The sequence below is a fragment of the Metapseudomonas resinovorans DSM 21078 genome (assembly GCF_000423545.1).
GTDB lineage: Bacteria > Pseudomonadota > Gammaproteobacteria > Pseudomonadales > Pseudomonadaceae > Metapseudomonas > Metapseudomonas resinovorans.
In genome coordinates, this window is sequence record NZ_AUIE01000008.1 from 115,343 (window position 1) to 229,047 (window position 113,705).

106 protein-coding genes, 3 tRNA genes and 8 pseudogenes (1 of these 117 cut by a window edge) are annotated in these 113,705 nt (G+C 63.5%); 39 read left to right on the plus strand and 78 right to left on the minus strand.

Features of this window, described 5'->3' with window-relative positions:
• Window positions 1-506: 506 nt before the first annotated feature.
• From G559_RS0109195 to G559_RS0109230, 8 genes are all read right to left on the minus strand, one after another.
• Window positions 507-1,436 carry an AEC family transporter gene (locus G559_RS0109195; protein ID WP_028627941.1) on the minus strand — a complete coding sequence of 310 codons (930 nt, stop codon included), beginning with the start codon at window positions 1,434-1,436 and terminating at the stop codon, window positions 507-509.
• 17 nt (window positions 1,437-1,453) lie between these two features.
• On the minus strand, window positions 1,454-2,545 hold the full coding sequence (gene zapE, locus G559_RS0109200; protein ID WP_028627942.1) for a cell division protein ZapE: 1,092 nt from the start codon (window positions 2,543-2,545) through the stop codon (window positions 1,454-1,456).
• The gene (gene pcaG, locus G559_RS0109205; RefSeq protein ID WP_028627943.1) at window positions 2,535-3,140 is read right to left on the minus strand and encodes a protocatechuate 3,4-dioxygenase subunit alpha; all 606 of its coding nucleotides are present in this window, start codon (window positions 3,138-3,140) and stop codon (window positions 2,535-2,537) included. The genes zapE and pcaG overlap by 11 nt, the downstream gene beginning before the upstream one ends.
• A 12-nt stretch (window positions 3,141-3,152) precedes the next feature.
• Entirely contained in the window at window positions 3,153-3,872 is a 720-nt protein-coding gene (gene pcaH, locus G559_RS0109210; RefSeq protein ID WP_028627944.1) for a protocatechuate 3,4-dioxygenase subunit beta, read from the minus strand.
• 152 nt (window positions 3,873-4,024) lie between these two features.
• Window positions 4,025-4,954 carry a pca operon transcription factor PcaQ gene (gene pcaQ / locus G559_RS0109215; RefSeq protein ID WP_028627945.1) on the minus strand — a complete coding sequence of 310 codons (930 nt, stop codon included), beginning with the start codon at window positions 4,952-4,954 and terminating at the stop codon, window positions 4,025-4,027.
• 94 nt (window positions 4,955-5,048) lie between these two features.
• Window positions 5,049-5,321, minus strand: a complete 273-nt coding sequence (locus G559_RS0109220) for a Rho-binding antiterminator (RefSeq protein WP_028627946.1) — start codon at window positions 5,319-5,321, stop codon at window positions 5,049-5,051.
• Window positions 5,322-5,332: 11 nt separating this feature from the next.
• Window positions 5,333-5,587: a DUF2024 family protein gene (locus tag G559_RS0109225; protein WP_028627947.1), complete on the minus strand. Its 255-nt coding sequence runs from the start codon at window positions 5,585-5,587 to the stop codon at window positions 5,333-5,335.
• 13 nt (window positions 5,588-5,600) lie between these two features.
• Window positions 5,601-5,831: a glutaredoxin family protein gene (locus G559_RS0109230; RefSeq protein ID WP_028627948.1), complete on the minus strand. Its 231-nt coding sequence runs from the start codon at window positions 5,829-5,831 to the stop codon at window positions 5,601-5,603.
• A 106-nt stretch (window positions 5,832-5,937) separates the two neighbouring features.
• Between G559_RS0109230 and G559_RS0109235 the strand changes: the two genes are divergently transcribed.
• Window positions 5,938-6,507, plus strand: coding sequence for a MarR family winged helix-turn-helix transcriptional regulator (locus tag G559_RS0109235; protein ID WP_028627949.1), 570 nt, complete (start codon window positions 5,938-5,940; stop codon window positions 6,505-6,507).
• Here the strand turns inward: G559_RS0109235 and G559_RS0109240 are convergent, their stop codons facing one another.
• From G559_RS0109240 to G559_RS0109285, 8 genes are all read right to left on the minus strand, one after another.
• Window positions 6,508-6,831 carry a DUF7709 family protein gene (locus G559_RS0109240; protein ID WP_028627950.1) on the minus strand — a complete coding sequence of 108 codons (324 nt, stop codon included), beginning with the start codon at window positions 6,829-6,831 and terminating at the stop codon, window positions 6,508-6,510.
• 96 nt (window positions 6,832-6,927) lie between these two features.
• On the minus strand, window positions 6,928-7,188 hold the full coding sequence (locus tag G559_RS0109245) for a hypothetical protein (protein ID WP_028627951.1): 261 nt from the start codon (window positions 7,186-7,188) through the stop codon (window positions 6,928-6,930).
• A gap of 309 nt (window positions 7,189-7,497) precedes the next feature.
• Window positions 7,498-8,712, minus strand: coding sequence for an aldehyde dehydrogenase family protein (locus G559_RS30310; protein ID WP_155945693.1), 1,215 nt, complete (start codon window positions 8,710-8,712; stop codon window positions 7,498-7,500).
• Window positions 8,713-9,485: 773 nt separating this feature from the next.
• On the minus strand, window positions 9,486-9,821 hold the full coding sequence (locus tag G559_RS30315; protein ID WP_155945694.1) for a hypothetical protein: 336 nt from the start codon (window positions 9,819-9,821) through the stop codon (window positions 9,486-9,488).
• A gap of 91 nt (window positions 9,822-9,912) precedes the next feature.
• A complete protein-coding gene (locus G559_RS30320) occupies window positions 9,913-11,049 on the minus strand; it encodes a hypothetical protein (protein ID WP_155945695.1) in 1,137 nt (378 codons plus the stop codon).
• Between the two features lie 398 nt (window positions 11,050-11,447).
• A complete protein-coding gene (locus G559_RS0109270; RefSeq protein WP_028627956.1) occupies window positions 11,448-11,837 on the minus strand; it encodes a hypothetical protein in 390 nt (129 codons plus the stop codon).
• Window positions 11,838-12,367: 530 nt separating this feature from the next.
• Window positions 12,368-13,195, minus strand: coding sequence for a hypothetical protein (locus G559_RS30325; protein WP_155945696.1), 828 nt, complete (start codon window positions 13,193-13,195; stop codon window positions 12,368-12,370).
• A gap of 230 nt (window positions 13,196-13,425) precedes the next feature.
• Window positions 13,426-13,932, minus strand: a complete 507-nt coding sequence (locus G559_RS0109285) for a hypothetical protein (RefSeq protein ID WP_155945697.1) — start codon at window positions 13,930-13,932, stop codon at window positions 13,426-13,428.
• A 366-nt stretch (window positions 13,933-14,298) separates the two neighbouring features.
• Between G559_RS0109285 and G559_RS0109290 the strand changes: the two genes are divergently transcribed.
• On the plus strand, window positions 14,299-14,877 hold the full coding sequence (locus G559_RS0109290) for a hypothetical protein (protein WP_155945698.1): 579 nt from the start codon (window positions 14,299-14,301) through the stop codon (window positions 14,875-14,877).
• Between the two features lie 540 nt (window positions 14,878-15,417).
• Here the strand turns inward: G559_RS0109290 and G559_RS0109300 are convergent.
• Genes G559_RS0109300 through G559_RS30330 form a run of 3 tightly spaced genes read right to left on the minus strand, consistent with a single transcriptional unit; the run spans window position 15,418 to window position 16,781 of the window.
• Complete coding sequence (locus tag G559_RS0109300) at window positions 15,418-16,221, minus strand: hypothetical protein (RefSeq protein ID WP_028627962.1); 804 nt, start codon at window positions 16,219-16,221, stop codon at window positions 15,418-15,420.
• Window positions 16,222-16,224: 3 nt separating this feature from the next.
• Window positions 16,225-16,461, minus strand: a complete 237-nt coding sequence (locus tag G559_RS0109305) for a hypothetical protein (RefSeq protein WP_028627963.1) — start codon at window positions 16,459-16,461, stop codon at window positions 16,225-16,227.
• Window positions 16,458-16,781: a hypothetical protein gene (locus tag G559_RS30330; protein WP_155945699.1), complete on the minus strand. Its 324-nt coding sequence runs from the start codon at window positions 16,779-16,781 to the stop codon at window positions 16,458-16,460. Before G559_RS30330 ends, G559_RS0109305 begins: the two co-directional genes overlap by 4 nt.
• Here G559_RS30330 and G559_RS31230 point away from each other — a divergent pair.
• Window positions 16,749-17,480 (plus strand): annotated as a pseudogene (locus G559_RS31230) (4-hydroxybenzoate 3-monooxygenase); the annotation flags it as partial. The gene G559_RS30330 and the pseudogene G559_RS31230 overlap by 33 nt on opposite strands.
• Here the strand turns inward: G559_RS31230 and G559_RS31235 are convergent.
• The 4 genes and pseudogenes from G559_RS31235 to eutB all read right to left on the minus strand — a co-directional run.
• A pseudogene (locus G559_RS31235) lies at window positions 17,388-19,577 on the minus strand (zinc-dependent peptidase); the annotation flags it as partial. The pseudogenes G559_RS31230 and G559_RS31235 sit on opposite strands and share 93 nt — an antisense overlap.
• Window positions 19,578-19,635: 58 nt before the next feature.
• Complete coding sequence (locus tag G559_RS29590; protein ID WP_155945701.1) at window positions 19,636-20,046, minus strand: hypothetical protein; 411 nt, start codon at window positions 20,044-20,046, stop codon at window positions 19,636-19,638.
• Window positions 20,047-20,151: 105 nt separating this feature from the next.
• Window positions 20,152-22,155 carry an ethanolamine ammonia-lyase light chain EutC gene (locus G559_RS31240; protein WP_394296408.1) on the minus strand — a complete coding sequence of 668 codons (2,004 nt, stop codon included), beginning with the start codon at window positions 22,153-22,155 and terminating at the stop codon, window positions 20,152-20,154.
• A pseudogene (gene eutB / locus G559_RS30890) lies at window positions 22,055-23,746 on the minus strand (ethanolamine ammonia-lyase subunit EutB); the annotation flags it as partial. The gene G559_RS31240 and the pseudogene eutB, both read right to left, overlap by 101 nt.
• 421 nt (window positions 23,747-24,167) lie before the next feature.
• On the opposite strand from eutB, the gene G559_RS30615 reads away from it, so the two are divergent.
• Window positions 24,168-25,109 (plus strand): hypothetical protein, encoded by a 942-nt coding sequence (locus G559_RS30615; protein WP_162144814.1) that lies wholly within the window; start codon window positions 24,168-24,170, stop codon window positions 25,107-25,109.
• Window positions 25,106-26,194 (plus strand): hypothetical protein, encoded by a 1,089-nt coding sequence (locus G559_RS30620; protein ID WP_162144815.1) that lies wholly within the window; start codon window positions 25,106-25,108, stop codon window positions 26,192-26,194. The genes G559_RS30615 and G559_RS30620 overlap by 4 nt, the downstream gene beginning before the upstream one ends.
• 87 nt (window positions 26,195-26,281) lie before the next feature.
• Here the strand turns inward: G559_RS30620 and exaC are convergent, their stop codons facing one another.
• Window positions 26,282-27,802 carry an acetaldehyde dehydrogenase ExaC gene (gene exaC / locus G559_RS0109340; protein ID WP_028627969.1) on the minus strand — a complete coding sequence of 507 codons (1,521 nt, stop codon included), beginning with the start codon at window positions 27,800-27,802 and terminating at the stop codon, window positions 26,282-26,284.
• Window positions 27,803-28,026: 224 nt separating this feature from the next.
• On the opposite strand from exaC, the gene G559_RS30350 reads away from it, so the two are divergent.
• The 3 genes from G559_RS30350 (at window position 28,027) to G559_RS0109360 (ending at window position 34,508) form a co-directional block, all read left to right on the plus strand.
• The gene (locus tag G559_RS30350; RefSeq protein ID WP_155945705.1) at window positions 28,027-29,583 is read left to right on the plus strand and encodes a hypothetical protein; all 1,557 of its coding nucleotides are present in this window, start codon (window positions 28,027-28,029) and stop codon (window positions 29,581-29,583) included.
• Window positions 29,584-32,055: 2,472 nt separating this feature from the next.
• Window positions 32,056-33,597: a PQQ-binding-like beta-propeller repeat protein gene (locus tag G559_RS0109355; protein ID WP_028627972.1), complete on the plus strand. Its 1,542-nt coding sequence runs from the start codon at window positions 32,056-32,058 to the stop codon at window positions 33,595-33,597.
• 263 nt (window positions 33,598-33,860) lie between these two features.
• Window positions 33,861-34,508, plus strand: a complete 648-nt coding sequence (locus G559_RS0109360; protein ID WP_028627973.1) for a pentapeptide repeat-containing protein — start codon at window positions 33,861-33,863, stop codon at window positions 34,506-34,508.
• Between the two features lie 239 nt (window positions 34,509-34,747).
• Here G559_RS0109360 and G559_RS0109365 read toward each other — a convergent pair whose 3' ends face one another.
• The 3 genes and pseudogenes from G559_RS0109365 to G559_RS31095 form a co-directional block, all read right to left on the minus strand.
• Window positions 34,748-35,377, minus strand: coding sequence for a response regulator transcription factor (locus G559_RS0109365; protein WP_028627974.1), 630 nt, complete (start codon window positions 35,375-35,377; stop codon window positions 34,748-34,750).
• Window positions 35,374-36,237: pseudogene (locus G559_RS28760) on the minus strand (HAMP domain-containing sensor histidine kinase); the annotation flags it as partial. The pseudogene G559_RS28760 and the gene G559_RS0109365, both read right to left, overlap by 4 nt.
• 53 nt (window positions 36,238-36,290) lie before the next feature.
• The gene (locus G559_RS31095; protein ID WP_256658047.1) at window positions 36,291-36,425 is read right to left on the minus strand and encodes a hypothetical protein; all 135 of its coding nucleotides are present in this window, start codon (window positions 36,423-36,425) and stop codon (window positions 36,291-36,293) included.
• Window positions 36,426-36,790: 365 nt separating this feature from the next.
• Here G559_RS31095 and G559_RS0109380 point away from each other — a divergent pair, with 365 nt between their 5' ends.
• Both G559_RS0109380 and G559_RS0109385 read left to right on the plus strand, forming a co-directional pair.
• Entirely contained in the window at window positions 36,791-37,453 is a 663-nt protein-coding gene (locus G559_RS0109380; protein ID WP_028627975.1) for a response regulator transcription factor, read from the plus strand.
• A 28-nt stretch (window positions 37,454-37,481) separates the two neighbouring features.
• Window positions 37,482-38,339: a DMT family transporter gene (locus tag G559_RS0109385; protein ID WP_028627976.1), complete on the plus strand. Its 858-nt coding sequence runs from the start codon at window positions 37,482-37,484 to the stop codon at window positions 38,337-38,339.
• Window positions 38,340-38,484: 145 nt separating this feature from the next.
• On the opposite strand, the gene G559_RS0109390 is transcribed toward G559_RS0109385, so the two are convergent.
• Window positions 38,485-39,831, minus strand: coding sequence for an MFS transporter (locus G559_RS0109390; RefSeq protein WP_028627977.1), 1,347 nt, complete (start codon window positions 39,829-39,831; stop codon window positions 38,485-38,487).
• Window positions 39,832-40,148: 317 nt separating this feature from the next.
• Between G559_RS0109390 and G559_RS28765 the strand changes: the two are divergent.
• Window positions 40,149-40,634: pseudogene (locus G559_RS28765) on the plus strand (aldehyde dehydrogenase family protein); the annotation flags it as partial.
• Window positions 40,635-40,739: 105 nt separating this feature from the next.
• On the opposite strand, the pseudogene G559_RS31150 reads toward G559_RS28765, so the two are convergent.
• The 8 genes and pseudogenes from G559_RS31150 to G559_RS0109430 form a co-directional block, all read right to left on the minus strand.
• Window positions 40,740-40,958: pseudogene (locus tag G559_RS31150) on the minus strand (nucleotide-binding protein); the annotation flags it as partial.
• Between the two features lie 217 nt (window positions 40,959-41,175).
• Window positions 41,176-43,701 (minus strand): LuxR C-terminal-related transcriptional regulator, encoded by a 2,526-nt coding sequence (locus G559_RS0109400; RefSeq protein ID WP_028627978.1) that lies wholly within the window; start codon window positions 43,699-43,701, stop codon window positions 41,176-41,178.
• A gap of 135 nt (window positions 43,702-43,836) precedes the next feature.
• On the minus strand, window positions 43,837-45,207 hold the full coding sequence (locus G559_RS0109405) for a DUF1329 domain-containing protein (protein WP_028627979.1): 1,371 nt from the start codon (window positions 45,205-45,207) through the stop codon (window positions 43,837-43,839).
• Between the two features lie 31 nt (window positions 45,208-45,238).
• Window positions 45,239-47,113: a DUF1302 domain-containing protein gene (locus tag G559_RS0109410; RefSeq protein WP_028627980.1), complete on the minus strand. Its 1,875-nt coding sequence runs from the start codon at window positions 47,111-47,113 to the stop codon at window positions 45,239-45,241.
• Between the two features lie 175 nt (window positions 47,114-47,288).
• Window positions 47,289-48,020: an amino acid ABC transporter ATP-binding protein gene (locus G559_RS0109415; protein WP_028627981.1), complete on the minus strand. Its 732-nt coding sequence runs from the start codon at window positions 48,018-48,020 to the stop codon at window positions 47,289-47,291.
• Window positions 48,007-48,657: an amino acid ABC transporter permease gene (locus G559_RS0109420; protein ID WP_028627982.1), complete on the minus strand. Its 651-nt coding sequence runs from the start codon at window positions 48,655-48,657 to the stop codon at window positions 48,007-48,009. Before G559_RS0109420 ends, G559_RS0109415 begins: the two co-directional genes overlap by 14 nt.
• Window positions 48,654-49,319 carry an amino acid ABC transporter permease gene (locus G559_RS0109425; protein WP_028627983.1) on the minus strand — a complete coding sequence of 222 codons (666 nt, stop codon included), beginning with the start codon at window positions 49,317-49,319 and terminating at the stop codon, window positions 48,654-48,656. The genes G559_RS0109420 and G559_RS0109425 overlap by 4 nt, the downstream gene beginning before the upstream one ends.
• A 24-nt stretch (window positions 49,320-49,343) precedes the next feature.
• On the minus strand, window positions 49,344-50,129 hold the full coding sequence (locus tag G559_RS0109430) for a transporter substrate-binding domain-containing protein (RefSeq protein ID WP_028627984.1): 786 nt from the start codon (window positions 50,127-50,129) through the stop codon (window positions 49,344-49,346).
• A 285-nt stretch (window positions 50,130-50,414) separates the two neighbouring features.
• On the opposite strand from G559_RS0109430, the gene G559_RS0109435 reads away from it, so the two are divergent.
• Window positions 50,415-51,116 carry a FadR/GntR family transcriptional regulator gene (locus tag G559_RS0109435; RefSeq protein WP_028627985.1) on the plus strand — a complete coding sequence of 234 codons (702 nt, stop codon included), beginning with the start codon at window positions 50,415-50,417 and terminating at the stop codon, window positions 51,114-51,116.
• 42 nt (window positions 51,117-51,158) lie between these two features.
• Here G559_RS0109435 and G559_RS0109440 read toward each other — a convergent pair whose 3' ends face one another.
• Both G559_RS0109440 and G559_RS0109445 read right to left on the minus strand, forming a co-directional pair.
• On the minus strand, window positions 51,159-53,327 hold the full coding sequence (locus G559_RS0109440; RefSeq protein WP_028627986.1) for a xanthine dehydrogenase family protein molybdopterin-binding subunit: 2,169 nt from the start codon (window positions 53,325-53,327) through the stop codon (window positions 51,159-51,161).
• A complete protein-coding gene (locus G559_RS0109445) occupies window positions 53,324-53,806 on the minus strand; it encodes a (2Fe-2S)-binding protein (protein ID WP_028627987.1) in 483 nt (160 codons plus the stop codon). The genes G559_RS0109440 and G559_RS0109445 overlap by 4 nt, the downstream gene beginning before the upstream one ends.
• A gap of 387 nt (window positions 53,807-54,193) precedes the next feature.
• On the opposite strand from G559_RS0109445, the gene G559_RS28770 reads away from it, so the two are divergent.
• From G559_RS28770 to G559_RS0109460, 3 genes are all read left to right on the plus strand, one after another.
• Window positions 54,194-56,137: an alkaline phosphatase D family protein gene (locus G559_RS28770; protein ID WP_036997253.1), complete on the plus strand. Its 1,944-nt coding sequence runs from the start codon at window positions 54,194-54,196 to the stop codon at window positions 56,135-56,137.
• Between the two features lie 29 nt (window positions 56,138-56,166).
• The gene (locus tag G559_RS0109455; RefSeq protein ID WP_171016497.1) at window positions 56,167-56,592 is read left to right on the plus strand and encodes a group II truncated hemoglobin; all 426 of its coding nucleotides are present in this window, start codon (window positions 56,167-56,169) and stop codon (window positions 56,590-56,592) included.
• 84 nt (window positions 56,593-56,676) lie between these two features.
• Window positions 56,677-57,105, plus strand: coding sequence for a MarR family winged helix-turn-helix transcriptional regulator (locus tag G559_RS0109460; RefSeq protein ID WP_028627989.1), 429 nt, complete (start codon window positions 56,677-56,679; stop codon window positions 57,103-57,105).
• Window positions 57,106-57,173: 68 nt separating this feature from the next.
• Here G559_RS0109460 and G559_RS0109465 read toward each other — a convergent pair whose 3' ends face one another.
• A complete protein-coding gene (locus G559_RS0109465) occupies window positions 57,174-58,145 on the minus strand; it encodes an AraC family transcriptional regulator (RefSeq protein ID WP_028627990.1) in 972 nt (323 codons plus the stop codon).
• Window positions 58,146-58,372: 227 nt separating this feature from the next.
• On the opposite strand from G559_RS0109465, the gene G559_RS0109470 reads away from it, so the two are divergent.
• Together G559_RS0109470 and G559_RS0109475 are read left to right on the plus strand one after the other, a co-directional pair.
• Window positions 58,373-58,645 carry a DUF4242 domain-containing protein gene (locus tag G559_RS0109470; RefSeq protein ID WP_028627991.1) on the plus strand — a complete coding sequence of 91 codons (273 nt, stop codon included), beginning with the start codon at window positions 58,373-58,375 and terminating at the stop codon, window positions 58,643-58,645.
• An 8-nt stretch (window positions 58,646-58,653) separates the two neighbouring features.
• On the plus strand, window positions 58,654-59,466 hold the full coding sequence (locus G559_RS0109475) for a class I SAM-dependent methyltransferase (protein ID WP_028627992.1): 813 nt from the start codon (window positions 58,654-58,656) through the stop codon (window positions 59,464-59,466).
• A 227-nt stretch (window positions 59,467-59,693) separates the two neighbouring features.
• Here the strand turns inward: G559_RS0109475 and G559_RS0109480 are convergent.
• A pseudogene (locus G559_RS0109480) lies at window positions 59,694-59,960 on the minus strand (aminoglycoside phosphotransferase family protein); the annotation flags it as partial.
• 141 nt (window positions 59,961-60,101) lie between these two features.
• On the opposite strand from G559_RS0109480, the gene aroQ reads away from it, so the two are divergent.
• Window positions 60,102-60,545, plus strand: a complete 444-nt coding sequence (gene aroQ / locus G559_RS0109485) for a type II 3-dehydroquinate dehydratase (RefSeq protein WP_028627994.1) — start codon at window positions 60,102-60,104, stop codon at window positions 60,543-60,545.
• 5 nt (window positions 60,546-60,550) lie between these two features.
• Window positions 60,551-61,408, plus strand: coding sequence for a shikimate dehydrogenase (locus tag G559_RS0109490; RefSeq protein ID WP_028627995.1), 858 nt, complete (start codon window positions 60,551-60,553; stop codon window positions 61,406-61,408).
• Window positions 61,409-61,457: 49 nt separating this feature from the next.
• Here G559_RS0109490 and G559_RS31100 read toward each other — a convergent pair whose 3' ends face one another.
• From G559_RS31100 to quiC, 3 genes are all read right to left on the minus strand, one after another.
• Window positions 61,458-61,580 carry a hypothetical protein gene (locus tag G559_RS31100; protein WP_276325057.1) on the minus strand — a complete coding sequence of 41 codons (123 nt, stop codon included), beginning with the start codon at window positions 61,578-61,580 and terminating at the stop codon, window positions 61,458-61,460.
• A 57-nt stretch (window positions 61,581-61,637) separates the two neighbouring features.
• Window positions 61,638-62,306, minus strand: coding sequence for a TetR family transcriptional regulator (locus G559_RS0109500; RefSeq protein ID WP_028627996.1), 669 nt, complete (start codon window positions 62,304-62,306; stop codon window positions 61,638-61,640).
• A 96-nt stretch (window positions 62,307-62,402) separates the two neighbouring features.
• Window positions 62,403-64,313: a 3-dehydroshikimate dehydratase QuiC gene (gene quiC, locus G559_RS0109505; protein WP_028627997.1), complete on the minus strand. Its 1,911-nt coding sequence runs from the start codon at window positions 64,311-64,313 to the stop codon at window positions 62,403-62,405.
• A 643-nt stretch (window positions 64,314-64,956) separates the two neighbouring features.
• On the opposite strand from quiC, the gene G559_RS0109510 reads away from it, so the two are divergent.
• Both G559_RS0109510 and G559_RS0109515 read left to right on the plus strand, forming a co-directional pair.
• Window positions 64,957-66,333 carry an MFS transporter gene (locus G559_RS0109510; RefSeq protein ID WP_028627998.1) on the plus strand — a complete coding sequence of 459 codons (1,377 nt, stop codon included), beginning with the start codon at window positions 64,957-64,959 and terminating at the stop codon, window positions 66,331-66,333.
• Between the two features lie 93 nt (window positions 66,334-66,426).
• Window positions 66,427-66,696: pseudogene (locus G559_RS0109515) on the plus strand (methyl-accepting chemotaxis protein); the annotation flags it as partial.
• Window positions 66,697-66,790: 94 nt separating this feature from the next.
• Here the strand turns inward: G559_RS0109515 and G559_RS0109520 are convergent.
• The 3 genes from G559_RS0109520 to G559_RS0109530 all read right to left on the minus strand — a co-directional run bounded on the left by G559_RS0109520 (window position 66,791) and on the right by G559_RS0109530 (window position 69,737).
• Window positions 66,791-67,669: a DMT family transporter gene (locus G559_RS0109520; RefSeq protein WP_028628000.1), complete on the minus strand. Its 879-nt coding sequence runs from the start codon at window positions 67,667-67,669 to the stop codon at window positions 66,791-66,793.
• Between the two features lie 53 nt (window positions 67,670-67,722).
• Entirely contained in the window at window positions 67,723-68,538 is an 816-nt protein-coding gene (locus tag G559_RS0109525) for a sugar phosphate isomerase/epimerase family protein (RefSeq protein ID WP_028628001.1), read from the minus strand.
• A gap of 422 nt (window positions 68,539-68,960) precedes the next feature.
• Complete coding sequence (locus G559_RS0109530; RefSeq protein WP_028628002.1) at window positions 68,961-69,737, minus strand: IclR family transcriptional regulator; 777 nt, start codon at window positions 69,735-69,737, stop codon at window positions 68,961-68,963.
• Between the two features lie 271 nt (window positions 69,738-70,008).
• Between G559_RS0109530 and G559_RS30355 the strand changes: the two genes are divergently transcribed.
• The 4 genes from G559_RS30355 (at window position 70,009) to G559_RS0109550 (ending at window position 74,311) form a co-directional block, all read left to right on the plus strand.
• Entirely contained in the window at window positions 70,009-70,185 is a 177-nt protein-coding gene (locus G559_RS30355) for a hypothetical protein (protein WP_155945707.1), read from the plus strand.
• Between the two features lie 96 nt (window positions 70,186-70,281).
• Window positions 70,282-71,556 (plus strand): OprD family porin, encoded by a 1,275-nt coding sequence (locus tag G559_RS0109540; RefSeq protein WP_028628003.1) that lies wholly within the window; start codon window positions 70,282-70,284, stop codon window positions 71,554-71,556.
• 191 nt (window positions 71,557-71,747) lie between these two features.
• Entirely contained in the window at window positions 71,748-73,466 is a 1,719-nt protein-coding gene (locus tag G559_RS0109545) for an FAD-dependent oxidoreductase (RefSeq protein WP_028628004.1), read from the plus strand.
• Window positions 73,467-73,483: 17 nt separating this feature from the next.
• The gene (locus G559_RS0109550) at window positions 73,484-74,311 is read left to right on the plus strand and encodes an aldo/keto reductase (protein WP_028628005.1); all 828 of its coding nucleotides are present in this window, start codon (window positions 73,484-73,486) and stop codon (window positions 74,309-74,311) included.
• Window positions 74,312-74,439: 128 nt separating this feature from the next.
• On the opposite strand, the gene pcaC is transcribed toward G559_RS0109550, so the two are convergent.
• The 8 genes from pcaC to G559_RS0109595 all read right to left on the minus strand — a co-directional run bounded on the left by pcaC (window position 74,440) and on the right by G559_RS0109595 (window position 81,883).
• Complete coding sequence (gene pcaC, locus G559_RS0109555) at window positions 74,440-74,835, minus strand: 4-carboxymuconolactone decarboxylase (protein ID WP_028628006.1); 396 nt, start codon at window positions 74,833-74,835, stop codon at window positions 74,440-74,442.
• Window positions 74,836-74,934: 99 nt separating this feature from the next.
• A complete protein-coding gene (pcaD, locus tag G559_RS0109560; RefSeq protein ID WP_028628007.1) occupies window positions 74,935-75,723 on the minus strand; it encodes a 3-oxoadipate enol-lactonase in 789 nt (262 codons plus the stop codon).
• Window positions 75,724-75,732: 9 nt separating this feature from the next.
• The gene (locus G559_RS0109565; RefSeq protein ID WP_028628008.1) at window positions 75,733-77,094 is read right to left on the minus strand and encodes a 3-carboxy-cis,cis-muconate cycloisomerase; all 1,362 of its coding nucleotides are present in this window, start codon (window positions 77,092-77,094) and stop codon (window positions 75,733-75,735) included.
• A 143-nt stretch (window positions 77,095-77,237) separates the two neighbouring features.
• Window positions 77,238-78,443: a 3-oxoadipyl-CoA thiolase gene (gene pcaF, locus G559_RS0109570; RefSeq protein ID WP_028628009.1), complete on the minus strand. Its 1,206-nt coding sequence runs from the start codon at window positions 78,441-78,443 to the stop codon at window positions 77,238-77,240.
• Window positions 78,440-79,237 (minus strand): CoA-transferase subunit beta, encoded by a 798-nt coding sequence (locus G559_RS0109575; RefSeq protein ID WP_028628010.1) that lies wholly within the window; start codon window positions 79,235-79,237, stop codon window positions 78,440-78,442. Before G559_RS0109575 ends, pcaF begins: the two co-directional genes overlap by 4 nt.
• Entirely contained in the window at window positions 79,237-80,100 is an 864-nt protein-coding gene (locus tag G559_RS0109580) for a CoA transferase subunit A (protein WP_028628011.1), read from the minus strand. Before G559_RS0109580 ends, G559_RS0109575 begins: the two co-directional genes overlap by 1 nt.
• A gap of 155 nt (window positions 80,101-80,255) precedes the next feature.
• On the minus strand, window positions 80,256-80,756 hold the full coding sequence (locus tag G559_RS0109590; protein WP_028628012.1) for a VOC family protein: 501 nt from the start codon (window positions 80,754-80,756) through the stop codon (window positions 80,256-80,258).
• Between the two features lie 83 nt (window positions 80,757-80,839).
• Window positions 80,840-81,883: an NAD(P)H-dependent flavin oxidoreductase gene (locus G559_RS0109595; RefSeq protein ID WP_028628013.1), complete on the minus strand. Its 1,044-nt coding sequence runs from the start codon at window positions 81,881-81,883 to the stop codon at window positions 80,840-80,842.
• A gap of 93 nt (window positions 81,884-81,976) precedes the next feature.
• On the opposite strand from G559_RS0109595, the gene G559_RS0109600 reads away from it, so the two are divergent.
• Entirely contained in the window at window positions 81,977-82,852 is an 876-nt protein-coding gene (locus tag G559_RS0109600) for a LysR family transcriptional regulator (RefSeq protein ID WP_028628014.1), read from the plus strand.
• Between the two features lie 41 nt (window positions 82,853-82,893).
• Here G559_RS0109600 and G559_RS0109605 read toward each other — a convergent pair whose 3' ends face one another.
• The 9 genes from G559_RS0109605 to gorA all read right to left on the minus strand — a co-directional run bounded on the left by G559_RS0109605 (window position 82,894) and on the right by gorA (window position 91,952).
• The gene (locus G559_RS0109605; RefSeq protein ID WP_028628015.1) at window positions 82,894-84,063 is read right to left on the minus strand and encodes an iron-containing alcohol dehydrogenase; all 1,170 of its coding nucleotides are present in this window, start codon (window positions 84,061-84,063) and stop codon (window positions 82,894-82,896) included.
• Window positions 84,064-84,071: 8 nt separating this feature from the next.
• The gene (locus G559_RS0109610; protein WP_028628016.1) at window positions 84,072-85,460 is read right to left on the minus strand and encodes an aldehyde dehydrogenase family protein; all 1,389 of its coding nucleotides are present in this window, start codon (window positions 85,458-85,460) and stop codon (window positions 84,072-84,074) included.
• Window positions 85,461-85,518: 58 nt separating this feature from the next.
• Window positions 85,519-86,571 (minus strand): TRAP transporter substrate-binding protein, encoded by a 1,053-nt coding sequence (locus G559_RS0109615; protein WP_028628017.1) that lies wholly within the window; start codon window positions 86,569-86,571, stop codon window positions 85,519-85,521.
• Between the two features lie 160 nt (window positions 86,572-86,731).
• On the minus strand, window positions 86,732-88,063 hold the full coding sequence (locus G559_RS0109620) for a TRAP transporter large permease (protein ID WP_028628018.1): 1,332 nt from the start codon (window positions 88,061-88,063) through the stop codon (window positions 86,732-86,734).
• Window positions 88,060-88,569, minus strand: a complete 510-nt coding sequence (locus G559_RS0109625; protein WP_028628019.1) for a TRAP transporter small permease subunit — start codon at window positions 88,567-88,569, stop codon at window positions 88,060-88,062. Before G559_RS0109625 ends, G559_RS0109620 begins: the two co-directional genes overlap by 4 nt.
• A 108-nt stretch (window positions 88,570-88,677) precedes the next feature.
• On the minus strand, window positions 88,678-89,487 hold the full coding sequence (locus G559_RS0109630; protein ID WP_028628020.1) for a dienelactone hydrolase family protein: 810 nt from the start codon (window positions 89,485-89,487) through the stop codon (window positions 88,678-88,680).
• Window positions 89,488-89,578: 91 nt separating this feature from the next.
• Window positions 89,579-89,959 (minus strand): VOC family protein, encoded by a 381-nt coding sequence (locus G559_RS0109635; RefSeq protein ID WP_028628021.1) that lies wholly within the window; start codon window positions 89,957-89,959, stop codon window positions 89,579-89,581.
• A gap of 4 nt (window positions 89,960-89,963) precedes the next feature.
• A complete protein-coding gene (locus G559_RS0109640; protein WP_028628022.1) occupies window positions 89,964-90,587 on the minus strand; it encodes a trimeric intracellular cation channel family protein in 624 nt (207 codons plus the stop codon).
• A 6-nt stretch (window positions 90,588-90,593) separates the two neighbouring features.
• Window positions 90,594-91,952, minus strand: coding sequence for a glutathione-disulfide reductase (gorA, locus tag G559_RS0109645; RefSeq protein ID WP_028628023.1), 1,359 nt, complete (start codon window positions 91,950-91,952; stop codon window positions 90,594-90,596).
• A 94-nt stretch (window positions 91,953-92,046) separates the two neighbouring features.
• Here gorA and G559_RS0109650 point away from each other — a divergent pair, with 94 nt between their 5' ends.
• On the plus strand, window positions 92,047-92,469 hold the full coding sequence (locus tag G559_RS0109650) for a VOC family protein (RefSeq protein ID WP_028628024.1): 423 nt from the start codon (window positions 92,047-92,049) through the stop codon (window positions 92,467-92,469).
• A 278-nt stretch (window positions 92,470-92,747) separates the two neighbouring features.
• On the opposite strand, the gene galU is transcribed toward G559_RS0109650, so the two are convergent.
• The 11 genes from galU to G559_RS0109705 all read right to left on the minus strand — a co-directional run bounded on the left by galU (window position 92,748) and on the right by G559_RS0109705 (window position 101,894).
• A complete protein-coding gene (gene galU, locus G559_RS0109655) occupies window positions 92,748-93,587 on the minus strand; it encodes a UTP--glucose-1-phosphate uridylyltransferase GalU (protein ID WP_028628025.1) in 840 nt (279 codons plus the stop codon).
• A 47-nt stretch (window positions 93,588-93,634) separates the two neighbouring features.
• Window positions 93,635-94,996 carry a UDP-glucose dehydrogenase family protein gene (locus tag G559_RS0109660; protein ID WP_028628026.1) on the minus strand — a complete coding sequence of 454 codons (1,362 nt, stop codon included), beginning with the start codon at window positions 94,994-94,996 and terminating at the stop codon, window positions 93,635-93,637.
• Window positions 94,997-95,106: 110 nt separating this feature from the next.
• Window positions 95,107-95,391 (minus strand): hypothetical protein, encoded by a 285-nt coding sequence (locus G559_RS0109665; protein ID WP_028628027.1) that lies wholly within the window; start codon window positions 95,389-95,391, stop codon window positions 95,107-95,109.
• A gap of 596 nt (window positions 95,392-95,987) precedes the next feature.
• Window positions 95,988-96,073: transfer RNA gene (locus tag G559_RS0109670), tRNA-Leu, on the minus strand.
• Window positions 96,074-96,262: 189 nt separating this feature from the next.
• Window positions 96,263-96,336 (minus strand) — tRNA-Cys (locus G559_RS0109675).
• 41 nt (window positions 96,337-96,377) lie between these two features.
• Window positions 96,378-96,453 (minus strand) — tRNA-Gly (locus tag G559_RS0109680).
• A 70-nt stretch (window positions 96,454-96,523) separates the two neighbouring features.
• On the minus strand, window positions 96,524-97,084 hold the full coding sequence (pgsA, locus tag G559_RS0109685; protein WP_028628028.1) for a CDP-diacylglycerol--glycerol-3-phosphate 3-phosphatidyltransferase: 561 nt from the start codon (window positions 97,082-97,084) through the stop codon (window positions 96,524-96,526).
• Between the two features lie 32 nt (window positions 97,085-97,116).
• A complete protein-coding gene (uvrC, locus tag G559_RS0109690; RefSeq protein ID WP_028628029.1) occupies window positions 97,117-98,940 on the minus strand; it encodes an excinuclease ABC subunit UvrC in 1,824 nt (607 codons plus the stop codon).
• Window position 98,941: 1 nt separating this feature from the next.
• Window positions 98,942-99,586 (minus strand): response regulator transcription factor GacA, encoded by a 645-nt coding sequence (gacA, locus tag G559_RS0109695; RefSeq protein ID WP_028628030.1) that lies wholly within the window; start codon window positions 99,584-99,586, stop codon window positions 98,942-98,944.
• Window positions 99,587-99,875: 289 nt separating this feature from the next.
• On the minus strand, window positions 99,876-100,502 hold the full coding sequence (locus G559_RS0109700) for an SCO family protein (RefSeq protein ID WP_028628031.1): 627 nt from the start codon (window positions 100,500-100,502) through the stop codon (window positions 99,876-99,878).
• A 39-nt stretch (window positions 100,503-100,541) separates the two neighbouring features.
• Window positions 100,542-101,894 (minus strand): multicopper oxidase family protein, encoded by a 1,353-nt coding sequence (locus G559_RS0109705; RefSeq protein WP_245586488.1) that lies wholly within the window; start codon window positions 101,892-101,894, stop codon window positions 100,542-100,544.
• A 924-nt stretch (window positions 101,895-102,818) separates the two neighbouring features.
• On the opposite strand from G559_RS0109705, the gene G559_RS30360 reads away from it, so the two are divergent.
• The 3 genes from G559_RS30360 to G559_RS0109720 all read left to right on the plus strand — a co-directional run bounded on the left by G559_RS30360 (window position 102,819) and on the right by G559_RS0109720 (window position 105,089).
• The gene (locus G559_RS30360; protein WP_137822541.1) at window positions 102,819-103,019 is read left to right on the plus strand and encodes a hypothetical protein; all 201 of its coding nucleotides are present in this window, start codon (window positions 102,819-102,821) and stop codon (window positions 103,017-103,019) included.
• A 1,090-nt stretch (window positions 103,020-104,109) separates the two neighbouring features.
• Window positions 104,110-104,295 (plus strand): hypothetical protein, encoded by a 186-nt coding sequence (locus G559_RS0109715; protein ID WP_028628033.1) that lies wholly within the window; start codon window positions 104,110-104,112, stop codon window positions 104,293-104,295.
• Window positions 104,292-105,089: a BRO-N domain-containing protein gene (locus G559_RS0109720; RefSeq protein ID WP_028628034.1), complete on the plus strand. Its 798-nt coding sequence runs from the start codon at window positions 104,292-104,294 to the stop codon at window positions 105,087-105,089. Before G559_RS0109715 ends, G559_RS0109720 begins: the two co-directional genes overlap by 4 nt.
• 88 nt (window positions 105,090-105,177) lie before the next feature.
• Here the strand turns inward: G559_RS0109720 and G559_RS29835 are convergent, their stop codons facing one another.
• From G559_RS29835 to G559_RS0109740, 4 genes are all read right to left on the minus strand, one after another.
• Window positions 105,178-105,462 (minus strand): type II toxin-antitoxin system RelE family toxin, encoded by a 285-nt coding sequence (locus tag G559_RS29835; RefSeq protein WP_081668000.1) that lies wholly within the window; start codon window positions 105,460-105,462, stop codon window positions 105,178-105,180.
• A 10-nt stretch (window positions 105,463-105,472) separates the two neighbouring features.
• Window positions 105,473-105,706: a type II toxin-antitoxin system Phd/YefM family antitoxin gene (locus G559_RS0109730; protein ID WP_028628036.1), complete on the minus strand. Its 234-nt coding sequence runs from the start codon at window positions 105,704-105,706 to the stop codon at window positions 105,473-105,475.
• Window positions 105,707-105,975: 269 nt separating this feature from the next.
• Entirely contained in the window at window positions 105,976-106,947 is a 972-nt protein-coding gene (locus tag G559_RS0109735; RefSeq protein WP_051246526.1) for a phage portal protein, read from the minus strand.
• Window positions 106,947-108,707: a terminase ATPase subunit family protein gene (locus tag G559_RS0109740; RefSeq protein ID WP_028628038.1), complete on the minus strand. Its 1,761-nt coding sequence runs from the start codon at window positions 108,705-108,707 to the stop codon at window positions 106,947-106,949. The genes G559_RS0109735 and G559_RS0109740 overlap by 1 nt, the downstream gene beginning before the upstream one ends.
• Window positions 108,708-108,851: 144 nt before the next feature.
• Here G559_RS0109740 and G559_RS0109745 point away from each other — a divergent pair, with 144 nt between their 5' ends.
• The 9 genes from G559_RS0109745 to G559_RS0109785 all read left to right on the plus strand — a co-directional run.
• Window positions 108,852-109,691, plus strand: a complete 840-nt coding sequence (locus G559_RS0109745) for a GPO family capsid scaffolding protein (RefSeq protein ID WP_028628039.1) — start codon at window positions 108,852-108,854, stop codon at window positions 109,689-109,691.
• Between the two features lie 24 nt (window positions 109,692-109,715).
• Window positions 109,716-110,726 (plus strand): phage major capsid protein, P2 family, encoded by a 1,011-nt coding sequence (locus tag G559_RS0109750; RefSeq protein WP_028628040.1) that lies wholly within the window; start codon window positions 109,716-109,718, stop codon window positions 110,724-110,726.
• Between the two features lies 1 nt (window position 110,727).
• A complete protein-coding gene (locus tag G559_RS0109755; protein ID WP_028628041.1) occupies window positions 110,728-111,426 on the plus strand; it encodes a phage terminase small subunit in 699 nt (232 codons plus the stop codon).
• A 103-nt stretch (window positions 111,427-111,529) separates the two neighbouring features.
• The gene (locus G559_RS0109760; protein WP_028628042.1) at window positions 111,530-111,991 is read left to right on the plus strand and encodes a head completion/stabilization protein; all 462 of its coding nucleotides are present in this window, start codon (window positions 111,530-111,532) and stop codon (window positions 111,989-111,991) included.
• Window positions 111,991-112,197: a tail protein X gene (locus tag G559_RS0109765; protein WP_028628043.1), complete on the plus strand. Its 207-nt coding sequence runs from the start codon at window positions 111,991-111,993 to the stop codon at window positions 112,195-112,197. Before G559_RS0109760 ends, G559_RS0109765 begins: the two co-directional genes overlap by 1 nt.
• A 13-nt stretch (window positions 112,198-112,210) precedes the next feature.
• Entirely contained in the window at window positions 112,211-112,525 is a 315-nt protein-coding gene (locus G559_RS0109770; protein WP_028628044.1) for a phage holin, lambda family, read from the plus strand.
• Entirely contained in the window at window positions 112,522-113,349 is an 828-nt protein-coding gene (locus G559_RS0109775) for an N-acetylmuramidase domain-containing protein (protein ID WP_028628045.1), read from the plus strand. Before G559_RS0109770 ends, G559_RS0109775 begins: the two co-directional genes overlap by 4 nt.
• Window positions 113,346-113,543, plus strand: coding sequence for a hypothetical protein (locus G559_RS0109780; RefSeq protein ID WP_028628046.1), 198 nt, complete (start codon window positions 113,346-113,348; stop codon window positions 113,541-113,543). Before G559_RS0109775 ends, G559_RS0109780 begins: the two co-directional genes overlap by 4 nt.
• Window positions 113,540-113,705: the start of a phage tail protein gene (locus tag G559_RS0109785; protein WP_028628047.1), read on the plus strand. It continues 365 nt past the right edge of the window; 166 of the gene's 531 nt are visible here — the first part of the coding sequence; it begins with the start codon at window positions 113,540-113,542; its stop codon lies beyond the right edge, outside the window. Before G559_RS0109780 ends, G559_RS0109785 begins: the two co-directional genes overlap by 4 nt.

Consider the following 113,705-nt stretch of genomic DNA (forward strand, 5'->3'; position numbering starts at 1 on the left):
CAGGGGGACGAGCGGCATGGATGCCGCGAGAGGCGTGTGGGGCCATGGATGGCCCCTCTCGCCGGGCCCCCGGAGCAACGATGGAGGGAGGGCAGTCCGGAGAAGCCGGACCCGGATGCAGGGGCAAGCCCTTTGGTTCCTTTCTGGCGTTTGAGAAAGGGACTCGCCTGGGAAGGCGAAACCAGAAACATCCGTAGAACTCGGCAAGCTGCTGGGCTCAGGACGGTCTAGCAACACTTAACGCAGACATAGCCAATTCATTCGCCAAGGGTGGCGAAGCCGCCCCCAGGAGATCCCAAGGGCAGACCTGCGGCCTGCTTGGCGATTGAAAAGTCTCTGTCTGTATAACGTGTTGCAAGCAGCTGCATTGCCCGTAGGAGCTGGCTTGCCAGCGAATGACCCCGTTTCGCTGGCAAGCCAGCTCCTACAAGGCTCTTCGCCCGATGAACACAGACATAGCGATTGAAATCGCCCCTACGGTAAGGCGGCACGCTGTAATCGTTGCCTCAAGTCAACACACCGATGAAGCCGCTGATGGTGACGAAAGCCAGCACGGTGCATACCACCAGCGCGGCGGCGCAGCGACCTTCGAGGCCAAAGCGCTGGCCGAGGATCGGGTAGATGCTCATCATCGGCGAACACGCGAAGAGCACACCCGCGACCCGCAACACCGGGTCGACCGGGGGCAGCAACTGGAAGCTGAGCATGACCGCCAGCGGGTGAAGCAGCAGCTTGCCGATACTGAGCTGGGCTACGTCCTTCACCAGGCCGCCAGCTCTGAGGCCGTTCAGGCTGGCACCGATCACGAAGAGCGCCACCGGCGCCGAAGCCATCGCCAGCATCTCTATCACCTTGGCCGGCACGCTCGGCAAACGCACGCCCAAAAGGGCCAACGCCAGGCCGATGCTGATGGAAATGATCACCGGGTTACGCAGCAGGCGCATGAAGGTATCCAGCAGGGCTGCGCGCAGTCCGCCACCGTTCTGCCGTCCCAACTCGGCGATAGCCAGTGCCAGGGGAATCATCAGCAGGTTTTCCACCAGCATGCCCAGCGCCAGGGCGACAGCAGCCGGTGAGCCGAGCACCATGGCGACGATGGGGTAGCCGATGAATCCGCTGTTGGACACCGACATGCCCAGGCCACTCAGGGCACTGCCGCTCAGGCTGTCCTTGCGTACCAGACGCGCGAACAGGAATCCGCCCCAGAACACCGCCTGGGAACCGATGCCGTAGGCCAGCAGGTAGGTGGCGTCGAACACGTCCTCCAGGGGCTTTTCCAGCAGCGCGCGGATCACCAGGGCCGGCAGTGCGAAGCTGATGACGAACTTGCCCATGCCCAACACCTGCTCCGCGCTGACCAGCCGGCCACGAGCCGACAGGTAGCCAATGCCGATAAGGATGAAAATGGGAGCGGTGATACCAAGAATCTGGAGCATTCAGGGCTCTTCAGTAGTCAGTGATCCTCGCGCGGCCGGACCGGTTTGAGCTGTTGCAACCGGCTGCGGGTGCGGGAGAAGTCCATATGGGGTTTGCCCCGACAGAGGTCGTCCAGGCTGGACTCGCTGACCAGTAGCAGGCGCGTACCGGCGTCGTAGGCGATATCGATCAGGTTGACGAAGCGCTGCTGCACGTCGATGGCTTCTTCACCCAGGCAAGGCGCGGTGCTGATGGCGAGATGGCGGAAGCGTCGGCTCAACCAGAGAAAGTCGGCACTGGAATGGGGCCGGCGGCACAGTTCGTCGAAATCCAGCCAGGCGCACTCCCCCTCTACCGCCCGCAGGCGCAAGGGGTGGTGGTTGACGGAAATGACTGCATCACGCTCGGCGGCTGAGGTCAGCCCCAACTGGCGTTCAATCCAGCCCTCTTCAAAGGCCGACGAAGGCCAGCCATAGGAACCCCAGGACTCGAACTCCCCGCGTCGCAGGCGGTAATCCTCCCCGCCATCGAGGTTGAGCACGTCGAAGCGCTTTTCGATCAGCGCGATCGCCGGCTTGAATCGTTCGCGATACAGCGGGTTCGGACAAAGGCCATCCGGGTCATAGTTGGACGTGCAGACCATGCCGACGCCCTCCTCTACCAGCACCTTGAGCAGGCGCCCGAGCAGCACGGCGTCGCCGATGTCATGGACGTGGAATTCATCGAAACAGAGCAGTCGAGTCTCCGCCGCCAGCGCCCTGGCAGCGAGGACCAGCGGATCGGGCTGCCCGGCGAAGTTGCGCATGCGTTCCTGCAATTCCTGGAGGAAGGCATGGAAGTGCACGCGGCGCTTGGCGGACAGCGGCGCGGCGCTGAAAAAGGCATCCATCACGAAGCTCTTGCCGCGCCCTACTCCGCCCCAGAGGTAGAGCCCGGCGGAAGGGCGCCTCAGCCAGGACTTTTTGCCAGCCAGAAACGACTCCAGCCATTGGCCGAGGTGGCCAATGGCTGTGCGTTGCGCTGCGTCGGCCCGGTAGCCCCGGGCCTCCAGCAGTGCTTCGAAGTGCCGTTCGATGCGCCGGCCGACGGCTTCGGCCTGCCCATCGAATACGGGCTCCCTAGAAGTCAAAGAACACCGTTTCCCCTTCTCCCTGGATGCGGATGTCAAAGCGATAGGCCAGCTTGCCATCCACCTCGCAGCGGCGCGCCACCAGCGTTTCGCGGCGTTGCGGCTGCTCGATCAGGTTGAGCACCGGATCGGCGGCGTTGGCGGCGGACTCGTCATCGAAATAGAGACGGGTCTGCAGGTGGATGTTGATGCCGCGGGCAAACAGCGACACGTTGATGTGCGGTGCCATGGGCACGCCGGCAGCGTTCTTCACCACGCCCGGCTTGACCGTGTGCAAGGTCCACTCGCCGGCGTCGAAGGTGGTGGCAGTGCGGCCGAAGCAGTTGAACGGCTTCTCCAGGTCGAAGGCGCTGTCGTAGACGCCTTCATGGTTGGCCTGCCAGAACTCCAGGAAGGAGTCGCGCACCAGGTGGCCGTTGCCGTCGTAGACGTTGCCCAGCAACAGGATGTGCTGGCCGGGGGCATCTGCCTTGGCCATCTGGCTCCAGATTTCCTGGTCGCGGGTCGGGTTGCCGGCCGCTTCCAGGGCCAGGCCGATGTGTACGTAGGGGCCGGCGGTCTGCGAGGGGGTTTCCGGCAGCAGTTCGATAGGCATGCGGGCGTCTCCTCAGCGGTTCTCGAAGTGGGTTTTGCGCTGGCCGCGCAGGACGATGTCGAAGCGATAGGCCAGGCAATCCATGGGAATGGCGTTGCTCATGTCGAGCCTGGCGATCAGCGTCTGCACCGCATCGGGGTTGGCGATGCTCTTGACGATGGGGCACATCGGGATCATCGGGTCGCCTTCGAAATACAGCTGGGTGATCAGGCGGGTGGAGATGGACGGCCCGCTGACGGAGAAGTGGATGTGTGCCGGGCGCCAGTCGTTGGGGCCGTTACGCCAGGGGTACGGACCCGGTTTGATGGTGCGGAAGTAGTAATAACCGTCGCTGTCGGTCAGGGCACGGCCGACGCCGCCGAAGTTCGGGTCCAGGGGAGCCAGATAGCGGTCGTTCTTGTGGCGGTAGCGGCCGCCGGCGTTGGCTTGCCACATTTCCACCAGGGTATGCGGTACCGGCTTGCCAAATTGGTCGACAACCCGGCCGGAAACGATGATGCGCTCACCGATGGGCAGCCCGCCGTTGTTGAAGTTGAGCAGCAGGTCGTTGTCGTGCTGGCCCATCTTCAGGTGGGAGAAGTCCGGGCCGCTGGTCTCGGAAACAGACTGCGGGATGCTCACCAGCGCCTGGCGCGGGGAACGGGCAACGGACGTCTTGTAATCGGGCGTGAAGGCTTTCGGGTGCCAGTTTCGGTCACGAATGACGAAACGGCTGTTTTCCGCATCGGACATCACGGTTTCCTCTTTTTTGGATTTGTCGGGCGGCCCATGCAGGTTGTGCGAAAACTACTGCGCTCGGTGATGCTGCAGGCCGTGGAGCGCAGTTTCATCCAGTAGAGGCCAGCGGAAAATTGAAATCCCGCCCTTCATCCATAACCAAATGGTTATGCTAGGCGCCCTTCACGATAGTCCCGAGCCGCCTCACGCAAGGTTTCCACCGCCCACTGCGCGGCCAGCGAGAGGGGCAAGGACGCATTGCTGCAGATCCCCACCGAGCCGCCGGGTTCCTTGAACCCCAGGTCCAATTCCACCAGTTCGCCGCTTGCCAGATCCAGGCGCACGGCGTCCAACGGGGCGATCCACACCGCATCGCCGCTCTGCACGTAACGCCGGCTCAGGGCCAGAGACAGGGTTTCCAGACGCTGGCGCGGCGGACTGATGCCGCTCTGCACGAAGAAGCCATCGGCGTGCTTGCGGATGGTGGTGCCAGCGAGCGGCAGCACCAGGGGGAAGCCGTCCAGCGAGCGGCGGTCAGCACCCTCTTCCAGCAACGGGTGACCGGCCCTGACCACCAGGGTCATGGATTCGCTGTACAGGTGTTCGAAGGTCAGGCCGTGGATCTCGGGGCTGTCGGTCATGCGACCGACCACCAGATCCAGTTCGCCCACCCGCAACTGCGACAGCAGATAGGCGCCCGGCCCCGTGAGCACGCTGACCACCAGAGAGGGATGACTCTGGTGCAAACGCTTCACCACCTCGGGAACCAATAGCCCTTCGACGGTGGACAGGACACCGAGGCGAACTGTGCCGGCGGCGTACTCGCCTTCGCGCAGGCTGTTCACCCCGTCACGCAGGGCCTGCACGCAGGGCCCGGCGTAACGCATGAAAGCCAGCCCCGCCTCGGTCAGGCTGGCGCCGCTTTTGCTGCGGTCGAACAGGCTGGCCTCAAGGACTTCTTCAAGCTCCTTGAGGGTCTTGGAGATGGCCGGCTGGCTCACCGCAAGCTGGTCCGCCGCACGGGCCAGACTGCCCTGGCGGGCCACTTCGAGGAAGCACAGCAGATGGCGGAACTTGATGCGGGTATCGATGTTCAACGGTGGGGTCCCGGTCCTTTGACGTCTTGCTTGCGAAGGCTAGCGCAAGGACGGGCTGCTGGGCCATGGCCGATGCGCATAGCGCACGGGGATCTCAGACCGCGCACACCTTCCCGGCCAGTTCCACACGGCCGAAACGTGCGCCCGCTTCCAGCGGAGTGATAGCCAGCAGGCGATCCATGCGCACGGAACAGGGACCATCCTCCACCTCCAGCACGAAGAACTCTTCCTTCTCCGCGCTGGTGTGGGTAGTCAGCGCCCTGGCCTCGAATCCGCCGCCATCCACCAGTTCCACCCGCAGGAGGTAGCGATAGAGGCAGGCGATTTCCAGCAGGTCGTGCAGGTCGCAATCCAGAGGCTGGTACATGGTTGACCTCCTCAGCAGCCTTGCAGCGGGATGATGGAATAGCCCTGCCGGCCGATGACCTCGGCCACCTGCGGATTGGCGATCTCGCTGTGGCAGAACAGGCATTCGCTGGCGGCGATGTCGGCGTCGTGCACGCCCTGGTCGGCCAGCCATTCACTGGCGTACTGGCTGGCCTGGAGCTTGTCGCCGCCGCTGGTGAGCACGTCGAAGTGCAGGTAGCGGCCATCGCGGGTACGAACATGGGTATCGAAGACTTTCACCTGCATGTCGACGCCCTCCTCACTTCAGGTCGGCGATGGCGGCGCCGAAGTTGATGTGCAGCACCTGGCCGTCCACGACCAGGGCGGGTACCGACTGCACACCGGCGGCTTCTGCCTCGGCGACACGTGCGGGGACCTCGCCCAGGTGCACCACTTCCACCTTCACCTCAGGGGCAAGCAGATTGAGCAGGGTCTGTTCAGCGGATACGCAGACCGGGCAGCCGGCGTGGTAGTAGCGAGCGGTAGTCATTTTCGGTCTCCTGGTTAGTTTGGTATCGAATCGATACGTTATCCAGATTACCTGCGAACACCCCTTTGTCAATATAGTTTTTACTCGATACTATTTATCGACGGAGGTGAACATGACGACCCTATTCGATCTGTTCGAACGACTGACCAGCCTGATGCGTATCTGGCACCGCGAGCACCCGCTGCTGGCGGACCTGCAGCCCGTGCAACTCAGTGCGCTGGAATACCTGGCGCGTTGCAACCACTACTCGGACACGCCGCTGGCCGTCACCGACTACCTGGGGCTGACCAAGGGCACGGTGTCGCAATCCTTGAAAGCGCTGGAAGCCAAGGGGCTGATCGAGAAACGCCAGGACTTGCAGGACAAGCGCAGCGTGCACCTGGACCTGACGCCTGCGGCGCGGGAGCTGCTGGCAACGGTGACGCCGCCTGCATTTCTGGCCCAGGCCCTGGCTGAGATGGGGCCGAACGCTGCGGCGTTGGAGGCGTTGCTGGGCGAGCTGTTGCGAACCGTCCAGCGTCAGGTGGACGTACCGGGCTTCGGTCTGTGCAAGACCTGCCGCTTCCACCAGCAGCGGGATGGGGAACCCTTCTGCGGGCTGACCCGGGAACCCCTGAGCCGCTCGTCCATCGAACTGATTTGCCGCGAGCACCAGCCTTGTGAGGATGCGGCCTGATCAGGCCTTCCGGCTGCCGAGATAGTCCTGCGCCTTGAGGCCGACGAAACGGCGACCGGGGTTATCTCCGGCGGCCCATTCCTGCGGACTGAAAAGCTCGAACAGGCCCACCTTCACCAGCGTCGGTACGGCCAGCTCCAACTCCCGCTCGACCTCGCCCCGCTCACCCTGGTTGTACCGCGCCACGTTCTGCAACATGGCAGCCACGGTACCAGTCTGCACCCGGCTACCGTCCTTTAAGGTCACCGCGGGCAGATGCTCGCCGTCCGCGAGGATGCGGCTGTTGACGCCGGCCAGGTCGGGGTCATGGCTGTAATCGGTCATGGCGTTGCTCCTTGCAAGTCGTCCGCGCAGGCATTGCGCCCCTCAGAGATGGGGGCGCAATGGCGTCAGACAAGGGGCCTCCCTGCCCCAGGCGTTTCAGGCGACCTTCGGGAAGAGCTCGCGCCCCTGGTCCAGGTACTGATCCACCAGCCACTTGCCATGGGCGATGGAAGCCTGCTGTGCCTTGTCCAGGTCCGCGAGGAAGGAATACTTCACCGGCAAGGCGATGCGCCGGGTGCTCTGCCCGTCAGGCGCGATGATGTGACAACCGGCAGCCCAGGGCGTGGGAATGCCCGGGTGCTCGAAAACGTCGGCGACGATGGTGTGGTTGCGATGAACGCATTGCAGGGTACTCATGGGGTCTACCTCCGTTGAAGGCCCGGGGCCACGGGGTCGGCAGGCCTCGCGGGCGTGGCGGGAAAGCTCAACTTGAGGTTGGCACGTGCCATGCCTTGCTCACTTCCGGATATAGCACAGCGACCTGACCGGGACGTTTCACCTGACCAAGGGTCACGCGATTGGCCTCCCGGATTCGCGCGAATTGGCTATTGGGGGGCGAATGAATTGGCTCTGCGTTAGCAGTTGCGAGAGATTTACCAGCGCGCCGAGAGCCTTGTAGGAGCTGGCTTGCCAGCGAAACGGGGCCATTCGCTGGCAAGCCAGCTCCTACGGGCAATCCACCGCCCGACAACAACCAATGCACACATAGCAAACGAGCGCGCACCAACACGAACAGCGCCCACCGGGCCCTGCCCAGAAACCAAAAAACCACCGAACAAGCCACCCCCATCCATCAGCCGACCCCGACCAACAACCACGACCGCAACAGAGACCCGGAAAAGCAACAAACGAACAAAGGAAAAAAGGAGAAAATCCGCAACAAGACCCACACCGCCGCACACCACCAATCCGCACACGCGCACAGCAGGCGGGGAACCCCAGCAAAAACACCACACCGCACACAAGGCGACAAACCACCGCACGCGCAGGAAAACAAGCTGGCGGCCAAAGCGCGCCACACAGGCCGAAAGAACCGCCCGGAACAAGAACAACGGCAGGCGAGCCGGCACACCCAACCACCACCCACGACACACAACAAAAGAAGTAAGCGCAGAACGCGGTAAAAACCCAAGCCAAAGACCCAAAAACCCAAGGCCCAGAGGAGCGCCAAGGACCAGCAACCGTACCGCCGCACAAAAACACAGTCCCGCCATCGGAAAACACGCCCCCCACCCCGCCCGAAAAACACGCCACAAGGGCGAACAGCGCCAGCCCGCCCAAAAAGGTGGAGGCCGCCCCCACATCGCCGAGCGAAAGCACCACAACGGCGCCCACAAAACGCGAAATAAACGCTGCGCCGAGCGCCCCGTCGAGAAAAATACAGAAAGCAGCGAGGCACACCAGCCAGGCAGGGCGAAACCCCCCGGTGAAAACCGCCAACACCACAAGGCCGACGGAAACACAGGCCAACACCAGAAAAGCACCAGAACAGCACAAATCAAAAACACACGTAAACAATGCCGCAACAACCTGGAAGGCCAGGGCGGCACACCCCAAGACACGCCCGCCCACCCCGACAACACCAACACCCGAACCAGCAACACCGAACCACACCAGCAGCGGACCCAAGCCCAACACGACCAACACGCCTACCGGCAGGCACGCCTCCGACCAGGCAGCCACAAGCAACCGCACAAAGCCAATCACCGCGGCGGCATGCAAAAGCACACAGCCACTCCCGACCAAGACAACCAGCACCACCCCGCACACAACAACCCACACCAGGAACGCACAAGCAAAAACCACAAGCACACCAACCAGCGCCAGCCAAGCAACAACGGCCCAGCCGACCGCCAACAGGCCCGGCTCGCAGACGACCATGGCCAGGCCGAGCCCGCAAGAACACCCCCAGAAATCGCCGCACTAACCGATCGCCCCACGACACAGCCGGATCGACACACCCAGGGCAGGGGGACGCACCCCAGCCACCAACGCGGCCCTCTCCCACAGGACCACGACCACACGCACAACGACAACACCCAGAGAGAAAACGCTCCACTGGCCCCAAACCACAAAGCCACGCGCGGCCAACGCCAGGCCGACCACCACAACCGCGGCACCCTGCGAGACATAGCGGGCAAGCGCATCAACAGGCCCAAGCTGACGAGAGAGGCCCCCAGCCCCAAGCACGAGCGCCCCGAGCAACATGACAACCGGACACGGATAGCGAACAGCCAACCGGCGAAACAAACCCACCAACCAAATCACGAAAAAACAACAATCGAGAACAAAATGCAAAACAAAACACAACGCCGCAGGGACCCCGCGACCACGCCGCACGACGGAAAGCACAAAGCAAGCCGAAACTCTGCCCCCAAGCATCCAAGCCGGAAGCCGCACCACCCCCTCCGAATGAAAGACCCACTGCTGCACTACGGCGTGCAAACAGCGGCACTACCCCCAGGAGACCGAGCGCCAGCAAAGAACCACGACCCACACGCAAGCAAGCGCCAACAAGCCGCCGACACCAAAACTAAAACTCACGAAACACCCAACACAAACACAACAAATCAAGAACCCGCCAAACTGCACAAAACAAGCAACCGCACCCCCAACCAGCGCCCGCGCAGCAACGACCACCGGCACTGCAAGACCTAAGGCCTCGCCATGCTGACCAAACACACCAGCTCCGAGAACCCAACAAACAACAGCAACCAACACAACCACCGCCCGGCCACCACCGAGAACCACCACAGCGAGCCGGCAGACGCCAACGCCATCAAACGCCCCAACCAAACCAGCAACGAAAACGGACTCAACAGACCCCAGCCGCAACGCAGCGAAAAAGCCCCCAACAGACAACCCCAGAACCCCAACCCCAACGAAACCCGGCCGCAACGGCCCAAGGAAATCCAAACCACGCCACGCAGCGCGGCGAGAAACGACAACGCAAAAGCGCCGTCCGAAGAACTGAACAGCAACAGCAGCAAGCCCGCCCCCAAAAGCCCAAAGACCAAAAAAAAACGACACAAGACGCCCGACCCCAGCCGAAACAAGCCGCACGGCAACAACACGGACAATTCAGCCCACAACAGCAGCGAACCGGTCGGCGACGCCGACCAAGACCCCACACAGATGCAACCCGCCAACACCAGCAAAGCCGCCGCAAAGGCCCATACGACACAAGAACCAGACAAACGACGAACCCCAACCACGGCCCGAGCCAAGAACGAGGCCAACAAGACCGACAACCCAGCGACCCCATCCAACTCCAGAGTGATAACATTCGCAAACGGACAAGAGCACAACAAGCAGCCCAACACCCCATAACGCCAGGAAATCAAACCCACCACCCACAACCCCTGCAGAACAAAAATCACCCGGCACAACAGGAACCACAAGAACAGCAACAACCCCAACCACCACACGCCCACCGATCCCCCCAACACGGATCACAAGCCCGCCAAGGCAACAGCAGCCAACCCCCCGAAAGCGAGCAAACGGGACAGCCAGGCCAACCACCACCAGAACAACGACAACCGCCCCGCCACCCCGCCCAGCCCCCCCACCAACACCAAGACCCACCAACCACCCAAAAGGAACACTCCGAGCCAACCCGCGCTCAACGACACCGCACCCACTGAGCAAGCCAACGGCGCGCCCGAACACGCCGGTCCCGAAGCCAACAAGCGCAAGGACCAAATCGACAACAACGAGACCGACGAACTCATCCACCGGCAGAACCAGCAATGCCTCGGCAACAACACCGAGACGCGCAACACCGTACGGAAGAACCAGAAGAACGAAAACGAAACGCTCACAACTGAGCCCGCAAGTTTCGCCCGCCACAGCGACAAAAAAAACAAACGCATCCGCAAACACCAGCAAAAAAACCACGAGGCATTCACCACGCCCCAAAGCACCAACCACCTCCAAAACACCCATAACAAAGCCGAAAGCGACGCCAACCCCGACAACATCGACAGCGCCACCAAGGCCGAGCAGACACACACCACCCAAGGGGAAGACATCCATCAGCTCAACGAAAAAATCAACGCCAGCGTCGACAAGCAAAAGAACGGCAGAAAGCACACCCACGAAACCCTCGCCAACCTCGAAGATCACCACCAAACAACGAACAGCAACCAACCCAAAGCATACAAGACCAACCTGGCGATCCAACCGCCATCCAAGGACGGCGACACCGCCAAACAGCACGACCCAAACACCACAACACGGCCCATCCCCAGCAAACCCCACGAACAAACACCGGACAGCACAGACAAAACATCCACCCCCAACGCCAGCCGAGCCAGGAACCAACTCAACCCGAAGGCCGACAGGGGCGAAAAGAGCGCAACCAACAACATAACCGAACCCGGCCCCCCGACAACCGCGACCAAATAACGCCACCGCCCGATCAACACAAGCCCGACACCGCTACACAAGTCCGAACCGGGGCAACCCAGCGACCGCGACAAGACCTGCACAAACACCGCAAAAGACAGCAACCGCCCCCCAACAACCCAGCAGAAGCAAACCACGGGAAAGAGCGGCGGGACCGAACCCGCCAAAATAGCGCCAGACAGAACCGCCTACACCCTCAGGACCGAGACCTATACGCCAAAACCACGCACGAACACCCCAAAACACAACCCACAACCCAAGGACGCAAGCAAACACAGAACAAGCGGCATCAAGCGCACCACCGACAGAAGGCCCCCGAAAGCCGAAGACAGCCAGCCGACCCACCGAAGCCCCGAACGGCCCCCCTGGACCGCAGAGGAAAGCACCCCACCAACGACAAAGCCACCAACGCCAAAAAGCAACAAAACCACGACGACCAAAAACGAACGAATACGCGACCCCAACCAGATCAACACACCGCCGAGCCACGCCACAGCAAAAACCAGCCAACCGATAAAAAACAAGGACGCCCGCAACCACACCAACCAAGCCCACCCAGAAGAAGCAAGGATCAGCAACAAGACGGCAAAGGCACCCACCAGAACGCCACCGCCCAAGCAAAAACGGAACAAGCAAAGCTACGCGCCAAGCGAGCACAGCACCAGACCGAGGTGCAAGCGCCCCAGCGACAAACCCGAAAAACACCCCAGAAAAAAACAAAACCGAAGAAAAAAACACCACCCCAAGAGAGAACCCGCCCACAGAGAGACCCACACAGGGCGGCCGGCACCAGCCGACGGCAGACATCCCAGAGGGGCACCGAACCCGAAAGCCAGAAAAGAAACAACCCAACCACGGGAAAAACCGCACGAGCCCTGGCCGCCCACCCAAACACACGGGGAGACAACCTAGCCACGACACCGAAAACCACAACACGCAAGAACCACAAAAGCGTCCCCAAACGAACAGTGCACAACAAAAACCGCCGCCAGTTACGCTGCGACCAAGAACCCGTGAGCGGAAACGCCCAACCGAGCAAAATCATGTACCGCCAGCCCGAAAGCAGCAGACCAAACACGAGCGCCAACGCGAGCCGGCCACAACTACCGATAGGCCACACCCCCGGCCATCAAGCAGTCCGCCAATCCATCAGCCCGCAACCAGAACTGGACACCCACGACCAGCTAAGGAAAGAAGCAAAACACCAGCGCGCACAGCCCCACTCCCTCCACCTCAAAGGCAAGACGAAAGAGAGAAAGCGCCTGACACACACACGGAGCTTCAACCAGACCGTCACCCAGAGAGACAACCACAGCGGCAGCCACACCGGCAGGCGCCGCACCGGCAACAAAAGCACCAACCCCACGCCCAGCGCGCCAGCACCGAGCAACACAGAACCCAGCACCCCAACCACCAAGCAGGCGAACACGGCAAAGGTCGCCACGGCACAAAAGCGCACAACCGCCAACACCGCAAGACCGCGACCCACCACAGCCACAACCACAAGCACGAAAAAAACCCCACCCAAACAACGAACGCACACCGACATCCCGACTCGCCTCAGACGAAGCCGGTAACGCAAACACCCGAGAAAACAAACGCGCCCCGCCACCAAACGCACCAAGACCCAGGCAACCCAGCAGAAACGCACAGAAAAAACAAAAAAACCACGAATGACAACGGCGTAGCCGCAACCCATCCCCCCAATCCCCGGAGCACCGCCAACGACCTCCACAGCGCCCCAGTGCACGCCCAAAACAACAAAAACGAAAACCGAGCCAACATCAACAGCAAAGCCAAAAAAAACTGCGCCAACCGCACCAGCACCGCACCCGCACCCAACGAGAAGACACACAACCACGCAAACCCCGACAAGTACGAACCGACCGGAAACGACAACAAAACCGCCCCACCCACCGAGACCACCGCCCGCCGCCAACAGCACGAACACAACCAAGACAAGAAGCGCACACCAAAACAAGCCGCAGCACCAACCAGAACCAACCCCACACCGACCAACCCACCGCACGCTCCAACGACAGCACCGGACGGGACCAGGCTCAACCCCAAGCACCAGCGGGACGCGAGACAGAGCACAACAGCCAGGCGCCGCTGCAAAATCCACGCAGAGAACAACAGCAGCGCCAGGCCCACCAGTAACCACCAACCAGGGCGCAGCCCCAACGACTAGCCAACCTCCAGCCACGGCGGCAGCAGCTCAATAAGAGCCAACCAGCCGACGCACACCGGCAAGCCGGACCCGCGACCCGCACTGAGCGAACCAAAGAAACCAGCCTCCAAAAAACAGCACCCCGCCAGGAACACCAAGACCAACGCCTGAAGCAACAACACGCCACCACCAACAAAAGATAACGCAACGACAAAGCCAATATCCACAAAAACCGACCACAGGCAAGAAAACAGGAAGAAACAAAAACCGCCGAACAACCCGGCAACCAACCCACAAGCCGACAGCTCAAACCGCGAGGAAACCGCCTGCAGATCCGAAATAACGAACCCAACCGGCGGCGCCCGGACACCCGACAAGAACAAAACCAAAGCAACCGCCACCAACCACAAACCCGATGGCCGGGCCGACCTGGCTGCCAGGACCCGCAACGCGGTAGGAGAAACAAACCCACCCGGACCAACCAAGAAAACAAAACCCGCCGCGACGCGCACGCGAAGCAACAATCACGCAACAGCAGCAAAAGCAAAACCCCCAAAACCCTATCCCGAAACACTGAAACGCCTGACCCCCGCAACCACCCCAATACAAAGGGACAACGACATACCAACACCGGAGACCCCAAGCAGCCAAGCAGGAAAGGCCCAACAAAGGACGCCCCAGGAGAAAGCAACAGGAACCCCCAGGCCATCCCCCCCGACCAGATCGACCCCGACCAGCCCAGCCCGAAGCGCATCCACACCTCAAACAACCACCACCAAGCACGGACTGCCGCGGCGGACCGCAACAACGGGCACACGACGCGGACAGGCAACACGCCCAACACCTTCAAGGCCGCCAAGCAACCGCGGGGCCAAACAGACATCGACAACATGCCCCGCCTGGACGAGCAAAAGGAACCACACCACCAGACAATGCGGGAATACGACCGCGGAGAGAAACCCGACGCCAACGCCAAAACCCCCACCGCCGCCAGCCAGAAGCACCTGGAAGACACGAACCCGCGGAAAATCACCAACACCAACCACAAACACGCCCCCGACCTGCCAAACAACAACAAGCACCCCCTCGACGACGCCCAGGCGGACCCGAAACGACACCACGGCAACCACAGCCAGCTCCACCACACACACACCGAAATCACCCCCGACTACAACAGCGACCACCTCTGCGCCGCCAACCACACGCCGATCGAACCGAACAACGCGAAAACCGACCGCAACCAATGGCCACGCACCACCCACAAGGCACTGGACGACAAACTCAACACCAACACCACCGGCGATACCACAAACAACAAGAACCTGCGCCCGGGCAGCACACACGACACCAATACCCGCAAAACACAGGCCCGCAACAACGACAACCAGCTCGCGGCCACCCACACACAACGCCCCCCACGCGCCCCCAACACCAGCAGCAACATCAACGGCGAGAGCCACAAGCAATGAAAGCAAAACACCAAACCCACCACAACCAACCGCCAGGAAAACAAGCGAACCACGCCATCCAACTCGCCAAGCGCCTGCCCCACAACCGAGGCGCCCAAGCCGCACGACGCGCAACTGCCCCCACAGCAGAAAAATCCGCCCAAACCAAAGCGCAACAAGGGGCCACCGACCTACAGGACGGCACCCAACAACGACGAAGAACACAGCCGGCCGCCTCAGCAAGACCGCGAGGCACAGAGGAGGAAAAACAGCCCACGCGATCGCCGGAACGCCCCGACCAAGCAGCACAACGCGCCGAGCACCACCACCCGCGACACATCCGCCGACAACTGCCAAAACGACTACAAGCACCGGCCCCACCCCCCAAAAAACCGGGAATCCAAACCGGCGACTACCCCCAACACGACCCCAACCACCGCCGACGCCACCACGCCCAACACCCGGTGGGCAGACAAGAACCACAAGGCCCATCCACCGATCAACGCATAGCCCCGCACCAACAACACCCACAACGCACGGAAGACAAACGGCAACAGCGAATCAATCCGCAATCTCGACCAGAAAACCAACGAGACACTCACCATCGGCCCAAAAAAAGACGACAAACGGACCGGCCAGCGAAACCCGGACACCCACTAGCAAGCCAAATACCACGCGCAAGGCAGCGACCTGCAACACAAAACGCAAACAGAGCAAACCAACGCCCCCCAACACGCACAGAAAGACGCCAAAAACCTGCGCGGACCGACCCGGCCCCCGAAAAAAAAACCGACAAAAGTACACCAGTTCGCAAAACACCAAACCCTCAGACAACGGAAGGACCAGCATCACCAGAGAAACCAGCCAAACCTGGACCCCCAGCAGCACACGACGGCCGAGCAGCAGAAGCACCCAATCAACGACCACGCGCCCGCACAGAGCAAGCACATCAACCACGCGGAAACCAACGCCCAGGACATACTGCTCCAGGGACAGCAGTACCCGAAAAAAAAGCGCAAACGCAAAGACAAAGAAATCCAGGCCAAGACCGACCCCACCATCAAGCCCAGCCCCAGACTGCGAAACAACAAGCAACCCACCGCCCAGCCACACCAGCAGCACAATAACAAACCAAAGAAGCATCAGCAATCGAACAGCCGCATGCCGCCCAAAAACACCGAGAAGCGCGAACAAAAAAGCACCCAGAAAAACCTCAACGCCAACGCCCCCCAAAAAGGCAGGCATAAGCAGCGCCGGGACGGTCAGAAACCCGCCAACCGGACCCACAACACAAAAAGCCAGCCGCACGAAACGCCCGTCGACAACGACAAAAAACAGGAAGCCAAGAACCAACAACGTCGGCACAACCTACAACGACGCGCAAACCACGAGGTCCACCTGCCCTGACACGGCCAGATCCAAAAAACAAAAAACAAAACAAAACAACGGCAACACGACACCCTGCCCATGCGGCTTGAACTCCCACGAATGAAAGAGGCTGCCCCACGCGATCAACACCCAGCGGAACAGCCACCACACCAGCAACGCCGACCTGGCGCCAGAGAGCAGCAACACCAGAACCGGAGCCGACCCGCGGCTGCTCATCCAACACCCAACCCCACAAATCCACGAAAAAACCAGCAAAGGCGGGCGAAAACCCCCGCAAAACCAATAGCCAGAAACAAAAAAGAAAGCCACACCCTAACCAAAGGTGAGAAAAAACGCCCACAAGAAAAAAACCGGAACGCGGCCAGAGGACAATAACAAGGAAGACCCAACTCGCCATAAGCCGCAACCGCCCGACCGACCTCAGCCCCGGCAACGTCAGCAACAACCCAGCCATCGACAACCACACAATCGAACGCCACAACCCCCACGAAGTCCTCGAACAAATCCGCGACCGGCTCCACCAACAGGGCAGGCACGACCGGCTACGCCAACACGGCCTCAGAGAACACACGCACCGTGAAGGCCGGAACCACAACCACTTCGAACTCGCCACCGACGGCCGCCGCCAGCACAACGACCCCAACCGCACGACCGCCGACAACACCGCCAGGAGCAACCGCCAAACCGAGGACAACCACCACCTCAAGGAAACCCCCGACGCCAGCCAGGCGCGCAGCGACGAAAACGCAACCAACCGCAAACAACATCACCGGAAACACGAAACGCCCGACGAAAACGCAGACCAGAACGGTGAAAACTTCCGAATCGACCGCCACGACATCGCCCGCAATCACGACCGCCACGGAGAGGCCCGCAAACACATCCCTACCGGCCGGCACAAGGAGGTAGAGCAGGGCCAACCCCCCGGCGGGCGGCCAAAAAAGGCCGACACACCACAGGCAAACGACCAACCCAACGACACCAACCACGAACGAGCCATTGCGCGCGGCACCATACGCCCAACCACCCGCACCCAACACTACCAACAGGCACAGCCCGACCAGAAGGTAGAAGACCGGGAGCAGGAGCGAGACGGCCAAGAACGCAAAAGCCACCAGCCCGAACACACCGAAGAAAAACTCGCCACCGACCCCGAAAAAGACAACAGCATCGCCCCCCGCAGAAGCGTCGAGCGCCAACCCAGCCACGACGGCCCGCTCGACCTGGGCGGCCACGCCGCCCAAAGCGGCCCCCAGACCCACGCAAAAGGCCGAAACACGCACGCCACCGACCAGAACACCCAGGCCCGCAGCCCGGCCAAGGAGCACGGCGACCGCCGGACCCACCTCCTGGAACACCAGGCGGCAACCAGCCCACCCCCCACCGGCAAGGACGAACGGCCAGCCGAGGAGAACACCGCCCAACTGCAACGATTCCCCGACACCGACGCCCTCGGACGCCGCATCAACAACACCGACCTCGACGACGACCTCGGCACCGACGAAGGCCGCCGGACAAACCACCAGAACGAGGAAGCCCTGCCACAAGACGAGATCAACCAGCGGAAGCAGCGGCAAACGCGACAAGGAACCGACCGTCAGGCCCCCCGAGGCACAAAGCCGTACCCCGCACACGGCCCTGACGAGCAACTCGCGCAGCAACACCACCAGCCGGCCCCGCAGAACCGGGTCGTCGACAACGCCCACCCCCACGACCAGCAACAGGCGCCGGCACACGGCCCTCCACTCCGCCGGGACGACCACCGCACGCAGCACCAGGCCCAAACGCCGCCACAGGCCAAAGAACAAAACGCAACCGACCACACCGCGATCCACGGGCGAACCCACCAGCAGAACGAAAGGCGCCCCGGCCGAAACCAACCACAAGCCGCAGCAGAGACAGGCCGACGACAAAAACGAGCAACACCAACACCCCAGCAGCGACGAAAGGCACGCGACCAAACAAGAAGCCGAGGCTAACAACACCACCCACCCACAGGACAGCGCCCAGCACGCCAAAGGCCACGAAGCCACGATAGCGCACACGGCACAAGCCGCCGACGAAAGGCGCAAAGCGACGCACAAAACCCAACAACCCCCCAACGGCCACCGCACCGCCACCAGGGACACCAGAAAAATCACGAGGCCGCCGAAGATAGCCACGCCCAAACAGACGCCAGTGCGCGCGGCTGAACAGCCCACCTCCAACGGGGCGAACGAGAAGAAAATCGCTGCCAGCGCCGCCGACCGAAGCCACCAGCAACAAGCCCACAACCACACACGCAGCCAAGCCCCCCGGCGCCCACACCCCACCAGCAAGCAACAGCAGGCAGTAGACCGGCAGGAAGGGCAGAACAACCAGCCCAGGATCACAGAAAACAACCAGAAACAGGAAGGCATACACACACGCGCCATACGCACCCACAACCACAGGCAAGCAGCGGCCCAGACGCACAAGAACGCCGAGCCCAAGGAAACCAAGAACACGCCGAGGGAAGAAACACCCAGGGCCGGCGCAATCACGCACGCATCAAACGGGGAAATACCCAGCACACCAGGAACCAAGACCCCAACCCCCAAAAGCACAAAGGCAGCAACCGCCACCAGTGGCTTCCCGGATAACGAGACCGCCCACGCCAGCACAGTCAAAACAACAACCCGCCCGGAATCCAGCCCAGGCACAAGGTCGGGACCGGCCCAACCAAGCGACCCGCCCCCGCGCAACCTGGCGGCCTCGGCCCCAGCCCCGGCCGCCCCCAGTGCTGCGGGCACGGCCCGGAGGACGTGAGTGCACCACAGCACACCAGGCGCCAGCCCAACACCGAGACGCTGCAGGCGCCGACGAGCCAGAAACCCCCCAGGGATAGAGCCAAACAAACCCGCCACCACAGCGGCCGCAGCCGCCCAAACCACAACGGTCACCACCACGCCAACACGACGACCATCCCCCCGAAGCAAGCGCCGCCCGGAGCCGAACACACCACCCCCACGCGCAAGCGACGCACGCAGAGCCGCCAGCCCCCCGGCACCGCCAGCGAAAACGCACCCACCCACGGCAGGCACGCAAAAAACCCAAGCCGGAGCAGACGCAGAACCCAGCAACCAAACAAACGCCGCCGCGGACGCACAAACACCCCCCGCAACGCGCGCCCCAAACACGCCGGGAACGGCCCGATCGAACAGCCATGAGGAAAACCTGCAACAGCTCGCAACCCCGCCAACGCGAGCAACCACTGCAGCCCAGTCGCACTGCCCCCCGGAATGACGCCCGAGCCCGACCAGCCCAGCCACACAACCGCCCGCCCCGGCAGACGACCACGCAATACACCACATCGAAAGCCCCCGCACCAGACACGCACGGGGAGGGCAGGACGCAGCGAGCACACAGCGACTAGCGCCAGACAAAACGAATATCCCACGCACAAAAGCAAGGCAGACACACGGTGCCCTGGAAACCCAACGAAGACGCCAACGAAACCAGCTGCCACACCAAGCGCGGGCGCACCCGAAGCCCGGTCACGACACGGCAGCAGATGCCAAAACCCCCGCAAAGGACCCAGAAGCCCTCCCGCCCGGCCCCCCAGCCGAAGGCCACCACACACACTACCACCCCCACGCGACACAGCCCCACGCCCAGGGAGACGAAACCCACCAGGCCAAGGGACATGCAACGCACCGAGCCGAGGAGCGCGCTACAGAACCCCAGCACCGCCGGCATCCGGCCGAACACCAGCCAAACACGCAGCGAAAAACACGGCCGGTTGCCGATCATGCCGAACAGAGCCCCCATCATCACGCGCATCACCCCCAACCCAGGACCGCCGCAGACCGGACCGCGGCCACCGGAGACGAACCACGCGAGCGCCCGGAACAGGACAGCAAAACAGGTACACCCGGACACGAAGGCCTACAGGCTCAGCAGGGGACAAGGGCCCAACACCAACACACCCGAAACCACACACGTCAGCACCAAGGAAAACCTCACCCGCCCCGGCCGAGGGGAAACCACCACGAACGACGACACGCCGGCCAAGGCGCCGGCGCCCCACCCAAGGACAAGCAGCGACGCGCTGGCCAACGTCAAGGTGGCCACCCAACCGAAGCCGAAAAAGCCGCGCACACACAAACCAACGACCCCGATCAACCGAACGCAACCCATGGCGCTGCCGCCGCCCACAGCGACCACCACATTGCACCCCAGACGGAGGGAGACCGCCGACCCCGGCAACACCCCGCCCACACGGCCGGGCGCCGATACCAGGGCAGACACGCAGGAGTCGAAGCACGGAGCCCGCAAACTCGCTGCCACCGCGAAAACCCAGCCACCCGCACACACCCCGCGCCACCACACCACCAACACCGGGCGACACCCGAAGGCGCACGCCGAGGGGCCAACACGCCACCGGCAGCCCGCGCCGAAAAAGACCGCCGGACAAAAGAACGCGCCAAGCAGACTCAGAGACGGACACATCAAGCAGCACCCAAACACACTTAAGAGACAACGAAGACAAACCCGACTACAGCCACCAGAAACCCAAAACACAACTGGCGCCCTCACCCGAAAACCAAAGACAGACCACCGATGCCGGGACGAAAACACGGGCCACCACGAAATTGCCCGAGGACCCCGGCAACGCCAAACAACCAAACAACTAAAGAAACGCCACCAACAGCAAAAAAACCAGATACAACCCCACCACCACCGCCAGGACGAGGCCAAGGATCGCACCCCGGAGAAAGCCATGGACCTCATCGGCAAAGAAAAGGCACTCCCACCCAAGCACGGCCACGCGGAACCACAAGACCAGGAAAGCGCAATCCAAGCAAACCACCAACGCGTACAGCCCACCCCCGAAGAAGAGCACCCGCACACCGAGCCCGCCGCCACCAAAAACTGGCCGGCCAGGCCGCGAACCCGCGCCACCCAAAGCCGGGGCACCGAGCACCCAGCCCACAGAATCACCCCCGAAAACGGGCGGCGACACCCCCAGCACAACAGGAACACCAACCCCGGAGCAGCCAGCCCCAACACGAAACCCTCCAGCCCCAACCAGGAAAAGCAAGGGCGGGAAGCAGCCGGCACGCCCACCCCGGATGAACACCCGAAGCACAGCCACAAGCCCCCCCCCGACCAGAGACCCAAGCACACCCCGAGCAGCATCAACACCAACTTCGCCCCAAGCACCGCCCACACGTCAGCGACAACCGCCACCCGAACCGCTGCCACCACGACAACCGACGACAGCGACCACCAAGCCACCCAGGCCCCAGAACCCAAGACGTCGAGCAAACACAGGCTAGCACGCTGAACCCCCACCGCCAAGACACAACACCACAACACCACGGCCAGGACCCACCCGCCCGAAGTAGCCGGGGCGGCCGGCAGCAAAGACGCACGCGAGGGCCCACCCACCCGCCCCAAAAGCAAAGCGCAGTGCACGAAGGGGGCACACTCCGCCGCCCCCCAGCCCACAAGCACCGCCGCCCAGCACCGGTACGCCACCGAACCCCCAAGCCATGCACAGCACAACGCCAGCGCCACGCACTCCCGCGCCGAGGCAGGAGCCAACCCGAACATCAGCTGCGAGTTGGCGGAAACGCCGAAACCCGCGCGCCACAGGGACACCCGCGCCGCCAGCAAGCGACCCAGGGCCACCCACCAGCCAGCGGCGCAACCCGAGCTCCGGCAGAGAGCCGCAAGCCCCCACTCCCCAGGGCCAGGACACGCGAGCGACCACCACCCCGAACACCGGCCGAAACCCCTCCACAACCACCACCCAGCCCTCCCACCACACCAGGAGACCCATGAGCCACAGCAAGAGACCGAACTCAGCCAAGCGCGGCAGGCCCAGGCACTCCCCACCGTACACCCCGGCAACGAAGGAAGTCGGCCCCCAACCGACCACCACACCGTCGCACACGCACAGGCCCATGAGCAACCAGAGCCCCGCGACACCAAACAACGCCAGCAAGGCAACCATCTCGCCATCCGCGCCGACACCAGGGGCGGCGTAGAAGACGGCCCAGCCCACGAGCACCCCAAGCAGCCCACCCCAGAAGGCAACGGACACCACACCGCGAACGACCCGCTCGCCGTCCAAGACCAACACCGCCCCCACAAACCCCAAGACAGCACCCAACAGGAACCCAGGGAACCCCCGCACCACGGCAGAGACGCCGGAGACAAACGGCACATAGACCACACCGTCGGCCGCGTTGACCAACACCACGCCCCCCTCGACCAACCAGAAAGACACCACACCGTAGCCCAAGACACCGCGCCGCACCGAAAAGCCGGCGGCGGAAACGCACCGAACGACGCCCAGCCGCAAGCCCAAAAGCGCGGTGCCACCATCAGCGCCGGCAAACAACCGCAACAACAGCCCAACAGGCACCCAGCGCACCACCGCGAAGACACAGCTCGCCACCACGGCAAGCACCCAGCCCCAGGCACGAACCCAGAAACCAAAAAGAAGGGCCTCAAGCACGGCAAACAAGCCGCAAAGCGAACAAATGCCGACAGGGCACGGGCTCAAGCCCAGCAGCACAGCCCCCCGACCCTACACCAGCCCACAGAACATGCCCGCGGCGAGCCCACCGCGCGCAGACCGGAGAGGCGTGGCCGGCAGCACCAGGGAGAACCAACCCCGCACAACCACAGCCGCCCAAAACCCGCTCATGACCCGCACAGGAGCCGCAACCAGCACCAAGCCAGGCACACCCACGAAAGCCGATAAAGCAGAAGCAATCGCACCAGACAGGCCCCAGGCCAGGCCCCCCAACATGGCGGAACCGCACCGGCAGCTGACCAGCCAGGCAACAAAGCAGCCCACGGCCAGCCGGCGGAACGGCGAGAAACAGGCGCCCCCAGCCGAGCAGACAAGCAGGCGGGCGACCCCCGCAGCAACCCAGGGAAACAAAGACCAGTCGACAAAGAGCCTGAGCGGCAGACACCCCAGCCCCATAGGCACGGCGAAACCGCCCCCAGCGCTGCAGGCGCCCACACCGCCCAAGCAGGCCCCCGAGCGCCACGGCCGCCCAGCCGCAAAAACCGCAGGTAGCCAGTCCAAACAACACCGCTCCCAGCCCAAGACATAGCAAAAACAGCCCACCGATGCCGCCGACCTTCTGCCGAACGGGGACAAACGACAACACCAGCCCGGAGCCAGGCCCCGGAACCCAACGAGCCAGGACCACATCCGGGCCAAAAACACCCCACCACCCGGCCAAGAGGTGGGAAACCCCCACGCACCCGGCAGCAAAGCAGAGCCCGATACGCTCCAGCCAGGAGGCCCGGAAAGCTGGAACGAGAGCCACACGAAAACCAAGAACGCAAGAAAGAAGCCGCCGATAAGAGCACAGAACCAGACCAGCCCCAACAAACAAACCAACGCCAGGACCAACCAAAGGCCCGCCACCACAGAAGACCACGGGGCCCGCAACCAGCGCACCAGCCGCGCCGAACACCTCCACACACTGAACAGGCGGAACATCCTCACCATGTACAGCAAAATCCAGCCGAACACACCAATACGGACAATCCAGCCGGCAACGATAAGGCACCGCAGCCAGAACACACAACCGCGGCACAGACCGGCGATCACGATCACACCGCCAACCAGAACGGCGCAAGGACCACCCCGAAAAACCCAAAGATGGCCCAGGCCACGCCGCAGACAGCCGGAAAGCGCCAACGCAAAGAAAAGACGAGAGGAGCCAACGAACACGCCCCAGAAACCAGCCACAAGACCGAACACGCCCACCCACACAACCACACCAAGCCAGCCGGAGACAACACCAACCACCACCCCCAGGCCCGGCCCCAGCGCAGCCGGAAGCCCCGACACAGCGCGCCAACCGCACACACCGCCAACCAGCACAAACACCAAGACCCCGAGGAAAAACACGGTCACGAGGCACCCGATGGAACCGCGCACGATCCAGCGCGAAGGCCACGCGCATGCCACCGACCACACGCCAGAGCACGCCAAGCCGAAAAAGAACCAGATCCAGAAGGCAATGCCCGCCAACACACCCGAGATAGCGGGCCAGCCGAACGCACAGGCCCCCCCCCACACAGCGACCACCAACCTGCAGAAGCTGAAGCAAGGAGCCACAACCACCAGGAACAACACAAGCACAGCGACCCCCACAACGGTCAACACCAGACCGAAGGAACCGCCAAGCCAAAAGCCCAGGAAACGAACGGCCAGCAACATCAGGCAAGCCCCAACGGCGGCCGAAATCCACACAAGCACCGACCACGAAACGCACACCCAGCAGCACAAGGCCATGGCAAAGCACCGGCGCGCGAACAAGAACGACAGCAGCGGCCAGACGCAGCCAAGCAACCACCCCGCCTCACCCAACGCGCGCCCCCTCGAGACCAAGGAACCGCCCGAGCCAGGAACGGCGGGGATCACCGCCCGGAAACTGAACAAGAAGCACGGCGACATGCAGCCGAACATCAACCCGGTAATAAAAAACCCGAGCCACCCAGCCCCGCACCAGCCAGAGCGCCACACGAACTACGCACAGGACACCACCAGACCGACGACGAAGCCCCAAACAGGCAACCTGCCCACCCAGGGCCTGAGCGAACTCGGCCGCACTCAGACCCCGCGCCCCAAGCGCCGGCGCCCGTACAACACCAGACTCAAGCCGACCCAGCCAACCTCCACACCACGGCACCCCAGAACGCCGCGCGCCAACGAAGCGACCAAGACGAGCAGCACGGTGACCCAGAGCCCAAGAAACACCGCCCCCACACCCGAAAAGCAGGCGACAAATGCCAGCAAACCGCCCGCAAAGCCCGCCGGCAAGGGCCCCAACTCGCGGAAGAGCAAGGCCACGACCTCGCAATGACGCACCGCGCAAAAAAGAAACAGCGGACCGTCAACAAGCAAGCACTCGGCGCCACGCACACACCCCAGCAACCCCCCACCAACAACGCCCACGCCCGGGCCGCAGAACACAGTGCCCCCGACAGCCACATCACCGAGCAACACGCCGATCTGGACCCCAGCGTCCGCCGTGCCCCCATCCACCCAGAACAACGGCGCAACCCGAACCAAAGCAAGCCCCGGAAAAAGCACGCCAACGCACGCAAAAAGCCCGAACCACAGACCAGCGACGACAACGGCGGGCCACGCAAGCCCCACAAGCCACAGACCCACCACCGGGAACAGCGGGAAGACGGCGCGCAGATCCCGAACAACCAGCAAGAGGCACCAAACAACGTCCCCACAGCCTTCCCCCAACACCAGCACACCACCCACATCAGCCAGCTGGATGGCCACCAGGACGATCGCGGCAATGACCAGGTCCCCCACACCACGAGCCGCCAGCACCGCCAGGAAGCCCACCAGACCAGCACCAAGACCCGCAAACGCGTCCCACAGGAACCAGGCCACGACGGGGCCCCGCACGCCGAGGCAGGACAGCATACCCGGCCGGACGCCGACCAGGAACACACCCACGCAACCGCAGCGCCGGCACAGGCAGGCCCACCCGGGAAAACCCCCACCGGCCCCAAAGCCGAGAAGCAGGACAAGCACAGGACCAACCCCGAGCCCAACCCCCGGCACCGCCGCCACGATGCGAACCACAGGCTGGCGAAGCACAACGTCACGCCGAAACCAATGCACAAAGCAGGAAACCAGAGTCGACTCCACATGGAGCCAGCAGAGCCCAACCGCGACCAAAGAGCCCAGCAACTCCAGCTAACCACCACGCCCGAGAAGCCCCAACGGCACGAACAGAGGAGAAGCGCCAGCCAACTGGTAGAACAGACCCGCCCCGACAGGGCACGCCACAACCCGAGCCAACGCCAGAGGACCAACCCCGAGCGCGAACCTCGGCGCACCGATCCCCAAAAAACCGCCTCCTACAGCGCCGCCAAAAAAAAACGCGGCCGAAGCCCAAGGCAGAGGAAACCCGAGCAGCCATGAGAGTCGGGGAAGCACACCCGACGCCAACGAAGCAGAGGCAAAAGAAAAAACGCGCCCAAACCGCCGCGCCACAGGAGCAACCAGAGATCAGAAGAAGCCCAGCGGATTGATGTCGTAGCTGATCAGCAGGTTCTTGGTCTGCTGGTAGTGGTCGAGCATCATCTTGTGGGTTTCACGGCCGACGCCGGACTTCTTGTAGCCACCGAACGCGGCGTGGGCCGGGTACAGGTGGTAGCAGTTGGTCCACACGCGGCCGGCCTTGATGCCACGGCCCATGCGGTAGGCGCGGTTGATGTCGCGGGTCCAGACGCCAGCGCCCAGGCCGAACTCGGTGTCGTTGGCAATCGCCAGGGCTTCGGCTTCGTCCTTGAAGGTGGTGACACCCACCACCGGGCCGAAGATTTCCTCCTGGAACACACGCATCTTGTTGTGCCCCTTCAGCAACGTCGGCTGGATGTAGTAGCCGCTGGACAGGCCGCCCTCCAGCTTCTCCACCGAACCGCCGGCGAGCAGCTCCGCGCCCTCCTGCTGGGCGATGTCCAGGTAGGAGAGGATCTTCTCGAACTGCTGCTGGGACGCTTGGGCGCCGACCATGGTGTCGGTGTCCAGCGGGTCGCCACGCTTGATCGCCTGCACCTTCTTCATCACCTCGGCCATGAACGCCGGGTAGATGGATTCCTGCACCAGCGCGCGCGACGGGCAGGTGCAGACTTCGCCCTGGTTGAAGAAGGCCAGCACCAGGCCTTCGGCCGCCTTCTCGATGAACGCCGGCTCGGCCTGCATGATGTCTTCGAAGTAGATGTTCGGGCTCTTGCCGCCCAGCTCCACGGTGGACGGGATGATGTTCTCCGCCGCGCAGTGGAGGATGTGCGAACCCACCGGGGTGGAGCCGGTGAAGGCGATCTTGGCGATGCGTTTGCTGGTGGCGAGCGCCTGGCCGGCCTCCTTGCCGAAGCCCTGCACGATGTTCAGCACGCCGGGCGGCAGCAGGTCGCCGATGATCTCTGCCAGCACCATGATCGACAGCGGAGTCTGCTCGGCGGGCTTGAGCACCACGCAGTTGCCGGCAGCCAGCGCCGGGGCCAGTTTCCAGGCGGCCATCAGCAGCGGGAAGTTCCAGGGGATGATCTGCCCGACGACGCCCAGCGGCTCGTGGAAATGATAGGCAACGGTGTGCTCGTTGATCTCGGCAGCGCCGCCTTCCTGGGCGCGAATGCAGCCGGCGAAGTAACGGAAGTGGTCAACGGCCAGCGGGACGTCGGCGTTCAGGGTCTCACGCACAGCCTTGCCGTTGTCCCAGGTCTCGGTCACGGCCAGCACGTCCAGGTTCTGCTCGATACGGTCGGCGATCTTCAGCAGGATCAGCGCGCGGTCCTGCACGGAAGTCTTGCCCCAGGCATCAGCCACGGCGTGGGCGGCATCCAGCGCCTTCTCGATATCCTCGGCGCCGGAACGGGGGAACTCGGCAATCACCTCGCCATTCACGGGGGAAGTGTTGGTGAAGTACTGGCCACCCACCGGCGGTACGAACTCGCCACCGATGAAGTTGCCGTAGCGCGACTTGAAGCAAACGACAGCGCCCGGAGTACCGGGTTGGGCGTAAAGCATGGCGTTGCTCCCGCCGCTCGGTGCACACCCGAAGACGCAGGTGGCAGACCGATCTAAGGCAGCAACCCCCGCGCCACAGTACGCGAAAAGCCCACACACACCCGCCCCAGTGGGGAGCAGTACACCCGCAAGCAGGCGCATGCCACAGCCCCCGTACAACGGACAGGGACACCAGCGCACGCATCGGGCACAGAACCCAACCACAAGCCAACCCAACCACGCCAATGGAGGATAAGCGGCACCAAGAGGCCGCGAAGCAGCTCACCGGCCACACCCAGAGAGGCCTCCAGCAAAACCCGCACCGGAGAACAACAACAACGCAGAACCCTCCCAGCCCCCAACACCAACAGGCGACGACCCCGACACAGGGCAAGCCCCAGGCCACCGCGCCGCCCCCCAACCAAGCCAACGCTCGGGCCGGGCACAGACCCCTCCAGGACGAACACCACGACCAACACCAGCCCCTCACGCCCACCGAGCAGCAGCACCGGCACATCCGGCAGGACCGCGACCGCATACAGCACGAACCGCAAGCGGCAAATCGGCAGATAAACAACCGCCACCACCAGCAAGCCACGGCCGAACAGGCCATCCAGCCCAACGAGGCCCGCCCGCACATCCCCAACGAAGCCACCGCCCATGCACAACGCCCCAGCCCCGACCACGCCAGACACCCGCTCGGCGCAGACAGCAAGGAAGACAGCGAACACACCAACGCCAACGGCACCGGCGTAGGCGAACACCAGGCGCGCACCATCAACCAGAACGAGCATCTCCGCAGCACCCACACCCACCTCACCGCGCACCCCACCCACGGCCTCGAACAACACCGCCAACTGATCACGGTGCGCCAGGGCGCATCCGCCCAACACGACCACCCGCCCCACAACCACGGCAACAACACCCCCCAGCTCAACCACCCGGCGAACAGGAAACACAACCGCGACTACCCCCGCCGCCACAAAGACGAAAAGCTGCTGCACCTCCACCACCACCACCAGCACATCCCCCTGGACAGCGAACACCAGCTGCCCGACGACGCCGAAGGCCCCAGCAGCGCGCCCAACCAGACCACGAACAACCTCCGCCACCACCCCAAAAACCCCCCCATCGGCCAACCCGCGCAAGCCCTCGACGACGGCCGTCACCACCACCAGATCGGCCGCGCCACACAGCAACCGAACAACAGGGGCCACCTGCGGAAACGCAACGCCCCGCCCACGGAGGCCCCCAAGCACCGCAAGCCGCGCACCGGCACGAAACCCGAGCCGCTGCAGCAGCCCAAGCCCCCGCGGCAGCACATCGCCACCGGCAACACGGCGCTGAAGAACGACATGCGCCGCGCAGAACGCCTGCACGAGCACGACGGACCGGGCCGCATCAATCGCGAAAACCACCCCGGCAAGGACGACGACGCCCGCGCCGGCCACCAACCCAGATCCCAGGCCGACCGACACGCCATCCACCGAAAAGGCGACACCAGCCCCGAAAACCGCATCGAGACCGAACCGGCCGGACAGCGCGCCGGCAACTCCACCGACGCCCGCAAACAACCCAGCAGCGGCAAGCGCCACCAGCCCCATCGCGCCAAACAGCCACGCCACGAGAACCACCACAAGCACACCCACCCACAGACCCAGCCCCGCAAAGGCCAGGAAAACCGCCAGGACGAGAACAACGACGCCGAGCACCAGGCAGTAGACCAGCGCATCACCAGCGCCACCCACCGCGAGCGGGAAGCAAGCGGCCAAACGGCTGGACGCAACAAGGACCCGTGCTAGCACAGCAAACGCCGCGAACGCCACCTCCCCCCCCAGCAGGAACGAAACCACAACCCACAACCACACCACAACCGCCGAGCGGAAGACGCCCCCGCCAAAAGCCACACGCCCACCCAGGACGCACGTCACAACGCCCCCAACAACCACGCAACGCGCAACGGACCGCAAATGCCCAACGGCCAGCGCACCCAGCCCACGCAGCGCCAGGACGCCAGCACTCCCCAGCCACACCTGCCCCGACACGCGCTCCGCCCAGTGCCTCCACCAACAGCGCCCCAACCCCGCACCACCCCTCCAAACGACCAGGAACGCACGCCGCCGCGCACACCGCCGGACAGCCACCGCGCGCAGAAGACCCGCACCGACCAGCCGCACAGCATCAGCCGCAAGAACCGCCAGCGCAAGCACCCAAAAAACCCAAAACCAACGCCAGGGGAGGGAGAAGCGAAACGACCTCACCCAGCAAGCGCCAAAGCAATTCCCCACGCCAAGCGAGAAATACCGCAAGGCCAACGCCGAGCACCCCCGCACAGAGCAAATGCAACCACGAAGCACCCACGTCAGCCAACGCCAAACGCGGCGCAAGAACACGCCACACAACGCAGGGACCACGCCGATCGCCAAAATCCCCGGCCACAGCATCCCCCTGCACCCCAGACACAACAGAGAGACCCGACAGCCGCGCAAACGACGGCAACGGCAGCCCACGGCGCTCCTCGTCAACGCAAGCAACAAGACCGCATGCGCGCAGAACAACACCCCCCCGGCCAACACAACCCCCACAAGCACCAGCCCGACCGGCGCGACGCCACACACGAACAGCCACCCGCCCACGACCAAGAGGCCGAGACCCCGAACCTTCACCACCAGCCGGAGGCCACCGACAACCAACCCGACCTCCAACACGACCACCTCCATCGCCAGACCCCCCGCATCACCCTCCATCCCCCCCCCACCCCGGGGCCACCCAACCGCCACACACAACCGCCAACACAGCCCCAACGCACCCAACACCGGCGGCCAAACCACCGCCACCGCCTCGCAGGCGCCACCGACGAGGCCCACGACCAACTCAACCTGCAGCCGCCACGGGCGCGGCGCGGCACCGACCGACAACACCGAACCGAACAGCAACCCGAAGCACCCGAAACCGGCGAACACACCCTCCCCAGCCACACCAACCCCACGCACGGCCAGAACACCATCCGACACCCAAACCGCCAAGACACCAACCGAGAGCACACAAGGCAGCACGGCGAAAGAAACCGGCCATCCACCCAACGCACACCGCCCCAGCGCGCAACGCGCCACCGATCAACCGCCCACGAGACCACGCGCAACCACGGCCACCAGTTCCAAGACAACCAACGCAACGACCAATACCGCCGCAAACGGCCCCAACGCCAGCAAACCGGCAACAAAACCAGCGGAACGCAGACCAGCCGAGCCCGACAAAAAAGCCATGCCGGGGAGAAGAAGAACCGGAGCAGCCCCCCCCACACCACGCCCGACCCAGCCCCCCAACGCCACCGGGAAGCACACCAGACCCCACCACACCCCAACACCCAAGGCCAAGCCCACCAAGACGCAGACCCCCAAACAAAACGAGACCACCCACACCCCCGCGACGAAGCACCACAAACAGAAACAGGCAACTACTACGCAAGCCGCCCCCACGAGCGCAACCCCAACGAGAAAACCGACCAAGCCCCCCGCAACACCACCACCCCCCTGGCGCCGCGCCACCTGCCCAACATCGAAGGAGGCCCGCCGGAGGCCTGCGCACCAACCCCCGGCAGCAACAAGCCGGACACCCCCGACCCCCCCGACCAAAGACGCCACGCAAGCCACAACCAAAACCCCTACGACGAACACAGCAGAAACCGCCCAAACAGGCGGCCAAAACCGGGGACCCCCGGAACCAGAAACGCCCAGCTCACAAGCCCACAGCAGGGCGAACCAGACAGCCACAGCCACCGGCAAGGCCGAAACAAAGCAAACAGCAGATCAGAACAAGACACAACACAAGCGGCGCAAGAAAGAACATGACGGAACCCGCCGCCGCCCTACCCCAGCGACAACGACAACCCCCACCACCCCATCAGCCAGGACACCCAAGGCAGCAAACCCCCCAAACACGGCGACCCGGACCGGCAACCCACCGCCGTCGCACCGCACCACAACCGACACCCAAACCATGTCACACCAAAGAAAAACAAGCCCAACGCCCGGAACACCCCCCCAAACAACAAGCAGAGCCTCCACAACAACCCGACACAGCAAAACACAAAACGCAAAACCCAACACAACCACAAGACCCAGCACAAACCCACCAACCGAATCGAAAACAAGACAAAAAAACCCCGACACGCCCCCGACAGCCCCACCGACACCGCCAGCCCCAGCCGCCCCCGCAACGGAGGCCTCACCACTGCCGACGACCAACCCCCCCACAACGGGAACGGGCACGACATGAACAACAACCACAAAACGACCCGGGAAGCGCGGCAGCAACGCCGGGGCACCAACGACCAGCCCCAGACCCCCACCGACAACCCCAACGACGACAACGCGCAAAAGACCTCGACGCCCGAGCAGCTCGAACACCGCCACGAAAACCAACGCCGCCACAACGCCCACCAGAGCATCACCCACACCAGCAGCCACCACACCCAGCCAGACGCCCACCACAACCCCAACGACAACAAGACCAACCAGCCCCCCCGGACCGACAACCACCGCCTACCCAACGACATCCGCCACGGCGGCAACCTGGTCAACCGCAAGCCGGCCATCAAGCGCAACAACAACCACGGCGCCACCAACAACCACCCCCAGAACGACCGCAACAAAAAGACCGCCAACCAGGGCCGGAACAACAACAGCACCGAGCACGAAACCCACAACACCACCAAGAACAAGACCACCATCAACAAAGACCACAACAACAGCAACCTCCACCCCGGCCACAGCAACTCAGGCAACCAAGGCGACCACCTCAGCAAGCCCGCCCACCGCGACCACCACACCCCCGAAAACATGACCACCCCACACCCCCACGACCCAAACATCGAACCCCCGAACCGAAAACACAGCACGACCACACAAAACACCAAGGCCCCGCACGCGACCGACGACAACAAGCCCCACACCCGCAACAAAGAGGCCGAGAACCACCAACGCGGCGCGACCGACCACAGCGCCAACCTCAACCCCGAAAACAACACAATCACCCGGGGCGACCGCAACCAGCCGCCCAACAACCGGTCCGCACAGACCCCCGACCCCAGCGACCACAACAACCCCGACAACCGCGACACCGCCAACCACGGCCGCCAAAACCACAGCACCGCCGAGGCAAACGCGATCCACCACAACAAACAAAACCACGCCTACGACTCATCCCGCAAAAACGAACCACTACGCGACAACGACAAGGACAAAAACACCAAGAAAGAAAAACCAACCAAACACGCAAACCACAACAGCGACTACCACGGCGTCCACAACAACAACCACAAGCTGCACAACCCCCTCCCCAGCCTCGACAACAAAACACGGCCCAGCCACACCGAAGGCAAGAACGACCAGAACACCAAAAACACCGGCCACCACAAACCGCTGCCGCAGCCAAGACACAAACACCACAAGACCGCAAAAGCAGCCAAACACCGACACGGAGAAAAGAACGAGAACCAAAAGACCTACAGCCAGGACACCGACAGCTGCCAAGTACCGGCCAAACACTGGAAAGAGCAACACGGAACAGAAAAAACCGCCTACAAGAACGCCGAGGCACAACTAGGACAAGCACAACCCACAAAGCGCAACTACGACGACCACCTAGGCACCCCGCCCACAACCAACCCCACAACCAGAAAAGCGGCAGCGCAACACAAACACCATACCCCACGCACCGCAACAGCGCAAGCCACCAAGGGCAACCGGAGGCCCAAACGCACCAGAAAAGGAGGCCACAAGAAAGACGACGACACAAACCCCAAAAAACCGTGAAAGTGCCAGACCCACAGCGCCAGAGCACCCCAACCAATAACCCGCCAACAGGACGGCCAGCAAGACAACGGCCCCAAAGAGCGCCACGGCAGCGCAAAACCCCCATGGCGCGACGACACGCCAGAACACACAAACCCGCCAACCCACGGGGCCGACCACTGACGAGCCAAAACGCAGAAAAGCCACAAAACCCCAAAACCGCGAGCGACGCAAAGCCAACCAGAGCCCCCGCCTCCCCACAACCCACCCTGCCCAAACCTGCCATGAACAACCTGCACCTCTATCTGCCGCTCGCCCTGCTGGTAGCCGGCAGCCTGGCCCTGGCCGACGACGGCGACCTGGTGATCAACGGCTGCCGCATCGCCCCGGAAAGCCGCTGCCCCGGCGCCGACCTGCGTGGCGCCCAACTGGCCAACCAGGACCTGGGCAAGATGGACCTCTCCGGCGCCAACCTCGAAGGCGCCGACCTGCGTCATGCCCGCCTCGATCTGGCCAACCTGGAAAAGGCCCGCCTGGTCGGCGCCAACCTGACCCGGGCAAGCCTGCAACAGGCCAACCTGCGCCTGGCGGACCTCAGCAACAGCCGCATGGTGGCCGTGCAAGGTTGGGGAATGTTCGCCCAGGCCGCGCAGTTCCAGGGCGCGGACCTCTCCGCGGCCTACCTGGAATTCGCCCGCCTTTCCGGCGCGAAAATGCACCGGGTGAAGCTCCAGGCCGCCGACCTGGAAATGGCCTGGCTGAGCAAGGTCGACCTCAAGGATGCCGACCTGCGCGACGCCAACCTGCAGGAAGCCAAGATCGGTCAGGCAAACCTGGAAAACGCCGACCTCACTGGCACCCGCAAGCACTATGCGACCTTTCAGGAGACCAATATGGAAGGCTGCACGGGTTGCCCGAGCGGGTGGGATTGAGCGCCCCAGCGCGGGCCTGAAGGTGTGTAGTTTTTCTGTGGGGGCGATTTCAATCGCTGTGTCTGCGTTAGCTGTTGCACGAGATTTACCATCGGTCCAAGAGCCTTGTAGGAGCTGGCTTGCCAGCGAAACGGGGCTATTCGCTGGCAAGCCAGCTCCTACGGGCAATACGGCTTCTTGCAACACGTCATGCAGACATCGCCAATTCATTCGCCAAGGGCCGCGAAGCGGCCCCTCTCCTACGGCCCCACCCGCAAAACACCGGTATCGATCGCCAGGTGCACCAGTTCTGCATGGGATTCCACCTGCAGCTTGCTCTTCAGCAAAGTCAGGTAGTTCGACACGGTCTTGCCGCTGATGCACAGGCGCTCGGCGATTTCGCGAGAAGGCAGGCCACGGGCGAGCATCACGAATATCTCGAACTCACGTTGGGTAATGCCGCGCAAGCGCGGGTCATCGGTCTGATGGCAAGCCAGCTGGGTCGCCAGCTGCTGTTCGATGTAGGGATGGCCGGAAAGGATGCGCCGTACCGCTTCCAGCAGCACTTCCGGCGGCGAGCTCTTGGTGATGTAACCCGCAGCGCCGGCGTCCAGGGCCTGGCGCACCAGGGGCAGTTCGTCGTGCATGCTGAAGAACAGCACGCGCAACTGCGGCAGGCGCTGGCGCAACCGGCGAGTGACCTCCAGGCCGCTGATGCCGGGCAGACCCACGTCCATGATGACCAGGTTGGGAATCTCCTCTTGCACCTTCTGCAGGGCGTCCTCGCCGCTGCCGGCCTCGCTGACCTGCACCTCCGGCAGCAACGCGCAAAGCAAGGCCGCATAGCCCTGGCGCACCACGGCATGGTCGTCCACCAGCAGGATTTTCATGATCCAAGCCCCTCCACGGGCACGCTGAGGCTAAGCACCAGGCCAGCGCCGGGACGCGTCAGCAATCTGAGCTCACCTCCCAGGCAGCGGGCGCGTTCGCGCATGGAGCGCAGGCCGATGCCACCGCCATCGAGACGCTCGGCGCCGCGTCCGTCATCCCGCACCACCAGGCGCAACCTTCGCCCTCCGGCGCGCAGGCGCACCCGCACCTCGCTCGCCTCGGCATGGCGCACCACATTCGTAAGCGCTTCCTGCAGCAGTCGATAGAGATGGGCCTTGGCTTCGCCGGAAATCGGCGGCAGGTCCTCAGCCAGCTGCATGCGACAGGTGATGCCATGGGTCTGCTGCCACTGCTGGCCGAGCAGGCGAATGGCTTCGGCCAGTTCCAGGCGCTCCAGCATCACCGGGTAAAGATCGCGGACCAGCGCGCGAAAACCGTCCTGCAGGTGCTGGCAATTGCTCTCCAGCGCCTGGGCGGTGTGGTTCACCACCGGCAGTTGGCCGGTCACGCTGCGCAGCAGGAAGAGCTGGGCACGAATCCCGGCGAGGTATTGACCGAGGTCGTCGTGCAGCGCCTGCGCCAGCTGGCGTCGCTCGCGCTCCTGCAACGCCAGTAGCGCCTGGGTAAGCGTGGCGTTCTCCGCCTTGACCTGTTCCAGGGAGGACGCCATCTGATTGAAGTGACTGGCCAGACGGCGTGATTCGGCCGTGGAATAGGCTGGCAGGCGCACCTGCAGCTCACCACGGGACACCTGCTGCAAAGCGCCGAGCAGGTCATCCAGCACCCGCATACCACGCCTAACCGCCCAGCGCATTGCCCACAGGCCGAGGCCAAGGGCGATGCCGAACAGCGCCAGCATGAAGAGCAGGGTCACCAGCAGGTCGACGTGCCATAGCGTGTGCATGGCAGGCCTCACTCATCCATCCAGAGAATGCGCTCCACACGCCCCCCGGTCGGGTGGCGGTCGTCCACCGGTCTGGCTCGATCGAAGCCGAGCAGACTGAGGATCAGCAACGCAGGCAACAGCAAATGCTTGAGGATGCGCACGGCGCGAACTCCCTCTGATTATTGTGTTGCCATGCTAGGACCGAACGGCAGAGAGGCTTCTACTACCTTGGTACCGCCCGACCGGTACTTTCTGCGTACGTTCGCACCCTGACCCCTTCCTGTGGGCTGGCCCTGGGACGGCAGGGTGCCCAAGCCGGGAACCGTTCTGGCATGGGCCATCTACTACTTTGGTACTGCTTCCCCCCTCTCAACGTCGAATTCCAAAAGCAGCGGCACTGGCCTGTAATAGCTGCCTATAAAAAGTACAGAGCGTCCGCGATGAAGTCCGCCCGTCCCGTGCCCTTCCCCTGACCGGGCACACCCGGGCCTGCCGCACCATAATGAAAACAATGAGGTGAAAGGCCGTGTACAAAATTCTGATTGCCGATGACCACCCACTCTTCCGCGAAGCCATCCACAACGTCATCAGCGATGGATTTCCGGAAAGCGAAGTGATGGAGACCGCCGACCTGGACAGCGCCCTGGCCCTGACCCAGGAGCACGACGACCTGGACCTGATCCTCCTCGACCTGAACATGCCCGGCATGCATGGGCTGAACGGGCTGATCAACCTGCGCAACGAGGCCCCCACCGTGCCGGTGGTCATCGTCTCCGCCGAGCAGGACAAGCAGGTGGTGTTGCAGGCCATCACCTACGGCGCGGTGGGTTTCATCACCAAATCCTCGCCCCGCGCGCAAATGACCGACGCCATCGAGCAGATTCTCAACGGCAACGTCTATCTGCCGTCCGACATCATCCGTACCCAGAAGACCTCGCCCCGCCGCCACCATGAAGACGCCGGCATCCCGCCGGAACTGCTGCAGGCGCTGACCCGCAAGCAACTCCTGGTGCTGGAACGCATGACCAAGGGCGAGTCGAACAAGCAGATCGCCTATAACCTGGACATCGCCGAAACCACGGTGAAGGCCCACGTCTCGGCCATCCTGCGCAAGCTCAACGTACACAACCGGGTACAGGCCATCCTCTCGGCCAGCGATATCGACTTCACCGCCTATCTGCGCCGTTGAACCAACGGGTATCCCCCTAAGGACAGCCATGCCCGCCGCCCGTACGCTGTTGCTCACCGCACTGGCCATGCTGGCCTTTGCCGGCAACTCCCTGCTCTGCCGACTCGCCCTGAAGGAAACCGCCATCGACGCGGCGAGCTTCACGGCCATCCGCATCGCCTCCGGCGCACTGATGCTCTGGCTGTTGCTGCGACTGCGTCACACGCCCCTGGCCAGCACCGGCAACTGGCGTGCCGCGCTGGCGCTGTTCGTCTACGCCGCAGCGTTCTCCTATGCCTACCTGCAGCTGGACGCCGGGGCCGGCGCGCTGTTGCTGTTCGGCGCGGTGCAGCTCTGCATGGTGGTTTTCGGCCTGTTGCGTGGCGAGCGCCTGAATCCTCAACAGGCCCTGGGTTTCGCCCTGGCCACGGGAGGCCTGGTGGTGCTGCTGCTACCCGGCGCCACTGCGCCGCCCCTGGTGGGCGGGCTGCTGATGCTGCTCGCGGGCCTGGCCTGGGGCGTCTATACCCTGCTGGGCCGCCAGGCCGGCCTGCCGCTGGCGGCCACCGCCGGCAACTTCATCCGCGCCCTGCCCTTCGCCGCCCTGCTCCTGCTGCCCTTCATCGACCAACTGACCCTGGACCTGCCAGGCCTCATCTACGCCCTGCTCTCCGGCGCATTGACCTCGGGCATCGGCTACGCCATCTGGTACAGCGCCCTGCCCGGCCTCGGCGCCCTGCAGGCCGCCAGCGTGCAACTCAGCGTCCCCGTCCTCGCGGCCCTTGGCGGCGCGCTGCTGCTGGGCGAAACCATCAGCCTGCGCCTGGCGCTGGTTTCGCTGGCGGTGCTGGGCGGCATTGCGCTGGTGCTGCGCGCGAAGTTGCAGGGGGTGCCGCAGAAGGCGTAAGGCGTACTCGATTTCCCACGTTCGTAGGACGTGGGCTTGCCTATGGCCCTGATAAGGGGGGGTATCTCGGATTTCATCCGGGCTACCGACAATCCGGCTTAAGGCCGAGCCCATCGGGCCCGGCCTTTTCTGTCCGCCAGCACGATCAGCGCAGCGGCTGCCCCTTCATCTCCGGCATACGGATGTAGACCACCAGGCTCACCAGGCACACCGCGGCGACGTAGACCCAGAACAGATGGCCATAACCCGCGCCCGCTGCCGCCGTCATGATGTAGGGCGAAGTCCCGCCGAACAGGGTGACCGACAGCGCATAGGGCAAGGCGATGCCCGTGACCCGCACCTCGGCCGGGAACTGCTCGGCCATGGTTACGGCCGAGGCGGCGCCGAAGCCGGTGAGGATGACCATGGAGACAGTTTGTAGCAGCACCACCTCAACCAGGCTGATGCCCTGGTAAAGCAGCCCGAAGCTTGGCCACGCCCAGAGGATGGACGCGCCGGCAAAGGCAATCAGCACCGGGCGGCGGCCAATGCGATCAGCCAGCATGCCGACCAGCGGCATCAGCAGCAGCGACACGCTCACGGCGATGGCCCCGGCGAGCAAGGTCTCGCGGATCGACATGCCGGTCACCAGGTGAACCTGGGACGGGTAGCTCACCATCCACACGTAGTTCAGCAGGTTGCCCGCCATGGCGACGCCGATGACCCGCAGCACGTCCTTGCGGTGTTTGGTGAAAATGTCGCGGATCGGGCGCTTCTCGACGGCCTTCTTGGCCACGCGGGACTTGAACACCTCGGTTTCCTTCACCGACAGCCGGATCCACAGGGTGAGCACGCCCATCAGCGCGGCGATGATGAACGCCACGCGCCAGCCCCAGTCTTCCAGGGCCGTGTCGCTACCCACCGAGGCCAGCACGAAGCCGAGCAGGAAGGACACCAGCGTGCCGGCGTTGATCGCGAACCACTGCCAGGAGCCGGCGAAGGCACGCCGGTTGGACGGTGCCGATTCGATCAGGAAGGCCGAGGCGGAACCGAATTCCCCACCGGCGGAAAAGCCCTGGGTGAGGCGTGCCAGCACCAGGATGATGGGGGCGGCGATGCCGATGCTCTCGTAATTGGGGCAGATGCCGATCACCAGCGAGGCCAGCGACATCAGCAGGATCGACAGGGTCAGGCCCTTCTTGCGGCCATAGCGGTCGGCGAACACACCGAGCACCGCACCGCCGATGGGGCGCATGAGGAAGCCCACGGCGAACACCGCCAGTACCGAGAGCAGCGCGGTAAGGCTGTTGCCTGCCGGGAAGAACTGCTTGGCGAGGATGGACGAGAAGGTGGCGTAGATCACCCAGTCGGTGTACTCGACTATGGTGCCCAGGGTCGCGGCCACGATGGCCTTTTTCTCGGTCCGGTTCAGCTTGCGGCCAATATCGGCCTGGCCCGTGGCGGACATGGAATCAGGCATGAGGCCGCCAATCGCACTATTGTCGTTAGTCATTGCATCGCTCCCGTGAGCACACTTTTTGTTGTTGATCGCCCGAAGGCGTTCTCTTCTGGTTAGCGAGCAAGATGCAGTGTCACGCAGGGGCGGTGAAGCGAGATTTCCGCCCAGTACACTTGACTTTAAATCAAGCGATAGCCCAGGCGAGGCGTGTGTTCCGGGCAATCTGACGCTTGAGGTTTTCTCAAGCCTTGATGGCTGAAAATTCCTTTGAAGGCATACAGCCGAAGGCCGAACCTGCCCCTGCGCCCGGGTCGACGAACAAGAACGGCACCCGATCATGATCCGGGCCTTGAATTGAGGAGTCTCGAAGCATGTTCTTGAAAGTTGAGAGCTACATCGGCGGGCGCAGCCTGGCGCCTGTCGAAGGCCGCTACGTCGACAAGTTCGACCCGCGCACCGGCGAAAAGCTCGGTGAGGTCGCCAACAGCGGCCCGCAGGAAGTGGAGCTCGCCATCCAGTCCGCCCAGGACGCCCTGCCGGCCTGGCGTGACATGCGGCCTTCCGAGCGTGGCCGCATCCTGGTGGAGCTGGCGCGTATCGTGCGCCGCAGCGAAGACCGCCTGGGCAAGCTGGAAAGCGCCGAGACCGGCAAGCCCGGCCGCGAGATGGCCACGCTGATGGACCTCACCGCCCAGTACTTCGAGTTCTACGCCGGCCTGGTCAACGTGATGGACGGCGAAGTGATCAACCAGGGCCCCAACTACCACGTCTACACCCGCCGCGATCCCTTCGGCGTGATCGGTGCCATCCTGCCCTGGAATGCCCCGTTGCATCAGGCTGCCCGCGCCATCGCACCGGCCCTGGCCACCGGCAACACGGTCGTTGCCAAACCTTCCGATCACCGGGCGCTCATTGCCGGTGATCCGGCCGAACAGGCGCACCGGACCCTCCAGGTCCAGATAACCCAGGGCGAAAGGTTCCAGGCCGCTCTTCGGGCTCGGGTTGATGATGGTGAAGCTGTACAGGCTGCCCTCACCGGACAGCAGCTCGACCTGGTAGTGATCGGCCAGTGGCGAGTGGCTGGGCAGCATCGGGAACACCAGTTCACCGGTGGCGATATGGCGGGAGCCAAGCAGGCGCGAGGGGCTATCGGCCCCCCAGAGGGATGGCAGCGGGTTCATGTCGACCTCCTGTTGTTTTCAGCCGCGCAAACGGCTCTGGACAGGCGCTATGGTCGACATCGGGCCCAGGCCCGACAAACGATATAAAGACCACCTTTGATTGAGGTTTTATCAAACGAAACAGCGTAGGCCGCCACGGATTCGCCGTGGCGCCACGTACGAAGAAACCTGCATTGCAGGCGCTAGGAGCTCAGTCGCGTGACGAACTCCGAGCATCTCATTGGGTCAGCCCCAACTCCTTGGCGCGAATCACAGCCTGCGTGCGCCGCTCCACCCCGAGCTTGTGGTTGATGCGCTGTGCGTGGGTCTTGACCGTGTGCAAGGAAATGAACAGGGATTCGGCGATCTGCTGGTTGGAATGGCCCTGCGCGATCAGCTTGAGCACATCCAGTTCGCGCCGGCTCAACAAGGCGACTGGCTCGCATTCGACCACGCTGCCGGCGCCCTTGCCGGCCCAGCGCATCATCGCCGGATTGCGCTGACTGAAAGCCCGTTCGAGGCTGGCAAGCCCCAGTTGCCGGGCCATGGCCAGGGCATCCAGCAGCACCTGTCGTGCCTGGGCCGGCCTGTTGCAGCGGTGCAACGCCTCCGCCAGGCTGAACCCAGCTTCGCAAGCCAGCGGACGTCGTCCTTGGGCAAGTGCCAAGCTGTGGATGGCCGCGAGACTGTCCACTGCCTCCTCTGCCGCTTCGCTGGCCAGCAAGGCGCGCGCCAGCAGCAGGCGCAGACGTACATTCAGCTCTGGCGCGCCGAATGGCGGCAGTTGAGTGGCTACGGCCAATTGATTGCGCAACGCTTTTTCGGCCTGAACGTGATTGCCCTGGTGCAGCCAGAGCCGCGCCTTGGTCAGCACGATCAGGCCCTGGTAGAGCTGCACGCTGATGCGGCCGTACTGCATCAAGCGCTCGGCTTCTGCAATGCGCGCGAAGGCGCCCGAAATGTCGCTGTGCAATGCATCCAGTTCGGCCAACCCCAGGTAACCCCAGGTGGCGGCCGGATCGGCGCAGGCCTGGCACTCGCGCACGCCGGATTCGAAAGCGGCTTCAGCCTCCGCATAGCAGCCACGCTGCAACAACAGGCTGGCGCGCAGCAATTGCACGCGCCCCTTGATGGGGCTGTCCTCGGCCCCCCAGGCGCTGCTCAATTCCTGGTGCAGGCGGGTCAGCAGGGTTTCCGCACGCAGCAGCTCGCCACGGACTTCCAATAGCTTCACGTACTCCAGGGCGAGCACGCTTTCGATGGCCAGGCTGCCGTGCTCACGGGCCTGTTTGATGGCCTGCCGGTTGAGCGCCTGGGCCCGCGGAAAATCACCTTCGATCAGCGCCTGCTCGACTTGCAGCACCGCGCACAGAAGGCGCTGGCACCAGGCTTGCTCCGGCAGTTCGGCAATCGCCTCAGTCACCAATGGCCGCGCCTGCTCGGCATCCCCGCGGTGAAACGCCAACTTGCCCGTCAAGGCCTTCCATTGGGCAATCAGCTCGAACTGCCGACGTGCATCCGGTTGCGGCAGGAAGCGACCGAGCGCGTCAATGAAGTACTGCGACTCTTCGAGCCGTCCGCTGAGCAGCAGCAGCCAGGCATTGATCAGGGTCAGTCGGGGGGTGCTGGTCAGCATCGACAGCGGCAACTCACGGCGCCACTCCAGCAGCAAGGCGAAGTCGCTCCCCTGCAGCATGCGGTCCTGGGTATAGCGCTCCATCAGGCTGGCAGCCACTTCCGGTTGTTCCGCCTTGAACGCGTATTCCAGCGCCGGGCCTATCTGCTCCAGGCCGATGTACCACTGGCAGGCCTTGCGGAACAGCGACTTGGCCAGGTTGCCGGGCAACTGCTCGGCCAGCAGCGGCGCGAACGTCCGCTGCACCCGCAGCAGTTTTCCCTCCTGGTCGACGGGCTCGATGAACAGGCCACATTCGAGTAGACGGTCGAGCAATTCTGCGCCCTCGCCCATGCCCAGCAGTTGCTCGCACAGGCCCCGGTCGAACTGCGGAAACTGCGCCAGGCTGCACAACGCCTGCAGCCAGTCAGCGGGGAGTTCATCAAGCACTTCGCGCCTGAGGTATTCCAGCACCAGGGCATTACCGCCATCCAGCGCGGCCTGCTGGCCGGGCTTGAGCCCGAGCAGGCGCAGGCAGATCCCGGCACACCAGCCCTGGGATTGCTCCATCAGTCCCAGGACCGCCGGGCGTGGCCAGTGATGGCCGATCCGTTGCAGCAACTCGGCCAGTTCGCCTTCGCAGAACGCCAACTCATGGCCGCCCAGCTCGAACAGTTCGCCATCCAGCAGTAGACGGGCCAGTTGCAGTAGCGGGCGGCGACGACCGGCAACCCACCAGCGCGTGCGATTCGACGAACCGAGGATGAGTTCGTTGAGCGCCCGATCCAGCTCGCTGGCGGTCAGGCGCGGATAGTCGTCCAGCACCAGCCAGCAAGGCTGCTCCTCCGCATGCAGGTGCTGCATGATCGCGTCGAGGTCGGCCGTCGCCAGGCCCAGCGCGTCCGCCAGGCGCTGCAGAAATGCCTTCGCATCCAGGCGCTGGCCACGCAGGTCGAGGTAAACCAGTCGGGTATCGGTTGGGCACTGCCGCATGCACTCGCCAAGGAGGACGCTCTTGCCGCTGCCGGCCGTGGCGCACAGCAGGCGCAACCGGCAATCGGCCTCCAGCAGGGCATCGCGCAGGCGTGGACGGGGAATGTGGAGCGGCGGTAGCCGAGGCAGGTCGGCATTGAGCGGCGGTTGTGCCATGGACACATACGCTTCCTGATCGATGATTGAACCATCCTTGCAGAGCGTGAGGAGATTGCGCAATGGCCGCTTTTACCAACGAAAAAGCGGCCCCGGAGGGCCGCAAAACACACGGGTGTAGCGTTCAGTTGCGAATCAGCGGATGCCGGCCTGGCGCAGGGCTGCCGGCGTGTAGGCCGACGCGGACGCCGTGGCGCCGAATTCGTAGCTCTGTTTCTCCTCGTTCTTCAGGCCCAGTACCGAGTAGCGGCCGGAGATCAGGTCATACAGGGTTTCGGCGGTATAGCCCGGCACCTGCTTGTGGTAGTACTGCTGGACATGGCCTTCACCGACGCGCCACAGCTGGCCGCGACCGTCGTAGTGATCGACCAGCGCCAGCTGCCAGCTGTCTTCGTCGAAGTACATGTGGCGGGTGGCATAGATGTGGCGCTCGCCCGTCTTGAGCTTGGCCACCACTTCCCACACGCGATGCAGCTCGTAGCGGGTCAGGTCCTGGTTGATGTGGCCCGGACGGATGATGTCCTTGTACTTGAGGCTCGGCGAATCCAGCTTGTAGGCGTTGTAGGGGATGTACATCTCCTTCTTCCCGACCAGCTCCCAGGTGTAACGATCCGGCGCGCCGTTGAACATGTCGTAGTTGTCCGAGGTGGCCAGACCGTCGGCGGCGGTCGCCGGGCCGTCGTAGGCCACCTGCGGCGCACGGCGCACGCGGCGCTGACCGGCGTTGTAGAGCCACGCCAGGCGCGGTTCCTTGACCTGGTCGATGGTCTCGTGGACCAGCAGCACGTTGCCGGCCAGGCGCGCCGGAGCGGTCACGTTCTGGATGAAGAAGAACAGGACGTTCTCGGCCTTGTTCTTGTCCATGTCCGGCAGGTTGGCGGGGTACGACACCTCGTCGGTGAACTGGACCATGCTGAAGGCGCCGTTGGACTGCGGCTGCACACGGGTCATGTAACGCTTGATGTTACCGCCGCGGTAGCGGGTGCTGTGGTTCCACACCACCTCGACACCGCTCTTGGGAATCGGGAACGCATAGTAACGACTGTCACTGAAGCCGTTCAGGCCGTTACCACCATCCACGCCTTCGGTATTCAACGCGCTGGTCCTGGCCGCGGCGTAGATGTTGTCCGGGAGCGCCGCACTACGGTGGGTCTTGTACACCGGGATCTTGTAGGTGTCCGGATAGCGCTTGAACATCGCCATCTGACCGGCCGATAGCTTGTCCTTGTACTGCTCGGCGTTGCTCGCGGTGATGGTGAACAGCGGCTTCTCATCGGCGAAAGGGTCGGAGAGGAAGCCCTTGGCATCGACGCTGCCGGCAGTCTGCGGCAAGCCGCCGGTCCACTCGGGAATGCTGCCATCGGCGTTAGCGGTCTTCTCTGCGCCAATCGGCGTCAGGCTGGTACCGAGCTTCGCGGCCTCATCCGGGGAGACCTTGGCCATGACGCTGGTCGCCAGCAGGCTCAGTGCCAAGGCACCGGATTGCATCAGTCTTTTCTTGTTCATTGGTCTTTGTCCTCTACTTCTGGTGCAGCGCTTAGAAGCTCATCCCGACGCTGAGCGCGAGAAAATCGCGGTCGATCGAGGTGTTGTATGTGCCACCGAAGAAATCGGTGTAGGAAAGGCTGGCGCTGTAGGTGTTCTGGTAGTCGGCATCCAGGCCCAGGCTGACGGCCTTGTTGCCCTCGTTGAAGGCGCCGTTGGCGCCGTAGCCGTCGACATCGTGGGACCAGGCCACGCTGGGCTTGAGGTTCACGCCGGCGAACACGTCGTTGTAGTCCCACACCGCACGCATGCGATAACCCCAGGACGTACTGGTGACGAAGCCATCGTCCTCGCAGTACTTGCTGACGTTCTCGGCGGTGGCACTGCCCAGCGTGCTGGCGTTCAAGGCCAGGCAGGTGTTGACCGGGCCAGTTGCTGGCAGCGGACCTGGACCATAGACCGGGTCACGCCCGTAGCGCGCCTTGCGGGTGCTTTCCAGGCCGCCGACGTGGGAAACGCCGATCTCGCCCACCAGGGTCAGGCGCTCGGCGCCCATGACCTGATCGAAGAACTGCACGAAGGTGGTCTGGAACTGGGTGATTTCCTTGCGGCGATAACCATGCAGGTCCTGGCCTGGCGTGCCATCCAGCACCGAGGCATTGCCGAAGGCGGCGAATGCCGGGCTGAGCGCAGCCAGCGGCCCAACGCCGGAGAACAGGATGTCGGTGGAGTTCAACTGGACCGGCACATTGGGGCGGTAGCTGAGCTCACCGCTCCAGGCGGTGCCGGTGGGCAGCGTGGTGGAGAAGCTCAGGCCGTAGAGGCGGATGTCTTCGGGATACTCCATGAAGTAGTTGGAGCGACCGGCCACGGCCAGGGGCGCCAGGGCTCCCAGCCCCGCCGAATCGATGAATACGGCTTGTGACGGCGCAGCGCCGCTGAAGATCGGCGTCCGGCTGTGGTAGTTGATGAAGTAGGCGCCGAATTCAGTGTCCAGCGGTTCGAAGAAGTAGCGCAGCGCGGTACCCCATTGGCCGCTGTCGTCGGCATCGCGGTCGGCACCACGGCGTACCAGTACGCCCTCCTGGTTGACATCGATTCCTCGGGCCGTCAGGAGCCCGAGCGCCGGCCCGAGAGACGAGGCCGACCGCAGTACGCGAAGGTTGTCGTCGCAACCGTCAGCCACGATATCCGGCTGGGCGAAGAAGGTGCCGCAGTTGTCGACGACGGTCTGGTCCCATTCCAGTTGGTAGAACGCTTCGGCGGACAGGTTGTCGGTCAGGCTCTGGGACACATAGAACATGTTGACCGGGATCAGGCCTTCCTTGATCTCGGCGCCCGGACGACGGAACGCGGAGACGTCGATCGGGTTGATCGCGTTGATGCCGTTCTGGATGAAGGTGCTCTCGCCCCAGCTCACCACCTGCTTGCCCAGGCGCACGCTGCCCGGTAGGTCGGCGATGGTGTAGTTGTGGTAGATGAAGGCGTCCAGCAACTGGGCACCGGAGGACTTGGCGCCTTCCTTGCGGCCGCTGTCGTCGATGTCCTTGAACAGGCGGTCTTCATCCTTCAGTTCGAAGTCGTACCAGTACTTGCCGCGCAGGAAGACGCCGGTATCGCCGTACTTCAGTTCGAGGTCGTGAATGCCCTTGAAGATCTTCGAGAAGGTCTCGCCCTTCTTGAAGTTGAGGTGGGAGTCGTCGGAGGTTTGCGACAGGCCGTCCCCACCATTGTTCGATCCGATCAGGTCGGGATCGGCCCCGCGCATGGACCAGCTGGCCCCCACGGACAGGGAAGAGTCGAACTGGCCTTCGATTTCACCGACGTTGAAGCTCACCGCTCCCGCCGGAAGCGCGATGCTCGCTGCGACGGCGGCAGCCAGCGCGTGGGGATAGAAGGATGTGCAGGTCTTTCTTGTTGTTTTCATTGGCCTCTACCAGATGGGCATTGCGAGGAGGCCAACGCTATTCAATCACCCCACCCCTCCGTAACCGGAGAAGTAGTGATTCTGAAAGTCATACCAAAGAGTGAACGAATTACTGCGCCAGGACAGGGGCCTGGCGCGTGTAACCCTGCAGCCGGCAGGACGGATGGGGGGGATGCTACTGCTCCACCATGCCGATGAAGTTGGCCAGCTCCGGCGTCTGCGGGGCGCTGAACAGGGTTCGCGGATCACCCACCTCGTGCACTTTGCCGTGGTGCATGAACACCAGCTTGTCGCCGACTTCACGGGCGAAGCGCATCTCGTGGGTCACCATGATCAGGGTCATGCCTTCGCTGGCCAGTTGACGGACCACGCCGAGCACTTCGTTGACCAGTTCCGGGTCCAGGGCTGAGGTGATCTCGTCGCAAAGCAGCACCTTGGGCGACATCGCCAGCGCACGCGCAATCGCCACCCGCTGCTGCTGCCCACCAGACAGACGATCCGGGTAGGCGTCGACCTTTTCCGCCAGGCCGACCCGGGCCAGCATCTCTTCGGCGAGGGCCCGCGCCTCCGCCTTGCCGAGTTTCTTCACCACCTGGGGCGCGAGCATCACGTTCTCGCCCACCGTCAGGTGGGGAAAGAGATTGAACTGCTGGAACACCATGCCGACCTTCTGGCGCAGCGAGCGCAGGTCCGCCCTGCCGGCGTCCAGGTATTCGCCGTCCACCTCGATCACACCGTCGTTGATGGATTCCAGGCCATTGAGCGTGCGCAGCAGCGTGCTCTTGCCGGAACCGCTGCGGCCAATGATGGCGACCACCTCGCCCTCTTCAATGCTGAGGTCGATACCCTTCAGCACATGGTTGTCGCCGTAGTACTTGTGCAGTGCGGAAACTCTAAGCAGGGACATGCAGCCTCCTCTCCAGGTGACGTGCGCTCAGCGAGAGCGGATAGCAAAGGATGAAATAACCCAGGGAGACCAGGCCGTAGATCAGGAAGGGTTCGAAGGTGGCATTGGCGAGCATGCCGCCGGTCTTGGTCAGTTCGGTGAAGCCGATGACGGAGGTCACCGCCGTGCCTTTCACCACCTGAACCGAGAAACCCACGGTCGGTGCGATGGCAATGCGCAGCGCCTGGGGCAGCACCACATGGCGCAATTGCTCCAGCCGGCTCATGGCCAGGCTTGCGGACGCCTCCCACTGACCGCGCGGAATGGACTCGACGCAACCACGCCAGATTTCGGCGAGGAAGGCGCTGGTGAACAGCGTCAGTGCCACCGCGGCCGCCGCCCAGGCGGAAACGTCGATGCCGAACAAGGCAATTCCGAAGAACACCATGAACAGCTGCATCAGCAGCGGCGTGCCCTGGAACAACTCGATGTAGCCACGCGCCAGGGTGCGCAGCGTGAAGTTCCCGGAAATGCGCGCCAGCAGCACCAGCAGGCCAGCGATACCGCCGCAGACGAAGGCCACCAGCGACAGCAGCAGGGTCCACTGCAGCCCGGTGACCAGGTTGCGGACGATGTCCCAAAGGGTGAAGTCCATCAGCGCCTCCCCATGATCAGGCGGTTGCCGGCCCAGGCCAGTACCTGGCGCAACAGGATGGCCATGACCAGGTACAGGGCCGTGGTCAGCAGGTAGGTTTCGAACGCGCGGAAGTTGCGCGACTGGATGAAGTTGGCGGCGAAGGACAGTTCCTCCGTGGCGATCTGCGAGCACACCGCCGAACCCAGCATCACGATCACGATCTGACTCGACAGCGCTGGCCAGACCTTGCCCAGCGCGGGCTGGATGACCACGTAGCGAAACGCCTCGAACCGGCTCATGGCCAGGGCCGCCGCGGCCTCCAGCTGCCCCTTGGGGATCGCCTGGATGCCGGCGCGAATGATCTCCGTCGAATAGGCGCCGAGGTTGATCACCATCGCCAGCACGGCCGCCTGCCATTCGCTGAGACGAATGCCCAGCGAAGGCAGGCCGAAGAAGATGAAGAACAACTGCACGATGAAAGGCGTGTTGCGGATCAGCTCCACATAGGCACCGAACACCCAGTCGAACGGTCGCAGGCGCCAGGCCCGCACCGCGGCGCCGACCACACCGATGGCGACACCGAGCAATGTCCCGATGACGGTCAGCTCCAGGGTGAAGATCGCGCCCTTGAGCAGCAGGTCACCCTGCTGCAGCACCGGCAGGAAATCGAATTGATACGCCATGGATGGACCTCCGGCAGCAGTGGCTCAGAGGTCGGCAGGCAGCGGCTGCTTCAGCCACTTCTCGGCGTTGCGGTTGAGGCTGCCATCGGCCTTGGCCTCAGTGATGATCGCGTTGACCTTCTGCAGCAGCGCCGGCTCGTTCTTGGCCAGGCCGATGTAAACCGGAGAGTCCTTCAGCTTGACCTTCAACGCCGGCACCTTGGCCGGGTTCTTCGCGGCGATGGCCGCCATCACCACACTGCCGCTGGCGATCAGATCAACCTGCCCGGCCAGGTAGGCGGCAATCGTGGAGTTGTTGTCCTCGAAGCGCTTGATGGTGGCGTCCTTGGGTGCCACGGCGCTCAACTCCATATCCTCGATCGAGCCCCGGGTAACGCTGATGGTCTTGCCCGAGAGTGCTTCGAGCGCGGTGATGGCGACGTCCTCGGGACCGAACACCGCCAGGTAGAAAGGCGCGTAAGGCGTGGAGAAATCGATCACCGCTTCGCGCTCGGCGTTCTTGCCCAGGCTGGAGATCACCAGGTCCACCTTGCCGGTGGTGAGGAACGGAATGCGGTTGGTGCTGTTGACGGGCGTCAGCGCCAGCTTCACTCCCAGCTTGTCGGCCAGCAGTTGCGCGGTGTCGATATCCAGGCCGCGTGGCTTGAGGTCAGGCCCGACGGAACCGAAGGGCGGGAAGTCCTGGGGCACCGCCACCTTCAGTACGCCGCGCTCGCTGATATCACTCAGCGCATCCGCCTGGGCGATGGGCTGGGCCAGCGTGCCGCCGCAAAGAAGAGTCGCCAGCAGAAGGTTCCGGAATTTACGCATGGGGGCTTACCTCGGGGTAGATGGCAGGACGATTTTCCTGTCAGGCCCCAGTGCACAGCCCATGCCAGCACGCGGTCGGGAAACCGGGCTGAATCGTTAAAGCCAGCAAGCACAAGGTCTTACTGGTCTGAACAGTTGAAGTTGCTGACCACTTGGTCAATCGACCCCGTGTTCCCCTTTTGTGCAGCGGCTTCCAGCCGTGCGCCAGGCCGGTGCAACGCTTGCAAAGTGCACCTTTCCGGCCTTAAAAGATGTCCATTCGACGAACCAACTGGTCTGAACAGCATGCTCGACACCATCCCTCGCGCAGTCCCCGAAATTGCCCTGCAGGCCATCCAGAAACTGATTCGCGATGGGGGTTATCAAGCGGGCGACGCCCTGCCCTCGCAACGCGACCTGGCCGAGCAGCTTGGCGTCAGCCGTGCGTCCCTGCGCGAAGCGCTGTCCTCACTCAGCGCCCTGGGCCTGATCAGCGTGCAGCCTGGCAAGGGCGTGTTCGTCCAGACGCCATCACCGACCGTGCGCACCGCGCCCCAGGGTTTCTCCTGGCCTTATGCCGAGCAGGTTTCGGCCGCGGATACCTTCCAGCTGCGCTATGCGCTGGAAGGCTTCTCAGCCGGCCAGGCCGCCATTTCCCTGACCGCCGAAGACATCGACCAGTTGGAGGCCAATGTAGCGGCCATGCGCCAGGAACTCCGTGCCGCCGACTTCGAGGCGGCCGCACGCCTCGACTTCGAGTTTCACAGGCGTTTGCTGGAAGCCAGCGGCAACCGCGCCATGCTGCAGATCATCACCGCCAGCCAGGACATTTTCCTGGAGAGCCAGAAGCTTCCCTTCATCCGCCCCGAGCGGGCCATGGAAACCTGGCAGGAGCACCGCAAGATCCTCCGCCACCTCGCCCGCCACGCCTGCGGTCCGGCACAGAAAGCGATGCAGGAACACATCCGCAACGCAGCGTCGCGCACGGGCATTCTCTTCCCGGTTTGACGTCGGGCTCACCGATCCAGAGGCATCGGTGAGCCCTCCGCCTCAGGCCTGCTTCAACTGCGCCGGGTCGATCGGCAGGCTGCGCAGGCGCTTGCCGGTCGCGGCGTAAATGGCATTCACCACCGCCGGGGCGATGATCACGGTGGACACTTCGCCCAGGCCACCGGGGGACTCGCCGCTGTTGATGATGTGAGTCTCTATGGGTGGGACCTCGTTGATACGCAGCAGTCGGTAACTGTCGAAGTTGCCCTGCTCGACCCTGCCGTCCTTGAAGGTGATGTTGCCGAACAGCGCAGCCGTCAACCCGAAGACGGTGCCGCTCTGCATCTGCGCCACCACCGAGTCCGGGTTGATGGGAATGCCGCAATCCACCACGCCGATCACCTTGTTCACCTTCACCGTGCCGCTGGCATCCACGCTCACTTCCGCCACCTGGGCGGCATAGGTGCCGAAGCAGTAGGTCAGCGCAACGCCACGGCCATGCCCGGCTGGCAGGGGTGAATCCCAGCCGGATTTCTCGCGCAGGGTTTCCAGCACCTTCAGCGCCCTCGGGTGTTTCTCCAGCAACGGAGCACGGTAGGTGAAGGGGTCGGCCTTGTTCATCACCGCCAGCTCATCCATGAAACCCTCCACCATGAAGGCGTTCTGGGTGTGCCCCACGCCCCGCCAGAAGGCGGGGGTGATGCCCTTCGGCGGATCATGGCGCACGTAATGCACGGCGAGGTTGGGAAAGCCGTAAGGCCCGCAGGCATCGCGCACGGCATCGCCATCGACCCCGTTTTTGAATCGGTCCGGCGCCCAGCGCGCGATGATGGACCCGCCGGTGACTTTGTGGGTCCAGGCGATGGGCCGCCCCTGCTCGTCCAGGCCGGCCGACAGGTGGTTGTAGTGGAAAGGCCGCAAGGTACTGTGGCGGGTGTCTTCTTCCCGGGAGTAGATGACCTTCACCGGGTAATCCACCTGCTTGGCGATCTCCACCGCATGGCCGACGAAGTCGGTTTCCAGGCGCCGACCGAAACCTCCGCCCAGCAGCTGGTTATGCACCTGCACCGCCTCTTCGGGCAAACCGGTGAGCTGTGCCGCCAGGGTCTTGGCCCTGGTTGGCACCTGGATGCCAAGCCAGAGGTCGCAACCGTCCTTGCGCACATGGGCCGTGCAGTTGACCGGCTCCATGCAGGCGTGGGCGAGGAACGGCACCTGGTAGGTCACCTCGACCTTCTTCGCCGCCTTGCTCATGGCCTCCTGCACATTGCCCTCGGCACGGGCCTGCACCCCCTCTGCCTTGGACGCCTCCGCGATGTTCTTCAGCAGGTCGGCACTGGAAAGCTTGGCGTTTTCACCCTCGTTCCACTTGATCTGCAACGCTGCCAAGCCTTTGCGTGCCGCGCCGGTGTGATCGGCAATCACCGCCACCGCGTTGTTCGTCCGCACCACCTTGCGTACGCCCTTGACCGCCATGGCCGGCGCTTCGTCCACCTCGGCCAAGGTGCCGCCCAAGACCGGGCAGATGGTCAGCGCTGCGACCTTCACACCCTCGGGACGGGCGTCGATGCCGTACATGGCCTTGCCCCGGACCTTGTCGGGGCCATCGGTGCGCTTGGCCGGCGTGCCAATCAGCTTGAACTGGGCCGGCTCCTTCAGGGCAACCTCGCCCGGCATCGGCAGCTTCGCGGCGGCGTCCACCAGTTCGCCATAGCCCAGCTTGCGCCCGCTTTCCGCGTGCACCACGACGCCGTTCTCAGCCTTGCAGCTCTCGACCGGCACCGACCACTGCTGCGCTGCCGCCATCACCAGCAGGGTGCGTGCAGTGGCGCCAGCCTGGCGCAAGGGGACCCAGTTCGCCGGTACCGATGTCGAACCACCGGTGACCTGGAAGCCCAACATGGGGTTGGCGTAGCGCTTGTCGTCCGCCGGAGCGTGCTCGATCACCACCTGGTCGAGGGCTACTTCCAGCTCTTCGGCGATCAACGCGGGCATCGAGGTGTACGTGGCCTGGCCCATTTCCACGGGCTGGATGATGAAGAACACCTTGCCGCTGCGATCGATGCGGATGTAGGCGTTCGGACTGAACTCACCCTCTGCGGCCCGTGCATCGCCCATCAGGCCCGGCACGGTGAAGCTGATCAGCAGGCCGCTACCCACCGCGGCGCTGGCCTTGAGAAAGCCCCGACGGCTGAGGCCGAGGTCGGTGATTGCGCTGACGTCGTTCATGCTGCGCCCTCCCCTTTGGCCGGTTGCGGCCCAGCCGCCACCTTGATGGCCTCGCGGATGCGCAGGTAAGTGCCACAACGGCAGATATTGCCGGACATGGCGCCGTCGATTTCCGCATCGCCGGGATTGGGGTTGCTGGCCAGCAACGCAGCGGCAGACATGATCTGCCCCGATTGGCAGTAGCCGCACTGCACCACCTCCTGGGCCAGCCAGGCGTCCTGGACACGCTTGCCTACTTCGGTGTCGCCGATACCCTCGATGGTGGTGATTTCCGCACCCACCATACTGCTCACCGGCATCAGGCAGGATCGCACCGCCGCGCCATTCATGTGCACGGTGCAGGCGCCGCACAGGGCCATGCCACAGCCGAACTTGGTGCCGGTCATGCCCAGCACGTCACGTAGCACCCACAGCAACGGCGTATCAGGATCGACGTCGACGCTGTGCTCGGCGCCATTGATTTTCAAGGTGAGGGCCATATCGCCTCCTGTTGGTTTTTTTCATCAGGAGCCCGTCTGCACGGGCATTGCACGGTTCGCCAGGGCGATACGGCGGCCCCGGAAGCAAAGGCAGGGGAAGGGATTGATCAAGGAGCGCCTGAGTGGGCTTCGGGTGGCGTGCCTGGGTAGTCGACAAGCAGAACCTGAAGCATGGGGTGCCTCCGTAGGTAGGCCGTTCCATCAGGACTGGGTGGCTGGCGGCTCCGAGGCGCCAGCGCGGGGTATCCGAAGCATGCTAGAAGCGCAAGCGGAAACTGCCAAACGATTTAAACGCACTACTCGGGTGAGTTTTTTTCAAGCCTTTTCGGAGCCCCGATGCCACTCGCGGTATCCTGTAGCGCTCGCTCGCACAGGCCCGATGTTCCAATGTCCGCTGCCCTCTCCCAGGAACACCTCCCTCCCGTTCTCGCCGGCCCCATGCTGCGCCGGATCGAAGCCCGCCGCCTGGTGTTCTGGCTGGTCGGCTCGCGCAGGCTGGCGCCAACGCTGCGCCTCTCCCTGGAAGGGGGCGACGAGTACCCGCTGGGCGCGGACTGCTGCCGGGTGATCCCCTTCGGGCGGCACGCCTACTTGCACTTGATCGACCTGCGGCTGGAGACCTCGCTGCCCCTGGACCAGCAGATCGACTACGACCTGTTGATCGACGGCGCCGGTATTGCCGAGTGGGCGCCTCATCTGATTTACGGCGAGGCGAGCCAGCCGAGTTTCGTCCTACGCTCGCGCATCGACCAGCTGCTTCATGGCTCCTGCCGCAAGCCGCACTATCCGGCGGATGACGGCCTGCTATGCGCCGATCGCCTACTGGCAGCCGGGCCCGCACCTGAACAGCGACCCGCCCTGCTGATGCTGAGCGGCGACCAGGTTTACACCGACGACGTCGCCGGTCCCATGCTGCGGGCCATCCATCAGTTGATTGCACGACTCGGGCTGTTCGATGAACGCCTGGACGGCGCCGTGGTGAGCGACAGCAGGGCGCTGTATGCGCACCCTGCCGGCTACTACCACCGGGCCGACCTGCTGCCCGCGCTGGAAAGCAACGAAACGCTGCGCGAGCGTTTCTTTGGCGGCGCACGCAAACCCATCTTCACCAGCAGCAACGCCGAGAACCATCTGGTGACCCTGGCCGAAGTACTGGCCATGTACTTGTTGGTCTGGTCGCCCGTGCCCTGGACGCTGATCGAATCGCAGATTCCCGTCCTGGCGCCCAAGAAGGCCGAGCGCTACCGCCTGGAAGAGTCGCGCCTGGAGGGTTTCCGAGCGGGGCTTCCCGGTGCCGCGCGTGTGTTCGCCCACCTGCCGACGCTGATGATCTTCGACGACCATGACATCACCGACGACTGGAACCTTTCGGCCCAGTGGGAGCAGACCGCCTACGGCCATCCGTTCTCCAAACGCATCATCGGCAATGCGCTGCTGGCCTACATGCTCTGCCAGGGCTGGGGCAACGATCCGGCCGCCTTCGCCGAACTGCTGGACCGGACCGAGTCGCTGGCCGCCACGGCTGCTGATGACAACACCCTGAATAGCACGATCCTGGACGGACTGATCGACCGCCTGATCACCTTCAACCGCTGGCAATACGTGCTGCCTACTACGCCGGCGCTGGTGGTGCTGGACACCCGCACCCGCCGCTGGCGCAGCGAAATCAATCTCAAGCGCCCCTCTGGCCTGCTGGACTGGGAAGCATTGAGCGAGCTGCAGCAGGACCTGCTGGACCACCCTTCGGCCATCATCGTGTCACCGGCCCCGGTATTCGGGGTCAAGCTGATCGAGACGGTACAGCGGGTGTTCAGCTGGCTGGGCCACCCGCTGCTGGTGGACGCGGAGAACTGGATGGCCCACCGCGGCGCGGCCCAGGTGATCCTCAACATCTTCCGCCACTCGCGCACGCCGGGCTCCTACGTGATTCTCTCCGGCGACGTGCACTATTCCTTCGTCTACGAAGTGCTGATCCGCCATCGCCAGCAAGGCCCGAAGATCTGGCAGATCACCAGCAGCGGCATCAAGAACGAATTCCCGCGCCGCCTGCTGGATGTGTTCGACCGCCTCAACCGCTGGCTCTACTCGCCGCGCTCGCCGCTGAACTGGTTCACCAAGCGCCGCCCGATGAAGGTGATGCCGCGCACGCCGGAGCACAGCAAGGCCGGTGAACGGCTGTGGAATTCCGCCGGCCTTGGCCAGGTGTTCTTCGATCTGGAGGGCCGGCCGACGCGCATCTTCCAGCTCAACGCCAACGGCACCGAGCCCACCGAATTCCTCGAAGAGCGCGCCGACGAGGCGGATGAACATCCCGTGGCCCGGCGAGTATGATGCCTCCTCGCTCTTCTGACGGCCCTTCCATGAATACGACTCCCCCCTTCGGCACCGGTGACGCCTCCTACCAGGCCGCCGGTGGCATCGACGGCCTGCGCCGGCTGGTCGACGACTTCTACCGCCTGATGGACGAGCTGCCCGAAGCCGCCGACCTGCGCCGCCTGCACCCGGAAAGCCTGGAACTGTCCCGCGACAAGCTGGCCTGCTTCCTCAGCGGCTGGCTGGGCGGGCCAAAGCTGTTCAGCGAGAAGTACGGTTCCATCTCCATTCCGTCCTTTCACGCCCAATGGCCAATCGACGAATCCCTCAGCGCTGCCTGGCTGGGCTGCATGGAACGCGCCATCGCCCTGCAGCCCTTCTCACCGGCGTTCGCCGACTACCTGCTGGCGCAGTTGCGAGTGCCAGCCCATCGGGCAGTGCAGGCTAGCCGCGCACGGCATTCGGGTACGTAATCCAACGACGTCGTTCTCGGGCTTTTGACGGCCTCACGAGCACGCCCCTATAGTCAGCACCGCTTATCATATGGAGACCTTCCAATGCCCCCTCGTGACGAGAACTTCGGCTTTCTCCTCGCCGATGTCTCCCGGCTGATGCGCAGGTCCTTCGAGCGGCGCCTCACCGGCAGCACGCTGACACTCAGCCAGGCCCGCGCCCTGGCCCATATTTCGCGCAACGAGGGCTGCCGCCAGGTGGAGCTGGCCGACCAGTTGGAGGTCAAACCCATCACCCTCGCCCGGCTGCTCGACCAGTTGGAACAGGTCGGACTCGTGGAGCGCCGGCCCGATCCCGAGGACCGCCGCGCCTACCGCCTCTACCTGAGGGAAAAGGCCGAGCAGGCCCTGCTGGAAATCCGCGAGGTCGCCGCCGCCACGCATGCCGAGGCACTGCGCAATCTCTCCGGGGCTGAAGCCGATGCACTCGCCAGTGCGCTGCGCAAGATGCGCGAGAACCTGTCCTCCCGTTGATTCCCAGCGCTACCCCAAGTCATCGCAAGCGTTCGCCAAGCCGGACACCCACGCAATTACTGAGTGAGTTAACCCGCAGGCTGGCGACGTAGCTGATTGCGCCGCCAGGCCGCGGGTGGCGCCCCGAACTCGCGGCGGAACGCACGACTGAAGGCCGTGTCGGTCTGGTAGCCGACATCTTCGGCGATGCGCGCCAAGGGGGCGTTGCTACGGCGCAGCAGGTTGGCGGCCAGCAGCATCCGCCATTGGGTCAGGTACTGCATGGGCGAGCTGCCCACCATCTGCTGGAAGCGCTCTGCCAGGACCGAACGCGACGTGCCGGCGGTACGGGCCAGATCTTCCAGGGTCCAGGCCTGGGCCGGGCACCTGTGCAGGGCATTGAGCGCCGTGCCGACGATGCGGTCGCCCAGTCCCACCAGCCAACCGGTGCGCCCTTCAGTCTGTTCGTTCATGTACAGGCGTAGCACCTCGATGAACAACACCTCGGCCAGTTTGGCCAGCACCCCCTCGCCGCCCGGCCGCGGCGACTTGGCCTCGGACAGGGCATAGCGCACCGAAGCCTCCAGCCAGGGGCCGGCACTGGATTCCCGTACATTCACGCGCACCAGCGGCGGCAGCCCGGCCAGCAGCATATCCGCCAGCCGTGCATCGCACGCCAGGTAGCCACACACCAGGCGAGTGATCGCGCCACCCCCGCCATAGGCCAGTTGTCGCGGCCGGCGAGCCAGCACCTGGTCCAGGCGCCCCCCCGTGGCCGGCGGCAGTCCGGGCTGTGACGTCATGCGATGGGCGTGGCCCTGGGGAAAGAGCACCACATCACCCGCCACCAGGTGCACAGGGGAGGCGTGGCCGAGCTCGACGAAGCATTCACCCGCGGTAATCAGATGGAAGATCACCACCCGCTCGGCGCCAGGCTCCAGCAAAGGCGCTACCGAGTCGGCACGCGGCGACTGGTAGCACCAGGGCGCACTGAACCTGGCGTTGATGAAAATGGCGCCGACCAGGCGGACGACGCGCAGGGTTTCCGATAGAGCATCCATCAGCCCTCACCTCCGGCGGCATTCCTCAAATTCTGGGCGTCCACAGGCGTTTGCAGAGCCCGGCCGGATAAATGGCCATGCTCAGGCGGACGATCGGATAGGCCTTGCCGACGCTCGGGCAGGACGACGCCGCTACAGAGGCGGATAGTTCGCCTGCACGCCACTTACTGCCCAATCCACCAAAGGCGTGCATGCAACACCCGAGAAGCCAAGAAAACGAGGTCACCATGCCCAAGTTCCTCATCGAAAGAGAGATACCGGAAGCTGGAAAACTCACGGAACGAGACCTCAAGGCCATATCACAGAAGTCCTGCCGAGTACTCCGAGAACTCGGTCCAGAGGTGCAATGGGTCCAGAGCTACGTCACCGACGACAAGCTGTACTGCGTCTACATAGCCGCCAGCGAGGAGCTGGTGAGAGAGCACGCCCAGCAGGGCGGCTTTCCCGCCAATCGCATTTCCCGCATCAGCTCGATCATCGACCCGACCACCGCCGAATGAGTCCCGAAATGACCACCGCAACTGATCTCAATGCTCTGAAAAGCCGTCAGATGGCCTCCTGGGCCAGCGGCGACTACGCCGTGATCGGCACCACCCTGCAACTGGTCGGCGAGCTGCTGGCCGAAGCCTGCGACCTTCGCCATGGCGAATCGGTACTGGACGTCGCCGCCGGCAACGGCAACGCGACCCTGGCCGCCGCACGCCGTGGCGCACGGGTAACCTCAACCGACTACGTCCCGGCGCTGCTGGAGCGTGGCAGGGAGCGTGCCCAGGCGGATCATCTGGAAGTGAGTTTCCAGACAGCCGACGCCGAGAACCTTCCCTTCGCCGATGCCAGCTTCGACGTGGTGATGTCGACCTTCGGGGTGATGTTCACCCCCGACCAGGCCAAGGCTGCCGCCGAACTGGCACGCGTCTGCCGACCGGGCGGGCGGATAGGCCTGGCGAGCTGGACGCCGGAAGGCTTCATCGGCCAGATGTTCAAGACCCTCGGTCGTCATCTACCGCCCCCGCCGGATGTGCAGCCGCCATCGCGCTGGGGCGTTGAAAGCCACCTGCGTGAACTGTTCGACGACAGTGCACGGGAAATCTCGGTGGCGCGCCGCCTGTTCAACTTCCGCTACCAGTCCGCCGCACACTTCATCGAAGTCTTCCGAACCTGGTACGGCCCGGTGCACAAGGCCTTCGCCGCCCTCCCCGCCGATGGCGCAGTCGCGCTCGAGCGCGACCTGACCGAACTGCTGGAGCGCTATAACCGCGCGGGGCCGGAGTCGCTGATCGTGCCGAGCGAGTACCTGGAGGTGGTGATCACTCGAGCATGAGGCGCCTGTGGGGGCGATTTCATTGGCGATGTCTGCGTTAGATGTTGCAAGCAGCTGCGTTGCCCGTAGGAGCTGGCTTGCCAGCGAATGGCCCCGTTTCGCTGGCAAGCCAGCTCCTACAGGACTCTTGGCCCGTTGGTAAATCTCTCGCAACAGCCAAGGCGCGCTTGGCGATTGAGATCGCCCCTACAGCCTCGGAGCTTTACGCCTTACCGGCCCTGCGTCGTCGCCTCGGCAATCACTTCAACCTGGCGAGCGAAGCGCGCCGGCTGGGTCACGGTGGGGAGCTCGGGATTGCAGATCAGGTTGGCGTAGTCGTAGCCGCGATCGCCAATCACCCGCTTGGGGTCGATAGCCCGCCAACCACGCTCGCCGAAATCGAGCACGTTCTCGTGATGGACATCTCCGTGCAGTACCACCACTTCGCGCTGAGAGCCCAGCAGCTCGCGGGCGCAGGCGGCACCGCAAGCGAACAACCCACCCTTCTGCCGCGCGACCAGAGGTTCTTAACCCGTCCGATAACCGCACAGAACCCCCTTGGACAAATTGACGTAATTAACTGGTTAGTACATTTTCATTGTCAGACGCTCTGGCGCTTTTCAGCCGGGTGAGAACAACAATGGAGACCTGCCGTAATGACTCGCACCGTCCTCGTGCTCAACGGGCCGAACCTGAATATGCTCGGCACCCGTGAGCCCGCCACCTATGGCCATGAAACCCTCGCCGACATCGCCGCCCAGTGCAGCCGCACTGCCGCTGGGCTGGGTTTCGAGGTGGACTTCCGCCAGACCAACCACGAAGGCGAACTGATCGACTGGATCCACCAGGCACGCGGTCGCTGCGCCGGCATCGTCATCAACCCTGCCGCCTGGACCCACACCTCCGTGGCCATCCGCGACGCCCTGGTGGCCAGCGAGCTGCCGGTGATCGAAGTGCACCTGTCCAACGTGCACAAGCGCGAGGAGTTCCGTCACCACTCGTTCGTTTCCGCTATTGCCGTCGGCGTGATCTGCGGACTCGGCAGCCAGGGCTACAGCCTGGCGCTGCAGCACTTCGGCCAACTGTTTTCCAAGGGTTGAACACTATGTCCCAGAGCAAGCACTCCGTCCTCGCTGGCCTGATCGGCGCTGGCATCCAGGCGTCCCGCACCCCCGCCCTGCATGAGCATGAAGGCGACGCGCAGGGCCTGCGTTATCTCTACCGCCTGATCGACCTGGACCAGTTGAAACTGGACAGCAGCGCCCTGCCCGACCTGCTCAGCGCCGCTGAGCGCATGGGCTATACCGGGCTGAACATCACCTTCCCCTGCAAGCAGGCAATTATTCCGCTGCTGGACGAACTCTCCCCGGAAGCCACCGGCATCGGTGCGGTGAACACCGTGGTGCTGAAGGATGGCAAGCGCGTCGGCCATAACACCGACTGCCTCGGTTTCGGTGAAGGGTTCCGCCGTGGCCTCCCCGATGTACAGCGCCGCCAGGTGGTGCAGATGGGTGCCGGTGGCGCGGGTTCCGCCGTGGCCCACGCCCTGCTGGCCGAAGGTGTCGAACGCCTGACCCTGTTCGAAGTGGACGCCGCCCGTGGCCAGGCCTTGGTGGACAGCCTCAACCAGCACTTCGGTGCTGGCCGCGCGGCCCTGGGTACTGACCTGCCCAATGCCATGGCGGAAGCCGATGGCCTGGTCAACACCACGCCGATTGGCATGGCCAAGCTGCCGGGCACACCGGTGCCTCAGGAGCTGCTGCGGCCCGAGTTGTGGGTAGCGGAGATCATTTATTTCCCGCTGGAAACCGAACTGCTGCGTGATGCCCGCGCCATCGGTTGCCGCACGCTGGATGGCGGCACCATGGCCGTATTCCAAGCCGTGAAGGCATTCGAACTCATCAGCGGCCATAGCGCCGATGCCGACCGGATGATGGCGCACTTCGCCAGCATGAACGGCTGATTGAAAGCGCACGCCGTGCGTACCGGACGTCCGGTGCGCACGGCGCACACTACCCGATCAGTCCAGCACCGGACTCGGCAGCGTAAGCGCATGGGTAGTAATCCAGCTCGTACATCCCCGCCTCGTGATCCTGGTTCACCCCGGCATAGCCCTGGGCGGCCAGCTTCTGCAATTCAGCCTTCGATTCGCGTGAATGGTGTCAGCTGACGTCGCGCGGCGCGCGAATGGCTCAGGCCTGCAGGTAACGCAGCACCGACTCGCAGATCATCGCCTTGTGCCGGGCCTTGACCTCCTCGTCGGTGAGATCGATCTGGAAGATCTGGCCGAAGGTATTGCGATTGGAGACGCGATAGAAGCAGAAGGAGCTGATCAGCAGGTGCAGGTCCAGCGCATTGACGCCCGCTCGGAACAGGCCTTCAGCCTGGCCGCGTTCGATGATCTCGCCCATCGCATCGAGGATGGTCGTGCTCATGGAACGGATGGCGTTGGACTGCTTGACGTACTCGCCGTAATGGATGTTTTCGATGGAGACGATGCGCACGAAATCGACGTTGCGGTCGTGGTGGTCGAAGGTGAATTCCACCAGCCGGCGAATGGCCTCGCGCGGTTCGAGTTCAGCCAGGTGGAGCTTGCCTTCGGTGTGGCGAATATCGCCGTAGAGCTTTTCCAGCACTTCGACGTAGAGCTGCTCCTTGCTGCCGAAGTAGTAGTAGATCATGCGTTTGGAGGTATGCATGCGCTCGGCGATGGCGTCGACCCGGGCGCCGGACAGGCCCTGCTGGACAAACTCGGTAATGGCCGCCTGGAGGATGTTCTCGCGGGTTTTCTCCGGGTTGTTCTTGCGCCCTTTGCGAGGGGCCTCTACGGGCAGGTCTTGGCGTTCGGCAGTTGTTGTCATCTTGGGCTCACGGCCAGCGGAAACTGGGTGGATTATGGGCTGGGCGGCGGCCGTTAGGAAGCCTGGCGCAGGCAAGGCGCCAGGCTCCCGCGCGGTCTACAGCTTGGCCTTGGCGATGGCGCCGCTGCGCGCCTTGGCCATGGCCGCCAGGCGCACCGCAACGTTGGCCGCGCCGTAGCCGGCATAGCCGTTCTTGCGCTGCAGGATTTCGAAGAAGAAGCGTCCCTCGAACGGCTCGGTGTAGACGTGGAACAGCTCGCCTCCCTGGGCGTCGCGGTCGTACAGCACGTTGTAGTAGGCCAGTTCGCTGAGGAACTCGTCGTCGAAATCGAAGCGCGCCGCCAGGTCGTCGTAGTAGTTGAGTGGGATATCCAGCAGCGGCACGCCGGCATCCTTGGCACGGCTCACCTCGGCGAAGATGTCCTCGCAGGAGAAGGCGATGTGGTGGGCGCCGGAGCCGCCATAGCTGGACAACGCATGGGAGATAGCCGTGTTGCGGTTCTCCGAGATGTTCAGTGGCAGACGGATGCTGCTGCAGCGGCTGCGCAGGGCGCGGCTCTTCACCAGGCCGTAAGGGTCCGGCAGCACCACTTCGTCGTCGGCTTCGAAGTCCAGCACGCTCTTGTAGAACAGCACCCAGCTGTCCAGGCCGTCGGCCGGCAGGGCCAGCGCCATGTGGTCGATGCGGTCGAGCTGACCGGTCTGGCTGGCGCCCGCATCGAGGACGAAGTCACTGTCATAGATGGTCTGTCCGGCCTGGGCCTGTTCCACCAGGTAGATCAGGCTGCCGTCCGGCGCGCGCACGGCCGGAATCTCGCGCTCGTTCGGCCCTACCAGGCCACGGAATGGTTGTCCCTTGAACTCGCGGGCTCGCTCCAGCGCGCTGCCACTGTCCTTCACCCGCAGGGCGGTGGCGCACAACGACGGGCCGTGGGCCTCGAAGTATCCGTGGGCAAAGGAATAGGGTTCGGCATTGAGCACGATATTGATGTCGCCCTGGCGCAGCAGGCTGACCGCCTTGGAGCGGTGCTTGCCGGCGCGGGCGAAGCCCAGGCGCTCCAGCCAGTTGGCGAGCTTGGCGCCCTGGGACTCGTCCACGGCGAATTCGAGGAATTCCACGCCGTCGTAGCGGCTGGCCGGCGGCGGCGCGAAGAGGATGTCCAGGTTGGCCGGCGGGGTCGGGTCCTTGGCCAACAGCTTGCGGGTCTTCTCTTCGAGGTAGAGCAAGGAGCGCAGGCCATCCGCGGCGTTGGCGCGCGGCGGCGCGGCGCGGAAACCGTCGTTGAAGATCTCCAGCGACAGCGGGCCGGTGTAGCCGCTGCGAATGATGGGCGCGAGGAAGCCCGGCAAGTCGAACTCACCCTGGCCGGGGAAGCAGCGGAAGTGCCGGCTCCACTCCAGTACATCCATGGCCAGCAGCGGCGCGTCGGCCATCTGCACGAAGAAGATCTTGTCGCCGGGAATCTCGGCGATGCCACTGGGATCGCCCTTGATCGACAAGGTATGGAAGCTGTCCAGCAGAACGCCGAGGGCCGGGTGGTCGGCCTGGCGCACCAGGTTCCAGACCTGCTGCCAGCTGTTGACGTGGCGGCCCCAGGCAAGCGCCTCGTAGCCGATGCGCAGGTTGCGTGCGCCGGCGCGCTCGGCCAGCAGGCGCAGGTCGTCAACGAGGATTTCCTCGTCCGGCAGCGAGTCGGGCTGAACGTTGCTGCACACCAGCACCAGGTCGGTGCCCAGTTCCTGCATGAGGTCGAACTTGCGTTCGGCGCGGTCGAGGTTCTTCTGCAAGCGGTCGCGGCGGCAGCCCTCGAAGTCGCGGAACGGCTGGAACAGAGTGATGGCGATGCCGAGATCGGCGCACATCTGGCGGACTTCGCGCGGGCTCCCGGCGTAGTACAGGAGGTCGTTCTCGAAGATCTCGACACCGTCGAAACCGGCGGCGGCAATGGCCTCGAGTTTTTCCGGCAGGGTACCGCTCAGGGAGACGGTGGCAATGGAACGCTGCATGCTTCAGCTCCTTGTGGGTGGGCGCTGCAACTACCTGTAGGGGTGAATTCATTCGCCAAGGGTCGCAACGCGGCCCCCTGTGAATCCCAGGGCAGACCTACGGTCCGCCAGGCGATTGAATTCGCCCCTACAACAGATTGCGAAAACCCTTCGTTTTCGTAGCTGGATCGATTATTCGCGCGTAAAGTCTGCCCAGCAATTCAATATGTACGAACCAGTTAGTTTTGTGTTCGATCAGCGAACAAAAGGCCGGTTATCGAATTGACGCTTTTTCGATCACTGCGCAACATGAACCCCATGTTGCAGACAACCCGTCGGGTGGCATCACTGCCAGCCCAGTCACCCGGAGGGTCCTGCGATGACAACCAAGCGTCACGACATAACAATTTCAAGAAACAGGTACCCGCTCATGCTCACTACCAGCCACCTGATCGAAGCCCCCTCCTCCAGCCGGCATGCCACGGCATCCAGACCGAGTGCGACCGCCACGTCGCCACTCTGAACTGACTCCCTGACACCACTCGGACAGCGATAACCGGAAAGCTCCCGACGAGCACCGTTACGCAAACGTGCACGCGTTCCAACCAGGCCTTGCGCCGGGGAATGTGCGTCCGGCTACCTAACAAAAACAACGGAGACAACGATGGCTACTCCCTCCAGCTCCCAAGCCAAGAAAGCAACTGCCAGCGGGTGGATAGGCTCCGCCCTCGAGTATTACGACTTCTTCATCTATGCCCAGGCGGCAGCGCTGATCTTCCCGCAGATCTTCTTCCCGAACACCGACCCGAAAATGGCCATCATCGCCTCGCTGGCGACCTACGGTGTCGGCTACCTGGCGCGCCCGGTGGGTGCCTTCGTGCTGGGCCACTGGGGTGACACCCGCGGCCGCAAGAACGTACTGCTGCTGTGCATGTTCCTGATGGGTATCTCCACCATGGCCGTCGGCCTGCTGCCGACCTACCACGATATCGGCATGCTTGCCCCGGTACTGCTGGTACTCCTGCGCCTGGTCCAGGGCTTCGCTGTAGCCGGCGAAATTTCCGGTGCCAGTTCGATGATCCTCGAACATGCGCCATTCGGACGGCGCGGCTACTACGCCAGCTTCACCCTGCAAGGCGTACAGGCTGGCCAGGTGATGGCGGCTGCCGTGTTCCTGCCGCTGGCCTACTTCATGCCGAGCGAAGCCTTCAATGAGTGGGGCTGGCGGATTCCGTTCCTGCTGAGCGCCTTCGTCCTGGTAGCGGGCTTCATCATCCGTCGTGAAGTCCATGAGACCCCGGCCTTCGTCAACGAAGAGAACCAGCACAAAGTCGCCAAATCCCCGGTTACCGAAGCCTTCCGCCACAGCTGGAAGAGCATGGTGCTGGTGATGTTCATGGCCCTGATGAACGTGATCCCGGTCGTCGCCACCATCTTCGGCGCAGCCTACGCCGTGCAGCCGGCCTACGGCATCGGCTTCGACAAGAGCGTGTACCTGTGGATTCCGGTGGTGGGCAACATCGTCGCCGTGCTGGTCATCCCCTTCGTCGGCAACCTCTCCGACAAGATCGGCCGCCGTCCGACCATGATCGCCGGCTGCCTGGGCTCCGGTCTGCTGGCCTTCGTTTACCTCTACGCCATCAGCATCCAGAGCGTTCCGCTGGCCTTCTGCACCTCGATCCTGATGTGGGGCATGGTCTACCAGGGCTACAACGCGGTGTTCCCGAGCTTCTTCCCTGAGCTGTTCCAGACCCGCTTCCGCGTCTCGGCCATGGCCATCGCCCAGAACATCGGCACCATGCTGACCGCCATGCTGCCGGCCCTGTTCGCCGCCGTCGCCCCGCCCGGCTCGGACAACATCCCGGTAGTGGTCGGCTGCATCGCCTTCTTCATCACCTGCGTGTGCGCCCTGGCTGCCTACGTGGCGCCGGAAACCCATCGCCTGGCCATGGACGACCTCGGCAACGCGGACGCCAAACCGATGGACAAGCAGCAATACGAGTCCACCCGCGAGAACAGCATGCGCGCCGTCAGCCACTGATCGCGCACGCCACCTGAGCAGAGAAGGCCCCAATTGGGGCCTTCTCTCTTTCTACCGGACCTGTTTCGAACGCTCATGACAATGGAGATGAGCATGGCATTCCTTCGCCTCAGCATCCCCCGCCGCGCACTGGTCAGCTTCGGCCTGTTCGCCCTGCGCCAGGTGGCGGAAGTACGCGCCACCGGGCAGCACACCGAGAACGTGTCACTGCCCAGCACCCGCTATCTCGGCGAAATCCGCGACTACATCCTGAGCACCCGCGTGCTCAGCCTGCGCATGGCCCTGAACCGCGAGCCCGAAGTGCTCAAGCCGACCGCCGAGCGGCTGCATCTGGTGGAAGGCTGGCTGGACGATGCCCTGGAACTGCAGGAACGGGTGGTGAGATTCAGGCTGTAGCTCGACTTGCTCCCCTCTCCCGTTGGGAGAGGGGCTGGGGGTGAGGGAACCTGCAGTGGACTCAGCTCTTGCGCTGCATCCAGGCCGCGCCCAAGCCGCTCAGGCAGATGATGGCAATTCCCACCAGGCTGGTGGCATCAGGGGTGTGAGAGAAGACCACAAAGCCCAGCAACCCGGCGAACACGATCTGGCAGTAGCCGAACGGCGCCAGCAACGCCGGTGCAGCCAGGCGGAACGCCTGGGTCAGTAACAGGTGTGCGGTCATGCCAGCGCCTCCCAGTGCCAGCATCAGCAGCCCATGCCCCAAGGTCGGGACTTGCCAGAAGAAGGGCACCAGGGCGCTCATCACCAGGGTGTTGCACAGGCCGGCAAAGAAGTTGCTGGTGGTCGGGCTGTCATGGGCCGCGACCTTGCGGGTGAGCAACTGGTAGAAGCAGAAACCCAGGGCCGAGCAGAAGGGAAACAGGATGGCCGGGGTGAACAGCTCCCCACCTGGGTGAACAACCACCAGCACACCAATGAACCCCGTCACCACCGCAGCCCACTGGCCAACGCTGACCTGCTCCTTGAGCAAAGGCACCGAAAGCGCTGTGACCAGCACCGGCGCCAGGAAGTTGACCGCAGTCGCCTCCGCCAGGGGAATGTACTGCAGCCCCGCAGTGAACAGCAGGCTGGTGCTGAGCAGGCTCAATGCCCGCAGCACCTGCAGCACTGGCCGTTTGGTGCGCAGTACGCGCAGGCCGGCCTGGGGCAGGAAAATACCGGCCATCAGCAGGGTATGCACCAGGTAACGCGCCCAGACGACCATCACCACCGGATAGAGGCCGCCCAGGTACTTGGACAGCCCGTCATGCCCGGCGAAAAGGAAGGTGGCCAACACCACCAGCAGGATGCCCCGCAGCGGTTGGTTGGCGCCGGACAGCGGGGTACTGATGCTCATGGGGTTCTCGAAAAAAAGAACGCGGCCCAGCCGGCCGCGTAAAGGGTGAAATCTCAGACCTGCTGAAGCAGCGTCCGCGCCTTGTCCAGCGCCATCCTTGCGCGGTCCTGGGCACTGACGCCCTGCTCCATCAACTGGCGCGTGGGTATTTCCAGGCTCAGGGGAATGTTCGCCGGCAGTGTCCTGAGCAACCCGATCAGGTCGCTATCACCATCGCCGGGGAAGCGCCGCTCGTTGCGCGCCTGACGAAGAATCTCGTCCATGTCGTCCGGACGCGGGCCAGCCACATCACAAAGCTGGACATAGCGCAGGCGCTCCGGGGCCAATTTGGCGAGGTCCTCCAGTCGAGAAGCCGAGCGGTTGAAGTGGAAGGCATCCACCAGCACGGCGCCGTTGGCCCGCCCGGCGTTCTCAACGATGCGCGCGGCCTGGACCAGGTCGCGCGCGTCGGTCCAGGGCATGAACTCCAGACTGGGATGCATGCCGTAAAGGCCGGCCAGGTCGCAGAAGGCGGCGAAATTGTCGGTCATCCGCACCTCGTCAGCGTCGTTGCCGGCCACCAGCACTTCCGTGGCACCGAACTCGGCACCGGCGGCCAGTATGGGTTCGAAATCGGCTATGCGGGTTTCCGCCTTGAGCCGCAGGATTTCGATATCCAGCACCTTCACGCCGGTGTCGCGCAGACGCTTAAGGGTCTGCCGACGCAACGCGGCATCGGCCACCAACGGGAAGTGATGCTCCTCGGGTGTGGCCGGCACCAGGCGCAGGCCGACATGGCTGTAGCCGGTACGTGCGGCTACTTCCACCATTTCCGGTGGAGAGAGTTCGAGGACGGTGAGGGCGGCGAGGGAGAAAACTCGATCAGTCATGCTCTACTCGGAATCCAGTTCCACAATTTGTCTGGCGGTATTTAGAACGCAGTTCCATTTATTCGCAAGAAAAAAATACGGCCCTCTGACGAAAGCAGGATTCGCGAAGAGATGTGGGGAAGGTGCAGGAATCTGTAGGGGCGATTTCAATCGCCAAGCAGCCCGAAGGGCTGCCCTGCTGACCAACTTGGGGCAGCTGCGCCGCCCTTGGCGAATGAATTGGCTAAGTCTGCGTAAAGTGTTGAAGGCCCTGGAATCCCTTGTAGGAGCTAGCTTGCTAGCGAACGCGGACATTTTCGCCAGCAAGCTGGCTCCTACCCGCACCCACACTCCCTGGTTGCCGCCTAGCATTAGCTAATGTCGGCATATCCAATGAATTCGCCCCTACGGCTTGCCCCCGGCGGAACGCCGGGCCGGAGCGCTCAGACAAAAAACTCCGATGCCTGGCTGGCCGCCGACAGCTCGTCCACGGCCGCCAGCAACTGCGGCGCCACTTCGTGCATGCGCTCTTCCGGCAGCCGCGCCGTGGGGCCAGCGACACTGAGTACGCCAATGGCCTTGCCAGTGCGCGGGTCACGCACCACCGCCGCCAGTGCCGACATACCCACCGAGGAGCTTTCCACCACCCAGGCATAGCCGCGCTCACGCGCCAGGCGCAGACGTTCCAGTAACTCGATGTTGGAACGTGGGGCGTTGGGTCCGAAATCCTTCGGGTCAGCCACGCCCTGGCGCTCCACCAGCAGCAGCGCCTCGGCATCGCTCAGGCTGGCTAGCCAGGCATGGCCGGAGGCGGTGTAGAACAGCGGCGCATCGCGGCCCATGTCGGGGTCGTAGCGCAGACCGGAGCGTGCGCCCTGGGATTTGACGATCCAGGTCAGGCGGTCATCCTCGATCACCCCCAGACGCACCAGCTCGCCGCTTTCCTGGGCCAGTCGATCGAGGATTGGCTGCACGATATCCGCACCACTGTTGGCCAGGTAGCGAAACGCCATGGCCACCAGCCGGGTGGACAGCTGGTAGCGGCTGTTCTCCTGGTTCTGGCGCACGTAGCCGAGGCGGATCAGCTCGGCCAGCATGCGGTGCGTAGCGCTCTTGGGAATATTCAGCTCATCGGCCAGGGTCTGCATCGGCAGGCCGCGCGGATCAGTGGTGAGACGTTCGAGCAGGTTGAAGGCACGTTCGATCTGGCTACCGGCCATGGGGCATGGGTCCTCTTGAAGGTGTGCCGATTCTAGAAGACAACACCTCCCCCGTGAAACCTGGAACTGCGGCAAGGGATTCCACCCATCCAGCAGCAACAATGTACGGAACAGTTAGTTTTTGTTCGATGATCGAACAAAAGCGTTTCCAGCCGATTGAACGCAAGGCTGGCGGATTTCACTATCGGTCCCAAGTGCGAGGCGTTGCCGCAACCAGCCTGCGATCCCAGCAACGCTTCGCCTTTTACCGACATAAATACAAGAAAGGTCCATGAAGATGCTCCAGCCCCGCACCTCCCATGCCTCGCCGCCCGCCTCCGGGCTGCTCTTCGATTGCGCATCTCCCTTCGCCTCCATCGCCCTGGTCCAACTGGCCAGCAGCGAGCCCCTGGGCGACCAGCTGAAACGCTGCCTGACGCGCCTGATCGAGCGCCGCAAAGCCCGCTGACGCCCCCGTAACTCCAGCACAGACGTGTATTCGCGCAACCGCCGCGAAGGGGCTTTTGCGCACCCTGGAACAACAATCAAAGAGGCAAGACCGAGCATGAATTCCACGAGCCGCCGCCAGGCCCAACCCTTTGTTCCCTGCATCCTCGCTGCCGCCGTCGGCCTGGCCGCCCTGCCCGTCCAGGCTGCCGATGAGCATGGTTTCGTCGAGGACGCCACGGCGACCCTGAACCTGCGCAACTTCTACCTGAACCGTAACTTCGTCAGCGACTCCGCCACCCAGGGCAAAGCCGAGGAATGGACCCAGAGTTTCATCCTCGATGCCAAGTCCGGCTTCACCGAAGGTCCGGTGGGGTTTGGCGTCGACATGCTCGGCCTGCTCTCGGTCAAGCTCGATGGCGGCAAGGGCACCCGCGGAACCCAACTGCTGCCGGTGCATGGCGACGGTCGCCCGGCTGACGACTTCGGCCGTCTGGCCGTGGCCGGCAAGATGCGCGTGTCCAAGACCGAGTTGAAGGTGGGCGAGTGGATGCCGGTGCTGCCGATCCTGCGCTCCGACGACGGCCGCTCGCTGCCACAGACCTTCCAGGGCGGCCAGGTGACCTCCACGGAAATCGACGGCCTGACGCTGTATGGCGGCCAGTTCCGCGGCAACAGCCCGCGTAACGACGCGAGCATGGAAGACATGTCCATGAATGGCCGCGCGGCCTTCACCTCCGACCGCTTCAACTTCGTCGGCGGCGAATACGCCTTCAATGACAACCGCACCCTGGTGGGCCTGTGGAACGCCGAGCTGAAGGACATCTACCAGCAACAGTTCGTCCAGCTGGTTCACAGCCAGCCCATTGGCGACTGGACCCTGGGCGCCAACCTCGGCTACTTCACCGGCAAGGAAGACGGTTCGGCCCTGGCAGGTGACCTCGACAACCGCACCTGGTCCGGCCTGTTCTCCGCCAAGTACGGCGCCAATACCTTCTATGTCGGCCTGCAGAAGGTCAGCGGCGACGATGCCTGGATGCGCGTCAACGGCACCAGCGGCGGCACCCTGGCCAACGACAGCTACAACTCCAGCTACGACAACGCCAAGGAAGAATCCTGGCAGGTCCGCCACGACTACAACTTCGCCGCCCTCGGCGTGCCCGGCCTGACCCTGATGAACCGCTACATCAGCGGCGACAACGTCCATGTCGGCGCAGTCACCGACGGCAAGGAATGGGGTCGCGAGTCCGAACTGGCCTACGTGGTGCAGTCCGGTGCGTTCAAGGCCCTGAGCGTCAAATGGCGCAACTCCACCATGCGCCGCGACTGGGGCAGCAACACCAGCTTCGACGAGAACCGGCTGATCATCAGCTACCCGCTCTCGCTTCTCTGATCCTTTGGTCAGCGTGCTTTGACTACCTCGGCCCGCCATCTGGCGGGCTTTTTTATGGGTTGCCATTCCCTCTCTCGCGAGGCGACCGATTTCCGTTCGCTGACCGGCCACTTGCGTCGCCCCGGTCTTGGTCGTGGAATGTAGCGGCCATAGAATACGGAACACAGTTCCAGTATTTGAGGTTCCTCGAAATGCCTGCCGCAAGCCCTGCTCCAAACCGCCTCGATTGCGATCTACTGGTCATTGGCTCAGGCGCTGCGGGCCTTGCCGCCGCCGTCACCGCCGCCCATCACGGCCAGAAAGTGATCCTCGTAGAGAAGGAACCAGTGTTCGGAGGTGCCACCGCCTGGTCCGGCGGCTGGATGTGGGTGCCACGCAACCCGCTGGCACGCCGCGCCGGCATCGAGGAAGACATCGAACAGCCGCGCACCTATCTGCGCAACGAACTGGGCGAGCACTTCCGCCCGGAACTGGTGGACGCCTTTCTCCAGAACTGCCCTGAAATGGTGGGCTTCTTCGAGCAGCACACCGCGCTGCAGTTCGTCGATGGCAACGGCATACCTGACATGCATGGCGACACCCCCGGCGCCGCCAACGGCGGCCATCAGGTGATCGCTGCGCCCTATGACGCACGCGAGGTCGGCGACCTGCTGCCACGCCTGCGCAAGACCATGCGCGAAACCTCCTTCATGGGCATGCCCATCATGGCCGGTGCCGATCTGGCCGCGTTCCTCGGCATGACGCGCTCACTGCGCGCCTTCGCCCATGTCACCCGACGTTTCACCACGCACCTCTATCACCTGGCCCGCTACGGCCGCGCCATGCACTTGGTCAACGGCGTCGCGCTGGTGGCTCGCCTGGCCAAGTCGGCCGACGACCTGGGCGTGCAGCTGATGGAATCGGCACCAGCACGCCAGCTGATCATCGAAGAGGGCAAGGTCTGGGGTGCGGTGGTGGAGTACAACGGCGCGGAGCTTTCCATCCGCGCCAGGTCCGTGCTGCTCGCCGCCGGGGGCTTCCCCAACGACCCGGTCCGGCGCAAGGCGATGTTCCCTCGCGACAGCAGCGGCCATGACAACCTCGCCCTGCCCCCAATCTCCTGCTCCGGTGACGGCTTGCGCCTGGGCGAGTCTGCCGGCGGCGTGGTCGCCGACGACCTGCGCTCGCCCGTGGCCTGGGCGCCCGTGTCGAAGGTGCCCTACCCCGACGGCACCTTCGGCCACTTCCCGCACATCATCGATCGCGGCAAACCCGGCATCATCGGCGTGCTGAAGAATGGCCGGCGCTTCGTCAACGAAGCCGGCGGCTACTACGACTATGTCGACGCCATGAACAAGGCGGTGCCGGAGGGCGAGGAAAGCTGCTCCTGGCTGGTCTGCGACCATCGCTTCCAGCGCCGCTATGGCCTGGGCTTCGCCCGCCCCGCGCCCGTGCCGCTCTGGCCGCATGTGCGCAATGGCTACCTCATGCGCGGCAACACCCTGGTCGAACTGGCGCAAGCCTGTGGCATCGACCCGGCCGGTCTCGCCACCACGGTAGAAGCTTTCAACCACCATGCCCGACGCGGCGAAGACCCGGAGTTCGGCCGCGGCAGCACGGCTTTCAACCGCCGCAGCGGCGATGCCTCCCACCAAGGCCCCAACCCCTGCGTGGCGCCCATCGAACACGGGCCTTTCTACGCCGTGAAGGTCCAGCCGGGCTGCTTCGGCACCTTCGCCGGCCTGCGCACCGATGGGCAGGCGCGAGTGTTGGACGAAAACAACCAGCCGATTCCAGGGCTCTACGCAGCAGGCACCGATATGGCCAGCGCGCTGGGCGGTCATTACCCGTCCGGCGGCATCAACCTGGGGCCGGCCATGACCTTCGGCTACATCGTTGGCCGCCACGCGGCAGGCGCAACCTCGCAATGAATGACAAGGAGTACTCCATGCGGAAACTGACCACCGCCCAAGGATTGAACATGCCTCAGCTCGGTCTTGGCACCTGGCCGATGACGGGCGATGAATGCACCTCTGCCGTGCGCCAGGCCCTGGAACTGGGCTACCGGCATATCGACACCGCGCCCGCCTACGAGAATGAAGCAGCGGTTGGCGCGGCCCTGCGCCAGAGCGACGTGCCCCGCGACGCCATTCACCTGACCACCAAGGTCTGGTGGGACCAGCTGCAACCGGCCTCCATGCGGCTGTCTCTGGAAAACAGCTTGCGTGCCCTGGGCACCGAGCAGGTGGATCTGTTCATGATCCACTGGCCGGCGAAGGACTGGGACCTGGCACGCAGCATCGACACCCTGGTGGCCCTGCGCGACGAAGGCAAGGCGCGTTGCATTGGCGTGGCCAACTTCCCGCTCGGACTGTTGCGCCAGGTGGTGGAAGACCTGGGGGCGCCGCTGTCCGCCATCCAGGTGGAGTACCACGTGCTGCTCGACCAGCAGCGCCTGCTGGACTACGCCCGCAGCAAGGGCCTGGTGTTGACCGCCTATACCCCGCTCGCACGTGGCCTGGCCGCGGAACAGCAGGCAATCCGGCAGATCGCCGAGAAGCACGGCGCCTTGCCGAGCCAGGTGGCGTTGAAATGGCTGCTGGATCAGGACGGCGTCGGCGCCATTCCGAAGGCGTCCAGCATGGCGAACCAGCAAGCGAACCTGGATGCGTTGAAGGTGCAGCTCGATGATGAAGACCGCGCCCTGATCGCCGCCCTGCCGAAGGACAAGCGCGTGGTGAGCCCGGACTTCGCGCCGGAGTGGGATGCCTTATAGGGATGCCCGAGGGGGACGCTACGCGTCTCTTGGCGAATGAATTCGCCCCCACAGATGCACCGATCCCCCAACAAAAAAAAACGCCGCCCGGATGCGTGGTCCGGGCGGCGTTTCTGTGTTGCGGCGGATCAGCCTTGCAGCGATTCCACCCCAAGCTCATCCCACACGGCTTCGGCCAGGTGGAACGTAGCGTTGGCCGCCGGGATGCCACAGTAGATGGCACTCTGCATGATCACTTCCTTGATCTCGTCGCGGGTCACGCCGTTGTTCTTCGCGGCGCGCAGGTGCAGCTTCAGCTCGCCCTCGCGGTTCATGCCGATCAGCATGGCGATGGTGACCAGGCTGCGGGTATGGCGCGGCAGTCCCGGGCGGGTCCAGATGTCGCCCCAGGCATGACGGGTGATCATTTCCTGGAACTCTTCATTGAACGGCGTGAGGTTCTGCAGGCTGCGATCCACATGGGCGTCGCCCAGCACTGCACGGCGAACCTTCATGCCGGCTTCGTAGCGTTCTTTCTCGTCCATTCGGAAGTCCTCGATGGGGCTCAGGGGAGCGGGCTCTGCTCGAGAGCTGTTGCGGTCGCGATGTTCGCGAGCAAGCTCGCTCCTACAGGAAAGCGGCGATCAGGCGGTGAGGAAGGCCAGAACACGCTGGCTGAAGGCATCGCCGGCCTGCACGTTCGACAGGTGCGCCGCGTGGAACTCCACCAGCTCGGCGCCGGCAATGCGTTCCTGCATGAAGCGGCCGTGTGCGGGGGTGGTAACCGGGTCACCGCTGCCGCAAACGATCAGAGTCGGCGCGCTGATGCTGCCGAGCTGCTCGCGGTAGTCAGCGTCACGCACGGCAGCGCAGTTGGCGGCGTACCCCTCGGGCGAAGTCTCGGCCAGCATGCCAACGATAGGCTCGACCTTGGCAGGCTCGGCTTCGGCAAAATCCGGGGTGAACCAGCGGGAGATCGACGCGTCGCGCAGGTCGCGCATGGCCTGGGCGCCACCGGATAGCACGGTGTCGATTCGCGGGTTCCAGACTTCAGGGGTTCCGATCTTGGCGGCGGTGTTGCACAACACCAGGCGCTCGATGCGCTCCGGGGCGTTGATCGCAAGCCACTGGCCGATCAGGCCACCCATGGACAGGCCGCAGAAGGACGCCTTCGGGATATCCAGGGCGTCCAGCAGGGCGAGCACATCGCCGCCCAGTTGCTCGATGCTGTAGGGGCCTTCGCTGACCAGGGACTGGCCGTGGCCACGGGTGTCATAGCGCAGCACCTGGAAGTGCTGGGTGAAGGCCGGGATCTGCGCGTCCCACATGTGCAGGTCGGTGCCCAGGGAGTTGGACAGCACCAGCACCGGCGCACCGGTCGGGCCTTCGAGGAGGTAGTTCAGGTCGCCATCGGCGAGTCGTACGGCAGGCATGTAAATCTCCTAGCGCGAAAATGCGTGGTGTTCGGCCAGTGCGCGGTCCACCCAGCGGCGGGCCTGGCCAAGGTAATGGGCCGGGTCGAGCAGGCGGTCCAGCTCGGCGGCGGAAAGTTGTGCGCTGACCTCGGCATTGGTGCCGAGCACGGCGCGCAGGTGGGCGCCCTCCTTCACTGCCTGACGGCAGCACTGCTCCACCAGGTGATGGGCGGCGTCGCGGCCGATGCGCTGGGCAAGCGCGATGCTCACGGCTTCGGCCAACACCAGGCCCTGGGTCAGGTCGAGGTTCTCGCGCATGCGCGCGGCATCGACTTCCAGGCCGGGCACCACCAGCAGCGCCTGCTGCAACGCACCGGAAACCAGGCAGCAGAGTTCCGGCAGGGTTTCCCATTCGGCGTGCCAGAGGCCGAGGCTGCGCTCGTGCTCCTGGGGCATGGCGGCGAACATGGTGGACACCAGACCCGGTGCGCGAGTGGCCGCGCCAATCAGCACGGCGGCACTGACCGGATTGCGCTTGTGCGGCATGGTGGAGGAGCCACCCTTGCCAGGCGCAGAAGGTTCGAAGACTTCGCCCGCCTCGGTCTGCATCAGCAGGCTGAGGTCACGGCCGAGCTTGCCCAGGCTGCCGGCGATCAGGCCGAGCAGGCTGGCGAACTCCACCAGGCGATCACGCTGGGTGTGCCAGGGCTGGTCGGGCAGGTTCAGGTCCAGCTCGCGGGCCAGGGCCTCGGCAACAGGCCAGGCCTGCTCGCCCAGGGCAGCGAGGCTGCCAGACGCACCGCCGAACTGCAGGCAGAACAGGCGCGGCTTGAGTTCAGCCAGGCGTTGACGATGACGGGTCACCGCCCCCAGCACACCGGCCAGCTTCATGCCGAGGGTGACGGGCGTCGCCTGCTGCAGCCACGTACGGCCGGCCAGCGGGGTGTCGGCGAAGCGTTCAGCCTGCACGGCCAGGGCCTGGGCAAGGGCGGCAAGGTCCTGCTCCAGCAGCTCGGCGGCGGCGCGCAGTTGCAGCACCAGACCGCTGTCCATGGCGTCCTGGCTGGTAGCCCCCAGGTGCACGAAGCGTTCGGCTTCCGTGCTTTGGGCGGCCACGCGCTTGCCGAGGGCCTTGACCAGCGGGATGGCGGAGTTGCCAGCCGTGGTGATGGCCAGTGCCAGTGCGGAGTAGTCGTAGAGTTCGGCGCTGCAGGCCGCCTCGATGGGCGCCACGGAGTCGCCCGGGATCAGGCCGACGCTCGCCTCGGCGCGCGCCAATGCAGCCTCGAAGTCCAGCATGCCCTGCACGCGTCCCCGGTCGGAGAACACCGCACGCATGGCGGGCTGGGTGAAATAGGCGTCGAAGAGTTGGTTGCTCGGGCTGTTCAAGCCAGTGCTCCGGAATTCGGGATGGTGTTTCGTTTTATAGCAGCCGACCACCAAGAGCCAGCTTCAGGACGTGTGGTGGGCTTCAGCCCACCACACGGACTAACCGCGTGGGCTGAAGCCCACCCTACTTGAGCAGGTGCCGATCAGACCTTCTCGATGGCGAGCGCCAGGCCTTGGCCGACACCGACACACATGGTCGCCAGGCCCAGCTTGCCGCCGGACTTCTCCAACTGGTGCAGGGCGGTCTGGACCAGGCGCGCACCACTGGCACCCAGCGGATGGCCAAGGGCGATGGCGCCGCCGTTGGGGTTGACCTTGTCGCTGTCGTCGGCGATGCCGAGGTCGCGCATCACGGCCAGGCCTTGGGCGGCGAAGGCTTCGTTCAGTTCGATCACGTCGAAGTCACCGATGGCCAGGTTCAGCCGCTCCATCAGCTTGCGCACCGCCGGCACCGGACCGATGCCCATGACGCGGGGCGCAACGCCGGCGCTGGCCATGCCGAGCACTTTCGCGCGCGGGGTCAGGCCGTGCTTCTTCACGGCGTCGGCGCAAGCCAGGATCAGCGCTACCGCGCCGTCGTTGACGCCCGACGCGTTGCCAGCGGTGACGGTCTTGCCTTCGCCGTTGACCGGCTTCAGCTTGGCCAGGGCTTCGAGGGTGGTGTCGGGGCGCAGGTGCTCGTCCTGGTCGACGACCGTCTCGCTCTTCTTGCCCTTGATCACCACCGGGACGATTTCTTCGGCGAAGAAGCCTTCAGCCTGGGCGCGGCCGGCGCGTTGCTGGCTGCGCAGGGCGAACAGGTCCTGGTCTTCGCGGGAGACCTGGTAATCGTCGGCGACGTTGTCCGCAGTCTGCGGCATGGCGTCGACGCCGTACTGGGCCTTCATCAGCGGGTTGATGAAGCGCCAGCCGATGGTGGTGTCTTCGATCTTCTGGGTACGACCGAAGGCGCTGTCGGCCTTGCCCATCACATAAGGAGCGCGGGACATGGATTCCACGCCGCCAGCGATGGCCAGTTCCATTTCGCCCGAAGCAATGGCGCGGAAGGCAGTTCCGATGGCGTCCATGCCCGATGCGCACAGGCGGTTCAGGGTGACGCCGGGCACGCTATCCGGCAGACCGGCCAGCAGCAGCGCCATGCGCGCCACGTTGCGATTGTCCTCGCCGGCCTGGTTGGCGCAGCCGAGGAACACCTCGTCCAGCAGATCCCATTTCACCTGGGGGTTGCGCTCCACCAGGGCCTTGATCGGGATCGCGGCCAGGTCGTCGGCGCGTACCGGGGCCAGGGAGCCGCCGAAGCGGCCGATGGGCGTGCGAATGGCATCGCAGATGTAGACCTCGCGACTCATTCCTCACCGCCTTGCTGGCCGTGGGCAGCAGCGGTGCGGGCTTCCAGGGCGCGCAGCGCGGTCAGCTCGGTTTCGTTGGGGGCCAGGGTCTCGGAAACGTCGGCGGCAAAACGAATGGCCCAACCGGTGTTCTCGATTACCTGCTCGCGGGTCACGCCCGGGTGCAGCGAGGTGACGATGAATTCGTTGGTGCCGGCTTCCGGCTCCATGATGCAGAGGTCGGTGATCAGCGCCACCGGACCTTTGCCAGGCAAGCCCAGCTGCTTGCGATGATCGCCACCCTCGCCGTGGCCGACGGAGGTGATGAAGGCCAGCTTGTCGACGAAGGTGCGGTGGGACTGCTTGAGGATAATCAGCACTTCCTTGGCGGAACCGGCGATCTCCGGAGCACCGCCAGCGCCCGGCAGACGTACTTTCGGGCTGTTGTAGTCGCCGATCACAGTGGTGTTGATGTTGCCGAAGCGGTCGACCTGGGCGGCACCGAGGAAACCGACGTCGATACGGCCGCCTTGCAGCCAGTAACGGAAGATCTCGCCGGTGGGCACCACAGTGTCAGCGGTTTCGGCCAGCTCGCCATCGCCGATGGACAACGGCAGCACGGTCGGCTTGGCGCCGATGGGACCGGATTCATAGATCAGCACCACGTCCGGGGACGAAGTCAGGCGTGCCAGGTTGGCGGCCTTGGACGGCAGGCCGATGCCGACGAAGCAGACGGCGCCATTCTTCAGGCGGCGGGCAGCCGCCACGGTCATCATTTCATTGGTGCTGTAGTCAGGGGTGGATTGAGCGCTCATCACTTGGCCTCCGCAATCTTGGCTTGGGCGATCTTCTGCTGGAACTCGGCGAAATCGGCAGTGCCGCGGATGTACTCATCGATCCAGGCAGTGAAGGTTTCGCGGTTGCGGGCGATCGGGTCCCAGGCCTGGTAGAAGCGGTTGTCGCGCTCGTAGTAGCCGTGGGCATAGGACGGATGGGCGCCACCAGGCACGTGGCAGACAGCGGTCAGGGCCCAGGTGGGCAGGACGCAGGCGTTCATCGGCGCGTTCAGGTCGTCGACGATTTCTTCCACGGTGACGATGCAGCGCTTGGCCGCCAGGGCCGCTTCCTTCTGCACCCCGAGAATGCCCCAGAGCAGCACGTTGCCCTTGCGGTCGGCCTTCTGGGCGTGGATCACGGTGACGTCCGGACGAACCGAAGGCACCGCCGCCAGTTGCTCGCCAGTGAACGGGCACTGGATGAACTTGATGTTCGGGTTGACCTTGGGCAGATCCGAGCCGACGTAGGCACGCAGCACGGCGAACGGCAGGCCCGAGGCACCGGCCACATAGGAGTTGGCCAGGTCGGCATGGCTGTGCTCGTCGATCTCCAGGGCATTCGGCCACTGCTTCTCGACCGCATCACGCAGGCGATGCAGCGAGCCGACACCGGGGTTGCCACCCCAGGAGAACGTCAGCTTGCGCGCGCAACCGGCGCCGATCAGCAGGTCGTACACCAGGTCGGGGGTCATGCGTGCCAGGTGCAGGTTTTTCTTGCCTTGGCGAATGATCTCGTGGGACGCGGCAGTGGGAATCAGATGGGTGAAGCCTTCGAGGGCTACGGTGTCGCCATCGTTGATGAAGCGTTCGACGGCTTCGCGGAGGGAAAGGATTTCAGCCATGGTCGATCTCGTGTTGTTATCCAGGGCGTTTCGGGCGCCGGGTGAACAAAAAGTACTCCCCGGCACCCTCCCGGACAATCCGATAATCGACTATTAGTGCGGTTATCGAACAGTTGTCTATCTCGCTACCGAATCCTTTCCAGGCTGCGACGACCTCAGCCGTCGAAGGCTTTCTTCAGGACCGCGATATCCAGTTTTTTCATCTGCATCATTGCGGCGAAGGCGCGCTGGGAGCCTGCCGACTGCGAGTCTTCGAGCATCTTTATCATCGCAATGGGCACCACCTGCCAGGACAGCCCGAAACGGTCCTTCAGCCAACCGCACTGCTGGGCGCTCGGGTCGCCTCCTGCGGAGAGTTTGTCCCAGTAGTGGTCCAGTTCCTCCTGATCGTCGCAGTGGATCTGGAACGACACCGCCTCGTTGAACGTGAATACCGGACCGCCATTGAGGGCGGTGAAGCGTTGGCCGTCCAGTTCGAAGTCCACGGTGAGTACCGATCCTGGCTCCTTGCCGTGGACATCCCGGCCGGCCTCACCGTAGCGGCTCATGGCGGTAATCCGTGAATTGGGAAAGATACCGACATAGAAGTTGGCCGCCGCTTCTGCCTGGTCGTCGAACCATAGGCAGGGGACGATGGTGTGGATCCGTTTGCTCATGGCGCACCTCCTGGTGGGTTGGATGACGATAGTCGATCACCCCCTGGTCGTTTGGCCGCCCGACAGATCGACAAGGCGCCTCGCTACATCTCGTCCACCAGTACTTTCACCAGCTCCGCCGCCGGCATTTCCCGCGCCAGGGGCGCGCCCTGCCCGGCCCATTGCACGGCGAAGTCGTTGCAGCCCTTGGCGCTGGCCGCGGCGTGCAGCGCCTTGGCCGCGTCATAGGTATTGGGGTAGTCCGGCAGGGCCGGCGCATCGGGCGTATCCAGGTCACTCCAGAGGCGGTTGACCATGCCACGCGCCGGGCGGCCGGAGATGGCCGCGGTGATACGCGTCTGGTGGGCGCGTTCGCTCTTCAGGGCAGCGCGGTAGGCGGTGTTGGCGGCCGACTCGGGGCACGGCACGAAGGCGGTGCCCAGTTGCGCCGCCTGGGCGCCGAGGGCCATGGCGGCCTTGATGCCCTGCCCGTCCATGATGCCGCCGGCGGCGATCACTGGCAGGCGGCTGCTCCGGGCGATGAGCCGCACCAGGGCCAGGGTGCCGATGCCGGCGTCGCCCTTCTCGGGTTCGAACACACCACGGTGGCCGCCCGCCTCTATGCCTTGGGCGACGATGGCATCCACGCCGGCCGCTTCCACCAGGCGTGCCTCTTCGAGCGTGGTCGCACTGGCCAGCAGACGGATACCGGCGCCTTTCAGCGCATCGATCCAGTCCTGCGGCGGCAGGCCGAAATGGAAGCTGACCACGGCCGGGCGCTCATCCAGCAGCATCTGCGCCATTTCCGGGTCGTCGAGGAAACTCTTGTAGATCTCGCGGATGGCGGCCGGCGGTTCAGCGTCGAATTCGGCGAACAGCGGCCTGAGGTGCTCCAGCCAGGCGGCCTCGCGCTGGGCGTCGGCCACCGCCGGGCGGTGGCAGAACAGATTGACGTTGAAGGGCCGGCTGGTCAGTTCGCGGGTTTGCGCCAACATGGCGCGGGCCTGCGCCGGGGTGCTGGCACCGATACCGATGGACCCCAGGGCGCCGGCATTGGAAACAGCCGCAGCCAGGGCCGGCGTAGAAACGCCCACCATGGGGGCCTGGATGATGGGGTGCTCGATGCCGAGCAATCGGGTGATGGACATGAGGCAGCGACTCCGTACCGGTGAAAACCTGGCCAATCTATCTCAAATAGAGAATACTTTTAAATATTCGTTCTCTATTTGAGATTTTAAAGCATGGACCTATCCAGCCTGGAGATATTCCGCGCGGTCGCCCTGGAGCACAGCGTCACCCGCGCGGCCCAGCGCTTGCACCGGGCGCAATCCAACGTCACCACGCGGATTCGCCAGCTGGAGGAAGAACTGGGCACCCCGCTCTTTCTTCGCGACGGCAAGCGCATGGCCCTCACCGATCGAGGGCAGGCATTTCTCGACTACAGCGAGCGCCTGCTGGCCCTGGCGGACGAGGCGCGCCAGGCGATGCACCCGCAACAGCCAAGTGGTCGATTGCGTCTGGGCAGCATGGAGAGCACCGCAGCCAGCCGCCTGCCCGGGCCACTGGCGCGCTTCCACGGGCAGTGCCCGCAGGTGGAGCTGGAGGTGAGCACCGGCACCAGCCAGGCACTGATGGAAGCCGTGCTCGCGCGGCGCCTGGACTGTGCGCTGGTGGCCTGGCCGCAAAGCAAAGTGCCATGGCGCGAGGAGGTTGCCGCCATGGCGCTGGAAGCCCGGCCGGTGTTCGAAGAAGAATTGCTGCTGGTACTCCCTGCCAGCCACCCGCAGGTCGCCGGCCCGGGGGACGTACAGGTGCGCGTGCTGGCTGGTTTCGCCGAGGGCTGCACCTATCGGCAGATCGCCGAGAACTGGCTGTCTGCCGGAGGTCTCCCACTGCCGAAGGTGCAACAGGTGGGTTCCTACCACGCCATCCTCGCTTGCGTCGCCGCGGGCTCGTGCGTCGGTATCCTGCCCCGCTCGGTGCTGGAGCTGCAGCGCGAACCGCCTCTCCTGCGCCAGGTTCCGCTGATGCGCGTGGAAACCCTGCTGATCTGGCGCCGGGGATACGCGACGGCGTCCTTCGAGGCCTTCCGCAACGTACTGGCACCCTTCGGGTAACGGCCGCTGGCTGACCTGACGCCGTCCTGCAGGTCAAGGGTTCACAGACGGCCGTGCAAAGCCTTCTCGAATATCTGGCTGTAGGTCCTGGCGTCGTACTGGACCGGATTGGTGCCTGCCGACGGATCGACTTCAGCCATGCGTCCGACCTGCTCTATGCGTGCGTCGTCAATGCCGATTTCCCCCAGGCTGTGGGGGATGTCCAGTTCGCCGCGCAGATTCACCACCCAATCCAGCACCCCGGCGAATCCGGCCTTGGGCAATCCGAGGTAACGCGCCAGCCGCGCCATCGGGCCTTCGATGTGGGCGCGGTTCGCCTGTAGCACATAGGGCATCAGCACGGCATTGAGTAATCCGTGGTGGGCGTCGTACAGCGCCCCGAGGGGATGGGCCAGGGCATGCATGGCACCGAGGCCACGCTGGAAGGCGGTGGCCCCCATGCTGGAGGCCACCAGCATCTGCAATCGGGCCTCGATGTCGTGGCCTTTGGCGCTGGCGCGCGGCAGGTAGTCCTTGACCAGTCGCATGCCTTCCAGGGCAATGCCTTCGGCCATGGGGTGATAGAGCGGTGAACAGTAGGCTTCCAGGCTGTGGGACAACGCATCCATGCCGGTGGCGGCGGTGATCTTCGGTGGCAGGCCGACGGTGAGTTCCGGGTCGAGGATGACGATGGCCGGCAGCATCCGGGCGTGGAAGATGATGCGTTTGATGTGCACCTGGTCGTCGGTGATGACCGCTGCGCGCCCCACTTCCGAACCGGTGCCGGCCGTGGTGGGTACGGCAACCACCGGGGCCATGCCGGCGACGTTGACCCGCGAGGCGTTGTCACCGATGTCTTCAAAATCCCAGAGCGGGCGATCCTGCCCCACCATCAGGGCGATGGCCTTGCCGGCATCCAGCGCCGAGCCGCCGCCAAAGGCGATCACCCCGTCATGGCCACCGGCCTTGAAGGCCGCTACGCCATCCATCACGTTCGGCCCGGTCGGGTTGCCCTTGATCTGATGGAACAGCCCGGCACCCAGCCCTGCATCTCGGCACTGGCGCAGGGCCGCGTCGATCATCGGCAGTGCGGCAAGACCGGGATCGGTGACCAGCAGCGGCGACTGCATGCCGAGTTCGCGACAGGCGGTGTTCAGCTCGGCGATGCGGCCCACGCCGACACGCACCGAAGTCGGGTAGTTCCAGTTCATGCGGAAGTGGCTAGAGTCCATGGCACGCCTCACAGGCTGGTCTTGAAGTGGAAGGACTTGGGTCGAGTCAGATGCTCGTAACCCACCCGCGACAGCGTGCAACCACGCCCGGATTGCTTGACGCCGGTCCAGGCCAAGGCCGGGTCCAGGTAGTCGCAACGGTTGAGGAAGACGGTGCCGGCCTCGACCCGATCGGCCAGCGCGAGGGCGCTGGCTTCGTCCTGGCTGAAGATCGCGGCGGTCAGGCCGTAGGGGCTGTCGTTCATCAGTGCCAGCGCCTCCTCATCGTCACGCACTTTCTGGATCCCCACCACCGGACCGAAGGACTCTTCGCTCATAACGCGCATGCCGTGATGCACATTGGTCAGCACCTGCGGTGCCAGGTAAGCGCTGCCGGCGCTATCCAGGGCGAATGTCGACGGGTCCAGATGGGCCCTTGCGCCCTGCCCCACGGCGTCGCGGATCTGCGCCCGCACGAACTCCGCCGCCTCGGGGCGCACCAGCGGGCCCAGAGTGGTTTCGGGATCGTCGGGGCGACCCAGGCGGTATTGCCCAACCAGCTCCACAGCCTGCTCGACGAATGCGTCATAGCGATCGGCGTGCACGTAGATACGTTCGATGCCGCAGCAGGACTGGCCGGAATTGAAGAAGGCCCCGTCGATGGCGGTTTCCACGGCGTGGCCGAGGTTGGCGTCGGCTCGAACATAGGCTGGGTCCTTGCCGCCCAGCTCCAGCCCGGAACTGATGAAGCGCCCGGCAATGGCACGTTCGACCATGGCGCCGCCCGCCACGGAGCCGGTAAAGGCCACGTGACGAACCGGCTCGGCCTGGATCAGCCGCTCCGTGTCGCTGTGGCTGAGGTGCAGATACTGCAACACGCCTGGCGGCAAGCCCGCCTCGACGAAGGCTTCGACCATGCGTTCGGCGCACAGCGGGGTCTGCGCGGAATGCCTGAGCAGCACGCAGTTGCCCGCCAGCAAGGCCGGCACCACGGCATTCACCGCCGTCAGGTAGGGGTAGTTCCAAGGCGCAATGACAAACGCCAGGCCCAAAGGCTCGCGGCGGATCAACCGGGTAAAGCCGGGCTTGTCTGGCAGATGGATATCCGCCAGCGCCTCTTCGGCGATATCCGCCATGTAGCTGGCGCGCTCGACGAATCCGCGAATCTCCCCCGGCGCATAGCGGATGGGCCGGCCCATCATCCAGCAGAGCTCCTCGGCCAGTTGTGCCTCACGGGCGGCGAAGGCCCCGATGGCGCGACGGACAAGGGCGACACGTCCGGCCACCGGCGTGCTCTTCCAGGCCCCGCGCACCGACTCCGCGCGTTCCAACGCGGCAACGACCTCGGCTGGCGTGGCCAGCGGGCGCTCGACGTAGACCGAGCCATCCACCGGCGATACGCAACGCAACAGGTTCATGACAACTCCTTCTGGTCAGGTGCCCGGTCCGGCCTCACCGCCGGACCGGGCCACAGCTTCAGTAGCGGTACGGTGGGCCGGCCTTGGTCATCAGGGCGTTGTACTGCTTGAAGATCTCGACGACCTTGGCGCAACGCGGGCTGGTCTTGGCGATCTCGTCCCAGAACTTATGCGCCTCATCTTCGACCGTTTTCCATTCCTCGTCTGGGATGGACGTGAGCTGCAACTTGGTGCCTTCCACCCGCAGCTTGGCTTCGCCGCCCCAGTACCAGTGCTGGCGGTAATAGTGGGAGCTGTCCATGCACAGTCGGAACAGCGTCTTGAGGTGCTCGGGAACTTCGGCCCAGCGCTCGGAGTTGGCGAAGTAGGAACCGATCCAGGCACCTGAGATGTTGTTGGTGAGGAAGTACTTGGTGACGTTGGCCCAACCCACCGTGTAGTCCTCGGTGATGCCGGACCAGGCGATGCCATCGAGCTCGCCGGTCTGCACCGCCACTTCCACATCCTCCCAGGGCAGCGTCACAGGTATCACGCCGAAACGCGCGAGGAACTTGCCCGCCGTCGGGAAGGTGAACACCCGCTTGCCCTTGAGATCAGCGAGGCTGCGGATAGGTTGTACCGTGGCGAAGTTGCACGGGTCCCAGGAACCGGCACCCAGCCAGGTAACGCCCTTCACTTCGCCATAGGCTTCTTCCCAGATCTTGTTCAGGCCCCATTGATGAAAAAGCGTGGGGACATCCAGGCTGTAGCGGGTAGCAAAGGGGAAGTAGCCACCGAATACCGCTACGTCCACGGGGGCGGCGATGGAGTCATCGTCACTCTGCACTGCGTCGATGGTGCCCTTCTGCATGGCGCGGAACAGTTCACCCGTGGGTACGAGCTGATCGGCAAAATAGAGCTGGATCTCCATCTCGCCGTTGGCGGCTTTGTTGAACGCCTCGATCGACGGTTTGATCACGTGTTCGGCCAGGGCGGGCCCGGCGTAGGTCTGCAGGCGCCAGGTGATTTTCTTGCCGGACTGGGCATGCACGAACGGTGCGCCGAGCGTCGTGGCGCCCACCGCGCCGGTGGCGACGGCGGCGCCTTTGAGAAACGTACGTCTGGTACTCATGCGGTTACCTCCTGGAGAGTGGAAGGGGGTGCCTGGCACCCGCCCAACCCAGCGCCGCCGGGGGCGGCGCAGCTTCTCAGGTCGGCATGAGACCCTTCACTTCAACTTCATGTCCGTCACGCCAGGAACTGCTGCTGGTCGTGCTGCCGGTCCTGACAATTCATTGTCCCGCGCCGTAGTGCCACCGGGGCAGCCAGAGGGCGATGTCGGGGAAGATCATTACCAGCGCCAGGGTGACGATCATCACGATCACGAAGGGGCCCACGGAGACATAGATGTCCCTCAAGGTCACTTCCGGCGGCGCCATTGCTCGCATCAGAAACAGGTTGTAGCCAAAGGGTGGCGTCATGTAGGCCATCTGGCAGGTGATGGTGTAGAGCACGCCGTACCAGACCAGGTCAAAGCCCAGCGCGCCCACCAGCGGCACATAAAGCGGTGCGACGATCACCAGCATGGCAGTGTCATCGAGGAACATGCCCATGATGATGAAGGACAGTTGCATCAGGATAAGGATATGCCAGGGACCCAAGCCCATCTGCTCAACGAACAGCCCTTCGATGGCCTTGACCGCACCGAGACCGTCGAACACCGCTCCGAAGCACAGCGCCGCAAGGATGATCCACATGAACATGCAAGTGATGCCCAGCGTCTTGCGCAGGGTTTCCTCCATCACCTGTCGGGTCAGACGCCCCTGGATCAGCGCCGCCAGGGTTGCGCCCAGAGCCCCAACGGCGGAACTTTCCACCAGGCTGGTGTAGCCCAGCAGGAACAGCCCGGTCATGGTCAGGAAGATGAACAGCGGCACCAACCCTGCGCGTAGCAGGCGAATGCGCTCACCCCAGGTGATCTGCTCACGCTCCTCACGACTCAGCGGTGGCCCGAGCTGCGGTTGCAGGCGACAGCGGATGACGATGTAGAGGATGAAGAGCGCCGCCATCAGCAGGCCGGGAAACACACCCGCCAGCCACAACTGACCCACGGGTTGGCGGGCGATCATGCCGTAGAGCACCAGCACGACACTGGGGGGAATCAGGATGCCGAGGGTACTGCCCGCCTGAATCACGCCGGTGACCATAATCTTGTCGTAGCCCCGTCGGAGGAGCTCTGGCATGGCGATGGTGGCGCCAATGGCCATGCCCGCGACGCTGAGACCATTCATGGCCGCGATCACCACCATCAGGAAAATCGTGCCGATGGCCAGTCCGCCGTGCAGTGGTCCCATCCAGACGTGGAACATGCGGTAGAGGTCGTCGGCAATGCGCGACTCGGAAAGCATGTAGCCCATGAACACGAACATCGGCAGGGTCAGCAGCGGGTACCACTTCATCAGCTTCATGGCCGCACTGAAGGCCATCTCCGAGCCGCCATCGCCCCATAGCAACAGCGAGGCCGCAGCAGCGACGAAGCCGATGGCACCGAACACCCGCTTGCCGGTAAGCAGGAGCAGCATCATCGAACTGAACATCAGCAGTGCGATGAGCTCGTAGCTCATGGAAGCTCCTTGCCCAGGATCACGGCCAGGTCGCGGAAGAAGTTGGCGATGGCCTGCAGCAGCATCAACAAGATGCCGAACGTCATCACCACCTTGATTGGCGCCATCTGCGGTGACCAGGACGAGTAGCTGGTTTCCTTGTACTCCAGGGCGTACTGGGTCGAAGAGATGCCACCGTAAAGCAGCAACGCCAGGTAGAAGAGCAGAAATCCCACCGTGAGCGCATCGAGGACGGCCTGCGTCCGAGGGCTGAAACGTCCGTAGATCAGGTCCATGCGCACATGGGCGTCGAGCTGCATGGAATACGCGCCGCCCAGCAGGAAATAGGCGACCATCAGGAACTGGGCCGACTCCAGGGTCCAGATCGACGGCGTGAAGAAGGTCTTGGAAGTCGACGAATACAGGAGGACGGCCAGCATCACGAAAATCAGGTACATGGCGAAGCGGCCAACCACACGGTTGAACCATTCCACTCCCCTGACATAGGCGCCTATGGCATTGAACATGCCGCGAATCCCGCAAGAGTTGCCGTCTTCCGAAACTCTAGCCGATGGCCGGAGAATGCCAAGGCGCCGACACCCTGCACGTTGCGTACAGGGTGCATCAACCGAGCATCAAGGTTGCGCGAAGGCTTCCTTGAACAGTTCCTGCATATCGTTCCAGGAGTTTTCGTCGGCGACTTTGCTGTAGCCCAGGTCAGGCCCCTTCTCGCTGCCATGCCCGGCATGACTGAGTCGATCGGCGTCCGGATTGGTGAAGCTGTGTTTGGCGTTGGGTTGGACGACGACACGGTAATCGGCCTTGGCGTTGTCGAACTCCTCCTTGAACGAATTGACCGAAGCCATAGGCACCAAGGTGTCCTTCTCACCATGCTCCACCAGCACCTTGGCCTTGATGTCGCCCGGCTTGGCCGCCGAGGTGGCGGCCAGCACGCCGTGGAAACTCACTACCGCCGCCAGGGGCACACCCGCGCGGGCCATGTCCAGCACCACCTTGCCACCGAAGCAGTAGCCGATTGCGGCCAGCTTGCTGGCGTCGGTCTGGGGCTGCGCCTTGAGCAGATCGAGTCCGGCAAGGAAGCGCGCCTTGGCCGCCGGCGCGCTGGCCAGGGCTGCTTCCATGAAGCCCTGGGCATCGGCCGGATGCTCGGTGTTCTTGCCATCGCCGTACATATCGATCGCCAGTGCGCTGTAGCCCAAGGCAGCGAGGTCACGGGCGCGGCGCTTGGCGTAGTCATTGAGGCCCCACCATTCGTGGACTACCACCACACCCGGACGCTTGCCGGCGATGGCATCGTCGTAGGCGTAATAGCCGATCAGGGCGGTACCGTCCGGGCCCTTGTACGGGATTTCACGGGTCTTGATCTCGGCCTGGGCAAGACCGATTCCCAAGAGCAGTGCAAACAGAAGCGCGATCCTGGACATGCTGTATTCCTCCAACCTGAAATGGACTCGGGCGATTGCATCCAGTGTCGCGGGTTTAGCGGATTTCGCCAGCGATTGAGAATGAAAAGCCTTACTCGGGATAGCGGCTGACTTCGATGAGGTTGCCGTCTGGATCGCGGAAGTAGACCGACTCGATCGGGCCGAGAGCGCCGGTTCGCATTACCGGCCCCTCCTCCACATCGACCCCCTGCTCCGCCAGGTGCTCCAACACCCGCTCCAGGGGCCAGCGGGTAATCAGGCAAAGATCGATGGCGCCAGGCGTTGGGAGCGCGGCCTTGGGTTCGAACTCCCGACCAGCCTGGTGCAGGTTGAACTTCTGCCGGCCGAACGCCAGCGCGTGGCGGCCGTTGCCGAAGGTTTCGTGATGCATCCCCAGTACCCGCTGGTAGAACTCCAGGGTGCGAGGTATATCGGCGACGGTAAGCACGAGGTGGTCGAGGCGTTCAATCATGGCGTCAGTCCCGGTCGAGCAGGTGGAAGCGCGGCAGCGAGAGTTTCCAGTGGATGGCCGCCAGGCGAATCAGCAGCACCACCAGCATGGCCGCGGCGGTGACCAGCCAGGCAGGCAGCGCCACTTCGCGCAAGCCGATGAACACCAGGGAGCCGGCGATACAGGCAATCGCGTAGATCTCTTTCTGAAAGATCAGCGGCACCTCGTTGCAGATGATGTCGCGTAGCACACCACCACCGACGGCTGTGATTACGCCCATGATCACCGCCGTGCCCGGCTGCAGGTTGTGCTGAAGGGCGACTTCGGTGCCGTAGACGGTAAACACCGCGAGGCCGAAGGCGTCCGCCAGCAACAGGCCGGTTTCGTTGATCGGCCGGGTCATGCGCACCCAGAGCACCGTGCCCACGGCCGCCAGGGAGGCGACCAGGATATAGGTATCGTCCCTGATCCAGCTCACCGGGTGGTTACCGAGGATGACGTCACGCAGGGTGCCGCCACCCAGGGCAGTGATGATGGCGATCACCAGCACGCCGAACAGGTCCATGGACTTGCGCCCCGCCATCAGGGCACCGGTGATGGCGAAGACAGCCACGCCAAACAGATCGGAAAGGTAGAAGAGCTGCTCCATTCAGGGTCAGGCACCTACCGGCGTACGCATGGTGACGAACTCTTCGGCAGCAGTGGGATGCACGCCGATGGTTTCGTCGAAGATGCGCTTGGTAGCACCGGCCTTGATCGCCACGGCCAGCCCCTGGACGATCTCACCTGCCTCCGGGCCGACCATGTGGCAGCCGAGGACGCGGTCGGTTTCAGCGTCCACCACGAGTTTCATGAGGGTGCGTTCCTGGTTCTCGGTGAGGGTCAGCTTCATCGGCCGGAAACGGCTCTCGAAGAGCTTCACCTTGTAACCCTTGGTGCGCGCCTGCTGCTCGGTCAGGCCGACAGTGCCGATGTTCGGCAGGCTGAATACGGCGGTGGGGATGTGCTCGTAATCCACCGGGCGGTACTCCTCCGGCTTGAACAGGCGGCGCGCCACGGCCATCCCCTCGGCCAGCGCCACGGGCGTGAGCTGCACACGGCCGATCACATCGCCCAGGGCGAGAATGGACGGCTCGGTAGTCTGGAACTGCTCATCCACCTTCACAAAGCCACGCTCGTCCAACTCGACGCCAGTGTTCTCCAGCCCCAGGTTGTCGAGCATCGGACGGCGGCCGGTGGCATAGAAGACGCAGTCGGTCTCCAGGTGACGGCCGTCCTTGAGGGTGGCCAGGAGGCTGCCATCGGCCTGTTTCTCGATGCGGGCAATGTCGGAATTGAATTGCAGGTTCAGCCCCTTCCTGCCCAGCTCATCACGCAGGTGATGGCGCACTGAGTCGTCGAACCCGCGCAAAAACAGTTCGCCGCGATAGAGCAAGGACGTCTGCGCACCCAAGCCATGGAAAATGGACGCGAACTCGACGGCGATGTAGCCACCGCCCACGACCAGCACGCGCTTGGGCAGTTGTTCGAGGAAGAAGGCCTCGTTGGAGCTGATGGCCAGCTCGCGGCCGGGGATGTCGGGGATCTGCGGCCAGCCGCCGGTGGCGATGAGAATGTGCTTGGCGGTGCAACGTTGACCGGCGACGTCCACCGTGTGTGGGTCAACCAGTTTGGCGTGGCCTTCGAGCAGGGTGACGCCGCTGTTCACCAACAGGTTGCGATAGATGCCGTTGAGGCGGTGGATCTCGCGGTTCTTGTTGCCGATCAGGGTCGGCCAGTCGAAGCCGGCCTCGCCCAGCGACCAGCCGAAACCCTGAGCCTGCTCGAAGTCCTCGGCGAAGTGGGCACCGTAGACCAGCAGCTTCTTCGGTACGCAGCCGACATTGACGCAGGTGCCGCCCAGGTAGCGGCTCTCGGCGATGGCCACGCGGCCCCCGAAGCCGGCCGCAAAGCGTGCCGCACGCACACCGCCGGAACCGGCACCAATGACGAAGAGGTCAAAATCGTAAGCCATGGCAAGTCTCCAGAAACAAGCCGCAAGCATACCGGAAGATCTGTCTCTGGCCAGTTGCCAGGCCTATCCTTGAGACATCGAGAAGGAGAGTCCCATGCGCCCCACCCTCACCCATGTGGCCCTGCATGTACCGGAGCTGGAACCCTGCATCCGCTTCTACGCCGATTTCTGCGGCATGCGTGTGATCCACGAGCGCGCCGCCAAGGGGTCGAAGATCGTCTGGATGGCGGAACCCGGCAAGGAACACCAGTTCATCTTCGTGATCATGCCCGGCGGGCATGATCGCCACCTCGCCACCGACGACTACAGCCATTTCGGTTTCGCCGTGGACAGCCGCGAGCGGGTCGACGCCATTGCCACCCAGGCCGCGGCGGCTGGCTGTCTGATCTGGCCACCGCGAGACGAGCCCTACCCCGTGGGCTACTACTGCGGGCTGCGCGACCCTGCGGGCAACTATGTGGAGTTCAGCTACGGCCAACCACTGGGGCCGGGATCCGAGGCGTTGCCGATTCCCTGACGCCCAGGGACGCAATACGACCCCGTCTGATCCTCATTGGCAGGCCTTCGGCCTGCTTGGCAAATGAATTGGCTATGTCTGCATGACGTGTTGCAAGCAGCTGCATTGCCCGTAGGAGCTGGCTTGCCAGCGAATGGCCCCGTTTCGCTGGCAAGCCAGCTCCTACAAGTTTCTTGGCCTCGCTAACGCAGACATAGCGAATGAATTCACCCCTACAGGCCTTTCCCGGGCCCAATGAAAAGGCCGCCCGAAGGCGGCCCTCTGCGTGGCGTGGCCGATCAGTAGGCCTTGCCGGTCTTGTACAGGTTCTCGAAGCAGTAGTTGGTGGCTTCGATGTAGCCTTCCGCGCCGCCGCAGTCAAAGCGCTTGCCCTTGAACTTGTAGGCCAGTACGCAGCCGTCCTGCGCCTGCTTCATCAGCGCATCGGTAATCTGGATTTCACCGCCCTTGCCCGGCTCGGTCTGTTCGATGAGGTCGAAGATGTCCGGCGTCAGGATGTAGCGGCCGATGATCGCCAGGTTCGACGGGGCATCTTCAGGCTTGGGTTTTTCCACCATGCTGTTCACGCGGAAGATGTCGTCACGGATCATCTCGCCAGCGATCACACCGTACTTGGAGGTTTCCTCGCGCGGTACTTCCTGGATGGCAACGATGGAGCAGCGGAACTGGTTGTACAGCTTGACCATCTGGGTCAGGACACCGTCGCCTTCCAGGTTCAGGCAAAGGTCGTCCGCCAGGACCACGGCAAAGGGTTCGTCACCGATCAGCGGACGACCGCTGAGGATGGCGTGACCCAGGCCCTTCATCTCGACCTGGCGGGTATAGGAGAAGCTGCACTCATCGATCAGGCGACGGATGCCGACCAGGTATTTCTCCTTGTCGGTGCCCTTGATCTGGTGTTCCAGCTCGTAGCTGATGTCGAAATGGTCTTCGAGGGCGCGCTTGCCACGGCCAGTCACGATGGAAATTTCGCTCAGACCAGCGTCCAGGGCCTCTTCAACGCCGTACTGGATCAGCGGTTTGTTCACCACTGGCAGCATTTCCTTGGGCATCGCCTTGGTGGCCGGCAGGAATCGGGTACCGTAACCGGCGGCGGGGAACAGGCATTTCTTGATCATTTCGATCCTTTGGGGTGGGTGTTATGGCGAATTGCCGCGCAGTCTAATCAGGCCGCAGTCGCCTTACAATGCCCGCTTGCGGGCCGTCCTATGCCGCGATAGAGGAACCCTGCTTCGACCAGCTGCGCCGGCTCGTAGAGGTTACGTCCATCAAAGATCACGGGCATGCGCATAAGACCACGAATCCGCTCGAAGTTCGGCTGACGGAACTGCTTCCACTCGGTGACAAGCACCAGCGCGTCGGCCCCCTCGGCCGCGCTGTAAGGGGAGTCCGCCAGGCGCAACTGGCCCGACTCCACCGCTTTGGGATAGCGAGCGGAAACCCCGGCACTGGCCGCAGGATCGTGCGCTTGCACCCGAGCACCGGCTTGCAGAAGTGCATCCAGCAGTACCAGGCTGGGCGCTTCCCGCAGGTCATCAGTGCCTGGCTTGAAGGCCAGCCCCCAGAGCGCCACCACCCTGCCCTGCAGGACGCCGTTGAAATGCTCGCGCAGCGCCTGGAACAGCAGGGTCTTCTGTAGCGCGTTGCGTGCTTCCACTGCCCGCAGGATGCCGGGCTCAATTCCCTCCTGCTCCGCAGTCCTGATAAGGGCGCGCACATCCTTCGGGAAACATGAACCACCATAACCACAGCCGGCATAGATGAAATGGGTGCCGATGCGCCTGTCACTGCCAACCCCACGGCGGACATCTTCGATGTCCACTCCCATTCGCGCGCAGATGCCGGCCATTTCATTCATGAACGAGATCTTGGTCGCAAGGAAAGCGTTGGCGGCGTACTTGGTGAACTCCGCGGCGCGGACGCCCATGGTAAGCACCCGCTCATGGTTGCGCAGGAACGGCGCATAGAGGCGGCGCAACTGCTCGGTGGCATCCGCTTCGTCACAGCCGATGATGACCCGGTCCGGGCGCATGAAGTCGTCGATGGCCGAACCCTCCTTGAGAAACTCAGGGTTGCTCGCCACCTGGATCTTGAAGCCCAGGCCACGGGCAGCGAGGCCAGCCTGGATGCGCTGGGCGACCCGCTCCGCCGTACCGACTGGCACGGTGGACTTGTCTACGACCAGGCAGGGCCGCTTGAGGCTGGCACCCAACTCGTCGGCCACGCCGAGCACATGGGAAAGGTCGGCGGAGCCATCTTCGCCACTGGGAGTCCCGACAGCGATGAAGACGATATCGACCTGGTCGATACCCTCCTCTATCTGTGCTGTGAAACTCAGCTGCCCGCTGGCAAGGTGAGCCTGGAGCATGGGTTCCAGACCAGGCTCGTAGATGGGGACCTGCCCCCGGTGAAGACGGGCCAGACGGAACGGATCGCGTTCGACACAGCTCACCTGGTTACCCATCTCGGCAAAACAGGTAGCCGTCACCAAGCCCACATAACCCGCACCAATCACGCATAGTCGCATGGACAGCCCCTCCACCATTGATAGGCGGATTCCATCCAAGCCGCATGGCAAGACCGTGACGGCGACGTGACAGTACGGAGAAACAACAACGGCCCGTGAGGGCCGTCTGGTCAGGGTTCTTGGGGGATTTCCGTCAACTCAAGCTCCACCAGCGCCTCAGTGCTCTCGTGAAGGATGGGCACATCGCTGTAGGTGGCAAGCGCCTCCCAATGCTGGTCAAGCCCGGCGCCTATGGCGGCCAGGTGATCGATCATGCGCCGTCCTGCGCTCTTCACCGCCGGATCCTCACTGCGCATCATCTCGAACGACATTTCACTCATTGCCGCCGTGAGATGGGTGAGGCTACGGGTCGTAAGGCTGAGCAAACGCACCAGGTGCTGCTCTTTCGATTCCATTCGATTTCCCTCTTTCACCTGATCCGTTCAGGCTCCCTGAAGCCAGCCAAAAAACAAACAACGGATACGCCCCTCCGGCGCACCGCAACATCAGCGTTAGTCCGCCCGCAAGCGCCAAAGGTTCTACATCAGCACGACGGAATCATTTCCGGTCCCGTGTCGGGTGAGCATATAGGAAGGACCGTCGAGCAGATATCACCAGACACGAACAGGCCCGCACATGGCGGGCCTGGAATTCGTAGTAGGTGGCCGGCGCTGGTTTCCGGCTTGCGAGGTTTATCAGGCATCCCACAGAAGCATGTAAGCGCTTCTGCTTCACACGGCGTAAGGGCTGGATCTCATCGGGGAGATCTTTCTAACCGTGTACCCTTCGGAACGCGCCCCACGTTTCCTCACTATCCGCTTGCGCATCAGTCTGCGTATCCACCTACTGATATTGAGGCTAGCAAAGCCCTTTGCTTCCGACAGGACGTTTTTAGATCGTTTTCTTCCGGCCTGGAAATGTGCTGGAACTGAACGTGCTCTCGCAACCCCGGCAAAGAACTGGGTGACGAAAGAAAAGACTCAAAGAGTGGCCAGCAAGAGCTTGATTTGAATGGTGCCCGGAGCGGGACTCGAACCCGCAAGCCCAAAGGGCGAAGCATTTTAAGTGCTCTGCGTATACCGATTTCGCCATCCGGGCAGGAGGGGCATTGGTGCAGGGCGCTGATTTAAGCCCAAATAAAATTTCGAATCAATCACTTAGGCGTTGAACAGCACACCATTTGCTGCGCTTTCCTGGATCGCTCTTGCCTGGGCGCCCGCAACTACGCCAGTTTCCTGGGCACATGAAAAAAGCCCCGTAGACTTTTGATCTACGGGGCTTTTTAGATGGAGGCCGAAGTCGGAATCGAACCGGCGTACACGGATTTGCAATCCGCTGCATGACCACTCTGCCATCCGGCCTAAACGATGACGCCGCTTGCGGCGGCGTCATCGCGTGAAACTGGAGCGGGAAACGAGACTCGAACTCGCGACCCCGACCTTGGCAAGGTCGTGCTCTACCAACTGAGCTATTCCCGCTTTGTCGTGTTGACGGGCGCCATTCTATAGATTCATGAACAGCCGTCAACCCCTTGATTCAAAAAAACTTTTATTTTTCCTTCGGGTCCGTGCTGAGGTGCGGCAGGGCCGCCAGCAGGTAGTGCAGCATCGACCAGAGCGTCAGGGCTGCGGCCAAGATAAGCAGGAAATAACCAATCGCCACCCAGAAGGTGAAAAGCGGCGGGTTGGCCAGCAGGATGACCAGTGCCAGCATCTGCGCGGCTGTCTTCCATTTGCCCAGGTTCGATACAGCCACATGGGCACGAGCACCAAGCTCCGCCATCCACTCGCGCAAGGCCGATACCACGATCTCGCGACCGATGATGATCGCCGCCGGCAAGGACAGCCAGAGGTTGTGGTGCTCCTCCACGAGTAGAACCAGCGCCACCGCCACCATCAGCTTGTCAGCAACCGGGTCGAGGAAAGCGCCGAAGGGCGTGCTCTGCTGCCAACGCCGGGCCAGGTAGCCATCGAACCAGTCAGTGATCGCCGCAATGGCGAAAACCGCGCTGGCTGCCAGGTAGCTCCAGGAGAACGGCAGATAGAAGAGCAGTATGAAAACGGGAATGAGCAGTACGCGAAGAACGGTGAGCAGGTTAGGAATATTCATCGTTACGGCTGGTTTTGAAGGAAGGCCGCATTCTACTCGCTGTGCAGGGCTGCATAAATCGACTCAGCAAGCTTTTTGCTAATACCGGGTGCCTTGGCGATTTCCTCGATGCTGGCCCGACTGAGTTCCTGCAGTCCACCAAAATGCTTGAGCAGCTCCCGACGGCGCTTCGGCCCTACTCCGGCCACCTCTTCCAGGCTGGACGTGCGACGCGCCTTGCCACGTCGTGCACGGTGCCCGGTGATGGCAAAGCGGTGCGCCTCGTCGCGGATCTGCTGGATCAGGTGCAGTGCCGGCGAATCCGCCGGCAAGGTGAACTCGTGGGCTGCATCGTTGAGGTAGAGGGTTTCGAAGCCTGGCTTGCGGGTGACGCCCTTGGCGACGCCAAGCAGAATCAACTCAGGCACTGCCAGTTCCCTGAGCACTTCCTGCGCCATGGCGAGTTGGCCTTTGCCACCGTCCACCAGCAAAATGTCAGGTAACTTGCCCTCCCCCTCCTTCAACTTGCTGAAACGACGCGACAACGCCTGGTGCATGGCTGCGTAGTCGTCTCCAGCGGTAACGCCTTCGATGTTATAGCGACGATAGTCCGACTTCAGCGCGCCCTCAGGTCCAAACACCACGCATGAAGCCACGGTGGCTTCTCCGCTGGAATGGCTGATGTCGTAGCACTCCAGTCGCTGTGGCGTCTCATCCAGGCCAAGGGCCTCGGCTAGTGCTTCGAAACGTGCCGCAGTGTGCTGCCGGTTGGCCAGCCGTGCGGCCAAGGCCTGTTCGGCGTTGGTGACGGCCAGCTGTTGCCAGCGCGCACGGGTGCCACGCACCCGATGGCTGATATCCAGTTCACGACCGCGCAACTCGGCCAGCGCGGCGATCAGCGTCGGGAAGTCTTCGTGAGTGGTGTTGACGATCAGTTCGCTGGGCAGGTCCCGGTCGTGATTGCTCAGGTAGTACTGGGCAATGAACGCCACCAGCACATCGGCAGCTTCTTCTTCGATACCAACCTGCGGGAAAAAGTGCTTGCTGCCCAGGACACGACCACCGCGCACGCTGATCAAGTGCACGCACGCTCCGCCCGGTGTGGCGATGGCAGCCACCACATCGATGTCGCCGGTGCCACCTTCCATGCTTTGCTGGTCCTGCACTCGACGCAGGATGGCGATCTGGTCACGCAGTTCGGCAGCCCGCTCGAAATCCAGCCGCTGTGCCGCTGCTTCCATCCCGACGGAAAGCTCTTGGCTCAAGGCGTTACTACGCCCCTCGAGGAACATCACCGAGTGACGCACGTCCTCAGTGTATTCAGCCGGGTCTACCAGCCCCACACAAGGCGCCTTGCAACGTTTGATCTGGTACTGCAGGCAGGGTCGGGTGCGATTCTTGTAGTAGCTGTCCTCACACTGGCGGACCAGGAAGGCCTTTTGCAGCAGGTTGAGGCTTTCGCGAATAGCACCCGCACTGGGGTATGGTCCGAAATAACGCCCTTTCTGCTTCTTCGCCCCACGGTGAATGCTCAGCCGCGGGAAATCGCCGTCGCTGAGGTGTACGTAGGGATAGGACTTATCGTCCCGCAGCAGGATGTTGTAGGGCGGCCGCCATTCCTTGATCAGCGTCTGCTCCAGCAGCAGCGCTTCGGTCTCATTGGCGGTGATGGTGGTCTCGACCTGGACGATACGCGCCACCAGGGCGGCGGTCTTGGGCGCCAGGCCAGTCTTTCGGAAGTAGCTGGCAAGGCGCTTCTTCAGGTTCTTCGCCTTGCCTACATAAAGCAGTTTGCCGCCCGCATCGAGCATCCGGTAAACACCCGGACGACCGCTGCAGGCGGCAAGGAACGCACTCGCGTCGAAGGATTCGGACATCTTAGCTGACGGCGTCTACCATGCCGTGTCGAACAGCCAGCAGCGCCAGCTCCACGTCGCTGGAAATGGAAAGCTTATCGAAGATCCGGTAGCGGTAGGTATTCACTGTCTTCGGCGACAGACAGAGCTTGTCGGAAATACTCTGCACTTTCTGGCAGTTGGCGATCATCAGGGCGATCTGGATTTCGCGCTCCGACAGCAGATCAAAGGGCGAACCACTGGCCTGGGGCTGAAAGGACTTGAGCGCCAGTTGCTGGGCAATCTGCGGACTGATGAAACGGTGGCCGGCGAAGACCTGGCGAATCGCCTGGATCATTTCCTCCAGAGCAGCGCCCTTGGTCAGGTAACCGGCCGCGCCAGCCTGCAACAACCGGGTCGGGAATGGATCATCCTCGCAAGCGGTCACCGCCACCACCTTGAGGTCCGTATGGCTACGCAGCAGCTTGCGAGTCGCCTCAAGACCGCCGATGCCGGGCATTTTGACATCCATCAGGACCACATCGGGCTTGAGTTCCCGTGCTTTTTTCAGGGCTTCCTCGCCGCTGTCAGCCTGCCCTACCACCTGCAGGCCATCGACATCGGCCAGCATGCGGGTAATCCCCGTTCTAACAAGATCGTGGTCATCGACCACCAGCACCCTAATCAAGCGACACCTCTCAGTGCATCGCGCGCTGCCTTGGCAGCAAGCTTGTTCAAATGAGGCTCACATTAGCAAATGACCGGAGAATGACCTAGCGCCAGATGCATTTGCCGTCAAACGATCAGCGCCAATTTCTCATCCAATGATAGCCATGCATATGACTTCGCAGACGCCGCGCGCCAGAAAAAGCCCAATAATCACAATGCACTATCGAGCTTTTCTATGAAGAGGATGAAGATATGGAGGCAACCAATGCGAGGGCGCCCCTGTTAAGCCAGGGACACCCTCGTGCTTTTCAGGAGGCCGCGCTCCATTCGCGGTCTACATGGTTCAGCGTAGAGAGAATGTGCTTCGGACCGGTCAGTGCCGGCGCCATGGTCCAGCGCTCGTAACTGTCGTTCCCCATACGCACGAGACCGGTATGACTGGTCAGATTGCGATCGACCTCTGGATCGACGTCATAGAAGCCCAGACTGAAACGAATGGCCTCGATGTCCTCCGGGTCTCCGGTAAGGAACTCCCAGCCCCGGCCGATGTGGTACTTCTCGACATAGGCCTTGAGCTCATCGGGCGTATCCAGCAGCGGCTGCAAGGTGATGGAGTGCATGAACACACTCCGCCCTACCCGGTCGCCCAGCAGTTGCTGGAACTGGCGCAAGTTTGCCGTCATGGTCGGGCATTTGCCGGTGCACTGCGTGTACATCATGTTGAAGGTAACCACCTTGCCGCGGATGAGGTCGTCGTAAAACCTCACTTTGCGACCTTCGTGGGTGTAAAGCGTGACATTGGGAAACGGAATCGCCCCGGCACTGCGCGCTGAAGCGGTATCGACCAGGCCACCACTGCCGCGAGTGGCGGCCCAACCAGCCAGCAAGGCAGCCGCACCACCGAACCCGGCCAGCATCTTTCTTCGCGTGTTCATATTGATTCCTCCCACCTCGAAGTTGCCCTGCAATCGGCTTCAGACGATGTCCCAGCGCAGCATCATGGCGTGGTCTTCGTGGATCAGGTTGTGGCAGTGCATGGGGTACTTGCCCTTGTAGTCGCGGAAGCGCAGGAACACCCGCAACGTGGTAAGAGGCTCGACCACAAAGACATCCTTGCGCCCCCGTTCGTGGACCGGAATGGGGACACTGACGCCCTTGACGATCTTCTGCAGGATTCGCCCTTCCTCGAAGTGAATATGAATGGGATGGCTCCAGCCATCGTTGACGTTAGAGAGTTCCCAGATCTCATAACCGCCCTTGGGTATCTGTGCCCGAGGACTGTTCACATCGACGAACTTGCCGTTGATCGCCCACATGCCCTTGTCGCGCTCGAAGATCCAGCGCCGCACCGGCGCTGAGCTGATCTCCGCCTGGGTGATCAGAGGCAGAGGTCGCAAGGTAGCTGGAACCCGACTCAAATCCTGGGCCGGCGGGTAACGGTCGACAATGATCTTCAGCACCCGGTCGCCAGGTTCCTTGATGTCCTTCGGCCGGCGTGTTTCCACCTGACGCATGCGGTTGACCAGGTACAACTGGGTCCCGATCACGTACTTCGAGAAGTCGACCACTATGTCCGCGCGCTCGGCCACGCCCAGGGTCACATTGGTCTGGTTGAGCAGCGGAGCCGGGAACAAGTTGCCGTCATTGGAGATGTGGGTGAACTTCTGCAACACGTTCGTCGGCGATACCAGGGCGAAGTTGTAGAAGCGACTCGGACCGGTATTCAGCAGACGGAAACGGTACTTGCGTGCCGCGACCCGCAACACCGGCTCGATGCGACCATTCACCGCCACCTTGTCGCCCAGCACGCCCTCCGGGTTGACCTGGTCATAGAACAGCCTTCCGTTCGCATCGAAACGCCGATCATTGAAATTGAGCGGATAGTCGTACGGGTGACTCGGCAGACGCAAAGCACTGGGGTTCGGATCAGCCTCATTGCCCGAGTCCAACTCGTCGAAGAGGTAGTAAAACCCCGCCAACCCGAGGTAGAGGTTGGGTGCGGTGAAGTCCAGGGTGTGGTCGTGATAGAAGAGCGTGCCCAAAGCCTCGGTCGGATCGCCCAGCAAGTCCTGGCGAGCCTCGAAGCCGGCCTTGACATTGGAGTAGAGGTGATCCTTGAAGCGGCCATTGGCCGACAATGTCGGGCCATGCTTGTTGGGGCTGTAGTAGTCGCCCGGGAAACCATCGCTTTCCGACCCGCAGTGCAGATTGTGCAAGTGGGTGGAAATCTCTGGGGTACCGAATCCCACATGGTTCTGCGGCAGCTTGTTGTGGATACGGCAGATCAAAGGACGCCCGTAGCGCGCAAAAAAAGTCGCACTGGGCATGGTCCAATCCGGATTGCTGTTGGCCTGATAGCCCCAGATTCGCTGCGGCGGGTAGGACGGGCTATACACCCAGTCGTTTCGCTCCGTCGCACTTATCTCGTAGAGCAATGCACCCGGTCGGAATTGAGCCCAGCGCTGATGGGGACTACGCCCCGCCTCGCCGGCAGCGATGTTGGCGGCTTCAGTCGGCGCAGGGCTCAGAGACGATACCGTCCCCAGTGGATTCACTTGCTTGGGCAACTCATGGGCCCAGGGCACAGTGGGTGGACTCGGCGGAAATACAGGGACCACAGTTGCCGACTGGACCCTAGTACCCGTCATCAGCAGCGGCGCCGCCATAGTCGCTGCCGTCAGTTTCAGAAATTTCCGTCTCCCCTCACCGTCAGCCAGATCCTCAGGCCGACCTGTAGCGTGCTCGCTGTCAGGGCATTTCATGACTCTCTCCAGTTGCTGACCTTCGACACTGGACGGACGCCTGAAGGCATCTCTCGTGGAAACTGCACCAGTGACGACATGGGCTATTTGAGCTATTGCTCGTCTTGTTTAGCGCCGCAGAATGTCAATAACCTGACTAAAGTGCAGATGTTACGAAATGTAAATGCCGCACAGTCAACGTAATGACACGTCCGTCTGCCAAGCTCTACAAGCGCAGAAAAAGACGCGAAAAACTCGCTCGGCTACCACTGGAGACTCCGACGGAGCCTGATCGACAAGAAGTTGGCGCCGTGTAGCCAACAGCCTGCCGAGAGGCTCTGGACCAAGGCACGCGCATGCCAACACGCCCTGGAAGCGCAAGTGCGACTACTGAACGGCAGACGGAGTGTCAGAGCCGCTGAAATGATCCGTAGCGACTGGGCAGTTGCGAGATCAGCCAACTCTGGCTATCAAAAATGTTCCACTTCTTTCCCTACAAGGAGTTCCACCATGAGTGCACGCTTCTCGGTGAAAAGAATCCCGCGAGCAGACGCCAGAGGAATCAGAAATAGCGAAGTTCTCGGAGGAACGGCGTTGGATGCCTACTGGTACCGCATCATCGACAGAGCGACTGGCGACTACGTCGGCGCCAAGCATCAGGACGAGGCCCTGGCCAACAACGAGTGCGAAAAGCTGAACACCAGGACGTGAGCCTCGCAAACGTAATTTGCCAGCCCCGGAAACGAAAAAGCCCCGTGAATCGGGGCTTTTCTGCATTTAAGATGGCGGAGGCGGTGAGATTCGAACTCATGCCCGAAGCCCTTGCTCCTCTGGAGGCCGCGTAATCCGTGGCCTCTGCATTGAGAAAATCAGGAAATCTGTTCCCAGAGTGTTCCCAGACTTGAAAGCGAGAAGAGAGAAAATCGCCCCGGAATGCCCGGTTCCGATTTTTCAGGAAGGCCATCGGAAAAAGGTAATTCCGGTAAGTCATTTTTATTTTTTAGATTTAATTTAATAGACTCAATAACTTACGTAGCATTCTTAATCGTAATTTTCTGGAAATTAGTGGGTAAGTCAATTACCGAAGAGCCGGTATTTCTTCCGAAAAAATATATCCTTATAAATCAACAACCTAACCAAGACACGTAGGTAAAATTACCGAGACTTACCGGCCCCGGTAAGGGTTCAAGCCTTAGTGCCATGCGGCATCCACAACTGCTGGATTTCCAGATTCCCGAAATTACCGTTTTCCGATGGCCTTCCCGAAAATGAAGGGGACGCTCCCTCCTTATATCGCTGCGTTGGGGCCACCGATCTGAGCCACCTGCTGCAGAGATCCGCAGGGCCACAACTTGGCCTTATGCGTGCGACCAGCAGCCGCCCTGCCCCTCTTCCAGGCCACCGAAGGCATGCAGAAAAATCGACCTATTTAGCGCGCAGGCGTGGCGGGGGGACGACGGCGCGCGCCGGGTGCAGGTCGGCCGGAAGCCGACGCCGATGCCCAGCACGTTCCATTGGTTGCACGCGCTGAAGTTGACCGCCCGAGAGCTTGCGGATATCGTGCGCCCGTCGCTGTAAGTCCAGCGACACGGGATTGGCGTCCCGGATTCGTAGGCGGACACAACCGCCGATAGCGCGGTTTTTTTGTGTCCGCAGCATGGCAAGCCTTCAATGGGCGGGCCGTGCGTGGGTGCCTTCGTGCACGCCGGCCCTACGACCGGTACGCCAACCCGCACGGTTCCGCTCACCCAAATTGGCGTTTGGGTAGCGGGAAACACACCGCATCGTAGGAATCACTGTCATGTCCAAGCTCACCGCCCACAGTCCGCTCGCCAGCCTTGCCCCTTACTGCCTGCTGCATACGCCCGATGAACAGGTGCTGTTGCAGTACTATCGCCAGCTCAGCCAGGCCGACCAGTGCTTCATCCGCCGCTCTGCCCAGGCGCTGTCGCGTTACTCGGCCATGGAACAAGGAGAGAAGGCATGAGCTTGCCCGTACTGTTTGAGTTTGAAACGCTGCCCGTTCGCGTGCTGACTCGCGAAGACGGTGAACTGTGGTTTGTCGCGAGCGACTTGGCGACTGCGCTTGAGTATCGCGATGCCGGAAACATGGCTCGGAACCTAGAGGATGATGAAAAGGGTACTCACATTGTGAGTACCCTTGGCGGTGACCAGGACGTACTAATCGTCAACGAAGCCGGCCTCTACTCGGCGATCCTGCGTAGCCGCAAACCGTCGGCCCAACGTTTCAAGCGCTGGGTGACTCACGAGGTTCTACCCACCATCCGCAAGACCGGCAGCTACCAGACGGGCAATCGCACCGCCGCCGCGGCTCGCATCTCCAACCATCGACTGCGCCTGTCCCTGGGCAAAGAGCTCTATCGCACTCGCGACCCGGAGCTCCGCAAGCTGATCCACCAGCAACTGGCCGACGTCTCGGACGCCCTGGGTCTGCCCACGCCCGATATCGATAGACTTGGCCACGCCACACCCGAGGCCCCGGATGTTCTGAAGGTGTTCTGGGAAGCCCTGGACTTTCTCGACGGCAAGGGCGTGAAGTACAACCACGCCAAATCGCCAAACCTGCTGGCGGTCAACCTGCCCGAACTGGCCCGCTTGTTGATTGAGCACGGCCAGCCGCTGACCTTCGACACCGCGCTGCGCCAGGCGCTCTGGCAAAGCCATAATCCACGTTGCCTGCATAAGAGCCATGTCGTTGACAGCCGAATCAGTGGCAAGAGCGTCAAGTGCTGGGTGTTCGAGTGGCCTTCTGCTGAATAGCGCGTCACGTGAAGTCGGGAGCCCAAATTCATCGAAAACTAGCCGCATCGATCTGGACATGAAAAACCCCGCCGGAGCGGGGTTCAGGTCAAACGCGTTTGGTTGCCGAGTCGTAAACTTCGTCGTCGCGACGAGCACCTACGCACATTACCAAGACAATCTCAGTGCCATTGATCCGGTAGATGATACGTACGTCACCTGTCCGAATCCGGCGGTGACCGGCCAAAGCCCCGCGAAGAGGTTTGCCGATCTTATCTGGTTCTCCTTCAGCAATACGTTCACGTATCACTTTCAGGACTCTTTTTGCTTCAGCGCTTCCGAGCTGCTTAAGGTCTTGCTCAACTTCGGGGTGAAACCTAACGCTCCAATTCATTGGCTGATGCCTAGCTGAAGCGAGCCTCCATGTCCTCAAGGCTCACTGTATTTTTCTCGTCCAGGGTGGACAGACGCTCGATGGCCAGTCTTTCGGCGCGAAGGTCTTCGAGTTCATCCTGCAGAGACTGGTAGGTGTCGACCCCCACCAGAACCGCCGCCGGCTCGTTGTCCTTAAAAATCACCAGGTGAGATACCTCACCGCTGGTAACTTCCTTCAATTTCGCTCCGAAACTACGGACCATGGCGGTAGCGGACACTGCCTGCTCAGCCCGGTCTAGGAGTGCACTCATGGGCGCGATGCCTCTATGTCGATTCAGTAATAATCAGCTGTAGATTCAGTCGTAGTCAGCTTCAGTTCAGTCGTAGTCAGCTTCAGTTCAGTCGTAGTCAGTATTGCACGCGCTGCAATGCCATTATACGCATCAATTTACGCAAAACAATACACAAATTTATCCGTATAGCTTTCAGTAGTTTATGCAGCCATCCACAACCCGCGCTACCGGGGACCGCTTCACTCAAACCTCACCACCTCCTCCCCCACCCACTCATTCACCTGCTGGAGCCGCGCCTGAACCGGCTCCAGCTCGTTCGCCGTCCACACCTCCGCCGCGTCCTTGATCGAGCCAAAGCCCCCCGCGTTCACCGGCACAATCCCCATCAGCTGCGGCGGGATGCGCAGGGCTGCGAGCATGTCGTCGCGGCTGATGTTCTTGATCGAGCCGAACTCGTCCTTCGCTGCCACCTCGCTCACCGGGATGAGCTGGATGCCGTCCTTCTTGCCGCTGGGTGAGTAGACGAACAGGTTGCGGAAGTTGCCGGGGCCCTTGGCGCTCTTCAGGGCGGTGCGCAGGTCGGCGATGTCCTGCTCGTTCTGCGCGGCGTCGGTCATGTAGAGGATGAAGCCGGCGTGGCTGCCGTTGTTGTAGTAGCGCCGGCGGAACAACGTGGCGGACTCGTTCAGCAGCGCGCTCTGCAGCGCCACGAACCACTCCGGCAGGCCGTACACCTCCTGGTTGATGTCCGCCTCGCGCAGGTGGCAGATGCTGCCCTTCTCGAAGGCATGCTCCTCCTGCCAGCCACGGATCATGTAGTAGCGCTCCAGGTCCAACCCACGGCGCATGTAGCGGGCCAGAACCGGCTGCAGGCCGAGCGGCCCCTTCAGCCGGTTGCGGCGCAGCTCCAGGTAGGCGTTGCCGAAGGTCAGCCAGTCCAGGGCGAACTGCTCGAAGGCCTGCCGCGACAGCAGCCGGTGCGGGATGAAGGTCTTCGCCAGCATGTTGCGCTTGAAGTTCAGCCCCGACTGCAGGAACACCCCGGCCCGCACCGACTTGGCCAGCCCATCGGGCGAGATCGGCGGCTCGTACCAGCGGCCGTTGTTCCAGATCTCCAGGTAGTCCAGGACCTCGCGGCCATCGAGCACAGGCGTCGGGTCGCCGAAGGTGAACAGCTCCGTGCGCGGGGCCACGGCAGTGGTTTCGGTCATCAGTTGATCTCCATGAATCCGGTATTGGCGGCGGTCTGCCCTTCCAGCGGTTCGTTGTGCAGCGCGTGGAACAGCGCCCAGGCCAGGTCGGCGTGGCCGGTGGCATCGTTGCGGCCGGCGCTGTAGGTGAACTGGCGACCGCCAGCGGTGATGGTCTTGCGGATGGCCATGAGGGACTGGGCGAAGTCCGTCCAGCCGGCGTCGAACTCCAGACGGCCGTTCTTCACCACGTCGTAGGCCTTCAGCACCAGGCGCGTCTTCACCTCCGGCGAGTAGCTGAAGGTGGTGACGTTCGGGAAGAACTGCCGCACCAGCTGGGCCACGCCGGAGCCCAGGCCCGTGGTATCGATGCCGATGTAATTCACCCAATAGCGCTGGGTCACTTTGCGAATCGCCTCCGCCTGAGCGGCGAAGTCCATGCCGCGGAACTGATGCCGCTCCAGCACGCGGAACTTGCCGCCCGGTACCGCCGGCGGCGCCACTACCACCAGGCCGGCGCTGTCGCCAGTCTCGGCCGGGTCGTAGCCCACCCACACCTGGCGATCGCCGAACGGGCGCAGTGCAAACGGCTTGTAGTCCTCCGCCCACTGCTCCCAACTGTCCACCATGCAGGGCTGCAGCATCGTCAGCGGGAAGATCGAGGCGCCGTCGTCCACGAACTGGCACATCAGCAGGTTCTGGAACGCCTCGGCGTCGTACTCCAGGCGCAGCTCCTCGATGTCGAACAAATCGCAACCGCCCTGCTCCGCATCCAGGATGGTCACGATCTGCCGCCAGATGCGGTCCTCGCACAGCCGCCCCTGCTGCAACGCGGCGTGGCTCACGTCCAGGTCAATGCGTTGCGCGGCTGGCTTGCCCTTGTTGAAGCGCTCCCCGGTCCAGAAAGGGTACGCCTCATGCGCCATGGAGCTGGGCGTGGAGAAATACGTCCGGCGGTACTGCTTCTGCATCGCCATGGCACTGGCGACCTTGTTCAACTGCTTGAACTGGTAGGTCCAGAAGAACTCGTCGAAGTAGAAGTTGCCGTGGTAGCCCTGGGCCGTGCGCGCGCTGGTACCGAGGAAGTGCAGCTCGGCGCCATTGGACAGCGTGATCGGGTCGCCGGTGAGCTCCACCCCAATCACCTCCCGGGCAAACGCCTGGATGTAGCCCTTGAAGATGTGCGCCTGGTTCTTCGAGGCCGACAGGAAGATCTGGTTGCGCCCCGTCGTCAGCGCATCGATCAGCGCCTCCCGGGCGAAGTAGAAGGTCGCCCCAATCTGCCGGCTCTTCAGGATCACACGGGTGCGTTGATTGCCCGCCCGGTACCAGTCCTTCTGGTAGTCGAAGCAACCGTCGAGGAAGGCCTCGACCAGCTTCTCAGTCAGTGCCTCATCGATGTCGTTGCGCTTGGGCTTGCGCTTCGGCGCCTCGTTCCGCGCCGCCAGCTTCGGGTTCAGCTCCGTCTCGGTACCGCCGCCTTGGTAGCGCTGAATGCGCGCCTGCCGCTCCAGCTGGCGGTGCAGTAGATCGATCTCCTTGAAGTCGCCGCCGCTCTTGCCGTCCTTCAGGATCAGCTGAACCAGACGCGCCTCCAACGCCCCGCCGATCCGCTCCACGTTGTCGGCCCGGTCCCAGCCATCGCGCGTCTTCCAGGCGTGCAGCGTCTTCTCGTTCAGCTCCAGGTGTTGGGCGATCTCGCACACCCGCCAGCCCATCCAGTACAGGAACTTGGCCTGGCGGCGATCGTCACGGAGCGGGATTTCAACGGCGGCATTCATGGCCCCGATGCTGCCGCCACGCGCGCGACCCTCTGTAGTGGCGCGGCTTGTAGAAGCGCCCCCTACAAGTCCGGCTCGTTGCCCGGCCCTGCCCGTCTCCCGACCATGCCCTCAACGCCAACGAGGCCTTGAGGGCACTCCCCCATGAAGAAATTCCGCTCCAAATGGTTCCGTGTCGCCGTCGAAGGCGCCACCACCGACAAACGCACCATCAAGCGCAACTGGCTGGAACAGGCCGCGCGCAACTTCAACCGCAGCACCTACGGCGCCCGTATCTGGCTGGAACACTTGCGCAGCCTGCTGCCAGACGCCCCCTTCCGGGCCTACGGCGACGTACTGGCGGTCAAGGCCGAAGAGGTCGACATCAACGGCGAACGCAAGCTCGCCCTCTTCGCCCAGATCGAACCCACCGCCGACCTCATCGCCCTCAACAAGGCCAAGCAGAAGATCTACACCTCCATCGAGCTGGACGAAAACTTCGCCGACACAGGCGAGGCCTACCTGGTCGGCATGGCCGTCACCGACTCCCCGGCAAGCCTCGGCACCGACGTACTCGCCTTCAGCGCCGAAAAGCCCGAAGCCAGCCCCTTCCGCGACCGTCACTACTCGGCCACCGCCATGTTCACCGAGGCCATCGAAGTCGAGCTCGAATTCGAGGAAGTCACCGAAGCCCCCAGCCGCTTCAAGGAACTGCTCGACAAGGTCAACGGCCTGCTCGGCCGCCAGAAAACCAAAGACGGCCAGGACGACACCCAATTCGCCGAACTGGGCGAAGCCCTCACCGGCCTGCTCACCTTCGCCGACGAACAGAGCCAGGCCGCCGCCGGCACCGCCCAGGAGGTCGCCGCGCTGAAGCAGCAGCTCAGCCAACTCAGCACCGACTTCGCCGCCCTTAAGCAGCAGCTCGCCACCAGCGAAGACCCCGAGCAGCCGCAACGCCCGCCGGCCACCGGCGAAAACGGCCAGATCCTCACCGACTGCTGACCAGGCCCCACACCGGAGAACCCCATGCGCAACGAAACCCGCGTCCTCTACAACGCCTTCACCAGCCAGTTGGCCCAGCTCAACGGCGTGGGCGACGTCAGCAAGAAATTCAACGTCGAACCCACCGTCGAACAGAAGCTCGAAACCCGCATCCAGGAATCCAGCGCGTTCCTGTCGCGCATCAACGTCTACGGCGTGCGAGAACAGGAAGGCGAGAAGGTCGGCCTCGACATCGACAGCCCCACCGCCAGCACCACCGACACCGAGAAACAGGCGCGCCAGACCAGCGACCCCACCAGCCTCGACCAGCGCCGCTACCGCTGCGAGCAGACCAACTTCGACACCCACATCCGCTACCAGAAGCTCGACGCCTGGGCCAAGTTCCCCGACTTCCAGACGCGCATCCGCAACCTCATCGTTCACAACCAGGCCCTGGCCCGCATCATGATCGGCTGGAACGGCAGCAGCCGCGCCGCCACCTCCAACAAGGCCAAGAACCCGCTCCTGCAAGACGTGAACATCGGCTGGCTGCAGAAAATGCGCGTGGAGAACGCCGCGCGCGTGATGAAAGAAGGCAAGAAAGGCAGCGGTAAGATCGTCATCGGCAAAGACGGCGACTACAAAAACCTCGACGCCCTGGTGTTCGACATGGTCGAGGAATTCATCCACCCACTCTTCCAGGAAGACACCCGCCTGGTCGCCATCTGCGGCCGCAAGCTGCTGGCCGACAAGTACTTCCCCATCATCAACCAGCAGCACGCGCCCAGCGAAATGCTCGCCGCCGACGTCGTCACCAGCCAGAAACGACTGGGCAACCTGCCCGCCGTGCGCGTGCCCTACTTCCCCGCCGACGGCCTGCTGATCACCCCACTGGAAAACCTCTCCATCTATTGGCAGCTGGAAACCCGTCGCCGCACCCTCGTCGACCACGCCGCCCGCGACCGCATCGAAAACTACGAGTCGGTCAACGAAAGCTACGTGATCGAAGAACTGGCCGCAGCCAGCCTGGCGGAAAACATCCTGGTCGAGGCCTGACATGAGCAGCCCTGCCCGCCAGCACTTCCAGCGCATGACGGCCGCCCTTGAGGCGGCCCAGGCCGACCGCGACGACAGCATGCAAGGCGCCAACGCCTACGAACTGCAGCTCGCCCAGCTCCTGCAGCACCGCCTGCGCCTGAAGCAAATCCAGTCCAACCAGGGCAAGGCCGAACTCAAGCGCCAACTGCTGCCGGAGTACGCCCCCTACATCCAGGGCGTACTCGCCGAAGGCCGCGGTGCCCAGGACGAAGTCCTCACCACCCTCATGGTCTGGCACATCGACGCCGGCGATCACCAAGGTGCCCTGGACATTGCCGCCTACGTGCTCGAGCACAACCTGCTCATGCCCGACCGCTTCCAGCGCACCACCGGCTGCCTGGTGGCCGAAGAAATCGCCGAAGCCGCCCTCAAGGCGCAGAAAACCGGCGAGCCCTTCGACCTCGCCACCCTCCACCGCACCGCCCTGCTCACCGTCGACCAGGACATGCCCGACGAGGTCCGCGCCAAGCTCCACCTCGCCATGGGCCGCGCCACCCTGACCGGCCTCACCGAGGACGAGCCCGGCCGCCCCGGGCAGGTGAAGGCAGGCATCGAATTGCTCAAGCGCGCCATCGAGCTGCACAGCGCCTGCGGCGGCAAGAAAGACCTGGAGCAGGCCGAACGCCTGCAGAAAAAACTCGCTGCCACCGGCAGCTAACCGAGCGGACCCCCGCAACCCCGGCGGCTCGGGGCCAATCCACGCTTGCGATTGCGAAGTGAGCAACGTGCGGCCCCGACCACCGCCGACCCAAGGAGCGCCCATGAGCGGATTCATCGCCGGCGGCACACCCACCGCTTTCACAATCAGCAACGACGGCTGGTGGCCCGACATCGACGGCCAAGACATGCGCGCCGTCCTGCGCCTGGACGCCTCCATCACCGACGCCCGACTCAAGGCCGCCGCCCTCAGCGCCCTGCTTCACACCAACCGCGAACTGGCCCCGTTCAAGGCCCGCCACCAGGGCGCCGGCCACACCAGCCTGCAGAGCATCCCCGCCGACCAGGTCGACGGCCAGAGCCGGCTCGAAATCCTCTACCGCCGTGCCCTCTACTGCGGCGCCGGCGCCGAACTCACCGAGCGCTACCGCGCCCTCGACAGCAGTGCCGAAGGCCACGACAAGGCCGACGCCCTCACCCCCAGCATCGACGAACTGCGCCGCGACCAGCGCTGGGCCATTCGCGACCTGCTGGGCCTGCCCCGCACCACCGTGGAACTCATTTGATGGACCAGGTCATCGCCCAGCAAGGCGACACCCTCGACGCCCTCTGCTGGCGCCACTACGGCCGCACGGCCGGCGTCACCGAAGCCGTCCTCGAGGCCAACCCCGGGCTGGCCGACCTCGGCGCCGTGCTGCCACTGGGTACCCCCATCCACCTCCCGCCCCAGGCACCGCAACCACAACGTCGCGTCGTGCAGCTCTGGGACTGACACAGGAGCCCCCATGCCCGAGAAACCAGAACACTGGGCCTGGCTCGCCAGCTGGCTCGAAGAGCAATGGCCAGCCGTCTATGCCGCCGGCCTCGGCACCTTCATCGCCGCCCTGCGCGTGCTCTACGGCGGCGGGGGCTGGCGGCAGGTCTGCCTGGAGGCACCGCTGTGCGGCGCCATCACCCTGTCGGCCAGCGCCGGCCTGCAGCTCATTTCAATCCCAGCCAGCGCCGCGCCCTTCTTCGGTGGCGTCATCGGCCTGCTCGGCGTGGAAGGCGTGCGCGCCGCAGCCCGGCGCCACCTCACCCAGAATGGAGATCCGCAATGACCCTCATCCGCCATGGCCACCGTGGCCAGAACGTGCGCCAGCTGCAGCAGCAGCTCAATCGCGCCGGCGCCGAGCTCTACGTCGACGGCCACTTCGGTGACGCCACCGAAGCCGCCGTCCGCGCCTACCAACGCCGCGTTGGCCTGGTAGCCGACGGCATCGCCGGCCCCAAGACGCTCGCCACCCTCAGCGGTGCCGGCAGCCAACACATGCTCAACCACAGCATGCTGCAAGCCGTGGCCCAGCGCCTGGACGTGGAACTGGCCGCCATCTACGCCGTGAACGAAGTGGAAAGCGCCGGCCAGGGATTCCTCGGCAACGGCAAGCCCGTCATCCTCTTCGAGCGCCACATCATGCACCGCCAGCTTCGCACGCCCCGCAGCGACGAGGACGATGCCGCCGCCCTGCAGGTCCATGCCGACGAACTGGCCGCCCTGCACCCCAACCTCGTCAACCCGCGCCCCGGTGGCTACGCCGGCGGCACCGCCGAGCACCAGCGCCTGGCCAACGCCCGCCTGCTGGACGACACCTGCGCCCTGGAGTCCGCCAGCTGGGGCGCCTTCCAGATCATGGGCTTTCACTGGCAACGGCTCGGCTACGCCAGCGTCCAGGCCTTCGTCTCGGAAATGGAGGCCGGCGAAAACCAGCAATTCGACGCCTTCGCTCGCTTCATCGAAACCGACCCCGCCCTGCTCAAGGCACTGCGCACCAAACGCTGGGCCACCTTCGCCAAGTTCTACAACGGCCCGGCCTACCAGCGAAACCTCTACGACGTGAAGCTGGAGCGCGCCTACCAACGCCACGCCCAGGAGCACGCGGCATGATCACCCTCAAGCAGATCCGCCCCCAGAACGGGGATGTGTTCGCCCTGCCCGAAGGTACGCCTCGCGAGGCCGTGCTCATCTTCGCCGAGCACCTGCGCAAGGTTCATCCGCACATCAGCTGCGCCGTCGTCATCGGCGACCTGCGCAAGCTCAACGTGAGCGACATGAACGCCGCCGGCTGGTACCGCGCATGAACAAGCCCGACTCCCTGCGCGCCCACCTGCTGGCCAGCATCCCCGAGCTCACCCACAACCCCGAGCGCCTGCTGCTGTTCATCGACAACGGCAAAATCCGCAGCACGGCAGCCGCCGGCCTCTCCTTCGAATACAGCTACAGCCTCAATCTCATCTTCACCG

Excerpts from the sequence above, each read along its gene's own strand:
- G559_RS0109225 (WP_028627947.1), bottom strand. The coding sequence starts at position 5,587 with ATGCAGGTGAAAGTCTTCGATACCCATGTTCGTACCCGCGATGGCCGC.
- G559_RS0109705 (WP_245586488.1), bottom strand. The coding sequence starts at position 101,894 with ATGCCCAGTGCGACTTTTTTTGCGCGCTACGGGCGTCCTTTGATCTGC.
- G559_RS0109465 (WP_028627990.1), bottom strand. The coding sequence starts at position 58,145 with ATGGATGCTCTATCGGAAACCCTGCGCGTCGTCCGCCTGGTCGGCGCC.
- G559_RS0109780 (WP_028628046.1), top strand. The coding sequence starts at position 113,346 with ATGATCACCCTCAAGCAGATCCGCCCCCAGAACGGGGATGTGTTCGCC.
- G559_RS0109475 (WP_028627992.1), top strand. The coding sequence starts at position 58,654 with ATGACCACCGCAACTGATCTCAATGCTCTGAAAAGCCGTCAGATGGCC.
- pcaD (WP_028628007.1), bottom strand. The coding sequence starts at position 75,723 with ATGCCTGCCGTACGACTCGCCGATGGCGACCTGAACTACCTCCTCGAA.
- G559_RS0109665 (WP_028628027.1), bottom strand. The coding sequence starts at position 95,391 with ATGGAATCGAAAGAGCAGCACCTGGTGCGTTTGCTCAGCCTTACGACC.
- G559_RS0109600 (WP_028628014.1), top strand. The coding sequence starts at position 81,977 with ATGGACCTATCCAGCCTGGAGATATTCCGCGCGGTCGCCCTGGAGCAC.
- G559_RS30615 (WP_162144814.1), top strand. The coding sequence starts at position 24,168 with ATGGAACCGCGCACGATCCAGCGCGAAGGCCACGCGCATGCCACCGAC.
- G559_RS0109405 (WP_028627979.1), bottom strand. The coding sequence starts at position 45,207 with ATGAACAAGAAAAGACTGATGCAATCCGGTGCCTTGGCACTGAGCCTG.
- G559_RS0109620 (WP_028628018.1), bottom strand. The coding sequence starts at position 88,063 with ATGAGCTACGAGCTCATCGCACTGCTGATGTTCAGTTCGATGATGCTG.
- G559_RS0109545 (WP_028628004.1), top strand. The coding sequence starts at position 71,748 with ATGCCTGCCGCAAGCCCTGCTCCAAACCGCCTCGATTGCGATCTACTG.
- G559_RS0109770 (WP_028628044.1), top strand. The coding sequence starts at position 112,211 with ATGCCCGAGAAACCAGAACACTGGGCCTGGCTCGCCAGCTGGCTCGAA.
- G559_RS0109400 (WP_028627978.1), bottom strand. The coding sequence starts at position 43,701 with ATGGCACAACCGCCGCTCAATGCCGACCTGCCTCGGCTACCGCCGCTC.
- G559_RS0109590 (WP_028628012.1), bottom strand. The coding sequence starts at position 80,756 with ATGAGCAAACGGATCCACACCATCGTCCCCTGCCTATGGTTCGACGAC.
- pcaH (WP_028627944.1), bottom strand. The coding sequence starts at position 3,872 with ATGTCCGATGCGGAAAACAGCCGTTTCGTCATTCGTGACCGAAACTGG.
- G559_RS30355 (WP_155945707.1), top strand. The coding sequence starts at position 70,009 with ATGAAGATGCTCCAGCCCCGCACCTCCCATGCCTCGCCGCCCGCCTCC.
- G559_RS0109240 (WP_028627950.1), bottom strand. The coding sequence starts at position 6,831 with ATGACCGATTACAGCCATGACCCCGACCTGGCCGGCGTCAACAGCCGC.
- G559_RS0109630 (WP_028628020.1), bottom strand. The coding sequence starts at position 89,487 with ATGTCCAGGATCGCGCTTCTGTTTGCACTGCTCTTGGGAATCGGTCTT.
- uvrC (WP_028628029.1), bottom strand. The coding sequence starts at position 98,940 with ATGTCCGAATCCTTCGACGCGAGTGCGTTCCTTGCCGCCTGCAGCGGT.
- G559_RS0109220 (WP_028627946.1), bottom strand. The coding sequence starts at position 5,321 with ATGTACCAGCCTCTGGATTGCGACCTGCACGACCTGCTGGAAATCGCC.
- G559_RS0109740 (WP_028628038.1), bottom strand. The coding sequence starts at position 108,707 with ATGAATGCCGCCGTTGAAATCCCGCTCCGTGACGATCGCCGCCAGGCC.
- G559_RS0109650 (WP_028628024.1), top strand. The coding sequence starts at position 92,047 with ATGCGCCCCACCCTCACCCATGTGGCCCTGCATGTACCGGAGCTGGAA.
- G559_RS0109510 (WP_028627998.1), top strand. The coding sequence starts at position 64,957 with ATGGCTACTCCCTCCAGCTCCCAAGCCAAGAAAGCAACTGCCAGCGGG.
- G559_RS0109425 (WP_028627983.1), bottom strand. The coding sequence starts at position 49,319 with ATGGCGTATCAATTCGATTTCCTGCCGGTGCTGCAGCAGGGTGACCTG.
- G559_RS0109750 (WP_028628040.1), top strand. The coding sequence starts at position 109,716 with ATGCGCAACGAAACCCGCGTCCTCTACAACGCCTTCACCAGCCAGTTG.
- G559_RS0109500 (WP_028627996.1), bottom strand. The coding sequence starts at position 62,306 with ATGACAACAACTGCCGAACGCCAAGACCTGCCCGTAGAGGCCCCTCGC.
- G559_RS0109745 (WP_028628039.1), top strand. The coding sequence starts at position 108,852 with ATGAAGAAATTCCGCTCCAAATGGTTCCGTGTCGCCGTCGAAGGCGCC.
- G559_RS0109610 (WP_028628016.1), bottom strand. The coding sequence starts at position 85,460 with ATGAACCTGTTGCGTTGCGTATCGCCGGTGGATGGCTCGGTCTACGTC.
- G559_RS29590 (WP_155945701.1), bottom strand. The coding sequence starts at position 20,046 with ATGCGCGTGATGATGGGGGCTCTGTTCGGCATGATCGGCAACCGGCCG.
- G559_RS0109530 (WP_028628002.1), bottom strand. The coding sequence starts at position 69,737 with ATGGCCGGTAGCCAGATCGAACGTGCCTTCAACCTGCTCGAACGTCTC.
- G559_RS0109660 (WP_028628026.1), bottom strand. The coding sequence starts at position 94,996 with ATGCGACTATGCGTGATTGGTGCGGGTTATGTGGGCTTGGTGACGGCT.
- G559_RS0109440 (WP_028627986.1), bottom strand. The coding sequence starts at position 53,327 with ATGAACGACGTCAGCGCAATCACCGACCTCGGCCTCAGCCGTCGGGGC.
- quiC (WP_028627997.1), bottom strand. The coding sequence starts at position 64,313 with ATGCAGCGTTCCATTGCCACCGTCTCCCTGAGCGGTACCCTGCCGGAA.
- G559_RS0109540 (WP_028628003.1), top strand. The coding sequence starts at position 70,282 with ATGAATTCCACGAGCCGCCGCCAGGCCCAACCCTTTGTTCCCTGCATC.
- aroQ (WP_028627994.1), top strand. The coding sequence starts at position 60,102 with ATGACTCGCACCGTCCTCGTGCTCAACGGGCCGAACCTGAATATGCTC.
- G559_RS0109760 (WP_028628042.1), top strand. The coding sequence starts at position 111,530 with ATGAGCGGATTCATCGCCGGCGGCACACCCACCGCTTTCACAATCAGC.
- G559_RS0109765 (WP_028628043.1), top strand. The coding sequence starts at position 111,991 with ATGGACCAGGTCATCGCCCAGCAAGGCGACACCCTCGACGCCCTCTGC.
- G559_RS0109605 (WP_028628015.1), bottom strand. The coding sequence starts at position 84,063 with ATGGACTCTAGCCACTTCCGCATGAACTGGAACTACCCGACTTCGGTG.
- G559_RS0109735 (WP_051246526.1), bottom strand. The coding sequence starts at position 106,947 with ATGACCGAAACCACTGCCGTGGCCCCGCGCACGGAGCTGTTCACCTTC.
- G559_RS30620 (WP_162144815.1), top strand. The coding sequence starts at position 25,106 with ATGACGCACCGCGCAAAAAAGAAACAGCGGACCGTCAACAAGCAAGCA.
- G559_RS0109410 (WP_028627980.1), bottom strand. The coding sequence starts at position 47,113 with ATGAAAACAACAAGAAAGACCTGCACATCCTTCTATCCCCACGCGCTG.
- G559_RS0109520 (WP_028628000.1), bottom strand. The coding sequence starts at position 67,669 with ATGAGCATCAGTACCCCGCTGTCCGGCGCCAACCAACCGCTGCGGGGC.
- G559_RS29835 (WP_081668000.1), bottom strand. The coding sequence starts at position 105,462 with ATGAATTGGAGCGTTAGGTTTCACCCCGAAGTTGAGCAAGACCTTAAG.
- G559_RS0109635 (WP_028628021.1), bottom strand. The coding sequence starts at position 89,959 with ATGATTGAACGCCTCGACCACCTCGTGCTTACCGTCGCCGATATACCT.
- G559_RS0109290 (WP_155945698.1), top strand. The coding sequence starts at position 14,299 with ATGCCCCGCCTGGACGAGCAAAAGGAACCACACCACCAGACAATGCGG.
- G559_RS0109550 (WP_028628005.1), top strand. The coding sequence starts at position 73,484 with ATGCGGAAACTGACCACCGCCCAAGGATTGAACATGCCTCAGCTCGGT.
- G559_RS0109455 (WP_171016497.1), top strand. The coding sequence starts at position 56,167 with ATGAATACGACTCCCCCCTTCGGCACCGGTGACGCCTCCTACCAGGCC.
- G559_RS0109245 (WP_028627951.1), bottom strand. The coding sequence starts at position 7,188 with ATGAGTACCCTGCAATGCGTTCATCGCAACCACACCATCGTCGCCGAC.
- G559_RS0109365 (WP_028627974.1), bottom strand. The coding sequence starts at position 35,377 with ATGAAAATCCTGCTGGTGGACGACCATGCCGTGGTGCGCCAGGGCTAT.
- G559_RS0109625 (WP_028628019.1), bottom strand. The coding sequence starts at position 88,569 with ATGTTCAATGCCATAGGCGCCTATGTCAGGGGAGTGGAATGGTTCAAC.
- G559_RS0109490 (WP_028627995.1), top strand. The coding sequence starts at position 60,551 with ATGTCCCAGAGCAAGCACTCCGTCCTCGCTGGCCTGATCGGCGCTGGC.
- pcaG (WP_028627943.1), bottom strand. The coding sequence starts at position 3,140 with ATGCCTATCGAACTGCTGCCGGAAACCCCCTCGCAGACCGCCGGCCCC.
- G559_RS0109305 (WP_028627963.1), bottom strand. The coding sequence starts at position 16,461 with ATGAGCAGCCGCGGGTCGGCTCCGGTTCTGGTGTTGCTGCTCTCTGGC.
- G559_RS0109615 (WP_028628017.1), bottom strand. The coding sequence starts at position 86,571 with ATGAGTACCAGACGTACGTTTCTCAAAGGCGCCGCCGTCGCCACCGGC.
- G559_RS0109580 (WP_028628011.1), bottom strand. The coding sequence starts at position 80,100 with ATGGCTGAAATCCTTTCCCTCCGCGAAGCCGTCGAACGCTTCATCAAC.
- G559_RS0109430 (WP_028627984.1), bottom strand. The coding sequence starts at position 50,129 with ATGCGTAAATTCCGGAACCTTCTGCTGGCGACTCTTCTTTGCGGCGGC.
- G559_RS0109445 (WP_028627987.1), bottom strand. The coding sequence starts at position 53,806 with ATGGCCCTCACCTTGAAAATCAATGGCGCCGAGCACAGCGTCGACGTC.
- G559_RS0109360 (WP_028627973.1), top strand. The coding sequence starts at position 33,861 with ATGAACAACCTGCACCTCTATCTGCCGCTCGCCCTGCTGGTAGCCGGC.
- G559_RS0109460 (WP_028627989.1), top strand. The coding sequence starts at position 56,677 with ATGCCCCCTCGTGACGAGAACTTCGGCTTTCTCCTCGCCGATGTCTCC.
- G559_RS30360 (WP_137822541.1), top strand. The coding sequence starts at position 102,819 with ATGAGTGCACGCTTCTCGGTGAAAAGAATCCCGCGAGCAGACGCCAGA.
- pcaC (WP_028628006.1), bottom strand. The coding sequence starts at position 74,835 with ATGGACGAGAAAGAACGCTACGAAGCCGGCATGAAGGTTCGCCGTGCA.
- pgsA (WP_028628028.1), bottom strand. The coding sequence starts at position 97,084 with ATGAATATTCCTAACCTGCTCACCGTTCTTCGCGTACTGCTCATTCCC.
- G559_RS0109775 (WP_028628045.1), top strand. The coding sequence starts at position 112,522 with ATGACCCTCATCCGCCATGGCCACCGTGGCCAGAACGTGCGCCAGCTG.
- G559_RS0109640 (WP_028628022.1), bottom strand. The coding sequence starts at position 90,587 with ATGGAGCAGCTCTTCTACCTTTCCGATCTGTTTGGCGTGGCTGTCTTC.
- G559_RS0109355 (WP_028627972.1), top strand. The coding sequence starts at position 32,056 with ATGAACAACAACCACAAAACGACCCGGGAAGCGCGGCAGCAACGCCGG.
- G559_RS0109700 (WP_028628031.1), bottom strand. The coding sequence starts at position 100,502 with ATGAACACGCGAAGAAAGATGCTGGCCGGGTTCGGTGGTGCGGCTGCC.
- G559_RS0109575 (WP_028628010.1), bottom strand. The coding sequence starts at position 79,237 with ATGAGCGCTCAATCCACCCCTGACTACAGCACCAATGAAATGATGACC.
- G559_RS0109230 (WP_028627948.1), bottom strand. The coding sequence starts at position 5,831 with ATGACTACCGCTCGCTACTACCACGCCGGCTGCCCGGTCTGCGTATCC.
- G559_RS28770 (WP_036997253.1), top strand. The coding sequence starts at position 54,194 with ATGTCCGCTGCCCTCTCCCAGGAACACCTCCCTCCCGTTCTCGCCGGC.
- G559_RS0109715 (WP_028628033.1), top strand. The coding sequence starts at position 104,110 with ATGTCCAAGCTCACCGCCCACAGTCCGCTCGCCAGCCTTGCCCCTTAC.
- G559_RS0109470 (WP_028627991.1), top strand. The coding sequence starts at position 58,373 with ATGCCCAAGTTCCTCATCGAAAGAGAGATACCGGAAGCTGGAAAACTC.
- G559_RS30310 (WP_155945693.1), bottom strand. The coding sequence starts at position 8,712 with ATGGTCGTCTGCGAGCCGGGCCTGTTGGCGGTCGGCTGGGCCGTTGTT.
- G559_RS0109595 (WP_028628013.1), bottom strand. The coding sequence starts at position 81,883 with ATGTCCATCACCCGATTGCTCGGCATCGAGCACCCCATCATCCAGGCC.
- G559_RS0109525 (WP_028628001.1), bottom strand. The coding sequence starts at position 68,538 with ATGACTGATCGAGTTTTCTCCCTCGCCGCCCTCACCGTCCTCGAACTC.
- G559_RS30350 (WP_155945705.1), top strand. The coding sequence starts at position 28,027 with ATGGAGGATAAGCGGCACCAAGAGGCCGCGAAGCAGCTCACCGGCCAC.
- G559_RS0109730 (WP_028628036.1), bottom strand. The coding sequence starts at position 105,706 with ATGGTCCGTAGTTTCGGAGCGAAATTGAAGGAAGTTACCAGCGGTGAG.
- G559_RS0109195 (WP_028627941.1), bottom strand. The coding sequence starts at position 1,436 with ATGCTCCAGATTCTTGGTATCACCGCTCCCATTTTCATCCTTATCGGC.
- gorA (WP_028628023.1), bottom strand. The coding sequence starts at position 91,952 with ATGGCTTACGATTTTGACCTCTTCGTCATTGGTGCCGGTTCCGGCGGT.
- exaC (WP_028627969.1), bottom strand. The coding sequence starts at position 27,802 with ATGCTTTACGCCCAACCCGGTACTCCGGGCGCTGTCGTTTGCTTCAAG.
- pcaF (WP_028628009.1), bottom strand. The coding sequence starts at position 78,443 with ATGAGTCGCGAGGTCTACATCTGCGATGCCATTCGCACGCCCATCGGC.
- G559_RS0109720 (WP_028628034.1), top strand. The coding sequence starts at position 104,292 with ATGAGCTTGCCCGTACTGTTTGAGTTTGAAACGCTGCCCGTTCGCGTG.
- G559_RS0109415 (WP_028627981.1), bottom strand. The coding sequence starts at position 48,020 with ATGTCCCTGCTTAGAGTTTCCGCACTGCACAAGTACTACGGCGACAAC.
- G559_RS0109435 (WP_028627985.1), top strand. The coding sequence starts at position 50,415 with ATGCTCGACACCATCCCTCGCGCAGTCCCCGAAATTGCCCTGCAGGCC.
- galU (WP_028628025.1), bottom strand. The coding sequence starts at position 93,587 with ATGATCAAGAAATGCCTGTTCCCCGCCGCCGGTTACGGTACCCGATTC.
- G559_RS0109385 (WP_028627976.1), top strand. The coding sequence starts at position 37,482 with ATGCCCGCCGCCCGTACGCTGTTGCTCACCGCACTGGCCATGCTGGCC.
- G559_RS0109390 (WP_028627977.1), bottom strand. The coding sequence starts at position 39,831 with ATGACTAACGACAATAGTGCGATTGGCGGCCTCATGCCTGATTCCATG.
- G559_RS0109755 (WP_028628041.1), top strand. The coding sequence starts at position 110,728 with ATGAGCAGCCCTGCCCGCCAGCACTTCCAGCGCATGACGGCCGCCCTT.